Origin of the sequence: Burkholderia sp. BCC1638 (genome assembly GCF_902833195.1) — a bacterium.
GTDB classification, from domain to species: Bacteria; Pseudomonadota; Gammaproteobacteria; order Burkholderiales; family Burkholderiaceae; genus Burkholderia; species Burkholderia diffusa.
Genome location: NZ_CADFEC010000004.1, coordinates 166,920 through 278,571 on the forward strand (window position 1 = coordinate 166,920; position 111,652 = coordinate 278,571).

111 protein-coding genes, 5 tRNA genes and 1 pseudogene (2 of these 117 only partly in view) are annotated in these 111,652 nt (G+C 66.7%); 71 read left to right on the plus strand and 46 right to left on the minus strand.

Annotated features, from left to right (window positions below):
• From HWX22_RS06110 to HWX22_RS06120, 3 genes are all read right to left on the minus strand, one after another.
• Positions 1-1,067, minus strand: partial view of a sialidase family protein gene (locus HWX22_RS06110; protein WP_175915220.1) — the 5' portion only. 193 nt of this gene lie to the left of the window's left edge; the window shows 1,067 of its 1,260 coding nt (coding positions 1-1,067); its start codon is at positions 1,065-1,067; the stop codon falls past the left edge of the window.
• On the minus strand, positions 1,055-3,403 hold the full coding sequence (locus tag HWX22_RS06115) for a TonB-dependent receptor (RefSeq protein WP_175915221.1): 2,349 nt from the start codon (positions 3,401-3,403) through the stop codon (positions 1,055-1,057). Before HWX22_RS06115 ends, HWX22_RS06110 begins: the two co-directional genes overlap by 13 nt.
• A gap of 127 nt (positions 3,404-3,530) precedes the next feature.
• On the minus strand, positions 3,531-3,920 hold the full coding sequence (locus HWX22_RS06120) for a DUF2946 domain-containing protein (RefSeq protein WP_175907467.1): 390 nt from the start codon (positions 3,918-3,920) through the stop codon (positions 3,531-3,533).
• A 197-nt stretch (positions 3,921-4,117) separates the two neighbouring features.
• Between HWX22_RS06120 and HWX22_RS06125 the strand changes: the two genes are divergently transcribed.
• Entirely contained in the window at positions 4,118-4,264 is a 147-nt protein-coding gene (locus HWX22_RS06125) for a hypothetical protein (RefSeq protein WP_167359231.1), read from the plus strand.
• 220 nt (positions 4,265-4,484) lie between these two features.
• Positions 4,485-5,078 carry a chorismate mutase gene (locus HWX22_RS06130; RefSeq protein WP_059530108.1) on the plus strand — a complete coding sequence of 198 codons (594 nt, stop codon included), beginning with the start codon at positions 4,485-4,487 and terminating at the stop codon, positions 5,076-5,078.
• Positions 5,079-5,114: 36 nt separating this feature from the next.
• On the opposite strand, the gene HWX22_RS06135 is transcribed toward HWX22_RS06130, so the two are convergent.
• Positions 5,115-6,242 carry an exonuclease domain-containing protein gene (locus HWX22_RS06135; protein ID WP_175915222.1) on the minus strand — a complete coding sequence of 376 codons (1,128 nt, stop codon included), beginning with the start codon at positions 6,240-6,242 and terminating at the stop codon, positions 5,115-5,117.
• Between the two features lie 160 nt (positions 6,243-6,402).
• Positions 6,403-6,606: a cold-shock protein gene (locus HWX22_RS06140; RefSeq protein WP_027783827.1), complete on the minus strand. Its 204-nt coding sequence runs from the start codon at positions 6,604-6,606 to the stop codon at positions 6,403-6,405.
• Between the two features lie 393 nt (positions 6,607-6,999).
• Between HWX22_RS06140 and HWX22_RS06145 the strand changes: the two genes are divergently transcribed.
• Both HWX22_RS06145 and HWX22_RS06150 read left to right on the plus strand, forming a co-directional pair.
• Positions 7,000-7,254, plus strand: a complete 255-nt coding sequence (locus HWX22_RS06145) for a hypothetical protein (protein WP_175907469.1) — start codon at positions 7,000-7,002, stop codon at positions 7,252-7,254.
• A gap of 517 nt (positions 7,255-7,771) precedes the next feature.
• Positions 7,772-8,914 carry a porin gene (locus HWX22_RS06150; RefSeq protein WP_175915223.1) on the plus strand — a complete coding sequence of 381 codons (1,143 nt, stop codon included), beginning with the start codon at positions 7,772-7,774 and terminating at the stop codon, positions 8,912-8,914.
• A gap of 107 nt (positions 8,915-9,021) precedes the next feature.
• Here the strand turns inward: HWX22_RS06150 and greB are convergent, their stop codons facing one another.
• A complete protein-coding gene (greB, locus tag HWX22_RS06155) occupies positions 9,022-9,585 on the minus strand; it encodes a transcription elongation factor GreB (protein WP_059530120.1) in 564 nt (187 codons plus the stop codon).
• Positions 9,586-9,715: 130 nt separating this feature from the next.
• Between greB and HWX22_RS06160 the strand changes: the two genes are divergently transcribed.
• Together HWX22_RS06160 and HWX22_RS06165 are read left to right on the plus strand one after the other, a co-directional pair.
• Positions 9,716-9,792: transfer RNA gene (locus tag HWX22_RS06160), tRNA-Arg, on the plus strand.
• 61 nt (positions 9,793-9,853) lie between these two features.
• Positions 9,854-9,930, plus strand: a tRNA-Arg gene (locus HWX22_RS06165).
• Between the two features lie 180 nt (positions 9,931-10,110).
• Here the strand turns inward: HWX22_RS06165 and HWX22_RS06170 are convergent.
• From HWX22_RS06170 to HWX22_RS06185, 4 genes are all read right to left on the minus strand, one after another.
• Entirely contained in the window at positions 10,111-12,477 is a 2,367-nt protein-coding gene (locus tag HWX22_RS06170; protein WP_059530123.1) for a bifunctional (p)ppGpp synthetase/guanosine-3',5'-bis(diphosphate) 3'-pyrophosphohydrolase, read from the minus strand.
• Between the two features lie 63 nt (positions 12,478-12,540).
• Complete coding sequence (rpoZ, locus tag HWX22_RS06175) at positions 12,541-12,744, minus strand: DNA-directed RNA polymerase subunit omega (RefSeq protein ID WP_006025620.1); 204 nt, start codon at positions 12,742-12,744, stop codon at positions 12,541-12,543.
• A 58-nt stretch (positions 12,745-12,802) separates the two neighbouring features.
• Positions 12,803-13,486: a guanylate kinase gene (gmk, locus tag HWX22_RS06180; protein WP_059530126.1), complete on the minus strand. Its 684-nt coding sequence runs from the start codon at positions 13,484-13,486 to the stop codon at positions 12,803-12,805.
• A gap of 6 nt (positions 13,487-13,492) precedes the next feature.
• Complete coding sequence (locus HWX22_RS06185) at positions 13,493-14,416, minus strand: YicC/YloC family endoribonuclease (RefSeq protein WP_059467048.1); 924 nt, start codon at positions 14,414-14,416, stop codon at positions 13,493-13,495.
• A 175-nt stretch (positions 14,417-14,591) separates the two neighbouring features.
• On the opposite strand from HWX22_RS06185, the gene rph reads away from it, so the two are divergent.
• The 9 genes from rph (at position 14,592) to HWX22_RS06230 (ending at position 20,944) form a co-directional block, all read left to right on the plus strand.
• Positions 14,592-15,332: a ribonuclease PH gene (rph, locus tag HWX22_RS06190; RefSeq protein ID WP_175915224.1), complete on the plus strand. Its 741-nt coding sequence runs from the start codon at positions 14,592-14,594 to the stop codon at positions 15,330-15,332.
• Complete coding sequence (gene rdgB, locus HWX22_RS06195; RefSeq protein ID WP_175915225.1) at positions 15,325-15,954, plus strand: RdgB/HAM1 family non-canonical purine NTP pyrophosphatase; 630 nt, start codon at positions 15,325-15,327, stop codon at positions 15,952-15,954. The genes rph and rdgB overlap by 8 nt, the downstream gene beginning before the upstream one ends.
• Positions 15,955-15,988: 34 nt before the next feature.
• The gene (gene hemW / locus HWX22_RS06200) at positions 15,989-17,203 is read left to right on the plus strand and encodes a radical SAM family heme chaperone HemW (RefSeq protein ID WP_059816318.1); all 1,215 of its coding nucleotides are present in this window, start codon (positions 15,989-15,991) and stop codon (positions 17,201-17,203) included.
• A gap of 42 nt (positions 17,204-17,245) precedes the next feature.
• A tRNA-Ser gene (locus tag HWX22_RS06205) sits at positions 17,246-17,333 on the plus strand.
• 151 nt (positions 17,334-17,484) lie between these two features.
• Positions 17,485-17,886, plus strand: a complete 402-nt coding sequence (locus HWX22_RS06210; RefSeq protein ID WP_175907475.1) for a hypothetical protein — start codon at positions 17,485-17,487, stop codon at positions 17,884-17,886.
• Positions 17,887-18,043: 157 nt separating this feature from the next.
• The gene (locus tag HWX22_RS06215; protein ID WP_175907476.1) at positions 18,044-18,337 is read left to right on the plus strand and encodes a hypothetical protein; all 294 of its coding nucleotides are present in this window, start codon (positions 18,044-18,046) and stop codon (positions 18,335-18,337) included.
• 226 nt (positions 18,338-18,563) lie between these two features.
• Positions 18,564-19,055, plus strand: a complete 492-nt coding sequence (locus HWX22_RS06220) for a TonB family protein (protein WP_059820221.1) — start codon at positions 18,564-18,566, stop codon at positions 19,053-19,055.
• 301 nt (positions 19,056-19,356) lie between these two features.
• Positions 19,357-20,667, plus strand: a complete 1,311-nt coding sequence (locus HWX22_RS06225; protein ID WP_059680776.1) for an MFS transporter — start codon at positions 19,357-19,359, stop codon at positions 20,665-20,667.
• A gap of 97 nt (positions 20,668-20,764) precedes the next feature.
• Positions 20,765-20,944 (plus strand): hypothetical protein, encoded by a 180-nt coding sequence (locus HWX22_RS06230; protein WP_059820219.1) that lies wholly within the window; start codon positions 20,765-20,767, stop codon positions 20,942-20,944.
• Positions 20,945-21,002: 58 nt separating this feature from the next.
• On the opposite strand, the gene waaC (HWX22_RS06235) is transcribed toward HWX22_RS06230, so the two are convergent.
• Complete coding sequence (waaC, locus tag HWX22_RS06235; RefSeq protein ID WP_175915226.1) at positions 21,003-22,001, minus strand: lipopolysaccharide heptosyltransferase I; 999 nt, start codon at positions 21,999-22,001, stop codon at positions 21,003-21,005.
• A gap of 174 nt (positions 22,002-22,175) precedes the next feature.
• On the opposite strand from waaC (HWX22_RS06235), the gene HWX22_RS06240 reads away from it, so the two are divergent.
• Positions 22,176-23,717, plus strand: a complete 1,542-nt coding sequence (locus HWX22_RS06240; protein WP_175915227.1) for a chloride channel protein — start codon at positions 22,176-22,178, stop codon at positions 23,715-23,717.
• A 116-nt stretch (positions 23,718-23,833) separates the two neighbouring features.
• On the opposite strand, the gene HWX22_RS06245 is transcribed toward HWX22_RS06240, so the two are convergent.
• The 5 genes from HWX22_RS06245 to HWX22_RS06265 all read right to left on the minus strand — a co-directional run bounded on the left by HWX22_RS06245 (position 23,834) and on the right by HWX22_RS06265 (position 27,122).
• Complete coding sequence (locus tag HWX22_RS06245; protein ID WP_175907488.1) at positions 23,834-24,235, minus strand: YXWGXW repeat-containing protein; 402 nt, start codon at positions 24,233-24,235, stop codon at positions 23,834-23,836.
• A 157-nt stretch (positions 24,236-24,392) separates the two neighbouring features.
• Positions 24,393-24,647 (minus strand): cell division topological specificity factor MinE, encoded by a 255-nt coding sequence (gene minE, locus HWX22_RS06250; RefSeq protein WP_006486661.1) that lies wholly within the window; start codon positions 24,645-24,647, stop codon positions 24,393-24,395.
• A 12-nt stretch (positions 24,648-24,659) separates the two neighbouring features.
• On the minus strand, positions 24,660-25,475 hold the full coding sequence (gene minD / locus HWX22_RS06255; protein WP_044849298.1) for a septum site-determining protein MinD: 816 nt from the start codon (positions 25,473-25,475) through the stop codon (positions 24,660-24,662).
• 59 nt (positions 25,476-25,534) lie between these two features.
• Entirely contained in the window at positions 25,535-26,302 is a 768-nt protein-coding gene (gene minC / locus HWX22_RS06260; protein WP_175915228.1) for a septum site-determining protein MinC, read from the minus strand.
• A gap of 166 nt (positions 26,303-26,468) precedes the next feature.
• Positions 26,469-27,122 carry a GNAT family N-acetyltransferase gene (locus HWX22_RS06265; protein WP_244135197.1) on the minus strand — a complete coding sequence of 218 codons (654 nt, stop codon included), beginning with the start codon at positions 27,120-27,122 and terminating at the stop codon, positions 26,469-26,471.
• Positions 27,123-27,660: 538 nt separating this feature from the next.
• Between HWX22_RS06265 and HWX22_RS06270 the strand changes: the two genes are divergently transcribed.
• Positions 27,661-28,821 carry an alkane 1-monooxygenase gene (locus tag HWX22_RS06270; protein WP_175915229.1) on the plus strand — a complete coding sequence of 387 codons (1,161 nt, stop codon included), beginning with the start codon at positions 27,661-27,663 and terminating at the stop codon, positions 28,819-28,821.
• 33 nt (positions 28,822-28,854) lie between these two features.
• On the opposite strand, the gene HWX22_RS06275 is transcribed toward HWX22_RS06270, so the two are convergent.
• The 7 genes and pseudogenes from HWX22_RS06275 to HWX22_RS06305 all read right to left on the minus strand — a co-directional run bounded on the left by HWX22_RS06275 (position 28,855) and on the right by HWX22_RS06305 (position 37,969).
• Entirely contained in the window at positions 28,855-30,390 is a 1,536-nt protein-coding gene (locus HWX22_RS06275; protein WP_175915230.1) for a methyl-accepting chemotaxis protein, read from the minus strand.
• Between the two features lie 205 nt (positions 30,391-30,595).
• Positions 30,596-31,543, minus strand: a complete 948-nt coding sequence (locus HWX22_RS06280) for a phosphatase PAP2 family protein (protein WP_244135193.1) — start codon at positions 31,541-31,543, stop codon at positions 30,596-30,598.
• 136 nt (positions 31,544-31,679) lie between these two features.
• Positions 31,680-31,770 (minus strand) — tRNA-Ser (locus tag HWX22_RS06285).
• Between the two features lie 130 nt (positions 31,771-31,900).
• The gene (gene serS, locus HWX22_RS06290) at positions 31,901-33,202 is read right to left on the minus strand and encodes a serine--tRNA ligase (protein ID WP_175915231.1); all 1,302 of its coding nucleotides are present in this window, start codon (positions 33,200-33,202) and stop codon (positions 31,901-31,903) included.
• A 236-nt stretch (positions 33,203-33,438) separates the two neighbouring features.
• The gene (locus tag HWX22_RS06295; protein WP_014897797.1) at positions 33,439-34,749 is read right to left on the minus strand and encodes a replication-associated recombination protein A; all 1,311 of its coding nucleotides are present in this window, start codon (positions 34,747-34,749) and stop codon (positions 33,439-33,441) included.
• A 192-nt stretch (positions 34,750-34,941) separates the two neighbouring features.
• Positions 34,942-35,613, minus strand: a pseudogene (gene lolA, locus HWX22_RS06300) (outer membrane lipoprotein chaperone LolA); the annotation flags it as partial.
• 46 nt (positions 35,614-35,659) lie between these two features.
• A complete protein-coding gene (locus HWX22_RS06305) occupies positions 35,660-37,969 on the minus strand; it encodes a DNA translocase FtsK (protein WP_059530170.1) in 2,310 nt (769 codons plus the stop codon).
• A 287-nt stretch (positions 37,970-38,256) separates the two neighbouring features.
• On the opposite strand from HWX22_RS06305, the gene trxB reads away from it, so the two are divergent.
• From trxB to HWX22_RS06330, 5 genes are all read left to right on the plus strand, one after another.
• Complete coding sequence (gene trxB / locus HWX22_RS06310) at positions 38,257-39,219, plus strand: thioredoxin-disulfide reductase (RefSeq protein ID WP_059690783.1); 963 nt, start codon at positions 38,257-38,259, stop codon at positions 39,217-39,219.
• Between the two features lie 135 nt (positions 39,220-39,354).
• Positions 39,355-40,134, plus strand: a complete 780-nt coding sequence (locus tag HWX22_RS06315; RefSeq protein WP_175915233.1) for a Smr/MutS family protein — start codon at positions 39,355-39,357, stop codon at positions 40,132-40,134.
• Complete coding sequence (locus HWX22_RS06320; RefSeq protein WP_175915234.1) at positions 40,121-40,744, plus strand: trimeric intracellular cation channel family protein; 624 nt, start codon at positions 40,121-40,123, stop codon at positions 40,742-40,744. The genes HWX22_RS06315 and HWX22_RS06320 overlap by 14 nt, the downstream gene beginning before the upstream one ends.
• Before the next feature lie 169 nt (positions 40,745-40,913).
• Positions 40,914-41,483: a hypothetical protein gene (locus HWX22_RS06325; protein ID WP_175915235.1), complete on the plus strand. Its 570-nt coding sequence runs from the start codon at positions 40,914-40,916 to the stop codon at positions 41,481-41,483.
• Between the two features lie 2 nt (positions 41,484-41,485).
• Positions 41,486-42,310 (plus strand): hypothetical protein, encoded by an 825-nt coding sequence (locus HWX22_RS06330; protein WP_175915156.1) that lies wholly within the window; start codon positions 41,486-41,488, stop codon positions 42,308-42,310.
• A gap of 358 nt (positions 42,311-42,668) precedes the next feature.
• On the opposite strand, the gene ugpC is transcribed toward HWX22_RS06330, so the two are convergent.
• The 4 genes from ugpC to HWX22_RS06350 all read right to left on the minus strand — a co-directional run bounded on the left by ugpC (position 42,669) and on the right by HWX22_RS06350 (position 47,071).
• The gene (ugpC, locus tag HWX22_RS06335) at positions 42,669-43,787 is read right to left on the minus strand and encodes a sn-glycerol-3-phosphate ABC transporter ATP-binding protein UgpC (RefSeq protein ID WP_059530181.1); all 1,119 of its coding nucleotides are present in this window, start codon (positions 43,785-43,787) and stop codon (positions 42,669-42,671) included.
• Between the two features lie 112 nt (positions 43,788-43,899).
• Positions 43,900-44,757, minus strand: coding sequence for a carbohydrate ABC transporter permease (locus HWX22_RS06340; RefSeq protein WP_059448153.1), 858 nt, complete (start codon positions 44,755-44,757; stop codon positions 43,900-43,902).
• Positions 44,747-45,685 carry a sugar ABC transporter permease gene (locus HWX22_RS06345; protein ID WP_059509685.1) on the minus strand — a complete coding sequence of 313 codons (939 nt, stop codon included), beginning with the start codon at positions 45,683-45,685 and terminating at the stop codon, positions 44,747-44,749. The genes HWX22_RS06340 and HWX22_RS06345 overlap by 11 nt, the downstream gene beginning before the upstream one ends.
• A 138-nt stretch (positions 45,686-45,823) precedes the next feature.
• On the minus strand, positions 45,824-47,071 hold the full coding sequence (locus HWX22_RS06350) for an ABC transporter substrate-binding protein (RefSeq protein ID WP_175907499.1): 1,248 nt from the start codon (positions 47,069-47,071) through the stop codon (positions 45,824-45,826).
• 430 nt (positions 47,072-47,501) lie between these two features.
• On the opposite strand from HWX22_RS06350, the gene zwf reads away from it, so the two are divergent.
• The 3 genes from zwf (at position 47,502) to HWX22_RS06365 (ending at position 51,644) form a co-directional block, all read left to right on the plus strand.
• Positions 47,502-48,971 carry a glucose-6-phosphate dehydrogenase gene (zwf, locus tag HWX22_RS06355; RefSeq protein WP_059530188.1) on the plus strand — a complete coding sequence of 490 codons (1,470 nt, stop codon included), beginning with the start codon at positions 47,502-47,504 and terminating at the stop codon, positions 48,969-48,971.
• Between the two features lie 86 nt (positions 48,972-49,057).
• Positions 49,058-49,738, plus strand: a complete 681-nt coding sequence (pgl, locus tag HWX22_RS06360; RefSeq protein ID WP_175907504.1) for a 6-phosphogluconolactonase — start codon at positions 49,058-49,060, stop codon at positions 49,736-49,738.
• Positions 49,716-51,644, plus strand: a complete 1,929-nt coding sequence (locus tag HWX22_RS06365) for a bifunctional transcriptional regulator/glucokinase (protein WP_059690778.1) — start codon at positions 49,716-49,718, stop codon at positions 51,642-51,644. Before pgl ends, HWX22_RS06365 begins: the two co-directional genes overlap by 23 nt.
• 95 nt (positions 51,645-51,739) lie before the next feature.
• On the opposite strand, the gene HWX22_RS06370 is transcribed toward HWX22_RS06365, so the two are convergent.
• The gene (locus tag HWX22_RS06370) at positions 51,740-52,957 is read right to left on the minus strand and encodes a Bcr/CflA family multidrug efflux MFS transporter (protein WP_175915236.1); all 1,218 of its coding nucleotides are present in this window, start codon (positions 52,955-52,957) and stop codon (positions 51,740-51,742) included.
• 254 nt (positions 52,958-53,211) lie between these two features.
• Here HWX22_RS06370 and HWX22_RS06375 point away from each other — a divergent pair, with 254 nt between their 5' ends.
• The 9 genes from HWX22_RS06375 (at position 53,212) to HWX22_RS06415 (ending at position 61,213) form a co-directional block, all read left to right on the plus strand.
• The gene (locus HWX22_RS06375; protein WP_059448147.1) at positions 53,212-53,664 is read left to right on the plus strand and encodes a hypothetical protein; all 453 of its coding nucleotides are present in this window, start codon (positions 53,212-53,214) and stop codon (positions 53,662-53,664) included.
• Between the two features lie 174 nt (positions 53,665-53,838).
• A complete protein-coding gene (gene hemL / locus HWX22_RS06380; protein ID WP_059530198.1) occupies positions 53,839-55,122 on the plus strand; it encodes a glutamate-1-semialdehyde 2,1-aminomutase in 1,284 nt (427 codons plus the stop codon).
• A 15-nt stretch (positions 55,123-55,137) separates the two neighbouring features.
• The gene (ribD, locus tag HWX22_RS06385) at positions 55,138-56,259 is read left to right on the plus strand and encodes a bifunctional diaminohydroxyphosphoribosylaminopyrimidine deaminase/5-amino-6-(5-phosphoribosylamino)uracil reductase RibD (RefSeq protein WP_175915237.1); all 1,122 of its coding nucleotides are present in this window, start codon (positions 55,138-55,140) and stop codon (positions 56,257-56,259) included.
• 14 nt (positions 56,260-56,273) lie between these two features.
• Complete coding sequence (locus tag HWX22_RS06390) at positions 56,274-56,903, plus strand: riboflavin synthase (RefSeq protein WP_175915238.1); 630 nt, start codon at positions 56,274-56,276, stop codon at positions 56,901-56,903.
• A gap of 182 nt (positions 56,904-57,085) precedes the next feature.
• The gene (locus tag HWX22_RS06395; RefSeq protein WP_059530206.1) at positions 57,086-57,604 is read left to right on the plus strand and encodes a DUF1993 domain-containing protein; all 519 of its coding nucleotides are present in this window, start codon (positions 57,086-57,088) and stop codon (positions 57,602-57,604) included.
• A gap of 187 nt (positions 57,605-57,791) precedes the next feature.
• Positions 57,792-58,934: a bifunctional 3,4-dihydroxy-2-butanone-4-phosphate synthase/GTP cyclohydrolase II gene (gene ribBA, locus HWX22_RS06400; protein WP_175915239.1), complete on the plus strand. Its 1,143-nt coding sequence runs from the start codon at positions 57,792-57,794 to the stop codon at positions 58,932-58,934.
• Between the two features lie 53 nt (positions 58,935-58,987).
• Positions 58,988-59,512 carry a 6,7-dimethyl-8-ribityllumazine synthase gene (ribH, locus tag HWX22_RS06405; RefSeq protein ID WP_175915240.1) on the plus strand — a complete coding sequence of 175 codons (525 nt, stop codon included), beginning with the start codon at positions 58,988-58,990 and terminating at the stop codon, positions 59,510-59,512.
• Positions 59,509-59,946, plus strand: a complete 438-nt coding sequence (gene nusB / locus HWX22_RS06410) for a transcription antitermination factor NusB (protein WP_059530215.1) — start codon at positions 59,509-59,511, stop codon at positions 59,944-59,946. Before ribH ends, nusB begins: the two co-directional genes overlap by 4 nt.
• A 70-nt stretch (positions 59,947-60,016) precedes the next feature.
• On the plus strand, positions 60,017-61,213 hold the full coding sequence (locus HWX22_RS06415; protein ID WP_175915241.1) for a pyridoxal phosphate-dependent aminotransferase: 1,197 nt from the start codon (positions 60,017-60,019) through the stop codon (positions 61,211-61,213).
• A 109-nt stretch (positions 61,214-61,322) separates the two neighbouring features.
• On the opposite strand, the gene HWX22_RS06420 is transcribed toward HWX22_RS06415, so the two are convergent.
• Positions 61,323-62,453: a transglycosylase SLT domain-containing protein gene (locus HWX22_RS06420; RefSeq protein WP_175907515.1), complete on the minus strand. Its 1,131-nt coding sequence runs from the start codon at positions 62,451-62,453 to the stop codon at positions 61,323-61,325.
• A 595-nt stretch (positions 62,454-63,048) separates the two neighbouring features.
• Between HWX22_RS06420 and HWX22_RS06425 the strand changes: the two genes are divergently transcribed.
• A complete protein-coding gene (locus HWX22_RS06425) occupies positions 63,049-64,605 on the plus strand; it encodes a UbiD family decarboxylase (RefSeq protein WP_059690774.1) in 1,557 nt (518 codons plus the stop codon).
• A gap of 34 nt (positions 64,606-64,639) precedes the next feature.
• Positions 64,640-65,311, plus strand: coding sequence for a LysE family transporter (locus HWX22_RS06430; protein WP_175907517.1), 672 nt, complete (start codon positions 64,640-64,642; stop codon positions 65,309-65,311).
• A gap of 103 nt (positions 65,312-65,414) precedes the next feature.
• Here HWX22_RS06430 and HWX22_RS06435 read toward each other — a convergent pair whose 3' ends face one another.
• Positions 65,415-65,711, minus strand: a complete 297-nt coding sequence (locus HWX22_RS06435) for a hypothetical protein (protein ID WP_059690772.1) — start codon at positions 65,709-65,711, stop codon at positions 65,415-65,417.
• 514 nt (positions 65,712-66,225) lie between these two features.
• On the opposite strand from HWX22_RS06435, the gene HWX22_RS06440 reads away from it, so the two are divergent.
• Together HWX22_RS06440 and HWX22_RS06445 are read left to right on the plus strand one after the other, a co-directional pair.
• Complete coding sequence (locus tag HWX22_RS06440; protein WP_059699410.1) at positions 66,226-67,155, plus strand: DUF2520 domain-containing protein; 930 nt, start codon at positions 66,226-66,228, stop codon at positions 67,153-67,155.
• Positions 67,156-67,231: 76 nt separating this feature from the next.
• On the plus strand, positions 67,232-67,795 hold the full coding sequence (locus tag HWX22_RS06445; RefSeq protein WP_059530230.1) for a YggT family protein: 564 nt from the start codon (positions 67,232-67,234) through the stop codon (positions 67,793-67,795).
• A 9-nt stretch (positions 67,796-67,804) separates the two neighbouring features.
• Here HWX22_RS06445 and HWX22_RS06450 read toward each other — a convergent pair whose 3' ends face one another.
• Positions 67,805-68,155 carry a DUF190 domain-containing protein gene (locus tag HWX22_RS06450; RefSeq protein ID WP_059690770.1) on the minus strand — a complete coding sequence of 117 codons (351 nt, stop codon included), beginning with the start codon at positions 68,153-68,155 and terminating at the stop codon, positions 67,805-67,807.
• Positions 68,156-68,179: 24 nt separating this feature from the next.
• The gene (crcB, locus tag HWX22_RS06455) at positions 68,180-68,566 is read right to left on the minus strand and encodes a fluoride efflux transporter CrcB (RefSeq protein ID WP_175907521.1); all 387 of its coding nucleotides are present in this window, start codon (positions 68,564-68,566) and stop codon (positions 68,180-68,182) included.
• A 25-nt stretch (positions 68,567-68,591) separates the two neighbouring features.
• On the opposite strand from crcB, the gene HWX22_RS06460 reads away from it, so the two are divergent.
• Both HWX22_RS06460 and HWX22_RS06465 read left to right on the plus strand, forming a co-directional pair.
• Complete coding sequence (locus HWX22_RS06460) at positions 68,592-68,903, plus strand: hypothetical protein (RefSeq protein ID WP_175907523.1); 312 nt, start codon at positions 68,592-68,594, stop codon at positions 68,901-68,903.
• A 42-nt stretch (positions 68,904-68,945) separates the two neighbouring features.
• Entirely contained in the window at positions 68,946-70,157 is a 1,212-nt protein-coding gene (locus HWX22_RS06465; RefSeq protein ID WP_175907525.1) for a S53 family peptidase, read from the plus strand.
• A 37-nt stretch (positions 70,158-70,194) separates the two neighbouring features.
• On the opposite strand, the gene HWX22_RS06470 is transcribed toward HWX22_RS06465, so the two are convergent.
• Together HWX22_RS06470 and HWX22_RS06475 are read right to left on the minus strand one after the other, a co-directional pair.
• Positions 70,195-71,070: a Sir2 family NAD-dependent protein deacetylase gene (locus HWX22_RS06470; protein ID WP_175907526.1), complete on the minus strand. Its 876-nt coding sequence runs from the start codon at positions 71,068-71,070 to the stop codon at positions 70,195-70,197.
• A 79-nt stretch (positions 71,071-71,149) separates the two neighbouring features.
• The gene (locus HWX22_RS06475; protein WP_175907528.1) at positions 71,150-71,755 is read right to left on the minus strand and encodes an NUDIX domain-containing protein; all 606 of its coding nucleotides are present in this window, start codon (positions 71,753-71,755) and stop codon (positions 71,150-71,152) included.
• Positions 71,756-71,836: 81 nt separating this feature from the next.
• On the opposite strand from HWX22_RS06475, the gene HWX22_RS06480 reads away from it, so the two are divergent.
• The gene (locus HWX22_RS06480; protein ID WP_175915242.1) at positions 71,837-72,592 is read left to right on the plus strand and encodes a DeoR/GlpR family DNA-binding transcription regulator; all 756 of its coding nucleotides are present in this window, start codon (positions 71,837-71,839) and stop codon (positions 72,590-72,592) included.
• 218 nt (positions 72,593-72,810) lie between these two features.
• Here HWX22_RS06480 and HWX22_RS06485 read toward each other — a convergent pair whose 3' ends face one another.
• A complete protein-coding gene (locus tag HWX22_RS06485; RefSeq protein ID WP_059820194.1) occupies positions 72,811-73,971 on the minus strand; it encodes an enolase C-terminal domain-like protein in 1,161 nt (386 codons plus the stop codon).
• A 474-nt stretch (positions 73,972-74,445) separates the two neighbouring features.
• Here HWX22_RS06485 and HWX22_RS06490 point away from each other — a divergent pair, with 474 nt between their 5' ends.
• Genes HWX22_RS06490 through HWX22_RS06505 form a run of 4 tightly spaced genes read left to right on the plus strand, consistent with a single transcriptional unit; the run spans position 74,446 to position 75,450 of the window.
• Positions 74,446-74,730: a hypothetical protein gene (locus HWX22_RS06490; RefSeq protein WP_059820193.1), complete on the plus strand. Its 285-nt coding sequence runs from the start codon at positions 74,446-74,448 to the stop codon at positions 74,728-74,730.
• A gap of 47 nt (positions 74,731-74,777) precedes the next feature.
• On the plus strand, positions 74,778-74,987 hold the full coding sequence (locus HWX22_RS06495; protein ID WP_059530257.1) for a hypothetical protein: 210 nt from the start codon (positions 74,778-74,780) through the stop codon (positions 74,985-74,987).
• A gap of 34 nt (positions 74,988-75,021) precedes the next feature.
• On the plus strand, positions 75,022-75,234 hold the full coding sequence (gene rpsU / locus HWX22_RS06500) for a 30S ribosomal protein S21 (RefSeq protein ID WP_059530260.1): 213 nt from the start codon (positions 75,022-75,024) through the stop codon (positions 75,232-75,234).
• A 9-nt stretch (positions 75,235-75,243) separates the two neighbouring features.
• A complete protein-coding gene (locus HWX22_RS06505; protein WP_059530263.1) occupies positions 75,244-75,450 on the plus strand; it encodes a hypothetical protein in 207 nt (68 codons plus the stop codon).
• A 299-nt stretch (positions 75,451-75,749) separates the two neighbouring features.
• Here HWX22_RS06505 and HWX22_RS06510 read toward each other — a convergent pair whose 3' ends face one another.
• On the minus strand, positions 75,750-76,094 hold the full coding sequence (locus HWX22_RS06510) for a cupin domain-containing protein (protein WP_059466993.1): 345 nt from the start codon (positions 76,092-76,094) through the stop codon (positions 75,750-75,752).
• A gap of 290 nt (positions 76,095-76,384) precedes the next feature.
• Between HWX22_RS06510 and HWX22_RS06515 the strand changes: the two genes are divergently transcribed.
• Positions 76,385-76,459: transfer RNA gene (locus HWX22_RS06515), tRNA-Gly, on the plus strand.
• A 132-nt stretch (positions 76,460-76,591) separates the two neighbouring features.
• Positions 76,592-77,359: a tRNA (guanosine(46)-N7)-methyltransferase TrmB gene (gene trmB / locus HWX22_RS06520; protein ID WP_059530270.1), complete on the plus strand. Its 768-nt coding sequence runs from the start codon at positions 76,592-76,594 to the stop codon at positions 77,357-77,359.
• 110 nt (positions 77,360-77,469) lie between these two features.
• On the opposite strand, the gene HWX22_RS06525 is transcribed toward trmB, so the two are convergent.
• The 3 genes from HWX22_RS06525 to HWX22_RS06535 all read right to left on the minus strand — a co-directional run bounded on the left by HWX22_RS06525 (position 77,470) and on the right by HWX22_RS06535 (position 79,419).
• Positions 77,470-78,300 (minus strand): undecaprenyl-diphosphate phosphatase, encoded by an 831-nt coding sequence (locus HWX22_RS06525; RefSeq protein ID WP_175915243.1) that lies wholly within the window; start codon positions 78,298-78,300, stop codon positions 77,470-77,472.
• Between the two features lie 78 nt (positions 78,301-78,378).
• Positions 78,379-78,960, minus strand: coding sequence for a DUF1439 domain-containing protein (locus HWX22_RS06530; protein ID WP_059820188.1), 582 nt, complete (start codon positions 78,958-78,960; stop codon positions 78,379-78,381).
• Positions 78,961-79,101: 141 nt separating this feature from the next.
• Positions 79,102-79,419: a YkgJ family cysteine cluster protein gene (locus HWX22_RS06535; RefSeq protein WP_175915244.1), complete on the minus strand. Its 318-nt coding sequence runs from the start codon at positions 79,417-79,419 to the stop codon at positions 79,102-79,104.
• Positions 79,420-79,589: 170 nt separating this feature from the next.
• Here HWX22_RS06535 and hemN point away from each other — a divergent pair, with 170 nt between their 5' ends.
• The 19 genes from hemN (at position 79,590) to HWX22_RS06630 (ending at position 95,776) form a co-directional block, all read left to right on the plus strand.
• A complete protein-coding gene (gene hemN, locus HWX22_RS06540) occupies positions 79,590-80,981 on the plus strand; it encodes an oxygen-independent coproporphyrinogen III oxidase (RefSeq protein WP_175915245.1) in 1,392 nt (463 codons plus the stop codon).
• A 72-nt stretch (positions 80,982-81,053) separates the two neighbouring features.
• The gene (locus HWX22_RS06545; RefSeq protein WP_059448113.1) at positions 81,054-81,311 is read left to right on the plus strand and encodes a hypothetical protein; all 258 of its coding nucleotides are present in this window, start codon (positions 81,054-81,056) and stop codon (positions 81,309-81,311) included.
• 104 nt (positions 81,312-81,415) lie between these two features.
• On the plus strand, positions 81,416-82,072 hold the full coding sequence (locus HWX22_RS06550; protein ID WP_059530282.1) for a protein-L-isoaspartate O-methyltransferase: 657 nt from the start codon (positions 81,416-81,418) through the stop codon (positions 82,070-82,072).
• A 14-nt stretch (positions 82,073-82,086) separates the two neighbouring features.
• The gene (locus HWX22_RS06555) at positions 82,087-82,410 is read left to right on the plus strand and encodes a rhodanese-like domain-containing protein (RefSeq protein ID WP_059820185.1); all 324 of its coding nucleotides are present in this window, start codon (positions 82,087-82,089) and stop codon (positions 82,408-82,410) included.
• 534 nt (positions 82,411-82,944) lie between these two features.
• A complete protein-coding gene (urtA, locus tag HWX22_RS06560) occupies positions 82,945-84,252 on the plus strand; it encodes an urea ABC transporter substrate-binding protein (protein WP_059699402.1) in 1,308 nt (435 codons plus the stop codon).
• Between the two features lie 140 nt (positions 84,253-84,392).
• Complete coding sequence (urtB, locus tag HWX22_RS06565) at positions 84,393-86,012, plus strand: urea ABC transporter permease subunit UrtB (protein ID WP_175915246.1); 1,620 nt, start codon at positions 84,393-84,395, stop codon at positions 86,010-86,012.
• A gap of 1 nt (position 86,013) precedes the next feature.
• Positions 86,014-87,198, plus strand: a complete 1,185-nt coding sequence (urtC, locus tag HWX22_RS06570; protein WP_175907544.1) for an urea ABC transporter permease subunit UrtC — start codon at positions 86,014-86,016, stop codon at positions 87,196-87,198.
• Positions 87,195-88,052 (plus strand): urea ABC transporter ATP-binding protein UrtD, encoded by an 858-nt coding sequence (urtD, locus tag HWX22_RS06575; protein WP_059820182.1) that lies wholly within the window; start codon positions 87,195-87,197, stop codon positions 88,050-88,052. Before urtC ends, urtD begins: the two co-directional genes overlap by 4 nt.
• A 4-nt stretch (positions 88,053-88,056) precedes the next feature.
• On the plus strand, positions 88,057-88,749 hold the full coding sequence (gene urtE / locus HWX22_RS06580) for an urea ABC transporter ATP-binding subunit UrtE (RefSeq protein ID WP_059820181.1): 693 nt from the start codon (positions 88,057-88,059) through the stop codon (positions 88,747-88,749).
• Positions 88,750-88,934: 185 nt separating this feature from the next.
• Positions 88,935-89,810, plus strand: coding sequence for an urease accessory protein UreD (locus HWX22_RS06585; RefSeq protein WP_175915247.1), 876 nt, complete (start codon positions 88,935-88,937; stop codon positions 89,808-89,810).
• A gap of 236 nt (positions 89,811-90,046) precedes the next feature.
• Positions 90,047-90,349 (plus strand): urease subunit gamma, encoded by a 303-nt coding sequence (gene ureA, locus HWX22_RS06590; protein ID WP_006406310.1) that lies wholly within the window; start codon positions 90,047-90,049, stop codon positions 90,347-90,349.
• Between the two features lie 14 nt (positions 90,350-90,363).
• Complete coding sequence (locus HWX22_RS06595) at positions 90,364-90,669, plus strand: urease subunit beta (RefSeq protein WP_059448107.1); 306 nt, start codon at positions 90,364-90,366, stop codon at positions 90,667-90,669.
• Positions 90,670-90,697: 28 nt separating this feature from the next.
• Positions 90,698-92,404: an urease subunit alpha gene (gene ureC / locus HWX22_RS06600; protein WP_059699397.1), complete on the plus strand. Its 1,707-nt coding sequence runs from the start codon at positions 90,698-90,700 to the stop codon at positions 92,402-92,404.
• A gap of 18 nt (positions 92,405-92,422) precedes the next feature.
• Positions 92,423-93,025: an urease accessory protein UreE gene (gene ureE, locus HWX22_RS06605; protein ID WP_059820178.1), complete on the plus strand. Its 603-nt coding sequence runs from the start codon at positions 92,423-92,425 to the stop codon at positions 93,023-93,025.
• Entirely contained in the window at positions 93,012-93,692 is a 681-nt protein-coding gene (locus tag HWX22_RS06610; RefSeq protein WP_059820177.1) for an urease accessory UreF family protein, read from the plus strand. Before ureE ends, HWX22_RS06610 begins: the two co-directional genes overlap by 14 nt.
• 14 nt (positions 93,693-93,706) lie before the next feature.
• Positions 93,707-94,354 carry an urease accessory protein UreG gene (ureG, locus tag HWX22_RS06615; RefSeq protein WP_059530309.1) on the plus strand — a complete coding sequence of 216 codons (648 nt, stop codon included), beginning with the start codon at positions 93,707-93,709 and terminating at the stop codon, positions 94,352-94,354.
• Positions 94,355-94,493: 139 nt separating this feature from the next.
• The gene (tssD, locus tag HWX22_RS06620) at positions 94,494-94,979 is read left to right on the plus strand and encodes a type VI secretion system tube protein TssD (RefSeq protein WP_175915248.1); all 486 of its coding nucleotides are present in this window, start codon (positions 94,494-94,496) and stop codon (positions 94,977-94,979) included.
• Between the two features lie 13 nt (positions 94,980-94,992).
• Positions 94,993-95,511: a DUF2778 domain-containing protein gene (locus tag HWX22_RS06625; protein WP_175915249.1), complete on the plus strand. Its 519-nt coding sequence runs from the start codon at positions 94,993-94,995 to the stop codon at positions 95,509-95,511.
• 10 nt (positions 95,512-95,521) lie between these two features.
• Complete coding sequence (locus HWX22_RS06630; protein WP_230938233.1) at positions 95,522-95,776, plus strand: hypothetical protein; 255 nt, start codon at positions 95,522-95,524, stop codon at positions 95,774-95,776.
• 675 nt (positions 95,777-96,451) lie between these two features.
• Here the strand turns inward: HWX22_RS06630 and waaA are convergent.
• From waaA to HWX22_RS06650, 4 genes are all read right to left on the minus strand, one after another.
• Positions 96,452-97,810 carry a lipid IV(A) 3-deoxy-D-manno-octulosonic acid transferase gene (gene waaA, locus HWX22_RS06635; protein WP_175915250.1) on the minus strand — a complete coding sequence of 453 codons (1,359 nt, stop codon included), beginning with the start codon at positions 97,808-97,810 and terminating at the stop codon, positions 96,452-96,454.
• Between the two features lie 37 nt (positions 97,811-97,847).
• Positions 97,848-98,732, minus strand: coding sequence for a Kdo hydroxylase family protein (locus HWX22_RS06640; RefSeq protein ID WP_175915251.1), 885 nt, complete (start codon positions 98,730-98,732; stop codon positions 97,848-97,850).
• 43 nt (positions 98,733-98,775) lie between these two features.
• Entirely contained in the window at positions 98,776-99,804 is a 1,029-nt protein-coding gene (waaC, locus tag HWX22_RS06645; RefSeq protein ID WP_347879457.1) for a lipopolysaccharide heptosyltransferase I, read from the minus strand.
• Positions 99,805-99,948: 144 nt separating this feature from the next.
• The gene (locus HWX22_RS06650; protein WP_059690756.1) at positions 99,949-101,343 is read right to left on the minus strand and encodes a phosphomannomutase/phosphoglucomutase; all 1,395 of its coding nucleotides are present in this window, start codon (positions 101,341-101,343) and stop codon (positions 99,949-99,951) included.
• A gap of 242 nt (positions 101,344-101,585) precedes the next feature.
• Here HWX22_RS06650 and HWX22_RS06655 point away from each other — a divergent pair, with 242 nt between their 5' ends.
• Genes HWX22_RS06655 through HWX22_RS06675 form a run of 5 tightly spaced genes read left to right on the plus strand, consistent with a single transcriptional unit; the run spans position 101,586 to position 107,014 of the window.
• Complete coding sequence (locus tag HWX22_RS06655; RefSeq protein WP_175907555.1) at positions 101,586-102,842, plus strand: oligosaccharide flippase family protein; 1,257 nt, start codon at positions 101,586-101,588, stop codon at positions 102,840-102,842.
• A complete protein-coding gene (locus tag HWX22_RS06660; RefSeq protein WP_175915253.1) occupies positions 102,839-103,663 on the plus strand; it encodes a glycosyltransferase in 825 nt (274 codons plus the stop codon). Before HWX22_RS06655 ends, HWX22_RS06660 begins: the two co-directional genes overlap by 4 nt.
• A 43-nt stretch (positions 103,664-103,706) precedes the next feature.
• Positions 103,707-104,843, plus strand: coding sequence for a glycosyltransferase family 4 protein (locus tag HWX22_RS06665; RefSeq protein WP_175915254.1), 1,137 nt, complete (start codon positions 103,707-103,709; stop codon positions 104,841-104,843).
• Positions 104,844-104,857: 14 nt separating this feature from the next.
• Positions 104,858-105,880 (plus strand): UDP-glucose 4-epimerase GalE, encoded by a 1,023-nt coding sequence (gene galE, locus HWX22_RS06670; RefSeq protein WP_059530331.1) that lies wholly within the window; start codon positions 104,858-104,860, stop codon positions 105,878-105,880.
• A gap of 27 nt (positions 105,881-105,907) precedes the next feature.
• Positions 105,908-107,014, plus strand: a complete 1,107-nt coding sequence (locus tag HWX22_RS06675; RefSeq protein WP_059820171.1) for a glycosyltransferase — start codon at positions 105,908-105,910, stop codon at positions 107,012-107,014.
• Between the two features lie 111 nt (positions 107,015-107,125).
• On the opposite strand, the gene HWX22_RS06680 is transcribed toward HWX22_RS06675, so the two are convergent.
• The 3 genes from HWX22_RS06680 to HWX22_RS06690 all read right to left on the minus strand — a co-directional run.
• The gene (locus tag HWX22_RS06680) at positions 107,126-109,456 is read right to left on the minus strand and encodes a protease pro-enzyme activation domain-containing protein (protein ID WP_244135196.1); all 2,331 of its coding nucleotides are present in this window, start codon (positions 109,454-109,456) and stop codon (positions 107,126-107,128) included.
• Positions 109,457-109,774: 318 nt separating this feature from the next.
• Complete coding sequence (locus HWX22_RS06685; RefSeq protein WP_175915256.1) at positions 109,775-110,761, minus strand: glycosyltransferase family 4 protein; 987 nt, start codon at positions 110,759-110,761, stop codon at positions 109,775-109,777.
• Positions 110,758-111,652, minus strand: partial view of an NAD-dependent epimerase/dehydratase family protein gene (locus HWX22_RS06690; protein WP_175915257.1) — the 3' portion only. Its footprint extends 65 nt past the window's final position; 895 of the gene's 960 nt are visible here — the last part of the coding sequence; its start codon lies off the right edge, out of view; its stop codon occupies positions 110,758-110,760. The genes HWX22_RS06685 and HWX22_RS06690 overlap by 4 nt, the downstream gene beginning before the upstream one ends.

Here is a 111,652-nt window from a genome sequence, read left to right on the forward strand (position 1 = left end):
TCGAACGCCTTCCATGCGAGCCACACGACATCGCCGCGCGCGACGAGCGCCGCATGCGATGCTTGCTCGGCCGGTACCGCCGGATTCGCGCCGAACGCCCAGGGCGTGCCGAGCGCCCGGTCATCGGCGCCGATGCGCGAATAGAACACGTCGGCGCGACCCTCGACGACGCCGAACCACGCAATGTGGCGCGTGCCGTCCGGCGTGATCGCGAGCGCCGGCCCGTGCTCGGGGCACGCCTCGACGTGCCAGTTCGAGAACGTCGCGCGCACCGGCGCGACGGGCTCCGACGCCGACACGGGCAGCACCGCGAGCGCATGATCGCGGATCTGCCCCGGGAACACGTTGCGCCACACCGCTTCGATATGTCCGGCCGGATCGATCGCCATCGCGATGCGGCAGCATTCGCATGTGTGATCGGTGACCTTGCGCTCGGGCTCGAACGACGCGCCGCCGTCGCGCGACACGGCGAAGTAGACGGCCGCGCCGTCGTACGTCTGCCCCGCCGCCTTCGCCGCGACGAGATCGCGCTTGTCGATCCACGCGATCGCGATGTTGCCGGCCGGATCGACCGCCATCATGTCGAAGCGGTGCGTGATCGCCTGCCGGTCGCGATGCACGGTGACGGGCACGCTCCAGGTCGCGCCGCCGTCGAGCGAACGCGAGAAGCGCACCATGCCGGTGTACGGCGCATCGAGCGGCATCGACCACGACACGTACACCGCGCGACCGTCCGGGCTCGTCGCGATCTTCGGGCGATTCTCCGCACTCGTGTAGATCGGCTCGGGCATCGCGTTGACGGTCGTGGGTGCGGACAGCGTGCGGCCCGCGTCGTCCGAGTGCGCGACGACGACGTGCGCGCCTTCAACCCATGCGACCCACAGCCGGTGCCGCGCGTCGAATGCGGCGCCGGTCGCGAGCGGCTGCTTCTGCTGCGCCGGCGCGGCCTGCATGCTCATGTGCGCCGCATGCGGATCGACGGCGTTCGGCGCGTCGTGCGCGCGTGCGGGCGACAGCGCCGCGAGCCACAGCGCACAGCCTGCCGCGAACGATTTCACAGCGACCATTTCAGTTCTCCGAAGAAAGTGCGGCCCGGATACGGGTGGAACACGTAATAGCGACGGTCGGTCAGGTTGTCGATGCCGAGCGATGCGGTCCAGTGACGGTCGAACCGGTAGCGCGCCTTCAGGTCGACGACCGTGAAGATGCTCGTGCCGCCGTACACGTCCGGATTCACGTCGCCGTTGTCGAGCGTATTGAACTGGCGGCCCGAGTAGCGGACGCCGACGCTCGCGAGCCAGTGCTCGTCGAAGCGGTACGACGCGAGCAGGTTCGCGCGCATGCGCGGGATGCGCGGAAAGCGCGAACCGACGTAAGCCGGATTCGCGGTGTCGGCCAGAATCTGCGCGTTGCTCGCCGACACGTTCGCGTCGATGTCGAGCCCGCGCAGCCCGACGCTCTGACCGCTGAATGCGAGTTCGACGCCGCGTACGCGCACGCGATCGACGTTCGAGATGTTGGTGACGGTCGATGCGCCCGACACCGTCGTCTGGCTGTAGATCGAATCGCGCAGATCGCTCTGGAACACGCTCGCGCGCACGACGCCGACGCCCACGTCGCGCTCGGCCGTGAAGTCCCAGTCGATCGCCTTTTCCGGACGCAGGTTCGGGTTGTTGTTGAGGATCGCGTTGTTCGAGATCGTGCCCTGGAACAGTTCGCCGACCGTCGGAAAGCGCGTGCCGGTCGCGAACGACAGCCGGAAGCGCCAGACGTCCGTCGCGTCCCATTGCAGTGCGACTTTCGGCGACAGCGCATTCGCGCCGCGGTCCGCGTAGCCGAGCATGCCGTTGGCGTTGCCGAGCGCGCCGCCGTATGCATCCCAGCGCTCGTAGCGCAGGCCGAGGGTCGCGAGCCAGCCGGGCGCGAAACGCCACGCGTCCTGCGCGAACAGCGCCTGCGTGCGCGTGTCGCCCCGGTAGACGCTCGCGACCGACGTAGTCGGCCCTGCCAGCCAGTCGGCCGTGTTGTACGTGACGTTGCGCAGGAAATAGTTGTCGTAGTGATAGCCGAACGTGAATGCGTGGCCCTTCACTTCCTGCGCATCGGCCTTCAGGTCGAACGTGCGCCAGCCCGTGCCGTCGCCCTGGAACAGCGTGCCCGCCCCGCCCTGCACGGTCGACGCCGCGCGCAGCACGTCGCGCGACACGTCGTACGCCGACACCACGCCCGACAGCCGCCAGCCCGAATCGAGCCGGCCGTTCAGGCCGAGCGCGTACAGCCAGTTCTCCTGGTCGCCGCGCTGCGGCGCGAACGCGCTCGGCGCGACGGTCATGTTCCGGCCGCCGATCGACACGTTGCCGCCGTAGACGGGATTGCCGGCCGCATCGCGCAGGAAGGTTTCGCCGTGCTGCCGGTAATGGTTTTCCCAGTGCCCGAGCGTCAGTGTCGCGTCGACGCGGTCCGTGAACGCGTAGCCCATCCGCACCGTCCCGTTGAGCTGCTCGGTCCGCTCGATGGTCTGCGCGCCGACGATCGTGCGCGGCTTGCCGTTCGGTCCGATGTCGGTAGCCGCCCCCGTCACCGGCACCGCGGCGCCGAGCTTCGGGTTGTAGGCTGAATTGGGGCCCGCATACTGCATCGGCTGGCCGTTGTTCTCCAGCCGGTCGAGCGACAGCGAAAACCAGAACTTGCCGATGCGGTTCGCGATCCGCGCGGTCTGGTGATTGCCGCCGAAGCTGTCCGCGAAGCCGTAGCCGTCGTGATAGCGCTGCGTGAAGAACTGCGTCGACAGCGACGCCTCGAGTGCGTCGGGACGCCGCGTCGTCAGCAGCACGGTCGAGCCGATCGCGTTGCCGGGATACAGCGCGGAAAAGGGACCATACAGCACGTCGACGCGCGCGATATCGTCGGGCGCGATCAGCGACCAGCGCGGCGGATACGCATAGCTCGACCCGAGCAGGTTCGACAGCAACAGGCCGTCGGCGTAGACGAGCCCGCGCGCGCTCTGCAGCTCGTTGAAGTCGCGGCCGGCGAACACGCTGTTGCGGTCGCCGATGTAGCGCTTGCGAACCATCAGGTTGGGGGCGTACTTCAGCGCGTCCTCGGTGGTGACGTTGGTGTGCGCGTCGATCTGCTCGCGCGTGATCGACTCGACGACGGCCGGCGTATCGGGATCGACGGGTCGCCGCCGAGCGATGACGCTGACGGCGGTCAACGTGTCGCCGGTCGGCGCGGGCGCGGCAACCGGTGCGGCATGGCCGGCCGGGTCGCCCGGACTGCCGGGCGCCGGGTCAGCGGATACGCCATCGATCGTGGCCGCCTGCGCGGCAGGCCAGGCAAAAACGGCCACGCAGGCGAGCGCGAGCCGGCCGCGCGACGGCCGCGCGGCGAAGGTGAACGACATGGATGAATTCCTGGAAACGTGACCGGACACCGCCGGGCGCGAGCCGACGCGCCGCGCGCACACGGCGCGGCGCGCGGACCGGGCCGCGGGCGGCACGCGCGCCACCGGGGCGCGCGGACGATATCAATCAGATCGGGACGTTTTCAGGCGGGCCGCGCGGCTGCGCGAGACGGATGCCCTTGCGGGGAAAAACGGGAACGGCCGGGGCGGTCGCCCGGTACGCGAAGGCGCGCACGAAGCCCGGCAACGCAGGCAGGCTCGTGCCGAGCGCCACGTTCGCCGCGAAGCCGGGACAGTACACGCAGTGCGGCACGCCGGCATGGTCGAACGACGATGTGCCGCGGTCGTCGCCCGACTGCGCGAGGACGATCTGACGCGCACCTGCCGCACTGCACAATTCGAGCGTGAGCTCGCCGGAACCGTTCGATGCGAGACGCGCGTAGCCGACGACGGGCGACAGTACGTTCAGTACGAGCGCCAACCATACGAGGCCGATCCATCGCGTCGTTCGTTTCATCGCGGTCCAGGAAAAAGTGCGCGCAAGTATAACAAGCGGCCTGATCGTTGCCGACGTGCGAGGTGCAATAGTCGGCATCGCACGGTGCGCAGCAGCGCATGTGCCGTTAATACAACAGAGACAAAATCTAACGATTCGCCTCTGGCAAAAATCCGAGCGCGAGGTTGATAATTATTGAACCTGCTGGAGAAATGACCATGGACGAAAGACCAACCCGCATGCCCCCGCCCGAGCAAGTGATGAGCCCGGATCCGGAACCCGTCGGCGTGGAATTCCTCGCCGAGTTGCCCGAGTATGTCCGGGCATTCTTCGACGAGCAGCACAAGCTGTACTCGCCGAAGTGAATCTACGTTCCGTTCTGTAACCGCCACGTGTCGATCGATATCGTGCGGTTCATCGCTGCGTTTTCGGCGCAGATCGCTTCGCACCCGGGCTGCAACGGCCTGACGGTGCCGGATCAGCGCGTCCGCTGATTCTTCTGTCGCGTCGTTCCGCCGCGCGACTGTCTTCGTCTATCCTTCTGGTTTTCCACCTCCGGCCCGTCCGGTTCTCCCGATCGTTCCGATGAAACAAGCCATTCGTGCCAGCGTCGCTGTCGCCGCGCTCGGCGTCGCCCTTTTTTCGTCGCCGCACATCGCACGCGCGGACGGCGACGACACCGCGCTCACCAATCTCGTCGCGCTCGCATCGCAGCGGCTCGCCCTGGCCGAACCCGTCGCGCGATGGAAATGGGCGAATCACAAGGCAATCGAGGACCAACCGCGCGAAGCGGCACTGCTCGCATCGGTCGAGAAGCGCGCCGCACAGTCCGGCGTGGATCCGGCGTTTGCGCGCACGTTCTTCGAGGATCAGATCGCCGCGAGCAAGGACGTGCAGAACGCGCTCTTTGCAACGTGGCGCGCGACGCGGCCGCCGGAAGGCTCCCCGCCCGACCTCGCGACCAGCACGCGGCCGGCGCTCGATCAGCTCACGCAAAAGATGCTGGCCGGCCTCGCGCAGGTCGCACCGCTGCGCGACGCACCCGACTGCCAGGCGCGGCTCGCACGCAGCATCGCGAACTGGAAAACACTGACCCGCTACGACCGCACCCAGACGCAGGCGCTCGGCATCGCGCTGTCGCACGTCTGCTCCGCCGGCGGCGCCAGCGCGATCGGCTGACGGCGCACGGCCATTGCGCGCGGCAGCCGGCCGTGCTCAGTCGGCAGGCGTGAGCGCCGCTAGCGGAATCAGTTGCAGGCCGCGCGCGAGATGCGTCTGCAGCAGGCGATGGGTATGCGGTTCGAACGCACCGTCCGCGCCGTCGGCCACGAGCCGCGCGGCCGCATCGAGCGATTCGGCCGCACCGAGGTAGCGCCAGCCGTCGATCACGTGAAACAGGCGGCGCTCGCCGCTCGCCTCGAACGCGACCGGGCCGTCGAACGGCCAGGGCGCATTGCCGGCACGGCCACTTTCGGCCGCGGGACGCCGGTTGTATGACGGACGCAGGCGAGCAATCCACTGGGCTTCCGCAAGCATCGCGCCGAGTTCGTTGCCGGTCTCCCGCCATTCGACACGCCGCACCTGCTGCGCAATCCGCATTTCCTTCGACGAACGCCGCTCGCCGGTCAGCAGCGCACGCAAGCGCTGCCGCACGCGCACGCTGCGGCCGACGTACAGCGCTTCGTCGCCCTCCCCGAACAGCGCGTACGCACCGCATCCGGCCGGCGCGGTATCGAGCCACGCTTCGGTCATGCCGCCCGCGAGACGGAAGTGGCGCGTCGTGCGCGCAATCTGGTCGCGCAGACGCTCGAGCGGCACGATCTCGTGCAATTGCCGCCAGAACTGCCAAAGGAGATCGGCATCCGCTAGCGCCCGGTGGCGGGCGGCGGGGACGAGACCGTGGCGTTCGATCAGCGCATCGAGTCCGTGTCGCGCCTCCCGCGGAAACAGCGCGCGCGACAGCCGCACCGTGCACAGTACGTCCGGATTGAACGCGAAGCCGGCGCGCTCGAATTCGGCACGCAGGAAGCCCCGATCGAAGCTCGCGTTGTGCGCGACGAACAGCTTGCCGTCGAGCCGCTCGAACAGCACGGGCGCGAGCGACGCGAACGACGGCGCGTCGCGCACCATCTCATCGGAAATGCCCGTCAGTTGCTGGATGAACGGCGGAATCGATTGCCCCGGGTTGACCAACGTCGTCCATGTCGATATGCCCAGCGGGCCGATTTCGACCACGCCGATTTCAGTGATGCGGTGCTCGGCGGACGAACCACCGGTGGTTTCGAGGTCGACGAAGACGAGCGGCTGTTCGCAGGCGGAATCTGACGGGCTGAAATCGGACATAAAAGGCGGGAGAAACGATGCTTCCGTGAGTATGCACCGGCAGGCGCGTTCGCGACCAGTCCGAAGCGGATTCGATTCACCGGTCTCGGGTTTTCGGGCCCCAAAAAGCAAAAAGCCCCCGCGATGCGGGGGCCGGACGAGTTCGGCAATGCGTGGCGCGTCAGACCGCCTGGATATTCGCTGCCTGCTTGCCTTTCGGCCCGACTTTCACTTCGAAGGAAACGCGCTGGTTTTCCTTCAGCGTTTTGAAGCCGTCCATGCGGATTTCGGAAAAGTGCGCAAACAAATCTTCGCCGCCATTGTCGGACGTAATAAAGCCGAAACCTTTAGCATCGTTAAACCATTTTACGATACCGGTATCCATACCTTCATTCCCCACTCGATTAGATCAAAAAAGCTACTGTTTATAGCCGCTTCCCGAAATCCCGCAACGGCGCGCCGACACCCACCCCCAGCGCTCCGCCCGGGGACGGAGTGCTGACTTTATAAATTGGACAATCCAGGCGCGTCAAGGGAATTTTTGACGCTTTCTTTATCAAAAAAACGTCAATACCACTGGAATCGGTACACCATCGTCTTTTATTAATTGATCCGCATCAAAAACCTGTCAATATTACCGGGATCGAATCCCACATAATCGAAACGGTGAAAAACCTACCGGGGACAAATCGGGTCGGTAAAATCCTCGGGTTTTTTCCGGATTGCGAAGAACGAGGGACGTTGCGATGCTGGTGCAAGGCAATGGAAGGAGAAGGTCATGTGGCTGGACGGAATCAAACGCTTCGCGAGCCGACTCGCACGCGTGCGCCGCAAGTCCCGCGCGTTGGCCGAGTCCCGTGACACACCTTGCGACACCGAATTCGACCCGACGTGGCACGGCGATCATTGGCAGAACCTGCTGGCGTCACCGCTGGACGCCCGTCACTACGTGATGGAAGACTGGACGTATACGCCGCCGCAAGCCGAAGCCGACGACCCGCCGCCGACGAGCAAGCGCAAGCGACGCTCGTAAACGCGATAGGGATCGGGGCGAAGGGCAAAAAAAAAGCGCGACTGGGAAGTCGCGCCGACAAAGGTTTGGAGATCTTTTCCGTCAACGAAAAAGTCTGCTTCGGAAAGCAGAGATCGCAGTATAGCGAGAGATCATCCTTTCATTATCCATGCCCCACACAAACCTCTATTGCCGATGTGTCAATAATCGCGCTAGTCCTACTTCCGCCCGCCAGTGAGTGCCTGTCGCGATCGCGCAACGTCCACGACACCCTTTACGCAGTCCTGAGCACCTTCTCCACCTGCTGCGCTGCCGCAAAGCCTTGGTGGCCGGGGCTCCCGGCGCATACACTTATTCTTGCGGGATTCAAAATACAGTATTGCCGGAAGCAATTTTCTTCTGCACCCGGCCCCATCCGTACACTGCAAATGGATTTCCGACGAGGGTGCCGCGCTCCACGCGCACGGTGTCGCCGACCCGCGACGCCGCCGATGCCCGCAGCAGGTTCGATCGACATCATCCTGTTTGGAGACAGATCATGAAAAAGCCCCTGATCGTCGCGGCATTGACCGGCATGTGCGCCACTGCCGCCCATGCGCAAAGCAGCGTCACGCTGTACGGCCTGATCGACGCCGGCATCACTTATACGAACAACCAGGGTGGCCACAGCGCGTGGCAGGAGACGAGCGGCTCGATCAACGGCAGCCGCTGGGGCCTGCGCGGCACCGAGGATCTCGGTGGCGGACTGAAAGCCATCTTCACGTTGGAAAACGGCTTCGGCATCAACAACGGTTCACTCAAGCAGAACGGCCGCGAATTCGGCCGCCAGGCGTTCGTCGGCCTCGCGCACGAGAGCTACGGGTCGCTCACGCTCGGCCGCCAGTACGACAGCGTCGTCGATTTCCTCGGCCCGCTGTCGCTGACCGGCACCCAATACGGCGGCACGCAGTTCGCGCACCCGTTCGATAACGACAACCTGAACAACTCGTTCCGGATCAACAACTCGGTCAAGTATCAGAGTGCCAATTACGGTGGCCTGAAGTTCGGCGCGCTGTACGGCTTCTCGAATTCCAGCGATTTCTCGAACAACCGCGCATACAGCGTGGGCGCGTCGTACAGCTACATGGGCTTCAACGTCGCGGCCGCGTACATGCAGCTCAACAACAACATCAACGCGCTGTCGCTCGCAGCCAGCGACCCCGGCGCGGTGGCCGGCGACTGGGCGTTTGCCGCCAGCCGTCAGCGCACCTGGGGCGCGGGCCTCAACTACACGTTCGGGCCCGCGACGGCCGGCTTCGTGTTCACGCAGACGCGCCTGACCGATTCGGCCAGGATCAGCGCCGGGCAGTCCGGTGTGTCGGGCGGCATCCCGCTCACCGGCGGCACGCGCTTCAACAATTACGAAGTGAACGGCCGCTACGCGCTGACACCGGCGTTCTCGCTCGCGGGCTCGTACACGTACACCGACGGCCGCCTCGACGGCCAGACGCCGAGCTGGCACCAGTTCAACCTGCAGGCCGACTATGCGCTGTCGAAGCGCACCGACCTGTATCTGCAGGGCGAGTACCAGCGGGTCAATGCGGACGGCCTGGCGGTCGGCGCGAACATCAACGGGCTCGGCACCGCGTCGTCGACGAACAAGCAGATCGCGGTCACGGCCGGCATGCGCCACCGCTTCTGAGCAACGCAATCGCTCCCGCCTCTTCGGCCAGGAGCGTCATGACAAGCGCCCCACCCCGGGGCGCTCGTCGTTTCAGGGCGGCACTGCGCGGATGCACCACTCGCTGCTCACGCGCTGCCCGGTGCCGGATAGCGAACGTCGAGCACGTCGATCGGCTGGGGACCGGCCGGCGTCATCAGCGTGACGGTGTCGCCGATCTTCGCCTTGATGAGTGCCCGCGCGACCGGCGAGATCCAGCTGACACAACCGCGATCGAGATCGACCTCGTCGATCCCCACGATCGTGACGGTGTGATCCTCGCCGTCCGGCGTCGCGTAATCGACGGTCGCGCCGAAAAACACCTGGTCGACATTCTCCTGCCGGCTCGCGTCGACGACTTCGGCGAGATCGAGCCGCTTCGTCAGGAAGCGGATCCGGCGGTCGATCTCGCGCAACCGCCGCTTGCCGTAGATGTAGTCGCCGTTCTCCGACCGATCGCCGTTCGACGCGGCCCACGACACCAGCCGCACGACCTCGGGACGCTCGACGTCGATCAGGTTCAGGAGTTCGTCCCTGAGCCGCTTGTGGCCGGCCGGGGTGATGTAGTTCTTCGTGCCCGCCGGAATCGCGGGTTGACTCGGGTCGAGATCGTCGTCGTCGCCGTCCGACTCTTTGACAAACGCCTTGTTCATGATGCAGATTCAACACATGGATGACTGATGCATCAAGGGTACACGAACGCGGCCGCCCAAGATCGGGTGACATTTTTTGCGAATAAGGCTTCCCTTTTTATACAACCCTGCTATACTTCCGCTTCTGCGTGCGGCTGTAGCTCAGTTGGATAGAGTACTTGGCTACGAACCAAGGGGTCGTGGGTTCGAATCCTGCCAGCCGCGCCACCTTTTTGGGGGCCTTCCCATCGCAGAAGGTTCCGACAGTTGAAGCAGTACCGTTTTGCGTGCGGCTGTAGCTCAGTTGGATAGAGTACTTGGCTACGAACCAAGGGGTCGTGGGTTCGAATCCTGCCAGCCGCGCCACCTCAGAAGGGCCTTCCTCCGGGAAGGCCCTTTTTTCTTTTCCGCCCCCCTCTTCTCTTCGGCCATCGCCCGCTCGGCCCGCGTCGGGTTGCCGCTGCGCGACACCGCCCGCCCCGCGGCACAAACGAAAACGGCGGCCCGTGGCCGCCGTCGTATCCCGCCGCAAACCAACGCGCGGCGTCAGTAATCCTGCCGCTCGCGCTCGATGCGCATGCCACCGTCGTGACGCGCATGCACGCTGTCGTCGGTCGAGCGCTCGCGCATGATCCGCATCACGTCCGGATTGGTCCGCACGCGCCGCATCACGTTCGCGAGATGCACGCGATCGCTGACCTGGATCACGAACCGCAGCACCGTCGATTCGTGCGTCAGATCCTCGTCCATCGCGATGTGCACGATGTTCGCGTCGGCCGACGTGATGTCCGCCGCGACGCGCGCGAAGATGCCCTTCGTGTTCTTCACGAGCGCCTTCACCGCGACGTCGAACAGACGACCCGGCTGCGGCGCCCACTCGACGTCGATCCAGCGGCCCGGATCGCGACGATGGATGCGCTGCGCGACCCGGCAATCGGTCGTATGAATCGCCATCCCGAGGCCGATGCCGATATAGCCCATGATCGCATCGCCCGGAATCGGCCGGCAGCACGCCGACAGTTGCACGGACATCCCTTCCGTGCCGGTAATCACGACCGGCGGCGCATTGTGTGCGGGATGCCGCTCGGACTTCGGCAGATCGTCGTCCGCATCGCGGCCGCTCATCAGCACCTCGATGCGCTTGGCCATCACCGCGGCGACGCGGCGGCCGAGGCCGATGTCCGCGAAGATTTCCTGGCGACTCTTGTTGCCCGTCCACTGGACGAGCTTCTCCCACACCTCGGGCGCGACATCGGCGAGCGCGAGCCCGTAACCCTTCAGACTCTGGTCGACGAGCCGCTCGCCGAGCTGCACCGACTCGTTCAGGCGCATCGTCTTCAGGTAGTGACGAATCGCCGAGCGGGCCTTGCCGGTGCGCACGAAGCCGAGCCACGCCGGGTTCGGCTTCGAATACGGCGCGGTGATCACCTCGACGATGTCGCCGCTCTTCAGCTCGGTACGCAACGGCAGCAACTCGTTGTTGATCTTCACGGCCACGCACTGGTTGCCGAGATCGCTGTGAATCGAATACGCGAAATCGAGCGCCGTCGCGCCGCGCGGCAACGCCATGATCTTCGACTTCGGCGTGAACACGTACACCGCATCCGGGAACAGGTCGATCTTCACGTGCTCGAGGAATTCGCTCGAATCGCCGGCTTCGCTCTGGATGTCGAGCAGCGACTTCAGCCACTGATGCGCGCGCTTCTGCACGTCGTTCAGATCCGCGCCGCCGTTCTTGTACAGCCAGTGCGCGGCCACGCCCGCCTCGGCGATCTCGTGCATCTTGCGCGTGCGCACCTGGAACTCGATCGGCGCGCCGAACGGGCCGACGAGCGTCGTGTGCAGCGACTGATAGCCGTTGATCTTCGGGATCGCGATGTAGTCCTTGAACTTGCCGGGCACGGGCTTGTACAGCGCGTGCAACGCACCGATGCACGTGTAGCAGTCGAGCGGATTCTCGACGACGACGCGAAAGCCGTATACGTCGAGCACCTGCGAGAACGACAGCTGCTTGTCGCGCATCTTGCGATAGATGCTGTAGATCGTCTTTTCGCGGCCGGTGATCTCGGCGTCGAGCTTCGCGTCGCCCATCGCGCGCTGTGCGGCCTCGAGGATCTTGCTGATCACTTCGCGGCGATTGCCGCGCGCGGCCTTCACGGCCTTCTCGAGCGTCGCGTAGCGATGCGGGTTGAAGTTCGCGAAGCTCATGTCCTGCAGCTCGCGATACGTGTTGTTCAACCCGAGGCGGTGCGCGATCGGCGCGTAGATGTCGAGCGTCTCGCGTGCGACGCGGCGGCGCTTTTCCATCGGCACCGCGCCGAGCGTGCGCATGTTGTGCAGACGGTCGGCAAGCTTGACGAGGATGACCCGCACGTCGCGCGCCATCGCGAGCAGCATCTTGCGGAAGTTTTCCGCTTGCGCTTCCTCGCGGCTGCGGAACTCCATCTTGTCGAGCTTCGACAGGCCGTCGACCAGCTCGGCGACCTTCGGGCCGAACCGTTCGGCCAGCTCGCTCTTCGTCACGCCCTGGTCTTCCATCACGTCGTGCAGGAGCGCGGCCATCACGGCTTGCGCGTCGAGCTTCCAGCCGGCGCAGATTTCCGCGACGGCGACGGGATGGGTGATATAGGGTTCGCCGCTCTGGCGATATTGACCGAGGTGGGCTTCGTCGCTGAAGTGGAACGCCGCCTTGACCTCTTTGATTTCTTCCGGAGGGAGATACTCGGCAAGCGCGGTCGTCAGTTTCGCGATCGAAACGACGCCGTGCTTGCGCGGCTGCTCCGGAGTGGCGGTCGGCCCGAACAGATGCCGGAAGGACTGTTCGAGGACCGCGTCGATGTACTGGCGCGCAGGCGACTGGGCCGTGGCTTCGGTGGTCGAATCCGCGGAGGCGGACGATGGGGTGGTGCTCATATTCGCCTCCAGGTCGAGTCGTTGCGCGCGTGGACTACATGGCTGGAACGGGCCGGATGCGCGTTACACCGGCACCTTCTTCAGCATCTCGACGCCGACCTGGCCGGCGGCGATCTCGCGCAGCGCGACGACGGTCGGCTTGTCGCGGCTCTCGATCTTCGGCGTATGGCCTTGCGCGAGCTGCCGCGCGCGGTAAGTGGCGGCGAGCGCCAGTTCGAAGCGGTTGGGGATTTGCTTCAGGCAGTCTTCGACGGTAATGCGAGCCATGTTGGTAATTCCTTCTGAATATAGTCCCTATTCTACCTTATGTCCCTCTACCCCCGCGTCATTCCGCGTGGGGCAAATGGATGCCGAGCTCGATGAACAGCTCGGCATGTCGCGCGTACTGCGAAGCAAAGCGCAGGCGCGTCGCCGCGACGATGCATTCGAGCTCGGCCAGTGCACGATCGAAATTCTCGTTGATCACGACGTATTCCGCTTCGGACGCGTGCGCCATCTCGCTGCCCGCCGCGAGCAGGCGTCGCGTGATTACGTTCGGTTCGTCCTGGCCGCGCTTCTTCAGACGTTCCTCGAGCGCGTCGAGCGACGGCGGCAGAATGAAGATGCCGACCGCGTTGCGGAACTGCTTCTTCACCTGCTGCGCGCCCTGCCAGTCGATCTCGAGCAGCACGTCGTGGCCGTTCATCATCTGCTCTTCGATCCAGACGCGCGACGTACCGTAATAGTTGCCGTGCACTTCCGCGCTTTCGAGGAATTCGTGCGCGGCGTGGCGCGTGCGGAAATCCTCGACGGTCGTGAAGTGGTAGTGCTGGCCGTCCTGCTCGCCCGGGCGCGGCTTGCGCGTCGTGTACGAAATCGACAGGCAGATGTCGCTGTCCTTCGACAGCAGCGCGTTCACGAGCGTCGACTTGCCGGCGCCCGACGGCGCGATGACCATGAACAGGTTGCCGGGATAGACGCCGCCGTGCAGCGCATGCGATGCGTGGCCGTCGTGAGTGGGGTGGGTCATGTTGCGTTACTCCAGGTTTTGCACTTGCTCACGCATCTGCTCGATCAACAGCTTGAGCGCCATCGATGCGTCGGCCAGTTCCTTTGCCGCCGCCTTCGAGCCGAGCGTGTTTGCTTCTCGATTCAGTTCCTGCATCATGAAGTCGAGACGCTTGCCGACGCGGCCGCCCTTCTCGATCACGTGACGCGTTTCGTTCAGGTGCGCGGTGAGTCGCGACAGTTCTTCCGCGATGTCGATCCGGATGCCGTACATCGTCACTTCCTGACGAATGCGTTCCGCGGCTTCCTCGCGCGTGACGATCGGCGCGCTGCCTTCGGGCGCCGCGAGGCCGAGCGCTTCCTGCAGCCGCTCGACGATCTTCTGCTGATGCTTCGCGATCAGCTCCGGCACGAGCGGCGTGATGCGCGCGACGATCGCTTCCATTTCGGTGACGTTCGACAGCAGCATCGTCGCCAGCTGCGCGCCTTCGCGCGAACGCACGACGACGAGCTCGCCGATCGCTTCCTTGCCGCACGCGAGCACCGCGTCGCGGATCGCTTCCGCCGACACGCCGCTCTCGGCGAGCACGCCCGGCCAGCGCAGGATCTCGCCCGCGCGCAGGCGGCCGACGCCCGGGAACGAATCGAGCACCGAACGCTCGAGCTCGGCAAGCTGGCCGAGGGCCGTCTGGTTCAGCGCGCCGGCGCCGATGCTCTGCTCGCCGCGCTGCAGGTTGATGCGCACGTCGACCTTGCCGCGCGACAGCTTGTTCATCAGCATTTCGCGCAGCGCGGGCTCGCACGCGCGCACGTCGTCCGGCATGCGGAAATTCAGGTCGAGGAAGCGCGAGTTCACGGTGCGCAGTTCGACCGACACGCTGGTGCCGCCGTTGCCGGTAGCCGTCGCGAGTTCGCGCGTCGCGCTCGCATAGCCCGTCATGCTGTAGATCATGGTTCGTCTCGCCGTCTGGGTGCCCTTCTCGGGCGGGAATATGTCGAGGCGCCCGGCGCATTGCAAGGCGCGGGGCGGGAAGCGCGCATTATCCCATTTTTGCGCCCCACCCCGCCGGGCAAGGCTGCCGTTCGGCGCTAAAATCGAAGTTTTCTCTTCCGTCCACGATTCCCCCATGACGTCTTCCCTGTCCCGCCCGAGCGGCCGCCGCGCCGACGAACTGCGCAAGGTCGCCCTCACGCGCCATTACACGAAACACGCCGAAGGCTCGGTACTCGTCGAATTCGGCGATACCAAGGTGATCTGCACCGCGAGCGTCGCCGAACGCGTGCCCGAATTCCTGCGCGATCGCGGCCAGGGCTGGCTGACGGCGGAATACGGGATGCTGCCGCGCGCGACGCACACGCGCAGCGACCGTGAAGCCGCGCGCGGCAAGCAGACGGGCCGCACGCAGGAAATTCAGCGCCTGATCGGCCGCGCGCTGCGCGCGGTGTTCGATCTCGAAGCGCTCGGCCCGCGCACGATCCACATCGACTGCGACGTGATCCAGGCCGACGGCGGCACGCGCACGGCCAGCATCACCGGCGCCTTCGTCGCCGCGCACGACGCCGTGTCGAAGCTGATCGCCGCCGGCAAGCTCGCGCGCTCGCCGATCACCGACCACGTCGCCGCGATCTCGGTCGGCGTGTACGAAGGCGCGCCCGTGCTCGATCTCGACTACGCGGAAGATTCGCGCTGCGACACCGACATGAACGTCGTGATGACGGGCGCCGGCGGCTTCGTCGAAGTCCAGGGCACCGCCGAAGGCGTGCCGTTCTCGCGCGCCGAGATGAACGCGCTGCTCGACCTCGCGCAAAGCGGGATCGGCCAGCTCGTGCAGCTGCAGAAGGACGTGCTGGGCGCCGGCCATGCCTGACGATCGCACCCTCGCGCCGCTGTCGCGCATCGTGCTCGCGTCGAACAACGCCGGCAAGCTGCGCGAGTTCACCGCGCTGTTCTCGACGGTCGGCATCGAGATCGTGCCGCAGGGCGACCTGGCCGTGCCGGAGGCTGAAGAGCCGTTCGGCACGTTCATCGAGAACGCGCTGACGAAGGCGCGCCACGCGTCGCGGCTCACCGGCCTGCCGGCGATCGCCGACGATTCGGGCCTGTGCGTGCGCGCGCTGCGCGGCGCGCCGGGCGTCTATTCGGCACGCTACGCGCAGCGCGCGGGCGGCGACAAGGGCGACGCGGCGAACAATGCGTACCTCGTCGAGCAGCTGCGCGGCGTCGACGACCGGCGCGCATACTACTGCTGCGTGCTCGCGCTGGTGCGCCATGCGGACGATCCCGAGCCGCTGTTCGCCGAAGGTCGCTGGGCGGGCGAGATCGTCGACACGCCGCGCGGCGAGCACGGATTCGGCTACGACCCGTATTTCCACCTGCCGTCGCTCGGCGCGACGGCGGCCGAACTCGAGCCGGCCGTGAAGAACACGCACAGCCATCGCGCGCTCGCGCTGAAGGCACTGCTCGCGCGGCTCGCGGAGGAACCGGCATGATCGTCCTCGTCACGCATTCGCAACCGGAGGCCACATGAGCCAGGCGGCGGAGACCGGCGCGCGCGTCGTCGCGGCCTTCACGTCGCCCGGGCAGGTACGGCTCACGTCGCTGCCGCCGCTCGCGCTGTACGTGCATTTTCCGTGGTGCGTGCGCAAGTGCCCGTACTGCGATTTCAATTCGCACGAGTGGAAGGGCGAGCGGTTTCCGGAAACCGAGTACCTCGACGCGCTGCGCGCCGATCTCGAACAGGCGCTGCCGCTCGTCTGGGGCCGGCAGGTGCATACGGTGTTCATCGGCGGCGGCACGCCTAGCCTGCTGTCCGCGGCCGGTCTCGACCGGCTGCTGTCCGACGTGCGCGCGCTGCTGCCGCTCGATGCCGACGCCGAGATCACGCTCGAGGCAAATCCGGGCACGTTCGAGGCCGCGAAGTTCGCACAGTTCCGCGCGAGCGGCGTGAACCGCCTGTCGGTCGGCATCCAGAGCTTCAACGAAGGCCATCTGAAGGCGCTCGGCCGCATTCACGACACCGCGCAGGCGCGAGCGGCCGTCGAGATCGCCGCGAAGACGTTCGACAACTTCAACCTCGATCTGATGTTCGCGCTGCCGAACCAGACGCTCGACGAATGCCGGGCCGACATCGAGACCGCGCTGTCGTTCGCGCCGCCGCATCTGTCGCTGTATCACCTGACGCTCGAACCGAACACGCTGTTCGCGAAGTTTCCGCCCGCGGTGCCCGACGACGACGCGTCGGCCGACATGCAGGAATGGATCCACGCGCGCACGGCCGAGGCCGGTTACGACCGCTACGAAGTGTCCGCTTACGCGAAGCCGAATCATCAGTGCAAGCACAACCTGAACTACTGGCGCTTCGGCGACTATCTCGGGATCGGCGCGGGCGCGCACACGAAACTGTCGTTCCCGAACCGGATCCTGCGGCAGGCACGCTACAAACATCCGGCCACCTTCATCGAACAGGCGATGGCCGGCACGCCGGTTCAGGAGGAACGTGAAGTCGGTGCGCGCGACCTGCCGTTCGAGTTCATGCTGAACACGCTGCGGCTCGTCGAGGGCTTCCCCGTGCACAGCTTCGTCGAGCGCACGGGTATGCCGATCGGCACGATCGAGCCGGCCCTCAAGGAAGCGGAGCAGCGCGGACTGATCACGCGCGATTTTGCGCAGATCGCGCCGACGCCGCTTGGCCAACGTTTCCTCAACGACTTGCAGGAATTGTTCCTGCGCGACGATTGAGGCTGAACGAGGCGGCATTTCGGTTACAATGCCGCCTCGTGTGGAAGCGTGGCCGAGCGGTTTAAGGCACCGGTCTTGAAAACCGGCGACGGGAAACTGTCCGTGAGTTCGAATCTCACCGCTTCCGCCAGGAAGTTCGCCAAACCCCGTCCATTCATCGAATGACGGGGTTTTTGTTTGTCCGCCGCGCGCCGCGCACGGTGTCCGCCCGGCGTGCCGACGCATCTCGCCCGATGCCGTTACAATCCGGCGCTCCGATTCGCGAAACGGGAAACCACGTCATGAAGCCCTTCATCGCCTCGTCGCTCGTCGCCCTGCTGGCTGCCGTCGGCACGCACGCCGTGGCCGCCGATTCCGCCTCCGGCACGGACGCGCAAACACCATCGTGCGCGATCGCGTACGTGAAGGGCGTCGGCGGCTCGCCGCGCAGCCTGCGCGAATATCTCGCGAGCCCGACGCCGTACAACTACCTGAAGGAAAACGAGATCCAGTGCAAGGTGTCGGACGATGGGCGCGCATCGAACTGCACCGGCGTGACCTATATCCGCAATGAACAGGTCAGCGTGTACGACGATTCCGACCCGGCGACGCTGACGGTCGTCGCGCCTGTGGAACTCGAGCACGGCGAGAAGTATCCCGTGATCCTCGTGGTGCAGCGCAAGGACGCGCGCTGCACGCGGTAACGCGCGACACGGCACGCCCGCCGTGGCAGTCGACGACGCGCGCGAGCCTCACGAGCCGGGCCGCCATCGCCTAGAATTCGATCAGCACGGCGACACGACCGCCGCCGCGACTCGATGCCGCCCGCGCCATCCGTGCGTGCGGCCCACGGAGACCGCCATGACCGAACTGTCGACAGCGACGGATCACGTCGATTACGAAGGCTTCGAGATCCATGTGGTGCCGGGCCTCGCTCCCGGCAGCGACACGCGTTACACCTACACCGGCTATGTCTGCCATCCCGGCGTGAATCCAGCGTTGCCCGATCATGCGGTGCCCTTCCACGCCGACGGCGAGGAAAGCTTCGCGAGCGTCGACGAAGCGGTTCAGGAAGCCGTGCACATCGGCAAGAGCATCATCGACGGCACGCATCCGGACCTGTCCGTTCTGTCGCTCGTCACGCACGGCTACTGAGCGGGCCGGTCGGGCCACGCCCACCGCCACGGCGCGCGATACGCGAGCACATATCGCGCCCGCGCCGTCACATGTCACGTCACATCGCGACGCATGCCGGTCGGCCCACCGATCGCCATCCTCCGTGAATCGCCACGTCGCGCTTCGCCCACTATGCGTTTCTCCCGATAACAGGTCGCGCCGGGACGCCTATCATTTTTTTATAGTCACCCTCCGGCACTCCGCCATGTCCCCCCTTCCCCTCTCATGCGCCAGCCGGCTGCGTATTGCCGCGCTGGTCGCCGCCTCGTTACTTGCCGCGTGCACGATCACGCCGCCGCCGTCGGTGCACTCGGTGCTGACGATCCCGTCCGTCATCCGCAGCGCGAATCGCGACCAATATCGCGTGGAAGTCGCGCGGTGCGTGACGGAGCACAATCCGTCCGGCGTATCGCGCGGGACGCCGCAGGCGATGCTGCGCTCGCTCGTCGTCGTCGCGTACACCGTCGATGGCAGCGGCCGCCTCGTCAACGCGTCCGTCTATCGCAGCAACGGCGACAGCGAAGCGGAAGGGCTCGCGCTCGCGTCGCTGCGCCGCTCGGCACCGCTGCCGCCACCACCGTCGAAACTGCTGGACGGCAATGGCCGGCTCGAGATGATGGAAGGCTGGCTGTTCAACGACGACGGCCATTTCCAGTTGCAAAGCACTGCATCCGCACAGGCGCAATCGCTCGACTGAGCCCGCGCCCGCACGCGATTGCCGCTATGTCGCGGCGCTGGCTATAATTTTCCGCAATCGCGCGGCCACCCGCCCGCGCGCGCGTTCGCGCGCCGCACCCGGCATGCGAGCCGACCATGCCGGCACAGGGCGGCGGCGGCCTATCCGTCTCCATCGTCGACCGGCGGGTGACGTCCGCGCCACGACGCGCGTCCACGCCGCTACCGCATCATCCGCCCGGCTGCGCTCTCCCGGCAGGCGTCCACCTGCTTGCCCGAGCGCACGCTCAGTCGAATGCCCCAACGACAAAACGGAGACATCCATGTCCGCATCTCCCCCGGCCGTTGCACACGCAACCGGTTCGGCCGGCGCCGTCAGCCACCGGCGCATCGTGTTCGCGAGCTTCATCGGCACCGCGATCGAGTTCTACGACTTCTACGTGTATGCGACCGCCGCAGCACTCGTCATCGGCCCCGTGTTCTTTCCCCACGGCTCCGCGACCGCACAAGCGCTGTCCGCATTCGTCACGTTCGGCATCGCCTTCATTGCGCGGCCGATCGGCTCGTTCCTGTTCGGCCACTTCGGCGACCGCATCGGCCGCAAGTCGACGCTCGTCGCGTCGCTGCTCGTCATGGGCGTGTCCACCACCGCGATCGGCTTCGTGCCCGGCTACGACACGATCGGCACGCTCGCGCCGGTGCTGCTGTGCGTGCTGCGCTTCGGCCAGGGCATCGGCCTCGGCGGCGAATGGGGCGGTGCGGCGCTGCTCGCGACCGAGCACGCGCCGCAAGGCAAGCGCGGCTGGTTCGGGATGTTCCCGCAACTGGGCCCGTCGGTGGGCTTCCTGATGTCGAACGGGCTGTTCTTCGCGCTCGCGCTGTCGCTGTCCGACGAACAATTCCGCAGCTGGGGCTGGCGCATCCCGTTCCTCGTCAGTGCGGTGCTCGTCGCGCTCGGCCTGTACGTGCGGCTGAAGATCACCGAGACGCCGGCGTTCCAGGCCGCACTCGACCGCAACGAACGCGTGCGCGTGCCGGTCGCGACGCTCGTCTCGCAACACTGGCAGCCCACGTTGCTCGGCGCGCTCGCGATGGTGGTCTGCTACACGCTGTTCTATATCTCGACGGTGTTTTCACTGTCGTACGGCGTGTCGACGCTGCATATTCCGCGCCAGAGCTTTCTCGGCCTGCTGTGCTTCGCTGTCGTGTTCATGGGGCTCGCGACGCCGCTGTCGGCGTGGGCGTCGGATCGCTTCGGCCGCAAGCCGGTGCTGGCCGTCGGCGCGATCGCCGCACTGCTGTCCGGCTTCGCGATGGAGCCGCTGCTCGGCAGCGGCTCGATGCCGCTCGTCGCGCTGTTCCTGACGCTCGAGCTGTTCCTGATGGGCGTGACGTTCGCACCGATGGGCGCGCTGCTGCCCGAGTTGTTCCCGACCAACGTCCGCTATACGGGCGCGGGCGTGGCGTACAACCTCGGCGGGATCCTCGGCGCGTCGATCGCGCCGTACATCGCGCAGCTGCTCGCCGCGCGAGGCGGCCTGTCGTGGGTCGGCGGCTATGTGTCGGTCGCGGCGGCGATCAGCCTGATCGGCGTGCTGCTGATGCGCGAAACGCGCGACGCATCGCTCGTTTGAGCCTCCGGGGCGCCCCGGGTTGTGCGGCGGGCGGCGCTGCCTATACTCGATCCGGGGGCGCCGTCGCGCCCCCTGGATCCCCGAAGGAGCCGCCGCGATGAACATCCACCTCAACAACGCCGACCTCGTGCTGATCCTGGCGCTCGCGCTGGGTGGCGCCCTGCTGCTCGCGGCACGCTTCCGGCCGAAAACCTGGCGTGGCCTTCTGTTCGAGGCGCTGCTCGCCAACCTGGCCGCCGTCGCCGCGGTGGTCACGGTCGAAGCGCTCCTCGCCTGAACCGGCCGGCTCCGTTTCCGCGGGGCCCATTCACGCCGAAAGCGGGCCTGTGGAGGCCCTAGGCCGTCAGCCGCTCGCGCTGCGCGTCGTAGGCCGGCCCGACCGCATCGATCGCATCGAGTGCCTGCTCCACCGACGGCGGCACGCCGGGCTCGCCGATCGACAGTGCATTCGGTGCGCCGCCGATGCCGCAATGGTGGCGCGAGGTCGCGACGAAGATCATCACGGTCGGCCGCTGCAGCGCGTGCGCCATGTGCACAAACCCGGTATCGACCCCCACCACGAGTGCAGCCCGGCCAATGGCCGCGCCCAGTTCGCGCACCGACATCGCGGGCAGCACGATCGCGCCCGACGCGCGGGCGGCAATGTCCTGCGCATCGTCGTGTTCGGCGGCCGATCCCCACGGCAACAGCACGCGCACGCCGCGCGCCATCATCCGGATGGCCAGCGCGGCCCAGTCGTCGGCCGGCCATTTCTTGTCGGGGTTGGACGTCGCGTGGAACAGCAGCATGAACGGTGCGCCGTCGGTCACGGCGGGCGGCAGATTCGCATCCTGCGGCGGGACGATCCCGTACGTGGCGCTGCCTTCGGGGACATAGCCCAGCGCCTCGCCGGCGCTCACGCGCATTCCATGCCACGCGTCGCAGTCCGGCCGCGGGCCGAAGCGATGCGAGTACGCGAAACGGGCACCCGTCTCGCCGAGATCCTGGGTCTGATAGCCGACACGGCGTGCGGCGCGCGCGAGTGCCGAGATGATCGCGCTCTTGTAGACGCCGTGCAGGTCGATGACGGCGTCGTAGCGGTGCGCGCGCAGCGCGCCGATCGACGCGGAGATCGCCTTCAGGTCGCCGCCGTTGCGCAGCTTCTTGAACCGCCGCAGCGGCGCGCAGAGCACCTCGCTCACGCCCGGATGCCACCGCACGACCTCCGCGCACGATTCGTCCACGGCCCAATCGACCGTCACGCCCGGGAAGGCGCGATGGAGGTCCGCGACGACAGGCAGCGTCTGGACGACGTCGCCGAGCGACGTCACTTTCACGATGAGGATGCGTTTCACGTTCGTTGTGAGGAATGGCTGGCCATTGCGCCATGCTAACGATGCTTGCGGTGCGCAGACATTACGCCGACATTACATTTGCAACAAAATGCGACGTTCTTGTGAATATTTGTCGAGCCCCGGCCGCATCGGTTCTTTTTATAATGCGTTCTTTGCTCTTCCGGCCCGCTGCCGATGCAACGCCCTCCCCTTCCCGCGCTGTTTCCTGCTCTCACCCGCCGGTCGCTTCGGATCTGGCGCCAGTATGGCGTGTTCTGGCTCGGCGCGATCGCCGTCGGCCTCGCGGCCGTGCTGTACGCGCGACTGATCGACTGGGGCTACGACACATTCCGCACGATGCGCGACCACGCCGCATGGCTGCCGCTGCTGCTGACGCCGTCGATCGCCGCGGCGTCGGCATGGCTCACGCGCCGCTTCTTCCGCGGTGCCGAAGGCAGCGGGATCCCGCAGGTCATCGCGACACTGCATGCGAGCCCGAGCGCATTCGGTGCGCGGCTGCTGACGCTGCGCATCCTGTTCGGCAAGGTCCTGATCTCGTTCCTGGGGATCCTCGGCGGCTTCACGATCGGCCGCGAAGGCCCGACCGTGCAGGTCGGCGCGGCGCTGATGTTCAACCTGCGGCGCTTCTACCCGCGCTCGAACGCGCAGATCGAACGGCAGCTCGTGCTCGCCGGCGCGGCGGCCGGCCTGTCGGCCGCGTTCAATACGCCGCTCGCCGGGATCGTGTTCGCGATCGAGGAGCTGACCCGCAGCTTCTCCGCCCGCGCAAGCGGCGTGCTGATCACCGCGATCATCCTCGCCGGTGTCGTCGCATTGGGCTTGAACGGCAATTACACGTACTTCGGCACGATCGACGCCGGTCAGCATTTTCCGAAGATGCTTGCCGTCGCCGTACTCGTCACCGCGATCGTGACGGGCATCGCGGGCGGCCTTTTCAGCTGGCTGCTGCTCAATACGGGCCGCTGGCTGCCCGCGCGCCTGCTCGGCCTGTATCGCGAGCGCCCGATCGCGTTCGCGGCGCTGTGCGGCTTCGTGATCGCGGTCGTCGGCCTCGTGTCGGGCGGAACGACGTTCGGCAGCGGCTATGCCGAGGCGCGCGGCCTGCTCGACGGCCATGAACGCCTGTCGGTGCTTTATCCATTCCTGAAGATGGTGTCGATGGTCGCGTCGTACCTGCCGGGCATCCCGGGCGGGATCTTCGCGCCTTCGCTGTCGATCGGCGCCGGGTTCGGCAACCTGCTGCACATCGTGTTCGGCGACATGAGCCTGCCGATGCTGATCGCGCTCGCGATGGTCGGCTACCTCGCGGCGGTCACGCAGTCGCCGATCACGTCGTTCGTGATCGTGATGGAGATGATCAACGGTCACGCGCTCGTGATTTCGCTAATGGCGACCGCGCTGGTATCGAGTCGCATGGCGCGCTTTTTCGCGCCGCCGCTCTACGAAACACTCGCCGAGCGCTATCTCGCACCGCCCGCGGCCACCGCCGCCCCCGCCGCGGCACCGGCGGCTGCGGCCGGTGTCGTCGAGCCGCAGGATGCAGCCGCCGCGCCCGCCGATCCGCTCGACACGCTGCGCGAGCAGGACGCTGGCGAGCCGGGGGCCCCGGTGGCCGGCAACGTCGCCGCGCACACGCCGGTGACGCCGCACGAACCCGATCCGGCCGCATCCGGTGCGAGCGGCCCGGCGCGGACGGGCCCGCGTGACCCTCAGTAGATCACCACCGGCGCCGGCCGATAGTAGACGGGACGGGCCGGCACGACGATACAGCCGGCGAGCGTGATCGCGACGAGCGCGATGGCAATGGCGGTTCGTTTCATCGCATGCCTCCGTCAGGCCCAGTGGCCGCGGCTCCAGAACCAGTTCGGGCCTCGCTGATCCCAGTGGCCCGGCACCCAGTGCATGCCGATGCGCTCGGTTTCCCAGTGACCGCCGATCCAGACGTAGCGGCCGTGATCCCAGCGCCAGTGCCCGCGCTCCCACACATAGCCGACGCGCGCGTCGGGCACGACCTCGTAGCGCACGGGCGGCGGCGCATTCGGCGCGACGACGACGATTTCCTCGACGGGCGCCGCCACCGGTTCGGCGACGACCATCCGGCCCGACTGCACCATCACCGGCGCACCGACGAGAATTTCGTCCGCGCGTGCGGCAAGCGGCGCGGCGATGGCTGACAGGCCCGCGGCGAACAGCGCGAGCGAAACGATACGACGTCGAACGGTAGAGACAGCCATTACAACCTCCTGATTAACAAATGACGCGAGCGTATTCGTTCAATGCGGGAGGTCGATCAGCGGCCGACAGGCGCCGTGTTACGGCGAGCCCGAAAGTGCAACAGGGCGTAAGACGCGCACGACGGCATGCGCCGCCGTGCGGGGGGACAGGCAAGCGTCAGGCCTGCGGGATCTCAATCTTCACTTCGAGGACTTCGAGATCGTCCTGGCGCTCGAGGCTCACGCGGATGTCATCGTTCGAAATATGGACGTACTTCGAGATGACCGCGACCAGCTCCTTCTGCAGCGCCGGCAGGTAATCGGCCGGTGGCCGGCCGCCGACCCGCTCGTGCGCGATGATGAGCTGCAGGCGCTCCTTCGCGACCGATGCGGACTTCTTCTTCTCGCCGAGGAGAAACGAAAGGATGGACATGGGCGGCCTCCGTTACTTGCTGCCGAAGAGGCGCTGCAGCAGGCCCGGCTTCTGATAATCGGTGAAGCGCAGCGGCTTGTCCTCGCCGAGGAAGCGAGCGACGACGTCCTTGTACGCTTCCGCAACGTCGGTGCCGTCGATATGCACCGCCGGCAGACCCTGGTTCGATGCGTGCAGCACGGCTTCCGATTCCGGCACCACGCCGATCAGCTTGATGCGCAGGATCTCGCTGATGTCCTCGAGCGACAGCATTTCGCCTTCGCTCACGCGCTTCGGGCTGTAGCGCGTGATCAGCAGGTGTTCCTTGATCGGATCCTTGCCTTCGGCTGCGCGCTTCGTCTTCGACGACAGGATGCCGAGAATGCGGTCCGAGTCGCGCACCGACGACACTTCCGGGTTCGTGACGATCAGCGCTTCGTCCGCGAAGTACATCGCGTGCAGCGCGCCCGCCTCGATACCGGCCGGCGAATCGCAGACGATGTATTCGAAGTCCATCGCGACCAGGTCGTTCAGCACCTTCTCGACGCCGTCACGCGTGAGCGCATCCTTGTCGCGCGTCTGCGACGCCGGCAGGATGAACAGGTTCTCGCACTTCTTGTCCTTGATCAGCGCCTGGTTCAGGTTCGCTTCGCCCTGGATCACGTTGACCAGGTCATACACCACGCGACGCTCGCAGCCCATGATGAGATCGAGGTTGCGCAGGCCGACGTCGAAGTCGATCACGGCCGTCTTGTGGCCGCGCAGCGCGAGGCCGGACGCGAAGCTCGCGCTGGTCGTCGTCTTGCCCACGCCGCCCTTGCCCGAAGTCACCACGATGATTTTTGCCATTTACCCAATACCCTGTGTTCGTCAATGAGAGCCGATCGATCCGGAGCGTGCCGCGTGAATCACGTCAGGCGCAGCGGTTCGATCATCAGTTTTTCCTCTTCGAGCCGGATCTGCACCGATTTGCCCAGTATGTCGGCGGGCAACGGGTTCTCGGTCGTTCGATAGATACCCGCGATCGAAATCAGTTCCGGCTCCAGACACGTGCAGAAAATGCGCGCGTCGTGATTGCCGTGCACGCCCGCGAGTGCGCGGCCGCGCAACGGCGCGTAGATGTGGATGTTGCCTTCCGCGATGATTTCGGCGCCGTGACTGACCGGCGCAAGCACCACGAGGTCTCCTTTCGCGTAAATCTGCTGCCCCGAACGCAGCGGCCGATCGATCACCAGCGTCTGGCCGCCTGCCGGAATCGGCGTCGGCGCGGGCTCCGGCGCCGGTTCGGCCGCCACGGCAGCGGCCGTGGCAACGACAGGCGCCGGCTCCGCTTCCTCGGCCGGCTTCGCCGTCGACACGCGGCGGTCGCGCGCCTCGAGCAACGGCAGGCCGGCTTCCCCCGCCCATCCCTGCGTGGCGAGCGCGACGACGCCCACCGGGCGCATCCGCACATCGTTCAGCATCTGGCGGATGTCGGCAAGCGCGACGCGTTCGCCGTCCGCGAGGCGGCGGACGTCGATCGCGACGACATCATCGGCAAAAAACTCGGGAGTCGCTTCGAAGCGCTTGACCAGTTCGGTACGCAACGCATCGAGATCGGTCGTCTTCACGGTGAACAGCAACGTATCGACCGATCCGCTGCGCAGCTCGAAGAATGGCGATTTTTTAAGCGACATGGACACTCTGCAAAAAATTTTTGCGTATTTTACAGGCGTCCACGCGCGCGGCCATTATTTTTGGGGAGCCGGGTGGCGACGGTCGCGGCGAGCGCGCAACCGGCAGGCGGGCAATCGGACGGGCGGCCGGGAATTCATCGCACCGTGCGGCCCGCGCATTCATTCGTCAGGGCGTGTTGACGTGCGACACGAACAACGACTTCATCGCGCCGGGCATCCGCGCGATCGGCGCATGCTCGCCCGTGTTGCCGAAACCCGCGCGTTCGTAGAAACGGATCGCGTTGCGGTTCGCATCGGCGATCCATGCGTAGACGTCCTGCGCACCGCGTTCGGCCAGCCACGCGGTGGCCGTTTCGAGCAACAGCACGCCGCCGCGCAGGTGGCGGACCGCGTGCGCGACCCACAGCTCGCTGACGAACGCTCGCCGCTCGGGCGTATTGTCGAAATACGCGCCGATCATGCCGGCCGGATGGCCTTCGGTATACAGCAGGAAAGTCGTCGACTCGTCGGACGCGGCACGCAGCGCGGCGACGGCCGCCGCCGCGTCGGAATCGACGTTCAGCAATTCGGCCTCCGGCGCTTCACCGGGCGCGTAGGGCTCGCGCAGCGATGCGGCGCGGAGTTCGCGATACACGCGGCCTTGGTCGGCAGCGATACGACGAACGGTCAAGGTCGAACTCATGCAGGCACAGCCCCCTTCGGACAGCAAGCTATTAGCTTCAACCGAAAGCGGGGCATGAGTCAAATCGTAATTTTCAAATGGCGGCGCCGATCGAAAGGCAATCGATGTCGCGCACACGTCGGTGTGCAGGTGCAGCATCGATGCGTCGACGTGCGGCGACGCATGCAGCCCGCACTGCGAGACCGGGGGCGTCGCCTCGCTCGCCTTGTCATGCATGGCACTCATGCGGCGAGGGTCCTGCATTTCGTCGTCGAGACTGTAATGGTTCGTTACATATGTATCCAAACGAACCGCGCTGCCGGGCGGCGTCGCGCCACGTCTGCTGCGTCGCAACATTCGTTGCGAACTTCGCCGCCGAATGCACGCGTGCGTCGCGCCGAGCATTCATCTGACAAGAACGCAGGCCGTGCAAGCGAATCGGCCCGCGCCAGCCCGTTTCAATCACCCCATGCCGGCCCTTCCCAACCGGTGTCATGCACGGTTCGCCGTTTGGAGTTGCACGCCTAACGCGAGGGTTTGGAAAGCGTGCGCGACGGTCGTATAACTGGCACAACCGGACCAACGATCCGTGCCGCGCGTCGCGCCGCGGACCCACGACGATTCCAACGACGACGAACGCGTCACGCGGCCGCCGCGCCCGCACACGCGGGAGCCGGCCAAAACAAGGAGGGAGACAATGGCAATGACCGACGCATCGGCCTCGGGCTGGTCGGATGGCAAACGTTATCTATGGCTGCTCGGCGCGGTGACGATCACGCTGCCGATCCTCTCGGCCCAGCTCGCACTGTCGACGGGCCTTCACGTGTTCTGGTGGTTCGGCCCGCTGTTCGCGTTCGGCGTGATCCCGGTCCTCGATACGCTGATCGGCGACGATCGCGACAATCCGCCCGAAGCCGCCGTCCCGCACCTCGAACGCGAGCGCTACTACCGCTACATCGTCTATCTCGCGACGCTGGTCGAATACATCGCGTTCTTCATGTGCGTGTGGATCGTCGGCACGCATGCGCTCGCATGGTACGACTACGTCGGCTTCGCGCTGTCGCTCGGCGCCGCGACGGGCATCTCGATCAACACCGCGCACGAACTCGGGCACAAGACCAACCGCTTCGAGCGCTGGCTCGCGAAAGTCACGCTCGCGCCGGTCGCGTACGGGCATTTCTTCGTCGAGCACAATCGCGGCCATCACGTGCGCGTCGCGACGGCCGAGGATCCGGCGAGCGCGCGCTACGGCGAATCGTTCTGGGCGTTCCTGCCGCGCACCGTGACCGGCAGCATCCGCTCGGCCTGGCGACTCGAGACGGCGCGCCTCGAGCGCCTCGGGCATTCGCCGTGGACCTGGCGCAACGAGGTGCTGCACGCGTGGGCAATGACCGTCGTCGTGTGGGGCGTCGCGATCGCGATGGCCGGCAAGATCGTGATTCCGTTCCTCGTGATCCAGGCCGTGTACGGTGCGTCGCTGCTCGAAGTCGTCAACTACGTCGAACACTACGGGCTCGGCCGCCGCAAGCTGCCGAGCGGCCGCTACGAACGCTGCACGCCGCAGCATTCGTGGAACAGCAATCACGTCGTCACCAACCTGTTCCTGTATCAGTTGCAGCGGCACGCCGACCATCACGCGAACCCGACGCGCTCGTACCAGGCGCTGCGCCACTTCGACGACTCGCCGCAACTGCCGGCCGGCTACGCGACGATGATCCTGTTCGCGTATGTGCCGCCGCTCTGGTATCGCGTGATGAACCCGCGTGTCGTCGCGCATTACCGCGGCGACATGGCGCAGTCGAACATCAAGCCGTCGATCCGCGCGCGCGTGCTCGCGCAGCATTCGGCCGCGGCGTGATGCACGACGGTGTAGTCGCGGTCTGCGATATCGTCACGCGGCCTGCGGCAGCCTGAACACGGCGACCGCGTGCCGCAGCGCGCTCGCCTGCTCGGCCAGCGCCTGCGTCGCGGCCGACGCCTGTTCGACCAGCGCCGCGTTGCGCTGTGTCGCCTCGTCCATCTGCGTGACCGCGACGTTCACCTGCTGGATCCCGCCGCTCTGCTCCTGCGATGCGGACGAAATCTCGCCGACGATCGACGTGACCCGCTGCACCGCGCCGACGATCTCGTGGATCGATTCGCCCGCGCGCGCGATCAGCACGGCGCCCTCGTCGACCCGCCGCGTCGATTGCTCGATCAGCGCCTTGATCTCCTTCGCGGCCGCCGCGCTGCGCTGCGCGAGCGTGCGCACCTCCGACGCGACGACCGCGAAGCCACGCCCCTGCTCCCCCGCGCGCGCCGCCTCGACGGCCGCGTTCAGCGCGAGGATGTTGGTCTGGAACGCGATGCCGTCGATGACCGCGATGATCTCGCCGACCTTCGCCGCGCTGGCGGCGATCCCGCCCATCGTGTCGACGGCGTCGGTCATCACGCCGCCGCCCGCGGACGCGATGTCCGACGCGTCGCGCGCCAGCTGCGCCGCGTGCTGCGCGTGCTCGGCCGACTGACGCACGATACCCGTCAGTTCGGTGATGCTGGCGGCAGTTTCCTCGAGCGACGCAGCCTGCGCCTCGGTGCGCGACGATAGGTCATGATTGCCCGCCGCGATCTGCGCGCTCGCAGTCGCGACGGCTTCGGCATGCGTACGTACCTCGAGCACGACGCCCGACAGGCTGGCCTGCATCGAGCGCAATGCCCGCAGCAGATCGGCGATCTCGTCACGACCGGCCGCGTCGACATCGCGCGTCAGGTCGCCGCCCGCTACTGCCTGCGCACAGGCCACGGCGCGATCGAGCGGCCGCAAGATCGCGCGGCTGAACAGGAACGCACCGATCATCGCGATGCCGAGCACGATCAGCATCAGCACGACGCTCGCCGCGGTGGCGTGGCTCGCATCGCGGCTCGCTTGCGCCGACACGGCGGCGCTCTCGTCGGCAATCGCCTTCGCCGCGCGCTCGAGCAGCGCGGCGGGTGCCCGGTCGACGCCCGCGACGGCCTCATCCCCGGCCGTCGGCTCGAAGCCAGCGGCCTTGAATGCGTCGAACCCGCGCCGATAGCCGTCACCCATCGCGGCATGCGCGCGCATGAACTGCTCGACGAGCGTACGGCTCTCGCCGGGCGGCAACTGGTTCACGAGCTGCGCGGCGAGCGTATCGACCGTGCGCTCACGCGTCTGGAATGCCTGCCAGTACTTGTCGAGCTTGTCGGGCTGCTTGCCGCGCAGCAGCGTGTCCTTCCATTCCTGGACCTGCAGCTTGAACTGCACGAGCGTCGCCGACACGAGCCGCTCGTCGGCGACCCGGGTCTGCACGTCATTCGCGAACGTATCGATCGAGCGATTGAGGATGCGGATGCCGTACAGCGCGCCGCAGAACATCAGCAGCAGCGCAACGGCGAATGCGAGGGGAATCTTGTAGCTCAGCTTCATGGGACCTTGAATCGACGGGAAACGGCGACGACGCAAAAGGCGCGTGCCGTCGCCCATTGTTAACGGCGTGCGAAACCAAGGCTGAAGCAGGGCATCGGCAGCGGGAATCCGCCGGAGCGGCCGCGAGGAGGACGGCGGTTCGGCGACGGTGAGGAACCTGGCCCGCCGGCAAGCACGGGGAAATTGCGACTCTGGCGTCGCGCGATCAGGTCGGGCTTGCCGCGTGCGGTCCGGCCGCCTCGATCGCGCGTCGACCGCCCATCCAGCGACGCACCGCGGCGATCGACAGCGCGCCGCACACGATCCCGGCGATCACGTCGGCGAGATAGTGGCCGCCCTGCGTCGGCGTCGACGCGATCATCACCGCATTCAGCACGATCGCAGCCGGAAACACGTAGCGGACATGCCGCACCGCATACGCGAACAGCAGCGCCAGCATCACGTGAAACGATGGCAACGACACGAGCCCCTGCGCGTCGGCCAGATTCAGTTGACGGAGTTGCCCGCTGCGCAACAGGCCGTAGTGCGTCACCGTCGATGCGGTGCCCGGGTCGGTGATGCCGAAATGGACGAATGCGCTGGCGGCGGGGAACGGCGTGGAGACGAGCACGACCACGATCACCGCGAACATGAACTGCGCGACGAACTCGGCGAGATCGTCGACGCGACGGACCGCCGCGAGGATGAACGGCACCGCAAGCAGTTGCGGCATGCCGCTGCGATACGCGAGGTCGAGCACACGGTGCAGGCTGGCTTGCGCCGTCACCCATCGGTACAGGTCCGGCCAATGGAAACCGAGCATCGCATCGAAGCGAACGAGATGGCTTTCGATCGACGGCGGGGCGATCGCCACGCAAAGATAATCGAGCACGGCGACGGCCGCGCCGAGCGTTGCGAGCAGCGCCACGCTCAGTAGCGCGAATGCGAATTCGCGACAGCGCAGCGTTCGCGTGATGTCGCGATAGCGGCGCACACGAGACAGCACGGCAAGGAACGCGCTTGCTGCAAACCCGAGCGCGACGTGCTGCGCGAACTCGACGACGCTGCCAGGATTCACGACCGAATCCGCATGCATGACACACATGCCGGCGGCAAGCGCCGTCAGCAATACCGCCCCGGTCAGCATCCCCCAGATTCGCGTGCTCGCTCTCATCGTGGCTTTTTTGTGGTTCGTGTGACGGCCCCCAACGCCTGCGCGCTATCGTACACCGCCATCGACGCAGCGTTCACTCACGCGCGACCCAAACGAAAAACCCCGTGATCCTTCCGGATCACGGGGTTTCGTATTTTGGCGGAGAGGGTGGGATTCGAACCCACGGTACGGGGAAACCGTACGCCTGATTTCGAGTCAGGTACATTCGACCACTCTGCCACCTCTCCTTCCTTGCTGCTTCATTTCCCGGTTGGTCGTGTCCGGGAAAGGAAAGATTATAGAACGATCTCTTTGAATCTCACAAGCCCTTTTTGCAAATTTTTTGCGGGGCCTTCAAAGACCGATCGCGGAGCGATCTCACGACGCCTGCGCAGGCGCTTCGATTCGCTCCATGCCGCCCATGTACGGACGCAGTGCCTCCGGCACCGTGACCGAACCGTCGGCATTCTGGTAGTTCTCCAGCACGGCCACGAGCGTGCGGCCGACCGCGAGGCCGGAACCGTTCAGCGTATGCACGAGTTCCGGCTTGCCCTGCGCGTTGCGGAAACGTGCCTGCATGCGGCGCGCCTGGAACGCTTCGGTGTTCGAGCAGCTCGAGATCTCGCGATAGGTGTTCTGCGCGGGCAGCCACACTTCGAGGTCGAACGTCTTCGCGGCCGAAAAGCCCATGTCGCCCGTGCAAAGCGTGATCACGCGGTACGGCAGGCCGAGCTTCTGCAGGATCGCTTCCGCGTGGCCGACCATCTCGTCGAGTGCCGCGTACGAAGCGTCCGGCGCGACGACCTGCACCATCTCGACCTTGTCGAACTGATGCTGGCGGATCATGCCGCGCGTGTCGCGGCCGTACGAACCGGCTTCCGAACGGAAACACGGCGAATGCGCGGTCAGCTTGATCGGCAGCGCGGCGCCTTCGACGATCGATTCGCGCACGGTGTTCGTCAGCGAAATCTCGGACGTGGAGATCAGGTACTGCGTGATCGTGTTTTCGGCGCCGCCCTTCTCGACGCGGAACATGTCGTCGGCGAACTTCGGCAGCTGGCCCGTGCCGTAGAGGATTTCGGGGTTCACGATGTACGGCGTGTACGTCTCGCTGTAGCCGTGCTGCAGCGTGTGCGTGTCGATCATGAACTGTGCGAGCGCGCGGTGCAGGCGTGCGATCGAGCCGCGCAGCATCGTGAAGCGCGCACCGGCGAGCTTCGCGCCGGTTTCGAAATCGAGGCCGAGCGGCGTGCCGACGTCGACGTGATCCTTCACCTTGAAGTCGAACTCGCGCGGCGTGCCCCAGCGGCGCACCTCGACGTTGTCGGCCTCGTCCTTGCCGACCGGCACGCTTTCGTGCGCGATGTTCGGCATGCCCAGCATCAGGTCGGACAGGCGCGTCTGGATCTCGCCGAGCTTGGTCTCCGACGCCTTCATCTCGTCGCCGATCCCGCCGACTTCGGCCATGACGGCCGACGTGTCCTCGCCCTTCCCCTTCATCGCGCCGATCTGCTTCGACAGGCTGTTGCGGCGTGCCTGGAGCTCTTCGGTACGGGTCTGGATCGCACGGCGTTCCGCTTCGAGTGCGGAGAACGCGGCGACGTCGAGGGTGTAGCCGCGATCGGCGAGGCGCTTCGCGACGCCGTCGAGGTCTTTGCGCAGCAACTGGATGTCGAGCATGGGAGGACTTGGAAAATCGTTGTGTAAGACGGGAATTCTAACGCACCGCGGGGCCGCCACGGCACTGGCCGGATGGACAGTGCCGCAAACGCGCGACGGGCGTGGGAATATCGCAATCCCGGCTGCGCGTCGGCAGCCGGCGAAACGCGTCGCGCGGCGCCGCCGCTCGGCGTGCGTCAGCAGCCCGGCCAGGGACCCCCGCAAGCGCTGATGCGCTCCAAGCCGCGCGCGGTCGGTCAGTCCTTCTTGCCGGCCTCACGGTCGAGTTCGCGCAGCCACGCGAGCTTGTCGGCGATCTTCGATTCGAGCCCGCGCGGCACCGGCTTGTACCAGCGCGGCTCGCGCATTCCTTCCGGCAGGTACGACTCGCCGGCCGCGTAGGCATTCGGCTCGTCGTGCGCGTAGCGATACGCGTGACCGTAGCCGAGTTCCTTCATCAGCTTGGTCGGCGCATTGCGCAGATGCACGGGGACCTCGCGCGACTTGTCCTGCTTCACGAACGCCATCGCCTGGTTGAACGCGTTGTAGCCCGCGTTGCTCTTCGCCGCGCACGCGAGATAGATCACCGCCTGCCCGAGCGCCAGCTCGCCTTCCGGCGAGCCGAGCCGCTCGTAGGTCTCGGCCGCATCGTTCGCCACCTGCAGCGCGCGCGGGTCGGCGAGGCCGATGTCTTCCCACGCCATCCGCACGATCCGCCGCGCGAGATATTTCGGATCCGCGCCGCCGTCGATCATCCGGCAGAACCAGTACAGCGCGCCGTCCGGGCTCGAACCGCGCACCGACTTGTGCAGCGCCGAGATCTGGTCGTAGAAGTTGTCGCCGCCCTTGTCGAAGCGCCGCGCGTTCAGCGTCATCGCGCTGCTGACGAAATCGGCATCGATGGTCGTGACCCTGGCGGACGATGCGGCCGTCTGCGCCTGTTCGAGCAGGTTCAGGAAGCGCCGCGCGTCGCCGTCGGCATAACCGATCAGCGTATCGATCGCCTTGTCGTCGAACGCGAGGCCGTCGAGCGCGATTTCCTGCGCGCGCTTGAGCAACTGGCGCATCTCGTCGTCGTTCAGCGACTGCAGCACGTACACCTGCGCCCGCGACAGCAGCGCCGAGTTGACTTCGAAGCTCGGGTTCTCGGTCGTCGCTCCGATGAAGGTCACGAGCCCCGACTCGACGAACGGCAGCAGCGCGTCCTGCTGCCCCTTGTTGAAGCGGTGGATTTCGTCGACGAACAGGATCGTGTGGCGGCCGGTGCGGTTCAGCGTGTCCTTCGCCTGCTCCATCGACTCGCGGATGTCCTTCACGCCGCCCAGCACCGCGGACAGCGCGATGAACTCGCAGTCGAACGCGAGCGCGGTAAGACGCGCGAGCGTCGTCTTGCCGACGCCGGGCGGCCCCCACAGGATCATCGAATGCGGCTTGCCGGATTCGAACGCGAGCCGCAGCGGCTTGCCTTCGCCCAGCAGATGCGTCTGGCCGATCACCTCGGCGAGCGTCTTCGGCCGCAGCGCCTCGGCGAGCGGCCGGCGCGGCTCGACTTGAAACAGGTCGGACATGAACCCTCGCTCCAGATCAAACGATGGCGGCCGAACCGGCCGCCGGACCCGACATTATGACAGCCGCACGACGGCATCGCCGGGCCCGGTGCCCGCGCCCGATGCCCGCTCCGGAAAACAACACGGGCCTGCCGTCGCCGGCAGGCCCGTGTCGGGAAAATGGTGCGGTGCCGATCAGCCGTTGATCACGTCCGCGCCCTTCGGCACGACGAACTTGAACGCATCGCTCTTCAGCGGCGGGTTCGTCTGGATGTTCGTGAAGGTGAGCAGCGTGACGTTGCCGAACACGTCGTGCAGTTCCATCGCGGCGAGCGTGCCGTTGCGGAAACCGATGCCGATCCGCTGGAACTGCGTGTCCTGCGCCTTCGGCAGCATCTCCAGCCACTCGATGCCGCCCTTCTCGCCGGCGTCGCGCAGCGTGTAGTTCTTGTCGAGATCGTTGCTGCCGAACAGGATCGCGGCCGGGCTCGCGCCCAGCGCGCCGTTCAGCTTGCGCTCGGTGACCTGGTTCAGGTCGCGGTCGTACACGTAGAGCTTGTCGCCGTCGGCCTGCAGCACCTGCTGGTACGGCTTCTGGTACGTCCAGATGAACTTGCCCGGACGCGAGAACACGAACGTGCCGCTCGAGTTGTCGTTCGGCTTCGGCGCGGCCTGTGCGGCGCTCGCGCCCTTGGTCGGCGCCTTGACGATCTGCTGCGTGAAATCGCCTTTGGCCGATCGCACCTGCGACACGAAGGCCTTCAGTTGCTCGGTGCCGCCCGCGAACGCGTGCGTCGCCGCGAGCATCAGCGATGCGCCGGCGAACGCCGCGCCGAGCCAGCGCCGCGTCGAACGAAGGGAAGGGACGAACGAAAGTTGCTGCATGTTGCGGTTTTCTCCCTGGGTGGCCGGCGCTGCGGGCGCCGCGGACTCATTCCGCGTCGCGCGCCGGCACAAGAATTTCGCGGTTGCCGCTCGACGACATCGCCGACACGAGCCCCGACTGTTCCATCTGTTCGAGCAGCCGCGCCGCGCGGTTGTAGCCGATCCGCAAATGGCGCTGCACGAGCGAAATCGACGCGCGGCGGTTCTTGATGACGATCTCGACCGCCTGGTCGTACAACGGATCAGACTCGCCGCCGCCTTCGCCGGTTCCCGCGCCGGCCGAACCCTCGTCGCCGTCGACGGTGCCGCCCTCGAGCAGCCCTTCGACGTAGTTCGGCTCGCCCTGCTCCTTGAGCTTGTCGACGACGCGATGCACTTCGTCGTCGGCGACGAACGCGCCGTGCACGCGCACCGGCAGCCCGGTGCCCGGCGGCAGGTACAACATGTCGCCCATCCCGAGCAGCGATTCGGCGCCCATCTGGTCGAGAATCGTGCGCGAGTCGATCTTCGACGACACCTGGAACGCGATCCGCGTCGGCACGTTCGCCTTGATCAGGCCGGTGATCACGTCGACGGACGGACGCTGCGTCGCGAGGATCAGGTGGATGCCGGCCGCGCGCGCCTTCTGCGCGATCCGCGCGATCAGCTCCTCGACCTTCTTGCCGACGACCATCATCAGGTCGGCCAGCTCGTCGATCACGACGACGATGTTCGGCAGTCGGCCGAGCGGTTCGGGATCGTCCGGCGTCAGGCTGAACGGATTCGGAATCTTTTCCTCGCGCTTCGCCGCTTCGTCGATCTTGTTGTTGTAGCCCGCCAGGTTACGCACGCCGAGCTTGCTCATCAGCTTGTAGCGACGCTCCATCTCCGCGACGGTCCAGTTCAGCGCATGGCCGGCCTGGCGCATGTCGGTGACGACCGGGCACAGCAGGTGCGGAATGCCTTCGTAGACGCTCATTTCGAGCATCTTCGGATCGATCAGGATCAGACGCACCTGCTCCGCGGTGGCCTTGTAGAGCAGCGACAGGATCATCGCGTTGATCCCGACCGACTTGCCCGAACCGGTCGTGCCGGCGACCAGCAAGTGCGGCATCTTCGCGAGATCCGCGCACACCGGCTTGCCGCCGATGTCCTTGCCGAGGCTCAGCGTCAGCGCCGACGACGCGGCCGCATAGACTTCCGAGCCGATGATCTCGGACAGGTGGACCGTCTGGCGGCGCTGGTTCGGCAGTTCGAGCGCCATGTAGTTCTTGCCGGGGATCGTCTCGACCACGCGGATCGACACGAGCGACAGCGAACGCGCGAGATCCTTCGCGAGGTTGACGATCTGGCTGCCCTTCACGCCGGTGGCCGGCTCGATTTCGTAGCGCGTGACGACCGGGCCCGGATACGCGGCGACGACGCTCGCCTCGACACCGAAGTCCTTCAGCTTCTTCTCGATCAGCCGCGACGTGAATTCGAGCGTATCGGCGGAAATCGCTTCCTGCGTCTTCGGCGCGGGATCGAGCAACGACACCGGCGGCAGCGTCGAATCGCCCGGCAGGTCGGTGAACAGCGGCACCTGGCGCTCGCGCTCGACGCGCTCGGACTTCGCCGGCGTGACGACCGGCGGCACGATCGTCACGGGCTCGTGATCCTCGATACGCACGCGCTCCTCTTCGACCTTCCCTTCGCGGCGCACGGCCGCGGCCTCGCCGAGCTTGCGGTCGCGTTCGGCCTCGCGGCGCAGCTTCGCGACGTTGACGGCGGACAGGATCGCGCCGCCGACGCGCTCGGCGACCGACAGCCACGAGAAGCGGAAATACAGCGACAGGCCGATCGCGAGCAGGATCAGGAGCAGCAGCGTGCCGCCGGTGAAGCCGAACGCATGCGACATCGCACCCGCGACGGCCTCGCCGATCACGCCGCCCGGCGCGCGCGGCAGCTGCACCTTCAGCGACCACATCCGCAGCGCCTCGATGCCGTCGCACGCGAGCACGACGAGCACGAACGCGAAGATCTCGGTGAGCCAGCCGATCGGCCGCTCCGGTTCGTCGGCGACCGCCTCGTGACGCGTGATGCGCCGGTAGTTGACCGCGATGCGCCGCCCGAGCGGCACGATCAGCCAGTAGGCCGACAGGCCGAACAGCAGCAGGATGATGTCGGCCGTCCATGCGCCGACGCGACCGGCCCAGTTCGAGATGTGGTCCACCTGCGCGGCGTGCGTCCAGCTCGGATCGCGCCGGCTGTAGCTCAACAGGGCCATCACCAGAAAAGCGCAGAGCGCGACCTGGAGAATCCAGCGGATCTCCGTGAGGAGCTTCGACATCCGGTGCGGCAACGCCTGTGCCTGGGCGGAATAAGGAGCTTTTGCCATGAATCCGTATAAAGAGGACGGGCCGCGCGCCCGCCTGTCGTTCGATCGCGCTTATTGTAAACGCTGCACCGGGGCGTCAAGTGTAAATGACGGTTACATAAGAGGGCCGGGGCGCCGAAGCGACCGCCGGGCAATGCTATCGCCACGATTGAAACTCTCGTTCGGCAGCGCAGCAACGGGGCCTTTATAATGCGCGTCTGATACCCATCTATGACGGCATCCCGGTCAACCCGGATCGTACGGCGGGCCTACCCCACCCGCCGCGGCCGCCTTTTACGGATTCGCACATGTCCACGCCCAAACACGCCAAAGTCCTGATTCTCGGTTCCGGCCCCGCCGGCTACACGGCTGCCGTCTACGCGGCACGCGCCAACCTGTCCCCGGTGCTGATCACCGGCATCGCGCAGGGCGGCCAGCTGATGACCACGACCGACGTCGAAAACTGGCCGGCGGACGCAAAGGGCGTGCAAGGCCCGGAACTGATGGCGCGCTTCCAGGAACACGCCGAGCGCTTCAACACCGAAATCGTATTCGATCACATCCACACCGCGAAACTGCACGAAAAGCCGATCCGGCTGATCGGCGACTCCGGCGAATACACGTGCGACTCGCTGATCATCGCGACCGGCGCGTCCGCGCAGTATCTCGGCCTGGCTTCCGAGGAAGCATTCATGGGCAAGGGCGTGTCGGCCTGCGCGACCTGTGACGGCTTCTTCTATCGCAACCAGGAAGTCGCGGTGATCGGCGGCGGCAACACGGCCGTCGAGGAAGCGCTCTACCTGACGGGCATCGCGAAGAAGGTCACGGTGATCCACCGCCGCGACAAGTTCCGCGCCGAGCCGATCCTGATCGACCGTCTGCTGGAGAAGGAAAAGGAAGGCGTCGTCGACATCAAGTGGGATCACGTGCTCGACGAGGTGACGGGCGAGGAATCGGGCGTGACGGGCCTGCGCATCAAGAACGTGAAGACCGGCGAGAAGCAGGATCTCACCGTGCAGGGCGTGTTCGTCGCGATCGGCCACAAGCCGAATACCGACCTGTTCCAGGGCCAGCTCGAGATGAAGGACGGCTACATCCTGACGAAGAGCGGCCTGCAAGGCAACGCGACGTCGACGAGCGTGCCGGGCGTGTTCGCCGCCGGCGACGTGCAGGACAACGTGTATCGCCAGGCGATCACGAGCGCCGGCACGGGCTGCATGGCCGCGCTCGACGCGCAGCGCTACCTCGAAAGCCTGCACGACAAGAAGTAAGCGTCAGGCCTTCGCGCGCCGGGCGCTACAATGGCGTCCGCTGCCGCGAAGCGGGCTCGACCGGAAAGCCGCTGCCGCCGTGCAGCGGCTTTTTTGTGCCCGCGCGTCCGAACGCGCCTGCCCGGTTACCGAATCATGGCAAAGAACCAGCCCCATCCGAGCGATCCCGCGAAGCGGCAGATCGCCGCCCGTCCGTCGAACCCCGCGCCCGCCGCGCCGCCGCCCGCGCCCGACGCAGCCGCGCTGCGCGGCCAGGGTCTGGCCGGCCTCGGCGCGTTGCGCAAGTCGCTGCAAGGCGAAGCCGACCGCCGCGAGCGCACCCGCGTCGAAACCGCGAAGGCCGCCCGCCAGGCCGAGGCCGACGCGAACCTGTTCCGCAACGAAATCGGCGCGATCCAGCCGCTGAACGCGCTGCCGCGCGCGAAGTCCGGCCGCACGCCGCCCGACCCGGTGCCGAAGCAGACTCAGCGCGACGAGGAAGACGTGCTGAACGCGACGCTGTCCGACGAATTCGATCCCGAGACGCTGCTCGACAGCGACGAATCGCTGTACTACCACCGCCCCGGCATCAGCCGCGACGTCGTGCGCAAGCTGAGGAGCGGCGCATGGATCGTGCAGGCGCAGCTCGACCTGCACGGGATGCGGCGCGACGAAGCGCGCGACGCGCTCGCGGAATTCATCCGCGAGGCCGGCAAGAAGGGGCTGCGGTGCCTGCGCGTGATTCACGGCAAGGGGCTCGGCTCGATCGGCAAGGAACCCGTGCTGAAGGGCAAAGTACGCGCGTGGCTCGTGCAGAAGGAGGAAGTGATCGCGTTCTGCGAGGCGCGCAGCCACGACGGCGGCGCGGGCGCGGTGCTCGTGCTGCTGCAGCCGCTCGCGGCGCCCGCCGATCGGGGGCCGCGTGCCGCATCCTAGGCTGACGCTCGCGATCGCGGTACTGGAAGCGATCGCGACGCTGGCGTTCGCGATCTCGGGTTTCATCGAGGCACGCAAGAACCGGCTCGATTCGGTCGGCACGTTCGTCGTCGCGCTCGCCACCGCGTTCGGCGGCGGCACGCTGCGCGACATCCTGCTCGAGCGCCGGCCGTTCTACTGGGTCGTGCACGACGACTACGTGATCGCGATCTTCGTGCTCGCGCTGTTCGCGCCGTTCGTGCTGCGGATGCTGTCGCGGCTGTCGGCCGAGCGGCTGCTGCTGGTAGCCGACGCGATCGGGCTCGGCATCTTCAGCATCTCCGGCACCGCGATCGCGCTCGATGCCGAGATGCCGCGCTTCATCGCGGTGATGATGGGCGTGATCACGGGCGTGGTGGGCGGGATCATCCGCGACGTGTTGTGCAACGACATCCCGCTGATCCTGCGCGATTCGCGGCCGTACGCGACCTGCACGTTCATCGGCTGCTGGTTCTACCTGCTGCTCGCATGGCTGCAGTTCGATTCCGTGTACAGCGTGCTGCTCGCGACCGGCTTCATCCTCGTCGCGCGGCTCGCGACGTTCAAGTTCGACGTGCGGTTGCCACACTGAATTCAAGCATCGCTTGAAACACAAGGGATGGTTGGAACACCTCCTTGTTGTTGCACGCCATTGATTCGAAACCATGCGATTTATCAGACACAGTTTTTTACATTCCCATTTCAATACTCAGTACTGCCATGCTACGTTCTGCTCGACAAGTTCAAACGAGTGACACGGCATGACCATTTTTTTTGCGGTAGTGGAAGACGATCCGCTGGACAGCGGCGGCTACGTACTGGACGGAGGTAAATGCGGAACGATCGTGGGAGAAGACGGCAAGCGTCGGAAAATCACATTCGTCGGACAACGCGCGTGGTGCAGCAGTTGCGAAAGCTTCGGAACGATTGAAGCAGCACCCGGCGCCCCGAACAAGAAGCGAATGCGTGACTTCACTTCCGCAGGGAGAGTTCAAGCCTTGAGCGGCGATTGGGTCCGATGTCGCTGTGATCGCTCTCCCCGCATCATTTCCCGATATGGACGCAAATGGAAAATTGACACTCGGGATTGCGATACCGGATCGGAATCTGGGCTCGCCGCAACGCAGGCGGTTACGGCAACTGCATCCTCCACCTTTGACGACCGCTTCGTCTTTCGGGACGCTGCTGGCAATCCGCTAAGCAACGTCGCTTATGCGTTACAGCGCGACACGGGAGCATTCGAATACGGCCGAACGGACGCATATGGACAAACTCACATGCTCACGTCCGCGCCGCATGCCGAAAACATCACGATCTATCTCGCGGAATAGCCATGCCGGAACATATCCACGTTTCTCCTGAAGGCAATCGGTACAAACGGATCGCGGCACGAAAAACCACGCCAACGAGCGATGCGTCACCGAAGCCTGTCACTGCCCGATTCAAGACATTCTGGAAAACGAGTCGCAAATGGACCGACGCTGACATCGACGAATACCACCTTGCCGTCCCACAACTGGCGAGGCAACTCCAAACGGAAATGTCCTGGGATCGCAACGGCAGCGCGCGTGTGAATCAATTTACGTGCGAAGATTTCGCGTTGCGGCTGCTTATCCAGTTTGCCGCATTGCAAGGGTTGCCCCTGAAGCTGACGACCGGCGTACGAAGTTATCGGAGCGTGGAAATCTACGGTGAATCCGAGCACCATCGATACGATTCGACGATGTACGGTTTCGCCGACATGGTGTCATTGACCTTCGGCGCACCAGACACGCAACGCACGGATTCAAATACCTCGCGACTTCATACACCGGGGTCGCTCCTGCCCGGGGATATGCTTGTACAGGCCAACGATCGTGCAGGTATCGGACATCACGTCCAATTGGTCACAAGCGCTTCACCTTCGTCCATTTCGATCATGCAGGGCAATTCGAGCGGCGTAATCGTGCGCCCGTTCACGACGATCATGCGGATCTTCGGCCGGAACCGTGCGGACCCCCAAAGTGCCAACTACGCAGGCATGGGGGTCGAAAACGGACACTACACGCCCAGTGAAGACGGGTGGGACTACAGAAACGAGACAACTGGCGCCGAAGTCAAAGATTTCCTGAAGCAGTTCCAACTGTATCGCTGGAATTTCGCTGCATTCAATCGGTAAGCCGTGGAGCAAAGATGCTTGCGCTATTTTCGATAGTCGCAGATAGCGACCTGTTCGGCGCACTCGCGACAGTTTGTCTGATCGTCGCAGTGGCCGGCCTTTTTTCCACCATACGCCGCTCGAGGTTTTATTTTCCGATCGTCTTCGCGTGCCTTCTGTTCATGCCGGTACTGCATGCGATCGGTTCGTATTTCTTGTCACTGCCCAGTCCATGACTGCCGCCCGCCGGCCACTATGCGGCGGGCTGAAGATGACCTCTGCACTGAATTCAAGAACATCTCGTGAGACGGGGCGATCGACGGGCATCCGAATCGAATACGATCCGGATCGCGTCGTCGATGCCTCGAATCCGTTCGCCTCACGCGATCCGCTCTTCCGACGCCGGATCGAACAGCACCGCCTTCGACACGTCGAACAGCAGCGACTGCGTCTGCCCCGGCTGCGGATTCGCGGCCGGATGCACGCGGCTCACGATCCGCTTGCCGTTGACCTGCGCGAACACGTGCGTGTCCGGCCCGGTCGGCTCCGTCACGTCGACGCGCACGTCGATCGGCTGCAGCTGCGACGTCTCGCCGTGGTGCGCGTTGCGCACGTCGGTGATACGCTCCGGGCGCAGGCCGAGAATCACCTCGCGGCCCACGTGGCCGTTCATCCGCTTCGCGTCGAACGGCAGGTTCAGCGCGCCACGCGCGAGGCCCGTGTCGATCTCGAGCGCGATCCCGCTGCCCTGCTCGACCAGCTTGCCGTTGATGAAGTTCATCGGCGGCGCGCCGATGAAGCCCGCGACGAACAGGTTCGACGGCGAATCGTAGATTTCCTGCGGCGCGCCGAACTGCTGGACCACACCGTCCTTCATCACCGCGATCCGGTCGCCGAGCGTCATCGCCTCGATCTGGTCGTGCGTCACGTAGACGATCGTCGTGCCGAGGCGCTGGTGCAGCAGCTTGATTTCCGCGCGCATCTCGATGCGCAGCTTCGCGTCGAGGTTCGACAGCGGTTCGTCGAACAGGAACAGCGACGGATCGCGCGCGAGCGCACGGCCCATCGCGACACGCTGGCGCTGGCCGCCCGACAGCTGGCCCGGCTTGCGGTCGAGCAGATGCTGGATCTGCAGCATTGCCGACACGCGCTCGACGATCTGCTGCTGCTCGCTCTTCGGCACCTTGCGGATGTTCAGGCCGAACGAGATGTTCTCGCGCACCGTCATCGACGGATACAGCGCGTACGACTGGAACACCATCGCGATGTCGCGATCCTTCGGCGACAGGTCGTTCACGACCTTGCCGTCGATGCAGATCTCGCCGCTCGTCACGGTCTCGAGGCCGGCGATCATGTTGAGCAGCGTCGACTTCCCGCAGCCCGACCCGCCGACCAGGATCAGGAACTGTCCGTCCTCGATCTCGATGTCGACACCCTTCAGGACCGGCACCCCGTTCGGGTAGGTCTTGTACACGTCACGGATGGAAAGGCTTGCCATGCTGTGAATCCTCTGTCTCGTCTCGCGCGGCGCACTGCGGCGCCGCGTCGGGTTCGTTTCGATGCGCCGCGCGTCGTGCGCGGCCGGTTCGTCGTATCGGATGAATCCGCGCTTACCCCTTCACGGCGCCCGCCGTCAGCCCGCGCACGAAGTAGCGGCCGGCGACCACGTAGACGAGCAGCGTCGGCAGCGCGGCGATGATCGCGCCGGCCATGTCGACGTTGTATTCCTTCACGCCCGTCGACGTGTTGACGAGGTTGTTCAGCGCGACCGTGATCGGCATCGAGTCGACGCCGGAGAACACGATCCCGAACAGGAAGTCGTTCCAGATCTGCGTGAATTGCCAGATCAGGCACACCATGAAGATCGGCAGCGACACGGGCAGCAGGATCTTCGTGAAGATCGTGAAGAAGCCCGCGCCGTCGATGCGCGCGGCCTTCACCAGCTCGGCAGGCACGCTCACGTAGAAGTTGCGGAAGAACATCGTCGTGAACGCGATCCCGTACACGACGTGCACGAACACGAGGCCCGGAATCGTGTTGGCGAGGCCGAGCATGCCCTGCAGGCGCGCCATCGGCAGCAGGATCACCTGGAACGGAATGAAGCAGCCGACCAGCATCATCGTGAACAGCGCATCCGCGCCGCGAAAGCGCCAGTGCGTGAGCACGTAGCCGTTGAACGCGCCGATCAGCGACGAGATCAGCACGGCCGGGATCACCATCTGCAGCGAATTCAGGAAGAACGGCTTCATGCCGTCGCAGCGCACGCCGGTACACGCGCCGCTCCATGCCTTCACCCACGGATCGACGGTCCAGTGCGTCGGCGGCGTCAGCAGGTTGCCGGTACGCAACTGGTCGAGATCCTTGAAGGACGTCGACAGCATCACGTAGATCGGGAACAGGAAATACAGCGCGAACAGGATCAGCGCCGCATAGATCACTGCCCGGCTGATCGTCATCTTAGGCTGCATTGCGGGTGCTCCTCGATTCCATATACATCAGCGGCACCAGCACGGCGACCACGGTCGCGAGCATCATCACCGACGACGCCGCGCCGAGCCCGAGCTGGCCGCGGTTGAACGAAAACGTGTACATGAACATGGCCGGCAGCGACGACGACGTGCCGGGGCCGCCCGCCGTCAACGCGACCACCAGGTCGAAGGTCTTGATCGTGATGTGGCAGAGAATCAGCAGCACCGAGAAGAACACCGGGCGCATGCTCGGGATCACGATCTTGCGGTAGATGGTCGGCAGCGTCGCGCCGTCGACCTGCGCGGCCTTGAAGATCTCGGCGTCGACACCGCGCAACCCGGCGAGGAACAGCGCCATCACGAAGCCGGTCGACTGCCACACGGCGGCGATCACGATACAGAAGATCGCCTTGTCCGGATCGTCGAGCCAGCCGAACGAGAAGCTCGTCCAGCCCCAGTCGTGCATCACCTTCTCCAGGCCGAGGCCCGGGTTCAGGATCCACTGCCATGCGGTGCCCGTGACGATGAACGACAGCGCCATCGGATACAGGAAGATCGCGCGCAGCGCGCCTTCGTTGCGGATCCGCTGGTCGAGCAGGATCGCGAGGAACAGCCCGAGCGCGACGCAGATCGCGATGAACGGAATCCCGAACCAGCCGAGGTTCGCGGCAGAGGTCCACCACACGTCGTTCTGGAACAGGTCCGTGTAACGGCCGAAGCCGTCGAATTCGTAGTTCGGCAACAGCCGCGAGTTGGTCAGCGACAGATAGCCGGTAATCAGGATGAAGCCGTAGATGAACACCACGGCGATCGCGAGGCTCGGCGCGAGCACGAGCTTCGGGATCCAGCGATCGGCGAAGGCCGACATCGGCGACGTGCGCCGTGCGGCGGCAGCGCCGGATCCGTTTCCGCTAAGAGGGGCAGCCACTTGATTCGACTCCTGGAACGAGGGTGACGCAGGCCGGGCCGGCGCCGGGTACGGCACGGGCCCGCGGGCGAGCCCGTTTGCTGCACTTGCAAAAACGCCCGGCCGTTGAAGCGTTTCCGGCCGGGCGCCTGTCGCGCTTTACTTCACCTTCGCGGCTTTCGCGAGCGCGGCGACCGCGCTCTTCGAATCCTGCTGCGAGTTCATGAACTTCGTCACGACGTCGGTGATCGCGCCGGCCGTTGCGTCGCCCTGCGCCATCCCGTGCGCGAGCGACGGCACGAAGCCGCCCGACTTGATCGCGGTCTGCTCGTCGGCGTACGACTTCTTCGCGCAGTCGTCGAACTTGTCCATCTTCACGCCGAGGCGCACCGGGACCGAGCCCTTCAGCAGGCTGAACTGCTCCTGGAAGTCCGGCGTCATGATCGTCTTCGCGAGTGCCAGCTGGCCCGGCGTCGCGTCCTTCTGGCCCTTCTGCTGGAAGAACACGAACGAGTCGACGTTGAACGTGTACGAATTCGCCGTACCCGGCACCGCCGCGCAGATGTAGTCCTTGCCCGCCTTCTTGCCGGCGTTCTCGAACTCGCCCTTCGCCCAGTCGCCCATGAACTGCATGCCGGCCTTGCCATTGATGACCATCGCGGTCGCGAGGTTCCAGTCGCGGCCGTTACGGCCGGTATCGAAGTAGCCCTGGATCTTGCGAACCGTGTCGAACACGGACAGCATCTGCGGCGACGTCAGCGTCGCCTGGTCGAGATCGACCAGCGCCTTCTTGTAGAAGCCCGGGCCCTGCGACAGCACGACGTCTTCCCACAGCGTCAGGTCCTGCCACGGCTGGCCGCCCATCGCGACCGGCTGGATGCCCGCGGCCTTCAGCTTGTCGGCGACCGCGAAGAATTCCGGCCAGGTCGTCGGCACCTTCGCGCCGACCTTGTCGAGCGCGGCCTTGTTGATATAGAGCCAGTTCACGCGGTGCACCGAGAACGGCGCGGCGACGGTGTGGCCCTTGTACTTGATGATCTTGTCGATTTCCGGCGGCAGGTTCTGCTTCCAGTCGCCAGCGGCGGAATCGATGTTGACGAGCACGCCCTGGTCGGCCCAGTCCTGGATCAGCGGGCCCTTGATCTGCGCGGCCGACGGTGCGTCGCCGCTGATCACCTTGGTCTTCAGCGCGGTCATGGCCGCGGCGCCGGCGCCGCCCGCGACCGCGAAGTCCTTCCACACGTAGCCCTGCTTCTGCACGTCGTCCTTCAGCACGCCGACGGCCTTCGACTCGCCGCCCGAGGTCCACCAGTGCAGCACGGTTACATTCTCGGCCGCCTGCGCCGCCACGGCGCCAGCCATCAGACCCGCGGCGCAGAGCGCGCCCATGATCGAGCGAACTTTCATTACTTATCTCCTCCAGACTGAATCAACTCGTGAAGTTCCCCGACGGGGAACCGGCTTCTTGATAAACGACGGGGAAATCGAGCCGCGGGACGCATGCAGCGTACGGGGCCGATGACCGGCCGGGCTCTTACAGAAAGCGTGAATCGAGATTCAACGGCGTGTCTCCTCTTTGTGTTTCTGGCCCGCCGCGATGCTGCGGCGCGAGCCCGGGGGCGACGGCGCGCGGACGATGCGCACCGTCAATGTCCGATAACATTCGGCACAAGGCGTTCCCGAAGGCGAAGCTCGCGCGGTTCATCGACCGCACTTCTTTTTTTCTTCACCCAGGTGCTACCCCTTGCGGCGGATTGTAGTTAAACTACAATTCAGTGTCAAAAATATTTTTATCGCACTACGGATCGCTTCCCAGCACCCCAACCGGCGGAGACACATGCATACCGATTCCAGCTTTACCTTCGTACTTTTCGGCGGCACCGGCGACCTGTCGATGCGCAAGATCCTGCCCGCGCTGTTCGAAGCGCACCGCGGCAACATGCTCGCGGAAAGCGGCCGGATCGTTGCCGTCGCGCGGCACGAATCGGATCGGGCCGGCTATCTCGAGTGGGTCGACACGCATGTGAAGCCGCACGCGGCGAAGGCGGCCGGCAAGGCCTTCGACGACACCGCGTGGAAATCCTTCCTCGAACGCATCGAATACGTGAAGCTCGACCTCGGTCGCGCGGAGGACTACGTCGTGCTGCGCGACGCGGTCGCGCAACTTCCCGGCATCCGCGTGTTCTATCTCGCGACGGGGCCGTCGCTGTTCGTGCCGATCTGCAAGGCGCTCGCGTCGGTCGGGCTGAACGAAGGCGCGCGCATCGTGCTCGAGAAGCCGCTCGGCTACGACCTGCGCTCGTCGAACGCGATCAACGACGCGGTCGGCGAGATCTTCGCGGAAGACCAGATCTACCGGATCGACCACTACCTCGGGAAGGAGCCGGTGCAGAACCTGCTCGCGCTGCGCTTCGGCAATGCGCTGTTCGAGCCGCTGTGGCGCCGCGAATGGGTCGAGAGCATCCAGATCACGATCGCCGAGGAGCTCGGCGTCGAGGCACGCGGCGATTTCTACGACAATACGGGCGCGCTGCGCGACATGGTGCAGAACCACCTGCTGCAGCTGCTGTCGATCGTCGCCATGGAGCCGCCGCATTCGATGGACTCCGACTCGGTGCGCGACGAAAAGCTGCGCGTGCTGCGCGCGCTGAAACCCGTCGATTCGCGCGACATCGGCAAGGTCGCGGTGCGCGGCCAGTATCATGCGGGCGTGATCAAGGGCGCGCAGGTGCCGGCCTACGCGACCGAGCCGGGCGTGAAGCCGGACAGCCCGACCGAAACCTTCGTCGCGCTGAAGGTCGAGATCGAGAACTGGCGCTGGGCCGGCGTGCCGTTCTTCCTGCGCACCGGCAAGCGTCTCGCCGATCGCGTCGCGGAAATCGTCGTCAACTTCCGGCCGGTGCCGCACTCGGCCCTCGGGCCGACCGCGCTGCGCGCCGGCTCGAACCGCCTCGTGATCCGGCTGCAGCCGAACGAGACGATTCGCCTGTACTGCCTCGCGAAGCAGCCCGGCGAAGGGATGAACCTCGCGAGCGTGCACCTCGACCTCGCGTTCGACCGTTTCTTCAAGGAAGGGCAGATGGAGGCGTACCAGCGCCTCCTGCTCGACGTGATCAACGGCCGCCTCGCGCTGTTCGTGCGTCGCGACGAGCAGGAAGCCGCGTGGCGCTGGGTCGAGCCGATCCTGAACGAATGGGCCCGCTCGCTGAAGCCGCCGAAGCCGTATGCGGCAGGCACGTGGGGGCCGGCCGCGGCGAGCGCGATGCTCGCGCAGCACGGCACCTGCTGGCTCGAAGAAGAAAACTGATGCAAACCGTTGTCGTGCGCGCAAGCGCGCGGCAACGTGCCCCACGATTCGCACGAATTGAACAGACAAAGCAGTCCGGAGGAGATGTGATCGAGATTCACGCTTTCGACACCCAGGAAGCGCAAAGCGAAGCGCTCGCGCGCGCCGTCGGCGATGCGCTGCGCGCCGCGCTCGGCGGCCCGGCGCGCCCGACGCTCGCGGTGTCCGGCGGCACGAGCCCGCGCCCGTTCCTGCAAACGCTGTCGCACGCGGCGCTCGACTGGGCCGGCGTCGACGTCACGCTGGTCGACGACCGCTGGGTGCCGGAGGACGATGCGGCCAGCAACGCGCACCTCGTGCGCGACACGCTGCTGCAGCACGCGGCGGCCCCTGCCCGCTTCCTGCCGCTCGTCGACACGCGCGTCTCGCTCGACGCGCACGTCGCCGCGCTCAACGCGAACGCCGACTACCGCGTACCGACCGTCGCCGTGCTCGGCATGGGCGAGGACGGCCACACCGCGTCGATCTTCGCGGACGCGCCCGAATGGAACCACGCGATCGCGACGCCCGAGCGCTTCGTCGCCGTGCATCCCGGCGCCGCGCCGCATGCGCGGGTGAGCTTCTCGCTCGATGCGCTCAAGCGCGTCGACCGGCTGTTCCTGCTGATCGCGGGCGAACGCAAACGCGCGGTGCTCGACGCAGCGGCCGCATCGCTGCAGAAGAACGCGATTTCCCAACTGGCCAACGACAAGGGGACCAAGCTCGATGTCTACTGGTGCGCAAAGTAAGGCTGTCGTCGCGGGCCAGCATGCCGACGGCCCGCGCCTGCTCGCGGACGTCGGCGGCACGAACGCGCGTTTCGCGCTGGAAACCGGCCCCGGCGAGATCACGCAGATCCGCGTCTACCCCGGCGCCGACTATCCGACGCTCACCGACGCGATCCGCAAGTATCTGAAGGACGTGAAGATCAGCCGCGTGAACCACGCGGCGATCGCGATCGCGAACCCGGTCGACGGCGACCAGGTCACGATGACCAATCACGACTGGAGCTTCTCGATCGAGGCCACGCGCCGCGCGCTCGGCTTCGACACGCTGCTCGTCGTGAACGACTTCACCGCGCTCGCGATGGCGCTGCCGGGCCTGACCGATGCGCAGCGCGTGCAGATCGGCGGCGGCACGCGCCGCCAGAACAGCGTGATCGGGCTGCTCGGGCCTGGCACCGGGCTCGGCGTCTCCGGCCTGATTCCCGCGGACGACCGCTGGATCGCGCTCGGCAGCGAAGGCGGTCACGCATCGTTCGCGCCGCAGGACGAGCGCGAGGACCTCGTGCTGCAATACGCGCGCAAGAAGTTTCCGCACGTGTCGTTCGAACGCGTGTGCGCGGGCCCCGGCATCGAGGTCATCTACCGCGCGCTCGCCGCGCGCGACAAGAAGCGCGTGGCCGCGACCGTCGACACGGCGGAGATCGTCGAGCGCGCGCATGCGGGCGACGATCTCGCGCTCGAGGCGGTCGAATGCTTCTGCGGCATCCTCGGCTCGTTCGCCGGCAGCCTCGCGCTGACGCTCGGCGCGCTCGGCGGCGTGTACATCGGCGGCGGCGTCGCGCTGAAGCTCGGCGAACTGTTCACGCGCTCGTCGTTCCGCGCGCGCTTCGAGGCGAAGGGCCGCTTCGCGCAGTATCTCCAGAACATCCCGACCTACCTGATCACCGCCGAATATCCGGCGTTCCTCGGCGTGTCGGCGATCCTCGCGGAGCAGTTGTCGAACCGGTCGGGCGGCGCATCGTCGGCCGTGTTCGAGCGGATCCGCCAGATGCGCGACGCGCTGACGCCGGCCGAGCGCCGCGTCGCCGATCTCGCGCTGAACCATCCGCGCTCGATCATCAACGACCCGATCGTCGACATCGCACGCAAGGCGGACGTGAGCCAGCCGACGGTGATCCGCTTCTGCCGCTCGCTCGGCTGCCAGGGGCTGTCGGACTTCAAGCTGAAGCTCGCGACCGGCCTCACCGGCACGATTCCGATGAGCCACAGCCAGGTGCATCTCGGCGACACGGCCACCGACTTCGGCGCGAAGGTGCTCGACAACACGGTGTCCGCGATCCTGCAGTTGCGCGAACACCTGAACTTCGAGCACGTCGAGAACGCGATCGAGATCCTGAACGGCGCGCGGCGCATCGAGTTCTACGGGCTCGGCAACTCGAACATCGTCGCGCAGGACGCGCATTACAAGTTCTTCCGCTTCGGGATTCCGACGATCGCGTACGGCGACCTGTACATGCAGGCCGCATCGGCCGCGCTGCTCGGCAAGGGCGACGTGATCGTCGCGGTGTCGAAGTCGGGACGCGCGCCGGAATTGCTCCGCGTGCTCGAAGTCGCGATGCAGGCCGGCGCGAAGGTGATCGCGATCACGTCGAGCAACACGCCGCTCGCGAAGCGCGCGACCGTCGCGCTCGAGACCGACCACATCGAAATGCGCGAATCGCAGCTGTCGATGATCTCGCGGATCCTGCATCTGCTGATGATCGACATCCTCGCGGTCGGCGTCGCGATCCGTCGCGCATCGACCAACGGCGAACTGCCGGAGGCCGTCGCGCAGGCGCGTGCGCGGGCGAGCGACGACGAAACGGCCGACGTGCTCGACTGGCTGAGCCACGGCGCGTCGCCGGCGGCGAAGGACGTCGCGCGGGACTGACGCCCGCCACGGCACGGCGGCGGCCGCTTTCCGCCCGCCCCAAAAAAAACGCCACCGACGCATCGCGCGGTGGCGTTTTTTCATGCCGCGGCGGCTCAGGCGCCTGCTTTCACCGGCCGGCCATGCCAGCGCAGCACGAGGGAGCGGCCGACGAAACACAGCACGCCGGTGACGCCGATCGTCACGCCCATCGCGAACGGCGTGCCGTCCGCGAGTGCGCCGATCGCGACGCTCGCGACCGCGCCGAGCGCGAGCTGCATCGCGCCGAACACGGCCGCCGACGCGCCCGCGTTGTGCGGATAGCGATGCATCAGGTCGGTCGTGCAGTTCGCGGACAGGATTCCGACCACGCCGACCACGAAGAACAGGCACACGACGATCGACCACAACCCGCCCCACCCGGTCAGCGCGACGAGCGCGACCGCCAGCGACGCGACGCAGCTCACGAGCGACGCGGCCGCGATGATGCGCAGCGAGCCGATGCGGCCGACGAGCCGCGTATTCGCGAAATTGCCGATCATGATCCCGACGACGTTCAGGCCGAACAGCAGCCCGTAGTGCTGCGGCGACACGTGAAAATACTCGATGTACACGAACGGCGTCGCGGTGATGTACGAGAACATCGACGCGAACGCCATCCCGCCGCACAGCATGTGCCCCCACGCGACCGGATCGGAGAGGATGCGCCCGTACGATGCGAACGACGCGAGCACGGCCGCGCTCTTGCGCCGCTCCTTCGGCCAGGTTTCAGGCACGCGCAGGTACGCGGTCGTCGCGCACACCGCACCGAACACGGCCAGCACGACGAACACGCCGCGCCAGCCCGAGAAGCGCAGGATCTGCCCACCGATCAGCGGCGCGAGCAGCGGCCCGACCGCGGTGACGATCGCGACCATCGACAGCACCTTCGCCGCATCGGTCGGCTCGTGCGCGTCGCGCGCGATCGCACGCGACAGCACCGACGCCGCGCCTGCGCCGAGCGCCTGCAGGAACCGCACGAGAATCAGCATGTCGATCGAGTTCGACACGAAGCAGCCGATGCTCGCGAGCGTGAACAGCGCGATGCCGCCGAGCAGCACGGGCCGGCGGCCCCACGTGTCGGACATCGGACCGTACAGCAGCATGCCGATCGAGAAGCCGGCCATGAAGCTCGTCAGCGTGCGCTGCGCGGCGCCGGGACTGACGGAAAAGCCGTCGGCGATCGACGGCAGGCTCGGCAGGTACATGTCGGTGGCGATCGGCCCGCAAGCGGCGAGCGCGCCAAGCAACAGGATCAGCCGGGCATCGGGCCGGCGCCGGACGACGTGGGACATGGGTATCCGGAATGGAGGCCCGCGCGCATCGGGGCGCGCGTGGCGGTGAAGACGGGAGGCCGCGCCGCGGACGGCGCTCAGGCCCATGATTGTACGCGCAACTTTTTCGCGTGCCGGCGGCCGGGTGCCGCGCACGGCCGAACGGCCGGTCACTGCCGCTGTCGCACGAGGCGGCACGAGACCGCACGCGGATTCGATTAAGCTTGCGGCTCCCCGCTCTTCCTGTCCGCCCCAATCGACGCACGACCGAACCGATGACCGCTTTCCTGCTGATCTGGAGCCCCAAGAAATGGCCGTGGCCCGAGCTGCCCGACGTCGCCGCGCGCGTGAAGGCCGGCGAGGCCGTGCACGACGTGTGGGGCTGCGGCTTCGCGCGCGGCATCCTGCCGGGCGATCGCGTGTTCCTGCACCGCGTCGCGAAGGAGCCGAAGGGCGTGTTCGGCTCGGGCTACGTGACGCGCGCGCCCTACGAAGTGCCGGACCCGGCGACGAAGCGCGGCTACCGGCTGTGCATCGATTTCGTCTACGACTGGCTGGTCGACGCCCACCAGGACGTCGTGATCCCGCGCGACGCGCTGCGCGTGCATCCATACTCGGTGCAGACCTGGGACGCGCAGTCCTCCGGCACGTCGATCAAGCCGATGGTCGAAGGCCCGCTGGAGAAGCGCTGGGCCGAACTGACCGGCAAGCGCAAGCCGCCGCGATAACCGGGCCGGATCGGACGCCGGCCAAGCGCGCCGGCCAATCCCCCGCGTGCCGAAAGGCCGCAGACCGCGCGGCGGGCCCGTCATGCGCGTCTCCGGTACAATCGGACGATCGTTCCGCCCAGGCGCCGCGGCCCGTGCACAGGCCCCCGCGCCCTTCTCTCGCAGGTTTCGCACATGTCCAACAATCAGATCCTCTTCGAACGCGCCCAGAAGACCATTCCGGGCGGCGTCAACTCGCCGGTGCGCGCCTTCCGCTCGGTCGGCGGCACGCCGCGTTTCGTCTCGCGCGCGCAGGGCCCGTACTTCTGGGATGCCGACGGCAAGCAGTACATCGACTACATCGGCTCGTGGGGCCCGATGATCGTCGGCCACGTTCATCCGGAAGTGCTGTCGGCCGTGCAGAACGTGCTCGCCGACGGCTTCTCGTTCGGCGCGCCGACCGAGGCGGAAATCGAGATCGCCGAGGAAATCTGCAAGCTCGTGCCGTCGATCGAGCAGGTGCGGATGGTGTCGAGCGGCACCGAGGCCACGATGAGCGCGCTGCGTCTCGCGCGCGGCTTCACGGGCCGCAGCCGCATCGTCAAGTTCGAGGGCTGCTATCACGGCCACGCGGACAGCCTGCTGGTCAAGGCCGGCTCCGGCCTGCTGACGTTCGGCAACCCGACGTCGGCCGGCGTGCCCGCCGACATCGCGAAACACACGACCGTCCTCGAATACAACAACGTCGCCGCGCTCGAAGAAGCGTTCGGCGCGTTCGGCGACGAGATCGCCGCGGTGATCGTCGAGCCCGTCGCGGGCAACATGAACCTCGTGCGCGGCACGCCCGAATTCCTGAACGCGCTGCGCGCGCTGTGCACGAAGCACGGCGCCGTGCTGATCTTCGACGAGGTGATGTGCGGCTTCCGCGTCGCGCTGGGCGGCGCGCAGGCGTACTACGGGATCGCGGCCGACCTCACCTGCCTCGGCAAGGTGATCGGCGGCGGGATGCCGGCCGCCGCGTTCGGCGGCCGTCGCGACATCATGGCCCACCTCGCGCCGCTCGGCGGCGTGTACCAGGCCGGCACGCTGTCGGGCAACCCGATCGCGGTCGCCGCGGGCCTGAAGACGCTGCAACTGATCCAGGCGCCCGGCTTCTACGACGCGCTGACCGCGCAGACGAAACGCCTCGCCGACGGCCTCGCGGCCGAAGCACGCGCGGCCGGCGTGCCGTTCGCCGCCGACTCGATCGGCGCGATGTTCGGCCTGTACTTCGCCGAGCGCGTGCCGGTCAGCTTCGCGGAAGTGACGAAGAGCAACGTCGAGCGCTTCAACCGCTTCTTCCACCTGATGCTCGACGAAGGCGTGTACTTCGCGCCGTCCGCGTACGAGGCCGGCTTCGTGTCGAGCACGCACGACGACGCGGTGATCGACGCGACGCTCGCGGCCGCACGCCGCGCATTCGCGGCCCTCGCCGCCTGACCCGGGTCCGCACGCATGTTCTCGGATACCGATTTCGCCCACATGCAGCGCGCGCTGACGCTCGCGGCGCGCGGCATGTATACGACCGCGCCGAACCCGCGCGTCGGCTGCGTGATCGTCAAGGACGGCGACGTGATCGGCGAAGGCTTCACGCAGCCGGACGGCCAGGACCACGCGGAAGTGCAGGCGCTGAAGGACGCGCGTGCGCGCGGCCATGACGTCGCCGGCTCCACCGTGTACGTGACGCTCGAGCCGTGCAGCCACTTCGGCCGCACGCCGCCGTGCGCGAACGCGCTGATCGACGCGCGCGTCGCGAAGGTCGTCGCGGCGATGGAAGACCCGAATCCGCAGGTGTCGGGGCGCGGCCTCGGGATGCTGCGCGACGCGGGCATCGACGTGCGCTGCGGGCTGCTCGCGAACGAAGCGGGCGAACTGAACATCGGCTTCGTGTCACGGATGACGCGCGGCCGCCCGTGGGTGCGGATGAAGACGGCCGCGTCGCTCGACGCACGCACCGCGCTGCCGTCCGGCGAAAGCCAGTGGATCACCGGCGAGGCCGCGCGCCTCGACGGCCATGCTTGGCGCGCGCGCGCGTGCGCGATCCTCACCGGGATCGGTACCGTGCGCGAGGACAACCCGCTCTTGACCGTGCGCGGCGTCGACACGCCGCGCCAGCCGCAGCGCGTGCTGGTCGACAGCCGCCTCGACCTGCCGCTCGATGCGCGCCTGCTCGAAGGCGCGCCGCTGCTGATCTTCTGCGGCCGGCTCGATGCCGCCGGCGAAGTGCGCGCGAACGTGCTGAAGTCGCGCGGCGCGGAAATCGTGCCGCTCGCGAATGCGTACGGCAAGGTCGACCTGCCCGCGATGCTGGCCGCGCTCGGCGCGCGCGGCGTCAACGAACTGCACGTCGAGGCCGGTCACAAGCTGAACGGCTCGCTGCTGCGCGAGCAGTGCGTCGACGAGCTGCTGGTCTACCTCGCGCCGAGCCTGCTCGGCAGCGACGCGGCCGGCATGTTCGACCTCGCCGCGCCGGCGAGCCTCGACGCCCGCACGCGACTCGCGTTCCACAGCGTCGAGCGGATCGGCGACGATCTGCGGATCCTGGCGCGCGTCGCGCCGCCCTCCGCCACTCTTTGAACGGAGCCGTCACGATGTTTACCGGAATTGTCGCGGCCGTCGGCCGCATCGAAGCGATCAACCCGCTCGGCACGTCGCCCGAGGCGGGCGTGCGGCTGACCGTGCAGGCCGGCGGGCTCGACCTGGCGGATGTCGCGCTCGGCGACAGCATCGCGATCCAGGGCGCGTGCATGACGGTGATCGAGAAAACCGACACCGGATTCGACGTCGACGTGTCGCGCGAAAGCCTGAACCGCACGGTCGGCCTCGCGCAGCCCGGCGAAGTGAACCTCGAGAAGGCGCTGCGCGCGCACGACCGCCTCGGCGGGCACATCGTGTCGGGCCACGTCGACGGCCTCGGCACCGTGACGCGCTTCGCGCCGGTCGGCGAATCGCACGAGTTGCGGATCGTCGCGCCGCGCGAGCTCGGCCGCTATCTCGCGTACAAGGGCTCGATCACGGTCAACGGCGTGAGCCTGACCGTCAACACGGTCGACGATCGCGCCGACGGCTGCGAGTTCTCGATCAACCTGATCCCGCATACGGTCGAGGTCACGACGCTGCGTCACGTGAAGGCCGGCGACAAGGTCAATCTCGAAATCGACATGATCGCGCGGTATGTGGAGCGGATGATGTCGGCATCGCAGGGCGTGCATCAGGACTGACCAGCCGGTTCCGCCCGCTGGATGGGAAATGGCGCCCGGCGGCGTGGCCCGGCACCTGGCCTGATGGCCAACGACGCGCACGGGTCATCCCGTCGCGCTAAGATGCAACGGCAGCGGTTTCGGCGCCGCGGCGCGCGGTGCGCCGCGTACCGGCTGCCCCTTTTCCTCCAGGAGTCGTCCCCATGTCCATCTCGATGTACCAGGCTTCGCTGCCCGTCCTGATCCGCGGCCTCACCAACCTGCAGCACATCCTCGGCAAGGCGCAGGCGCATGCGGCCGAGAAGCAGATCGACCCGTCGGTGTTCATCGGCGCACGCCTCTATCCGGACATGCTGCCGCTCGTCCGCCAGGTGTATATCGCGACCGACACGGCCAAGGGCTGCGCCGCGCGGCTCGCCGGCGTCGACATTCCGAGCTATCCCGACGTCGAGCAGACATTCGACGAACTGCACGCGCGCATCCAGAAGACGATCGACTATCTGAAAGGCTTCGACGCCGCGCAGATCGACGGCAGCGAAGCGCGCCAGGTCGTGCTCAAGATGCGCGTCGGCCCGATCGAGTTCACCGGCCAGTCGTATCTGCTGAACTTCGTGCTGCCCAACTTCTTCTTCCACGTGACGACGGCGTACGACATCCTGCGCCACAGCGGCGTCGAACTCGGCAAGCTCGACTACCTCGGCGGCCGTAACGACCAGGCGTGACGCACGGCCGGGCCTCGGCCGGCCTGCGGCGGCCCGTCTTCGGGCGGCCCGCGCCGGCCCGGGCAGGCCCGGCCCGACGGCCGGCCGCACCGCTTTCCGGCGCGCTCGCCGGCCGCGCGCAGCCGGTGCCAGCCGAAACGCGGTCCGGCTGGCGTAAAATACGCACTTTCCTCTTTCTCGCCCCCTTATGACGCTCGCCTCCACGCTCGACATCATCGCGGAGTTGAAAGCCGGCCGGATGGTGATCCTGGTCGACGAAGAAGACCGCGAAAACGAAGGCGACCTCGTGATCGCCGCCGAATTCGTCACGCCGGAAGCGATCAACTTCATGGCCAAGTACGGCCGTGGCCTGATTTGTCTGACGTTGACGCAGGAACGCTGCAAGCAGCTGCACCTGCCGCTGATGACCTACCGCAACGGCACGCAATACGGCACCGCGTTCACGGTCAGCATCGAAGCGGCCGAAGGCGTGACGACCGGCATCTCGGCCGCCGACCGCGCACACACGATCGCCACGGCGGTCGCGCACGACGTCCGCCCCGAGCACATCGTGCAGCCGGGCCACGTGTTCCCGATCATGGCGCAGCCGGGCGGCGTGCTCGTGCGCGCCGGCCACACCGAGGCCGGCTGCGACTTCACCGCGCTTGCCGGGCTCACGCCTGCCGCGGTGATCTGCGAGGTCATCAAGGACGACGGCACGATGGCGCGCCTGCCCGACCTGCTCGAGTTCGCGAAGGAACACGATCTGAAGATCGGCACGATCGCCGACCTGATCCAGTACCGCAGCCGCACCGAATCGATCATCGAGCGGATCGCCGAGCGCACGATGCAGACCGCGCACGGCACGTTCCGCGCGGTGCTGTACCGCGACCAGCCGAGCGGCTCGCCGCACATCGCGCTGGTGCGCGGCACGCCGTCGCCCGACGTTGATACGCCCGTGCGCGTGCACGAGCCGCTGTCGGTCCTCGATCTGCTCGAGACGGGCATCTCGACGCACTCGTGGACGCTCGACGCGGCGATGCACGAGATCGCGGAACGCGACCTCGGCGTGATCGTGCTGCTCAATTGCGGCGACACGAAGGAACATCTGATCGACGTCTTCAAGGCGTTCGACGAGGAAGAAAGGGCCGCTGCGCTGAAGCGCCGGCCGGTCGATTTCAAGACGTTCGGCATCGGCGCGCAGATCCTGCGCGACGTCGGCGTCGGCAAGATGCAGGTGCTGTCGAATCCGCGCAAGCTGGGCAGCATGTCCGGCTACGGCCTCGAAGTCACGGGCTTCATTCCGATGCCCGGCGGCGAAGCCAAGTCCTGCCCGGCGTCCCACGCGTAACCCGCCACGACGCTTTCGCCCTATAACCGTTCATCCACACCACGGACCAGATCATGGAAATCGGACAATACCAACCGAATCTCGAAGGCGACGGCCTGCGTATCGGCATCGTGCAATCCCGCTTCAACGAACCCGTCTGCAACGGCCTCGCCGATGCGTGCGTCGAGGAACTCGAGCGCCTCGGCGTCTCCGGTGAAGACGTGCTGCTCGTGTCGGTGCCCGGCGCGCTGGAAATCCCGCTCGCGCTGCAAAAGCTCGCGGAAAGCGGCCAGTTCGACGCACTGATCGCGCTCGGCGCGGTGATCCGCGGCGAGACGTACCACTTCGAACTCGTGTCGAACGAAAGCGGCGCGGGCATCACCCGCATCGGCCTCGACTTCAACCTGCCGATCGCCAACGCGGTCCTGACGACCGAAAACGACGAGCAAGCCGTCGCGCGCATGACCGAAAAGGGTCGTGACGCCGCACGCGTCGCGGTCGAGATGGCCAACCTGACGATGGCACTCGACCAGCTCGGCGACGACGAGGACGAAGAAGAAGAAGAAGAGGACGAAGACGACGAAGAGGAGCGCGCATGAAGAAGAGCGCCCGCCGACAATCGCGCGAGCTGGCGACGCAGGGCCTGTATCAGTGGCTGCTGTCGAACGCGGCCTCCGGCGAGATCGACGCGCAACTGCGCGGCGCGCTCGGTTACGACAAGGCCGACAAGGAGCTGCTCGACGCGATCCTGCACGGTGTGATTCGCGAGCATGCGACGCTCGTCGAAGCCCTCACGCCGTCGCTGGACCGTCCGGTCGATCAGCTGTCGCCGGTCGAACGCGCCGTGCTGCTGATCGCGACGTTCGAGCTCACGCATCATGTCGAAACGCCGTACCGCGTGATCATCAACGAAGCAGTCGAACTCGCGAAGACGTTCGGCGGCTCCGACGGCTACAAGTACGTCAACGGCGTGCTCGACAAGCTGGCCGCAAAGCTGCGCCCCGCCGAAACGCAGGCGCGCCGCAACGGCTGATTCCGCAGGCAGACGGGCGCGCAAGCGCCCGTTTTTCGTTCTCCCTCCCCCTCCCCGCTCCGCCCGACCGATGAATACCACCGCCGATTCGCTCGTCACGCTCGCCGCACGCGTCGACGCGATCCAGCCCTTCTACGTGATGGAACTGATGAAGGAGGCACAGCGGCTCGAGTCCTCCGGGCGCGATGTTATCCACATGGGCATCGGCGAACCGGATTTCACCGCGCCGGAGCCCGTCGTCGAGGCGGCGGCGGCCGCGCTGCGCCGCGGCGTCACGCAGTACACGAGCGCGCTCGGCATCGCGCCGCTGCGCGAAGCGATCGCCGCGCACTATGCGCGCGCCTACGGCCTCACGATCAGCCCCGAGCGGATCGTCGTGACGGCCGGCGCCTCCGCCGCGCTGCTGCTTGCGTGCCTCGCGCTCGTCGGCCGAGACGACGAGGTGCTGATGCCCGACCCGTCGTATCCGTGCAACCGGCACTTCGTCGCGGCGGCCGAAGGTCGGCCGGTGCTCGTGCCGAGCGGCCCGGAAGCGCGCTTCCAGCTCACCGCGGACGACGTCCGCACGCGCTGGGGCAGTCGCACGCGCGGCGTGCTGCTCGCGTCGCCGTCGAACCCGACCGGCACGTCGCTCGAGCCGGACGAGCTGAAGCGGATCGTCGAAGCCGTGCGCGCACGCGGCGGCTTCACGATCGTCGACGAAATCTACCAGGGGCTCAGCTACGACGCGGCGCCCGTGTCGGCGCTGTCGTTCGGCGACGACGTCGTCACCGTGAACAGCTTCTCGAAGTACTTCAGCATGACCGGCTGGCGGCTCGGCTGGCTCGTCGTGCCGCCCGCGCTCGTCGGTACCTTCGAAAAGCTGTCGCAGAACCTGTTCATCTGTCCGTCCGCGCTCGCGCAGCACGCGGCGCTCGCGTGCTTCGAGCCGGCGGCGCTCGACATCTACGAGGCGCGCCGCCTCGAATTCAAGCGTCGCCGCGACTTCATCGCGCCAGCGCTCGAGAAGCTCGGCTTCACCGTGCCCGTGATGCCGGACGGTGCGTTCTACGTGTATGCGCACTGCGGCGGCGTCGCTCATCCCGCGGCCGGCGACAGCGCGGCGCTCACGCAGGCGATGCTGCACGACGCGGGTGTCGTGCTGGTGCCGGGCATGGATTTCGGCGTGCATGCACCGCGCGACTATATCCGGCTGTCCTATGCGACTGCCTACTCGCGCCTCGAAGAGGCCGTCGAGCGGCTCGCGACACTCTTCGGCCGGCACTGACCGCGATCTGCTTTCCCGGCCGGCACGCCGGCCTTTCCTCCCGCACAAAAAGAAAAAGGCACCCGATTCGGGTGCCTTTTTGCTGGAGCCTGGCCGGAACCGCGCGACGTTACGCGCCGAGTTCCGAGTGGTCGCCGCCATGCGCCTGCTTCGCGGTATCGACGCTCGCGTCGTCCTGCTGCGGTGCGCCCTTCGGCGCGGCAGCCGCCTTAGCGGTGATCGGCTGCGCGCCGTCGAGCGTCGCATGCACGCGCTTGGCGCCGCCGGCCGATGCCGTCACGGCCGCGGTCACGATCGGCTTCGACGGCTGGGCCGGCGCCTGCGGCGCATTGACCGACACGCTGCGGCCATGCGCAACGTCGCGCAGGCGACCGCGCTCGGCCATGACCTTCGAGCCGTAGGCGGTGTCGTCCGGGTTGGTCGAGCCGTTGTACAGGCGCAGGCCGTTCGCGAGCGAGCCGCCGCGGGCGATGCAGTCCTTCAGCACGAGCGCGCCGACCTGCAGGTTCGCGAGCGGTTGCAGCGCGGTGTCGGTACCGCCGAAATACTCGAATTTGTCGGAATGAACCTTCGACATGACCTGCATCAGGCCTTGTGCGCCGACGCCGCTTTCCGCGTACGGGTTGAAGCCCGATTCGATCGCCATCACGGACAGCAGCAGCAGCGGATCGAGGCCGACGTCGCGGCCGGTCTGGAAAGCAGCCTTGACGAGCTGGCCGAGGGGCTCCTGCGCGACCCGGTAACGGCGCGACAGGTAGGTGGCGACCAACGCCTGTTCGCGGTTCGACGCGAGCGCGCGATCGTCGCGCGCATCGGCCGGGACCCGCTGGGTCGGGATCAGTTTCGCCAGCGCGACGGGCGACGGGCCGTTACGGGCCGGATCGGACGCATCGTTCTGCGCGGCGGTTTCCGGTGCGACGTCGAGACCGACGGCGAGCGCATCCGTTTCCGGGGCGTCTTCCTGCTGCGGCTGCGCGCCAGCGGGCGCGAAGTTCGGCAGCGGATGACCGGTCAGCAGACGGGCCGGACCGGCCTGCACGGCCGCGGATACGACCGGCATCAGCTTCGCGGCGAGATTCCCGCGCACGGTCGGCAGCAGCCAAAGGGCAAGTGCGACCGCGACAGCGAGACAGCCGACAACGCTGAATAGATGGTGACTGACACGCGTCCCGCGACGCAGCATGTTGCGCACGATTTGCGCATGCTGCTCACTGGGACGCCACGATAACCAAGCGTTCATTCAGATCATCTCCCATGAACATGACTCGTGCGGCTCGCTCTGCTCGATGGCGAGACAAAAAACGCGCCGCGGAATCACGACACCGCACGCCTTGGTTGGGACGCGCAAGCATCGGGGAAACGGTATAAGTACCGTTCGAGGCCACGGTGTAAGAGGGCCGGCACCTTCGCACAATGGGCGAGGCGGGCATACGCGGTGGCACCCACGCAAAAAACCAGCGTCTGGTGGCGCTGGCTGGGACTACGACAAAGGCCGTCGAATACGCCGTGCAGGTTTCGGCGGACGGTGACGCGCTGCGTCAAAGATCGGTGATTGGCGGCTCGAAGCCTTTTACCCTGCAACCAATGTGAGCGGATTCTAGCAGGGTTTTATAGATCGTCAACACTATAAAACTTTAAAATTATAACAAAAAGTAATTTTGAATCGCCCTTCAGATCGCCGGCCCCCTGCCGTAGAGGCTCTGCGCGTCGTCGACAATTTTCTCCGCCGGGCGTGCGAGCGGCCGCGCGGGTAAAATCGTCGGTCGATTCGGGGCGCAGCCGGCCGCTGCGCCCGCCCATCGCTGCCCGCCTTGCGGGCGGCCCGGACCTTCTTCATGAAATACAAAGACTTACGCGATTTCATCCAGCGCCTCGAGGCGCTCGGCGAACTGCGGCGCGTCACGCAGCCCGTGTCGCCCGTGCTCGAAATGACCGAATTGTGCGACCGCGTGCTGCGTGCCGGCGGCCCGGCGCTGCTGTTCGCAGCGCCGCCCGGCAATGCGTTCCCGGTGCTCGGCAACCTGTTCGGCACGCCGCGCCGCGTGGCGCTCGGCATGGGTGTCGATGCGGGCGACGACGCCGCGCTCGGCTCGCTGCGCGACCTCGGGCGGCTGCTGTCCGCGCTGAAGGAGCCGGATCCGCCGAAGAGCCTGAAGGACGCCGGCAAGCTGCTGTCGCTCGCGAAGGCCGTATGGGACATGGCGCCGAAATCGGTGTCGTCGCCGCCGTGCCAGGAGATCGTCTGGGAGGGCGCCGACGTCGACCTGAACAAGCTGCCGATCCAGACCTGCTGGCCCGGCGACGCGGGGCCGCTCGTCACGTGGGGCCTCACGGTCACGCGCGGGCCGAACAAGCCGCGCCAGAACCTCGGCATCTATCGCCAACAGCTGATCGGCCGCAACAAGCTGATCATGCGCTGGCTCGCGCATCGCGGCGGTGCGCTGGACTTCCGCGAATTCGCGCTGCAGAACCCCGGCAAGCCGTATCCGGTCGCGGTCGTGCTCGGCGCCGATCCGGCCACGACGCTCGGCGCGGTGACGCCCGTGCCCGATTCGCTGTCCGAGTATCAGTTCGCCGGCCTGCTGCGCGGCAGCCGCACCGAGCTCGCGAAGTGCCTGACGCCCGGCGTCGATACGCTGCAGGTGCCCGCGCGCGCGGAGATCGTGCTCGAAGGCTTCATCCATCCGCAGGAAGGCGCGCCCGCCCCTGCCCCGGCCGGCGCACCGCCGCGGCCGGCCGGCAACGCGGCCGCCGCATACGAACACGCGCTCGAAGGCCCATACGGCGACCACACCGGCTACTACAACGAGCAGGAGTGGTTCCCGGTGTTCACCGTCGAGCGGATCACGATGCGCCGCGACGCGATCTATCACTCGACCTATACCGGCAAGCCACCCGACGAGCCGGCCGTGCTCGGCGTCGCGCTCAACGAGGTGTTCGTGCCGCTGCTCCAGAAGCAGTTCACCGAGATCACCGACTTCTACCTGCCGCCGGAAGGCTGCAGCTACCGGATGGCCATCGTCCAGATGAAGAAGAGCTACGCCGGCCATGCGAAGCGCGTGATGTTCGGCGTGTGGAGCTTCCTGCGGCAGTTCATGTATACGAAGTTCATCGTGGTCGTCGACGAGGACGTGAACATCCGCGACTGGAACGAGGTGATCTGGGCGATCACGACGCGCGTCGACCCCGTGCGCGACACCGTGATGGTCGACAGCACGCCGATCGACTATCTCGATTTCGCGTCGCCCGTCGCGGGCCTCGGCTCGAAGATGGGGCTCGACGCGACCAACAAGTGGCCCGGCGAGACGAACCGCGAATGGGGTCGCCCGATCGAGATGGATGCGGCCGTGAAGGCGCGCGTCGACCGGCTCTGGCAGGAAATCGGACTGTAAGTCCACGCCTTGAACGCACCCGACAAGAACGACGATGAGCTTTCCCCCCGCCTCGATGCTGTCCGACGGGTTCTTCCTGTCGCTGTCGCTGTGTCTCGACATCGGCCTCGTCAACGTCGCGATGCTGTCGCTGACGCTGTCGCACGGCTTCCGGCCGGGCTTCTGGCTCGGCGTCGGCTCGTGCTTCGGCGATCTCGTCTACGCGGCGCTCGCGCTCGCGGGCATGGCCGTGCTGCTGCAGTTCGAGGCCGTGCGCTGGATCGTCTGGATCGGCGGCGGTGCGGTGCTGCTGTTCCTCACGTGGAAGATGGCGCGTGAAGCGCTCGCGCCGGCCGGCAGCGCCGACGACGGCACGGCCGACGAAACACCGCAGCCGCGTGCCAGCGCGCGGCGCAGCTTCGTGCGCGGGATGCTGCTTGCGATGTCGTCGCCGAGCGCGATCCTGTGGTTCGCGGCGGTCGGCGGCGCGCTGATCGCGAAGGCCGGCGCGACCACGCCGGCGACGGCGTCGGTGTTCCTGTCCGGCTTCTTCCTCGGCGGCCTCGCGTGGACGCTCTTCATGTGCACGCTCGCGAGCCAGGGCCGCAAGCGCGCGGGTGCGGGGATGATGCGCGCGTGCCACGTCGCGTCGGCGCTGCTGTTCGCGTATTTCTCGTACAGCGTGATCGTCGGCGGCTACCGCGACCTGATTGCCCACGCGGCGTGACCGCCGCGCGCCGAGCCGCGCCCCGAATGAAAAACGGCGCAACGCCCCGCGAGGGACGTTGCGCCGTTTTGCCGCGCGCGGTCAGGCCGCCACGCGGAATGCGTCAACGACGCCAGCCGTGGTGACCCCAGCCGCCGTAGCCGTGACGCCAGTACGGACGGCCGTAGTAGCCACCGTAGCCGCCGACGACCACGGCGGGCGGCGCATAGTAAGCCGGCGCCGGCGCGTAATACACGGGCGGCGGCGGTGCGTAGTACACGGGCGGAGGCGGCGCATACACGGGATACGCAGGTGCGACCGGGACACCGATGCCGACCCCGATCGACACGTGGGCCTGCGCGGCGCTTGCGGCACCCAGGGCCAGCGCGGCGACGGCGATGAACGGAATGAGCTTTTTCACTTCGATTCTCCTGCTGGAGCGGTAATTTGTGCGCTCCTGTCGGCAACGGCGGGCATGCACGTCGCATGGATGCAATGTAGCGAAAACCCGCCGCCCGCGTATCGCGCATTTGTTGCAAATTGCAATTCCACGCGGCCGCAGCCACCGTGCGGCAGGGCTGCGCGGACCGGCGATCCCCCTCGCGGGTCCCGCGATTCCGTCCGACCAGGGAAATCGCGCCATGCCGGCCGGTCAGTTTTACCGGATCCGGTAAGCGCGGCGCGGATGCTTCAGTAATCAACGATTACAAATTTGCGACAGGACGCCGACACGCCAAGCGGGGCACAGCCGCCGCGTGATTTGGGGCCGGATTGAGCCGCCTTCGACGGGACGAAGCCGCCGCGCGAATTTGCCGGTTGTCCGTACCGAACGCCGATCGTTCGGGCCGTCCCCGTTCGGCAACGCCGCCTATCCACGACCGCCCCGTCATTCCTGCGATACTGGCGTCTGCTCCGTTTGCGCTTCGTGACCCGCCATGCCCCTCCCCGACACTCCCCGCCTCGGCTTCATCGGCGCCGGCCGCCTGGCGCGCTGTCTCGCGCTGCGCTTCGCGGCGGCCGGCTTTCCGGTCGTCGCGATCGCGAGCCGCACGGCGGAATCGGCCGCGGCGCTTGCCGCGCGCATCGACGGCTGCCGGGCGGTCGACACGCCGCAGCAGGTCGTCGACACCGCCGACCTGATCTTCCTGACCGTGCCCGACGACCATCTCGCCTCGACCGCCGCCGCGCTGCGGTTCGACGCGGCGCGCGCGGCAAGCCAGGCGCTCGTCCACTGCAGCGGCGCGTCGGCGGTCGAGTTGCTCGATCCGGCAAAGCGGCAAGGCGCGGCCACGGGCGGCTTCCATCCGCTCTATCTGTTCGGCGGCACGGACGCCGATCTCACCCGCATCGACGGCTGCTCGGTCACGCTCGAAGCCGACGGCGCGCTGCACGCGACGCTGCTGCGACTTGCTGCCGCACTCGGCTGCCATCCGCTGTCGATTCCGGCCGGCGGCCGAATGCTGTATCACGCGGCCGCGCATTACGCGGCGAGTTTCGCGCTCTGCGGGCTGTCGGAAGCGGTCGAGCTGTGGCGCGGCCTCGGCTTCGACGAGGAAGCCGCGTTGCGCGCGCTGCTGCCGATGCTCACCGGCACGATCGCGACCGCGCGCGACAAGGGCCTCGCGAACGCCCTGGCGGGCCCGGTGTCGCGTGGCGACACCGGCATCGTCGAGCGTCAGCTCGCGCTGCTCGAGGCGCGCGGCGGCGACCATGCGACGCTGTATGCGCTGATGACCCGCCGCGCGGTCGCGCTCGCGGCGAAGCGCGCGGCGCCGCCGCCCGCGCTGCCGGCGCTTGCGCAGGCCGTCGAAACGTCGCTCGAGCGCACGATCGGGCACCCCTCCCCGCCGCGAGACGAGGCGTGATAAGGTGTCGGCCGATGCGCCGCCATCCGGCGTTGGCGGCCGCACGCTACTCGACTGTATAAAAAGGATGCCAACGATGTTCGGCGAGATCGCCCGTTTTCTGCTCAATACCGTCTTCACGCTGTTCGGCGCCGCGCTGATTCTGCGCGTCTGGATGCAGGCCGTCCGCGTGCCGCCGTACAACCCCGTCACGCAGGCCGTGCTGCAGGCGACCAACTGGCTCGTGCTGCCGCTGCGCCGCGTGATCGCGGGCGTGCGCGGCATCGACTGGGCAAGCGTCGTCGCCGCCCTCCTCACCGCGCTCGTCTATGTGGTGCTGATGGTCGTGATGGCCGGCCTGGATCCGGCCTCGGTGATCGCGACGCTCGTCGTGGTCGCGCTGCTCACCGTCGTGAAGTGGGCGCTCAATCTCGTGATCTGGATGACGATCCTGATGGCGCTGCTGTCGTGGCTCAATCCGCGCTCGCCGGCGATGCCGATCCTCTACCAGCTCACCGCGCCTTTCCTGAACCCGCTGCGCCGCGTGATTCCGAACCTAGGCGGCATCGACCTGTCGCCGATCCTGCTGTTCGTGATCGTCCAGGTGCTGCTGATGATCGTCACGCGCGCCGCCGTGTCGCTGACGATGTTCGGCATCTGACGTATTGCGCTACGCTGCCGGCCCCTGCGCCGGCGGCGCCTCGAGCGTGTCGATCACGCCGAAGCGCGCGGGAATCATCGCGTAGCACACGCGCACCTTCTCGCGCGTCAGCCGCTCGAGCAGTTGCTGCGCCTCGTCCTCGGTGACGATGAACTCGACCTCGATCGCGAGCGAACCCTGCAGCTCGAAAAAGCGGTCCTCGTGCAGCACCCGATGCCGGCCGAAGCCGGCCATCGCACGAAACGCCGAACCGCCCGCGACACCCATCCGGTTTCCCTCCTCCAGCAACCACTCCCACAGCGGCTTCCAGTGCAGCCGGTGCTGCTCGTGCACGTAGAAACGCAAGAAGACCCTGTCCATCGCGTCCTCCCGATGCCGACGCGCTCAGGCCACCGCGAACCACGCGCGCGCGGTCCACATGCCGAGCGCCGTCAGCGTGAACGATCCAGTCAAGTGTAGGGCAGCCACCGCGAACGCCCATCCCAATTCGCCCTGCACCGCGTGCGTCATCACTTCGACCGAATAGGTCGAGAACGTCGTGAGGCCGCCGAGGAAGCCGGTGATCACGAAGAGCCGCCACTCAGGCGGCAGCCCGACGCGGGTGGTAAACGCGACGGCCGCGATGCCGATCACGTAGCCGCCGATCAGGTTCGCGGCGAGCGTGCCGAGCGGCACGGCGGGAAAGAACGCGTTGAGCGCAAGGCTCAGGAACCAGCGCAGCAACGCGCCGAGCCCGGCGCCGACGAAGATCGCGACGATCGAATAGAACAAGGGAGCTCCTCGCTGACGAGGCCGCATGGCGGATGCGGCCTACGCCGAACTGTATGCGCAATCGCGCCGCGCCGGCAATGCCGGCCGGCACCCCGGCGCGCACCGGATCGTGTCGCGCCGGAATCACGCATTTCATTATTTCCATGCGACGCCGGGCTCGGCATTTTCCAATGCATTACGCAGGACATTACAAATCACTATAAACAAATCGATTATTCATCTGATTTTCCCGAAGTCGAAAAATCAGCCGCGCGGCCCCACGCCGCATGTTTTCCCTAATCCAGACATTCCCGAATCAGGCCGATATTCCATGCAATTCATTCGACCAGTTTCGTAAAATAATTTCGCCCACCACTCCATCGGCATGGAGACTCGAAAAATGAACAATTACCGCCTGTCATCCATGTTGATTCCGGCGCTGTGCGCGTCGCTGCTCGCATCGAGCGTCGCGCTCGCCGAGGACAACGGCCCCCCGTCCTACGTCGAAGGCAACCGCGCGCCGAAAGGCTATGCGCGCCCGCCATTCCATACGAAACAGCGCGCGAACACCGCCACGGTGGCCGGCCTCACACCCGTGCTCGTACGGCATGCGTACGGGTTCGATTCGATCGCCAACCAGGGCGACGGGATGGTCGTCGCGATCGTCGACGCGTACGACGATCCGAAAATCGAAGCCGATCTCGGCGTATTCAGCAACGCGTTCTCGCTACCGGCCTGCACTTCGTCGAACGGCTGCTTCACCAAGGTCTACGCGCGCGGCGCGCGACCCAAGACGGACGCGGGCTGGTCGCTCGAGATGTCGCTCGATGTCGAATGGGTGCATGCGATCGCGCCGAAGGCGAAGATCGTGCTCGTCGAAGCCGCGTCGGCCAGCTTCAGCGACCTGATGGCCGCGGTCGACGTCGCGGTCAAGCGCGGCGCATCGGTCGTGTCGATGAGCTTCGGCGGCAACGAGTTCGGCAGCGAGACCGGCTTCGACAGCCACTTCAACGTATCGGGCGTCACGTTCGTCGCATCGTCCGGCGACAGCGGCACCGGCACCGAGTACCCGGCGGCGTCGCCGTACGTGGTGGCGGTGGGCGGCACGACGTTGTCGACCGACGCGTCCGGCGCCTACGTCGGCGAGGCCGCGTGGAGCGGCAGCGGCGGCGGTGTCAGCTCGATCGAGGCCGAGCCGGCCGGGCAGACCGGCTGGCCGGTGCCGGTGGCCGGCAAGCGCGGCGTGCCCGATGTCAGCTACGACGCGAATCCGTCCAGCGGCTTCGCGGTGTACGACTCGGTCACCTATCAGGGGCAGGCGGGCTGGTTCCAGGTCGGCGGCACGAGCGCGGGCGCGCCGCAATGGTCGGCGCTCGTCGCGATCGCGAATTCGCTGCGTGCGGCGGCCGGCAAACACTCGCTGAGCGGCACCTACGACACGCTCTATACGATCGGGAAAAACGCCTACGGCAGCGACTATCACGACGTAACGACCGGATCCAACGGCACTTGCGGCAGCATCTGCAACGCAGCGGGCGGCTACGACTACGTGACGGGCCTCGGCTCGCCGATCGCGCCGGCGCTCGTCCAGGCGCTCGTCGCGCAGCCGTGATCGCGCGGCCGCGGCCGGCCGGTTCGTCCCGCGCCGCTCAGCCGCCGTGCCATGCTCGGTCGAGCGCGACGAGCGTCGCGAGCGCGCCGCCCTTCAACCCGATCACGTCCGCGCGGCGGGCATGGGCTTCGCGTGCGTTGATGCGAATCACGTCGGCACCAAGCCGTTCGCTCAAGAGACGCACGGTGGGAATCGCGGTGCCCGCGCCGACCTCGACGACGGTCACCCATCCCGCCTGTACGATCCAGTCCTGCAGCGCCCGCTCCTGCGCGTCGTAGCGTTCGCCGAGCCAGCCGTTGTCGCCGAACATCAGGATGTTCGGTCGCGCGAGGCCGCCGCAATGCGGGCAGCGCGGCAGCTCGCCGACCAGCCGGCACGCGGCCGCATCGACGTCGGGCGTGAACGGCGCGGCGCCCCAGGTGTCGTCCGAGCACGGTCGCAGGCACTGCATCGAATGAATCGAACCGTGAATCTCGGCGACACGCGCCGGATCGAAACCGGCCTTCTGGAACTGGCCGTCGACGTTGCTCGTCAGCACGAAGCCGCCGTTCGGCATCGCGTCCATCCAGCGCCGCAAAATCGCGAAGCCCGCGTGCGGCACCGTCTGCCGGTAAAGTCCGAGACGGTGGCCGTAAAAGCCCCACGCAAGCTGCGGATGCGCGCGGAACGCCTGCGGCGAGGCAATCTCGTGGAATTCGAAACGCTCGTGGCGCAGCGCCGGATACGCGCGCCAGAAGCCGTCCGTGCCGCGGAAATCAGGCAGCCCCGAATCGACGCCGATGCCGGCGCCGGCTGTCACGAGCAGGGCATCGGCGCGCGCGAGTGCCTCGACGGCGGACGCGACCAGATGAGCCGGCAGTGATGCGGCAGCGGCGCTGGAATCGGTGAAATCGGAGGAGTCGGAAATCGGCATGATGGAGCAGCGGAAGCGTCGAACGGTGCGCGAGTGGCGTCGCGCGATCATACGCCGGTTCGGGCGCCGCGCCGCGACATCACGCCGCCGCGGCGCGCCCGCTCGCGGGTTCCCGCAGCGCGACGTACTGCAGCAGCATGATCGTCTTCGCGTCGACGATCTCACCCCGCTCGACGGCATCCAGCGCCGCGTGCAGCGGCATCTCGACGACCTCGAGATCCTCGCCCTCCTCCGCGATGCCGCCGCCGTCGCCCGTGCGCAGCGACGCATCGTATTCGCCGACGAAGAAATGCAGCTTTTCCGTCACCGAGCCCGGACTCATGAACGCCTCGAACACCTTGCGCACGCCGCGCACGCGATAGCCGGTTTCCTCTTCGGCCTCCGCGCGAATCCGGGCGTCGGGCGTCGCGTCGTCGAGCAGGCCGGCGGCGGCTTCGAGCAGCATCCCGTCGTGTCCGTTGACGAACGCCGGCATCCGGAACTGCCGCGTGAGCAGCACGTCGCCCGTCGCCGCGTTGCGCAGCAGGATCGTCGCGCCGTTGCCGCGGTCGTACGTTTCGCGGCTCAGACGCTGCCACGTTCCGTCGCGGCGCAGAAAATCGAACGTTACCTTCTTCAGCACATACCAGTCATCGGACAGCACCGTCGTATCGACGATGCGGACACGGTCCCGCGTTGCGGCCATGGTGGTCTCCCATTCGACAAGTGACGGCACGCATGGTAACGTGCACATTCGTGCAATTTCAAGAAATTTTGTGCAATTCCGATGCTGACGACCCAACGCAAGAAAGCGATCCTCGACGCGCTCGCCCGCGACGGCCAGGTGCTGGCCGTCGAGCTGAGCGCGCAATTCGGCGTGTCCGAGGACACGATCCGGCGCGACCTGCGCGAACTGGCGGCCGAGGGCCTGCTGCAGCGCGTGCACGGCGGCGCATTGCCGGCGTCGCCGGCGGTCGCGCCGTTCGCGCAGCGCGAGGCGCTCGAAACCGCGGAAAAGCGGCGCATCGCGCGCCGGGCGGCGCAGATGATCGCGCCCGGACAAGTCGTGATCGTCGACGGCGGCACGACGTCGGCACTGCTCGTCAGCCAGTTGCCGCCCGAGCTACGCGCGACGATCGTCACGCACAGCCCGAGCGTCGCCGTCGCGCTGGCCGCGCATCCGTCGATCGACGTGATCCTGATCGGCGGACGGCTGTACAAGCATTCGATCGTCGCGGTGGGCGCCGCGGCGATGGAAGGCATCTCGCGCATCCACGCGGACCTGTATTTCATGGGCGTGACCGGCGTTCATCCGGTCGCGGGGCTGAGCACCGGCGACTTCGAGGAAGCAGCGATCAAGCGCGCATTGGCGGGGCGCGCCGGCGAGACGGTCGTGCTGGCTTCGCAATCCAAACTGCGAGCGGCGTCGCAGTTCGTGATCGGCGAGCTCGCGCTCGCGCAAGCGATCGTGGTCGAACAGGAAACCGATGCAGCGCTGACCGAGCCGATCGAGGCCGCGGGCGTGACGGTCGTGCGCGCATAGCCGAGCGGTGGCTTCGACGTCTGGACGTCGGCGGTGCGTGGCTACTGGTCGGCGTGCACGTGATCAGGTGACGGTGGCTCGCCTACGGCGTACGGTCATGCCGCGCGTGGTTCGACCGCGCGCTCACGTGGCGTGTGCTCGACCGGTTCATCGCGGTGACGAGGCTCGGATTCGCGGCCCGCTTCACGATCGACGCGCGCCGAGACCGGCCGCGCCGTTCACAAGCCGGCTACCGCGCGAAACGCGTGGTACGCATCGGCATGAAGCTCGAAGCCGATGCCCGGCGCCTGCGGCACGGCCGCGTAGCCGGCGTCAACCGATTCGCCGTCCGCCAGCCCGTTGAACGGACGGAACGCGAACGGGCTGACTTCGGCGCCGCCGAGCCCGAGCGCCGACACGACGTGCAGCGAGAACAGATGACCGCCGTGCGGCCAGAACGCATCGCGCCGCCAGCCGTTCGACACGAAATGGTCGACGATCTGCAGATAGCCCGGCAGGCCATAGCAATGAACCGGATCGAACACGAGGACGTCGCGGTCCGGGCGCAGACCGCCGTAGCGTTCGAGCAGCTTCGCTTCCGCGAGCGAAAACAACGCCTCGCCGGCCGCGACCGGCGGCGCGTATTGCGCGATCAGGTCCGCATGAAGCGGCAGGTCGAGCGGATCGCAGAGATCCTCGAACCACCAGAGTTCGAACGGTGCCAGCATCGCGGCGGCTGCGCGTCCGCTCGTCGCGTCGTACGCGTTCATCGCATCGACCGCGAGATGCGAACTGTCGGCAAGACACGCCGCGGCGGCTTCGATGCGTCTTTTGTCGTGATCGACATCCGCGCCGCCGATCTTGATCTTCGCGTGCGTGTAGCCGAGATCGGCGATGCGATGCATCTCGTCCGACAGGCGCGCGAGATCGTCGTGCGGATAGCGGTAACCGCCGCCCGCGTAGACACGCACGCGAGGTGCCGCGTCGCGCGCGAGCCGATCAGCGACGAAGCGATGGAGCGGCAGGCCCGCGATCTTCGCGGCGGCATCCCAGATCGCCATGTCGAGCACGCCGACCGCGACGCAGCGTTCGCCGTGCCCGCCGGGCTTCTCGCCCGCCATCATCGCGCGCCATGCGCGAAATGGATCAAGGTTCGTGCCGGCATCGTCGGCGATGGCGTCCGCGGCGGCCAGCAGACGCGGCGCGAACCGTTCGCGAATCAGCCCGCCCTGTGCATGACGGCCGACCGATGCGTAGCCGTAACCCGTGACCGGCCGGCCATCGCGCACGACATCGGTGACGATCGCGACGACGCTCGTCGTCAGGCCACCCGACGGAATCGCCGGATCGGCATAACGGGAAACCGGGATCGCTTGCTCGCGGATGTCGATGATGCGCATGGTCGGGGTTCCGGGAAAACGTTCGGCGTTCGCGGGCCATGCGCGCATTGCGGGCCGGCGCGACTGGCGGATCGCTGCATCATAGGCGCTTGCGCGATGTCGTGCAGGCGTGCGACCGTCACGATGCGGTGAAGGGATCGGACTCGATCGACATCATCCGAATCGCGCCGTGCCACGTCGAAGTGCGGACGAATGCCGCGTCATGTGCGAAGCGTGTTGCGGCCTCGACGTCGATCATCGCACCGCACCGGCACGGCCGCGAATTAGATGGACATCCGACGCGAAGCGCGTATGATGAATTTTGTCCGAGCTCGCGTCACTCCGCTCGCCCCGCCGTCTACCCTCTCACTGCGTCGCGCCGTTACCCGCACGCATTGCCGCCCTTTTCACCCCACCCGTCACGCCGCGCCGCGGCGATACCGGTCGGATGCGTTCGTCCACGCGATTTGTCGCGACCGAACCCAGGAGTTCATCATGAGCATGCATCTCTATCGTGGCTTCGAAATCTATCCACTGATCTACCCGCACATTCCGTCGCTGAACGGTAATCCGCACAACTACGACGGCGGCTTCGACGCGGCCGTTAAGATCTGCCTGCGCGGCACCGCCGACACGCTGACCCGCAGCGAAACGTTCCGGCTGCTCGAGAACGCACCGTTCGAATCGGCGGGCGAAGCGCGCCGGGCGTCCGTACGCTACGCGGAGGAAATCATCGACGGCAATCGCGGCGAGCAGCCGCTCTTCGCCGATTCCCCTTGACGCTTCCTGTCGCGGCAGCGCGGCGGCACTCTGATTCGGATGACGAAATGATCATCGATGAACTCCTCCGCCTGATCGAACGGCGCGAGATTTCCAGGACCGACGCGGTCCCGAACGACGGCCTCGCCGGTTCTGCGTTGCGTCACCAACCCGAGTTGCAGATGTTCGCTGCCGTACGCGCATTGTCGATCAGCGCCGGATATTCGGAATTCGAATCCGACGAGATCGCGAGTGCCGTCATGACCCGACTCGGCTAGTTTTCCTCCACGCATGTCTTGAAACAGGACCTACATGACGACGATCATCCTCAAGCCCGACGAACCTGTCGATGTCGCGCTCCGGCGCTTCCGTCGAAACATCGAGAAGACGGGCCTGATCCGCGAGTTGCGCGGTCGCACGAGCTATGAAAAGCCGACCACCGAGCGCAAGCGCAAGAAAGCCAGCGCCGTCGCGAGACAGCGCCTGCGCGCGAAACGCATGCTGCCGCCTCGCAAGCTCTACTAGGAGAACGCCGTGTACCAGCCGACCGTCGAAGATCCTCCGTTCTTCCCATTGACGAAATGCGAAGTCGATTTCGATCGACAGAACGACGCGATCACGCTTCTGCCGAGCTTCTACGCGTTCGGCTGCGAGTACACCAGTCGCGGCCTCCTGATCGGCCGAGACGATGCATTCAGATTGATTGCCGCGATCGAAAAGGCGTTGAGCATCGAGCATTGAACGCCGCCTCGACGTTGTCGAATCGCGTCGTGCTGGTCGGTGCGGCGCATGCGAGCGGCCTGACCGACTCAGGACTGGTCGAGCTTCTTTCTCATCGTCGAACCTGCGGATTCGATCCGCACTCTCCCATCACCACCGCTCTCGCAAGCGACAGGCAGTCGGCGCGATCGGTCGGACCGACGGGATAGCGGAACCGGCCGAGCGTGCGATCACGCTCGGCGTGTTGTTTCCGAACCGGAATGCGTTTCAACGCATCGATTCGACCGACGCTCGTACGCGAGTCGAATCGACGGGCCCGCTCAGGCAAACACGAAGTACTTGCGTACCGTCTCCACCACTTCCCACGTCCCTTTCATGCCGGGTTCGATGACGAACACGTCGCCGGCCTTCAGATGCACCGGCTCCTCGCCCTCCGGCGTGATGATGCAATAGCCGTCGAGGAAGTGGCAGTACTCCCATTTCTCGTAGTTCACCTCGAACTTGCCCGGCGTGCAGATCCACGTGCCCATGATCTTGCTGCCATCCTTCGAGAGGTAGGCGTTGAGGTTCACGGTGTGCGGATCGCCGCCGATGCGCTTCCACTTGGTCGCGTCGACGACCGGGGTCGGGCAGGTTTTGCGCAGAACGGTGATGAAATCGGACATGTCGGCTCCAAACTAACGATCGGGTAAGAGGTCTGTCACGTTAGTTCGAAAGCTTCACCGGGGCTTGTATGCGTCCGACACCGACTCGTCTATTTTCGACACGGGCCTGCGTGCGGGCGCGCGTCGTGTTCCGGTCGGCCTTGCGTTGACGGACGGATTCGGGCCGATCCTTGACACCCGCTCCCGGCGATCCGTCGGCCAACCACCAAGCTCATGCCTGCTTCGACGCAGTCGGCCGAAAACGGCTCGCTTGCAACATCCGGGCCAAACCCTGTAGAATTACGCGTTCTGCGGGCGTCGTATAATGGCCATTACCTCAGCTTCCCAAGCTGATGACGTGGGTTCGATTCCCATCGCCCGCTCCACCTTCGGCTGCTCGCAGCCTGCGCAAGAGCCGCCTCGTCGAAGGCGGCTTTTTTGTACCATCTGCCGGTTTATCCGGTAGCGCCGCTGCGCATGACGGGCCCGCGCCCGAACCGAGCCTTTCTCTGCCACCGATGATGCACGACGATCCGAACGAAGCCGGCCTGCCGCCGGACGACGCCGCCCTTCCCGACGAAGCCGCCGACGGCGCCGACGAAGTCAACCCGCTGCACCGCCGCCGCATCCGCAGCTTCGTGACTCGCGCCGGCCGCGTGTCGACCGGCCAGCGCCGCGCGCTCGACGATCTCGGCCCGCGCTTCGTCGTTCCGTACGCGGCGGAAATCCCGGACTGGGACGCCGTGTTCGGCCGCCGCGCGCCGCGTATCCTGGAGATCGGTTTCGGGATGGGCGCATCGACCGCGGAAATCGCCGCGCACCGCCCAGGCGACGACTTCCTCGGCGTCGAGGTGCACGAGCCGGGTGTCGGCGCGCTGCTGAAGCTGATCGGCGAGCAGGACCTGCCGAACATCCGCATCATCCAGCACGACGCGGTCGAGGTGCTCGAGCACATGCTCGCGCCGGAAAGCCTCGACGGGGTGCACATCTTCTTCCCGGATCCGTGGCACAAGGCGCGCCACCACAAGCGCCGGCTGATCCAGCCGCCGCTCGTCGCGCATCTCGCATCGCGCCTGAAGCCCGGTGCATACCTGCACTGCGCGACCGACTGGCAAAACTACGCGGAACAGATGCTGGAAGTGCTCGGCGCCGAACCAACGCTCGAAAACACGGCCGCCGACTACGCGCCGCGCCCCGACTATCGCCCCGTCACGAAGTTCGAACGGCGCGGGCTGCGGCTCGGCCACGGCGTATGGGACCTGGTGTTCCGCAAACGCGCCAGCTGAACACGGCGCGCAACGCACGCGACTCGCCGCACAATGACGAACGGCCCGACCGGCATCTGCTGCCGATCGGGCCGTTTTCTATTGGATGCGCCCCCGCCGCCGCACCGGCATCACGCCCAGTTCAGCCACCCGCTGTAACCCACCAGCAGCACGAACAGGCCGAACGCGATCCGGTACCACGCGAACACGGTGAAGTCGTGCGTCGCGACGAAACGCAACAGCCAGCGCACGCACACGAACGCGCTGACGAACGCGGCCACGAACCCGAGCGCGAACAGGCCGAGCGAATCGACCGTGAACGCCTGCCAGTCCTTGACCGTTTCATAGAGCGTCGCGCCGAAGATGATCGGAATCGCGAGGAAGAACGAGAATTCGGTCGCGACGCGCCGGTCGAGGCCGAACAGCATCCCGCCGATGATCGTCGAACCCGAACGCGACATGCCCGGCACCAGCGCGAAACATTGCGCGATGCCTACTTTCAGCGCGTCAAGCGGCGTGAGCGCATCGACCGACTGCACGCGCGGAGGCTCGCCGCGTTCGCGCTGCCGCGCCTCGGCCCACAGGATGATCGCGCCGCCGACGACGAGCGCGAACGCGACCGGCACCGGCGAGAACAGCACGGCCTTGATCTTCTTCTCGAACAGCAGGCCGAGCGCGATCGCGGGAATCGTCGCGATCACGACGTTCAGCGTGAAGCGCCGCGCGTCGGGCCGGCTCGGCAGCCCGGTCACGATGGACACGATCCGCTGCCGGTATTCCCAGCAGACCGCGAGGATCGCACCGAACTGGATCACGACATCGAAGGTCTTCGCGTGCGCATCGTTGAAATTCAGGAAGCTGCCCGCGACGATCAGGTGGCCGGTGCTCGACACCGGGAGGAATTCCGTCAGCCCCTCGACGACGCCGAGGATCAATGCCTTGCAGATCAGGATCCAGTCCATCCGTGGCCCAACTCCGAAGTAGTCGAAAGAAAGGGCCGCGTCACCGCCGCGGCCCGCCCGGCCGCGCGCGGTGCGCCGTCACTTTTCGACGATCGCCACGCGTATGCCGTTTGTAAGAATCGTAATTGTACCGGGTTCGTAGTTCACGCCGGCAAATTGCAGCTGCTCGGGCTTGAACGTGTAGATCGGGTAGTTGGTCAGCACCTGCGTGGCGAGCAGGCCGGCGGCCGCGCCGACCTGTTGCGCGTACATCTGCGCGTTGCCGTCGAGCACGAGGCTGTCGACGGCTGGCGCCTTCAGCACGACCGAGCGGCTCGGCGCGTCGTAAGCGAGCTGGCCCGACACGATGAACTTGCCGCTCACCGGTTCGCGCAGGAACGGACTCGCGAAATGCGCGTCGAGCTGCACGGCGACGCGGTTCTGGTCGGGCAGCAGGTTGACGGCCGGATTGGCGAGCGACACGTCGACGACCTGCGCGACCGTCTTCTGGTACGGAAACTTGCGCGCGACGGCTTTCTGCACGTCGCCGCGCGAGAACGTGTAGTGATCGGGGATGAACGGGAACGTCGACGCGCAGGCGGCGAGCGATACCGACACGCCGATGGCGCCGGCGCAGGCGGCGAGGAAGCGGCGCCGGCCGGGCGTGCAAGATGCGGTCATGCTGAACAATCTCCTGTATCGGGCAAAGCGGCAGTCGGGTTACCGGTTCGGCCGCAAGCCGGGCCGGGGACCGAAGTTAGTGCTTCGGCGCATGTCGCCGGTTCCGTACGCATGCCGGTGGACGGCAGCGCGGGCAATGCGTCAGCGGGCCGCGCCGGCGCCGGGCGACGGCTGCGTCGCGACCTCGAGGCGCGTCAGCCACGCGAGCGCGTCGTCGCGCGACGCACCGCACATCTCGACGGACGGTTGCAGCCCCGAACAGCACGCGGGACGCTCAGGCCGGCCGAAGATCCGGCAGCGCAGGTCGTCGCCGAGCTGCACGCAGCGCACGCCGGCCGGCTTGCCGTCGGGCATCCCCGGAATCGGCGAGGATATCGACGGCGCGATGCAGCACGCGCCGCACCGCTCGCGGCACGCATGCGGCGACGGGACATCGGCGGGCGCCGGACGGACAGGCATTTCGACGGACACTCTGCTCTCTCACGAACAACGAAAAACGGTGCGGCAACCGGACGCAGTGTGCGGCAGCCCACTGCGCATTGTGCCACCGCCGGCTGCGACGTTATTACACAATGCAGCCGGAATGCGCGTTTATATACTCGAAAGCATCTAAAAAGCGCGAGACCATCATGAGTTCCGGTTCTGCCGACACCCTGTTCCGTCCCGATTTGCTCGCGAAGTACGGCGCGAACGGGCCGCGCTATACGTCCTACCCCACCGCGCTGCAGTTTCGCGACGATTTCGACCCGGCCGACTACGTGCGCGCCGCGGGCGATCCCGGCGCGTCGTCGAGCGACCTGTCGCTGTACTTCCACATCCCGTTCTGCAACACGGCCTGCTTCTATTGCGGCTGCAACAAGATCGCGACCAACAACCGCCGCCGCGCGCGCCCGTATCTCGAGCAACTGAAGCGCGAGCTGGCGCTGCAGGCCGCGCTGTTCGATCCCGCGCGCCCGGTCACGCAGCTGCACTGGGGCGGCGGCACGCCGACCTTCCTGTCCGACGACGAAACGGCCGAGCTGATGGTCGCCACCCGCGAACACTTCACGCTCGCGCCGGACGCCGACGCGGAGTTCTCGATCGAGATCGACCCGCGCACGGTCACGCCCGCGACGCTCGTGCACCTGCGCAACATCGGCTTCAACCGGCTGAGCCTCGGCGTGCAGGATTTCGACCCGGTCGTGCAGCAGGCGATCAACCGGATCCAGCCGCTCGCGATGACGGCCGACCTGCTGTCGACCGCACGCACGACGGGCTTCCATTCGGTCAGCGTTGACCTGATCTACGGGCTGCCGCACCAGACGGTCGCCGTGTTCGCGCGTACGCTCGAGACGATCATCGAACTCGCGCCCGACCGCCTCTCGGTGTTCGGCTACGCGCACATGCCGCACCTGTTCAAGATGCAGCGGCAGATCGACGACGCGACGCTGCCGCCGCCCGCGACGCGCGTCGCGCTGCTCGGCCTCGCGATCGACATGCTGACGCAGGCCGGCTACGTGTACATCGGCATGGATCACTTCGCGCGGCCGACCGACGAACTCGTACGCGCGCAGCAAAACGGCACGCTGCAGCGCAATTTCCAGGGCTACAGCACGCGCGCGGATACGGACCTGGTCGGCTTCGGCGTGTCGTCGATCGGCAAGGTCGGCGACGTCTACGCGCAGAACGCGAAGGACCTCCCTGCGTATGGCGCCGCGCTCGACGCGGGCCGGCTGCCGATCGCGCGCGGCGTGCGGCTCACGGCTGACGACCGGCTGCGCCGGGACGTGATCACCCAGCTGATGTGCAACCTCGAACTGCCGTTCTCGCATATCGAGGCCGCGCACGGGATCCGCTTCGTCGACCACTTCGCACGCGAGCTCGACGCGCTGCGCGCGTTCGAGCAGGACGGGTTGCTGACCATCGCAGGCGACCGCCTGACGATCCACCCCGCCGGCCGAATGGTCGTGCGCAACATCGCAATGGCATTCGACGCCTACCTCGGCCAGACGCCGCGGCAACGCTACTCGCGCACCGTCTGACGCCGCACGGCCGCATGCGGGCGGCCGGTTTGATAAAGTAAGGGGCTCAACGCCCCTGCAAGAATCCGCACGATGCGCACCACCAAAGCAACCAACGCGGTCGAACGCCTGAAGACCCGTTCCGGCAACCCGCAATTCGCGGCCGTCGCGATGGCGGGCGGCCTGTTCTATCTGGTCGACCGCTCGGGCGGCACTGCCGAGAAGCGCAGCGAGCCGCTGCCGCTCGACGAATTCGTCAGGTTCGTCGACGAATTCGGCCCCAAAAAGCCGCGCAAGGCGAGCAAGCTCGACCTCGCATTCGAGGCGCAGATCAAGAAGAGCAAGGGGTAAAGGTCTGTTGCAGGCCGTCTGAAGGCTTCGCCGCTGCCCCGTTTGGTACAATCACGAAGTTTCTCTACCCCCGCTGATGGCCGACCTGGCTGCGTGACCACACCATGAATATCGAAAACGCGCGTTTCAACATGATCGAACAACAGATCCGGCCGTGGGACGTGCTGGATCTGGACGTCCTGGGCCTGCTGGCGATCGTCAAGCGTGAAAACTACGTGTTGCCCGAACACCGCGATCTCGCGTTCGCCGACCTCGAGCTGCCGCTGCCCGGCGGCAGCAGCAAGATGCTGTTTCCGCGCGTCGAAGCGCGCGTGCTGCAGGAACTGGCGGTCAAGAAGCACGAAAACGTGCTCGTGATCGGCGCGGGTTCGGGCTATCTGGCTGCGCTGTTCGCGCATCGCGCACAGCACGTGACGGCTGTCGATATCGATCCGACCATCGCAAAGTTTGCGGCGGACAACCTGCGCAACGACGGCGTGACGAACGCGGAAGTCGTGCTCGGCGACGGCTCGCTCGGTTGGCCCGACAAGGCGCCGTACGACGTGATCTGCGTCGCGGGCGGCCTGCCGGTCGTGCCGCAGCAGATGCTCGAACAGCTGAAGATCGGCGGCCGCCTGTCGGCGTTCGTCGGCGGCCGTCCGGTGATGAAGGCGCAAATCATCACGCGCATCGACGACAAGCAGTACCGTGTCGCCGACGTGTTCGAAACCTACGTCAATCACCTCGTCAACGCGATCGAACCGTCGCGCTTCAAGTTCTGAGCGGCGGAGCTTCCATGCAGATCCTGACGCCCGCGATGCTCGCGGAATGGCTTCGCGATCCGGCGCGTCCCGCGCCGATCGTGCTCGACGTGCGCGAGCCGTGGGAAATCTCGACCGCGCAGATCGCCGGCAGCATGTCGATCCCGATGCAGCAGATCCCCGCGCGCAGCGAGGAGCTCGACGACGAAGCGGAAATCGTCTGCGTGTGCCATCACGGGATGCGCAGCGCCCAGGTCGCGATGTTCCTCGAATCGCGCGGCTTCACGAAGCTGTACAACCTGCAGGGCGGGATCGACGCGTGGTCGCGCGACGTCGATCCGTCCGTGCCGCGTTACTGAGTGACTGACCTTCCGGCGGCGCATCGCGCGCCGCCACGGCGACCGGCCCGTTGCGGCCGATCGCTCCGATCCGCCGAACGGGCGCGCATGGCGCGCCCGTTTGCGTTTCTGCTTCCTCCTTCTTCGATTGCTTCACCGCGTCGCCCATCCGCGTTCGTTCGATGACGAACGGCGGCGGGCACCCGAACATGGCCCCCCCGTCGAGCGAAGCGCCTCGCCCTTCCCGTCGCACTTCACGATCACCGCGGCACGACGCGGCCGGATGCATCCGCATCGATCACGTTCCGCGCGTCCCTAAACAAGTGACCTTCGCGCTCGCACCCGGGCGCACGCCGTGCACCATTTGCGCCCGCGCGACTGCACCGCAACGGATCGCGCATGCTGCACGACGCGTCACGCGCACCACACCGACGCCCCGCGCCACCCCGCACAGGCACGCCCGGCGTGCATCGGTGCGACTGGCACATGCCTTGCGTTAGTCCGATGCCGGCGCCGACACGGCGCACGCCTATCCAACACGTCAAGGGGAACTCGATGAAACGTCGCAGTCTGCTGAAGTTCGGTTCGATGGCCGGTGCACTCGCGCTGGCGGGCAAGAGTCCGTTCGCGCACGCGGCCGATGCGGGCACGGGTCCGATCAAGGTCGGCATCCTGCATTCGCTGTCGGGCACGATGGCAATCTCCGAAACGTCGCTGAAGGACACGGCGCTGATGACGATCGCCGACATCAACAAGAGCGGCGGCGTGATGGGCCGCAAGCTCGAGCCCGTGGTCGTCGACCCCGCATCGAACTGGCCGCTGTTCGCCGAGAAGGCGCGCCAACTGCTCACGCAGGACAAGGTCGCGTGCGTGTTCGGCTGCTGGACGTCGGTGTCGCGCAAGTCGGTGCTGCCGGTGTTCGAGGAACTGAACGGCCTGCTCTACTACCCGGTGCAATATGAAGGCGAGGAAATGTCGCGCAACGTGTTCTACACGGGCGCCGCGCCGAACCAGCAGGCGATCCCCGCCGTCGAGTACCTGATGAGCGCGGAAGGCGGCGGCGCGAAGCGCTTCTTCCTGCTCGGCACCGACTACGTGTATCCGCGCACGACCAACAAGATCCTGCGTGCGTTCCTGAAATCGAAGGGCGTGAAAGACGCCGACATTCAGGAGGTCTACACACCGTTCGGCCACAGCGATTACCAGACGATCGTCGCGAACATCAAGAACTTCGCGCAGGGCGGCAAGACGACCGTGATCTCGACGATCAACGGCGATTCGAACGTGCCGTTCTACAAGGAGCTCGGCAACCAGGGGATCAAGGCGACCGACGTGCCGGTGGTCGCGTTCTCGGTCGGCGAGGAAGAGCTGCGCGGGATCGACACGAAGCCGCTCGTCGGCCATCTCGCCGCGTGGAACTACTTCATGTCGGTGAAGAACCCGACGAACACGAAGTTCAAGGACCAGTTCGCCGCGTGGGTGAAGGCGAACAACCTGCCGGGCGGCGCGAAGCGCGTGACCAACGATCCGATGGAAGCGACCTACGTCGGCATCCACATGTGGAAGCAGGCGGTCGAGAAGGCGAAGAGCACCGACGTCGACAAGGTGCGCGTCGCGATGATCGGACAGACGGTTGCCGCGCCGTCGGGCTTCACGCTCTCGATGGACGGCAACCATCACCTGCACAAGCCGGTGATGATCGGCGAGATTCGCGGCGACGGGCAGTTCAACGTCGTGTGGAAGACGAAGACGGCCGTGCGCGCGCAGCCCTGGAGCCCGTTCATCGCGGGCAACCAGGGCAAGCCGGACATCGTCAGCTCGATTCCGGCGTTCCTGCGCCGGCAGCGCGCGGCGCTCGCCTGATGCGATGCGGAGCGCCGCGCACCGGCGTGGCGCTCCGTTCGCAGGCCGGTGCAGGCACTCGCCGCGATTGCGGTAACGCGCCGCACGCGCTCGCGCACCGCCGCACGCATTCGCTTTCCCACGCCCGACAGGATTTCCCGATGCCTACACGCTTTCGCCGCGCCGCCGTCACGGTTGTCGCCTGTGCCGCGCTGGCGGGCGCGCTGCCGCGTGCCGCGTTCGCCCTGACGGCGGCCGATACCGCCGCGCTCGCCGGCGACGACTTCGACGCGAAGACGACCGCGATCGACCATCTCGCCGCCGATGCCGATCCGCGGGCCGTCGCGTTGCTCAATGCGCTGTCGACCGGCGACGCGCTCGCGACGGGCGACGGACGCCTGCTGATCCAGACCGGCGACACCGCGCACGACGCGCTCACGCAGGCCGCGACGCCGGCCGGCGACGCGCAGCCCGTGCTTCTGAACAACCTGCTGCGCACGAAGATCGCCGGTGCGCTGTCGGGTCTCGCCCTCGCCTCGCCCGATGTCGCCGCGCGCCGCGATGCAATCGACGCGCTGCTGAAGTCGCCCGACCCGGCACTCAAGCCGATGATCGATCGCGCCCGCGCGAAGGAAACCGATCCGGCATTGAAGCGCCGCCTCGACGCGCTATGGGCGATCGCCGCGCTGCACGATGCCGATCCGGCAAAGCGTCTCGAAGCCGTGCAGGTGGTGGCCGCGCGCCGCGACCTCGACATGATCGAACAGTTGCGTCCGCTCGTCGCGAAGAATACGGACGGCAGTTTCTCCGAGCCCGACGCACGCGTGCGCGAAGCCGCGCAGCAAGGGCTCGACGCATTGCACGCGCTGCAGCGCCGCGGCGAGATCGCGGGCACCGTGTTCGCGGGCCTGTCGCTCGGCAGCGTGCTGCTGCTCGCGGCGCTCGGCCTCGCGATCACATACGGACTGATCGGCGTGATCAACATGGCGCACGGCGAATTCCTGATGATCGGTGCGTACGCAACCTATGTCGTGCAGACGCTGATCCAGCGCTATGCGCCGGCCGCGTTCGACTGGTATCCGCTCGTCGCGGTGCCGGTGTCGTTCGCGGCGGCCGCACTGGTCGGCATCGTGCTGGAGCGGCTCGTGCTGCGGCACCTGTACGGCCGCCCGCTCGAGACGCTGCTCGCGACCTTCGGCGTGAGCCTGATCCTGATCCAGGCGACGCGCATGCTGTTCGGCGCGCAGAACGTGCAGGTCGTGAACCCGTCGTGGATGAGCGGCGGCGTGACCGTGATGCAGAACCTGATCCTGCCGTACAACCGGCTCGCGATCCTCGCGTTCGCCCTCGCGGTCGTGTGCATCGCCTGGGGCGTGCTGACGAAGACGCGGCTCGGCCTGTTCGTGCGCGCGGTCACGCAGAACCGCCGGATGGCCGCGTGCGTCGGCGTGAAGACCGCGCGCGTCGACGCGTATGCGTTCGCGTTCGGCGCGGGCATCGCGGGCCTCGGCGGCTGCGCGCTGTCGCAGATCGGCAACGTGGGCCCGGACCTCGGGCAAAACTACATCATCGATTCGTTCATGGCGGTCGTGCTCGGCGGCGTCGGCCAGATCGCCGGCACCGTGCTCGGCGGCTTCGGGCTCGGCCTCGTCAGCAAGGCGATCGAGCCGTTCTGGGGCGCCGTGCTCGCGAAGATCGCGGTGCTCGTGATGATCGTGCTGTTCATCCAGAAACGTCCGCAGGGCATGTTCGCCCCGAAGGGACGCAGCGCGGAGGCCTGACATGACTTCAATCACCGATTCGTTGTCGAACCCGATCGCCGACGCGCCGAAGCCCGCTGCCTCCGCGCGCGCAGACGGTTTCGCGCTCGGCCTGCCGCCCCGCCCCGCGCTGCTGTCGCGCCGCGCGTGGCTCGCGCTCGTCGCGCTGTGCATCGCGATCGGCATCGGCGTGCCGCTCGCCGCGCTGGTCGCGCCCGAGTCGAGCGCGTTCCATTTGTCCGCGTACGCGATGACGCTCACCGGAAAGCTGATGTGCTACGCGATCGCCGCGCTCGCGCTCGATCTCGTGTGGGGTTACTGCGGAATCCTGAGCCTCGGCCATGGCCTCTTCTTCGCGCTCGGCGGTTATGCGATCGGCATGTACCTGATGCGCGAGATCGGCCGCGACGGCAAGTACGGCAGCGACCTGCCCGACTTCATGGTGTTCCTCGACTGGCATCAGCTGCCTTGGTACTGGAGCGGCACTCAGCATCTCGCCTGGGCGCTCGCACTGGTCGTGCTCGTGCCGGCCGTGCTCGCATGGGTGTTCGGCTTCTTCACGTTCCGCTCGCGCGTGAAGGGCGTGTACCTGTCGATCATCACGCAGGCGCTGACGTTTGCCGCGATGCTGCTGTTCTTTCGCAACGAGACGGGTTTCGGCGGCAACAACGGCTTCACCGACTTCAAGCGCATCGCAGGGTTTTCGGTCACGTCGCCCGGCACGCGCACTGTGCTGTTGCTGCTGACTTTCGCGACGCTCGTGCTCGCGTTCATCGCCGCGCGCGCGATCGTCACCAGCAAGCTCGGGCGCGTGGTCACCGCGGTGCGCGACGGCGAGACGAGGCTGATGTTCCTCGGCTACAGCCCGCTCGCGTACAAGCTGTTCGTATGGACGCTGTCGGCCGTGCTGTGTGGAATCGCGGGCGCTTTGTACGTACCTCAGGTCGGCATCATCAACCCCGGCGAGATGTCGCCCGGCAACTCGATCGAAATGGCGATCTGGGTCGCGGTAGGCGGGCGCGGCACGCTGATCGGCCCGATCGTCGGCGCGTTCGCGGTGAACGGTGCGAAGAGCCTCTTTACCGCTTACTTCGCCGAGTACTGGCTGTTCTTTCTCGGGCTGATCTTCGTGCTCGTGCCGCTCTTGCTGCCGCGCGGCATCATGGGCCTCGTCGATACGCTGCTCGCAAAGGGGAAACGCGCATGAACGGCACGGCCCTCTACCAGTTCACGCCACCGGCCGAAGACGAGCTGCTGACCGTCAGCGGCACCGCATCGATGAGCCGCGTGGTGCCGCCCGGCATCGACACGTCGCACGGCACGATCCTCTACCTCGAGGACATCGAGGTGAGCTTCGACGGCTTCCGCGCGCTGAACAAGCTGTCGCTCGCGATCGACGCGGGCGAACTGCGCTGCGTGATCGGCCCGAACGGTGCTGGCAAGACGACGATGATGGACGTGATCACCGGCAAGACGCGCCCCGATGCGGGCAAGGTGTTTCTCGGCCAGACCATCGACCTCGCGCGGATGAACGAACCCGAGATCGCGCGTGCGGGGATCGGCCGCAAGTTCCAGAAGCCGACCGTGTTCGAACAGCATCCGGTGTGGGAAAACCTCGAACTGGCGATGCAGACCGACAAGGGCTGGCTCGCGTCGCTGCGCGCGCGGCTCGACCGCGCCGCGCAGGCGAAGATCGAGGAGACGCTCGCGCTGATCGGCCTCGAAAGCGACGCGTATCGCGCGGCCGGCGAGCTGTCGCACGGGCAGAAGCAGCGGCTCGAGATCGGCATGCTGCTGATGCAGCGCCCGGCTCTGCTGCTGCTCGACGAGCCGGCCGCCGGGATGACCGACCACGAGACGATGGAACTCGCGAAGCTGCTGAACACGCTGCGCGGCACCTGCTCGATGATGGTCGTCGAGCACGACATGGAATTCGTCGCGGCGCTCGCGGGCGACACGGGCCGCGTGACGGTGATGGCCGAAGGCGCGGTGCTCGCGCAAGGCACGCTCGATCAGGTCAAGCGCGACGATGCGGTGATCGAGTCCTACCTCGGACGGTAATCCAATGCTGAAGATCGATGCACTGAACCAGTATTACGGCGGCAGCCATATCCTGCGCAACGTCACGCTTGCCGCCGACGACGGCAAGCTCACCGTGCTGCTCGGCCGCAACGGCGTCGGCAAGAGCACGCTGCTGCGCTGCCTGATGGGCGTCGTCGCCGCGAAGAGCGGCAGCGTGTCGTGGCGCGGCACGGCGCTCGGCGCACTGCCGCCGTATGCGCGCGTCGCGGCCGGCCTCGCGTACGTGCCGCAGGGCCGCGACATCTTTCCGCGCCTCACCGTCGAGGAGAATCTGCTCGTCGGCGCGGCGAGCCGCAAGGCGCCGTCGAAAGTGCCCGACCGCATCTACGACCTGTTCCCGGTGCTGAAGGACATGCGCGCACGGCGCGGCGGCGACCTGTCGGGCGGCCAGCAGCAGCAGCTCGCGATCGGCCGCGCGCTGATGAGCGAGCCGCAACTGCTGATCCTCGACGAGCCGACCGAGGGCATCCAGCCGTCGATCATCCAGGACATCGGCCGCACGCTGCGCCAGCTCGTCGACGAATCGAAAATGACTGTGCTGCTCGTCGAGCAGTATTACGACTTCGCGCGCTCGATCGCGGACCATTACTGGGTGATGAGCCGCGGCGAGGTCATCGCGGGTGGCGAGGCGCGCGACATGGAAACCAACGGCGTGCGCGAGCTGATCGCGGTGTAGCCGAGGAATGCGGCACGCGATAACGTTGCTGCGAGGTGCCGGCGATCGACGCATGCCGGACGAACGTCGGCATCGCTGCCGCGCGGCCGCCCTTCCCCGTCGCCTCGTTCGGCATCCCGAACACCCAAGCGTATAGTGTTGCGGTAGCATCTCCGATCACCGCGCCCGTCTCCAGCTTCCCGCCGATGTCCGCCCTCGATTCCCACGCCCCGCTGTCCCGCCCCGCCGCCGCCAAGTCGTGGCGCGGCCGTCTCGAACTCGGTTTCGAGCGGCACGGCGCGCGTACGACGCTCGTCCACCGGCTGCACGACGGCCCGCTGCGCGTCCAGCGGCCGCTGTATCCGGAAGGCGACGCGATCTGCCATGCGGTCATCGTTCACCCGCCGGGCGGCGTCGCGGGCGGCGACCGGCTCGACATCGACATCACGCTCGGCGACGGCACGCACGCGGTGCTGACGACACCCGGCGCGACCAAGTGGTACAAGTCGAACGGCCTCGACGCGACGCAGCGCATCGGCATCACGGTCGGCGAGCACGCGAAGCTCGACTGGCTCCCGCAGAACAACCTGTTCTTCGACGCGGCCCACGCCGCGCTCGACTTCACCGTGACGCTCAGCGCCGGCGCGAGCGCGATCGGCTGGGACGCGACGCAGCTCGGCCGTCAGGCGGCCGGCGAAACGTGGTCGGCCGGCCGCATTGCGTCGGGTTCGGCACTCGTCGATGCCGACGGCCGGCCGCTCTGGACCGAGCGCGCGCTGCTCGACGCGCACGATCCGCTGCGTGGCGCGCTGCAGGGCCTCGGCGGCTTTCCCGTGTACGGCACGCTGTGGGCGGCCGGCGCCGCGTGCGATGCCGCGCTCGCCGAAGCGCTCGCCGCGCGGATGCCGTTCGACGACGCACTGCGCGCGGGCGCGACCTGCGTGACGCCGGGCGTCGTGCTGGTGCGCGCGGTATCGACGTCGATGGAAGCGTTGCAGCGTCACTTCGCCGACTGCTGGCTTTACCTGCGGCCGCTCGTGCACGGCGTCGACGCACGGCCGCTGCGCCTCTGGCAGACCTGAGCGCGCGGCCCGGCACGCACCGTTTCGGCGCAGCCGCGCCGCCCACCCTGCCCACGATTCATGCATCGCGCACCACGATAGCGCATCGAAGCCCGTTCCATCGACATGGCACGCACCTTGCTGCTTACATAACGGCTACACGACGCACGAAAAACGGCGCGGTGCTACGATGACCCGCGCCCCGGCTGGAACCCCGCGCACCGATAAAAATTACGTTTTCCTGAACGACTGCCTTCATGAAACTGACTCCCCGAGAAAAGGACAAGCTGCTGATCTTCACGGCGGCGCTGCTGGCCGAGCGCCGTCGCGCGCGCGGGCTGAAGCTCAACTATCCGGAAGCGGTCGCGTTCATCACCGCCGCGCTGATGGAAGCCGCGCGCGACGGCAAGACCGTCGCCGAGGTGATGCACTACGGCACGACGCTGCTCACGCGCGACGACGTGATGGACGGCGTGCCGGAGATGATTCCCGACATCCAGGTCGAGGCGACCTTTCCCGACGGCACCAAGCTCGTCACCGTCCACCACCCGATTCCGTGACCGAGGTAGCACGCATGATCCCCGGCGAAATCCTCACCGACGACGGCGAGCACGAACTGAACGCGGGCCGCGCGACGGTCTCGCTCGTCGTCGCGAATACCGGCGACCGCCCGGTGCAGGTCGGCTCGCATTACCACTTCTTCGAAGTCAACGACGCGCTGTCCTTCGACCGCGCCGCCGCGCGCGGCTTCCGGCTCAACATCGCCGCCGGCACGGCCGTGCGCTTCGAGCCGGGCCAGACGCGCACCGTCGAGCTCGTCGAGCTGGCCGGCGAACGCGCCGTCTACGGTTTTCAGGGCAAGGTGATGGGGCCGCTGTAAGCCGCGCCCCGCTCTTCAGGAACAGCACATGACACTACGCTTGAGCCGCCGCGCATACGCGGAAATGTTCGGGCCGACGACGGGCGACCGCGTGCGGCTCGCCGATACCGAACTGCTGATCGAGATCGAACGCGACTTCACGACCTACGGCGAGGAAGTGAAATTCGGCGGCGGGAAGGTGATCCGCGACGGGATGGGCCAATCGCAGCGGGTGGCCGCCGACGTGCCCGACACGATCATCACGAATGCGGTGATTCTCGATCACTGGGGCATCGTGAAGGCCGACATCGCGATCAAGCACGGCCGCATCGCCGCGATCGGCAAGGCGGGAAACCCGGACATCCAGCCGGGCGTGACGATCGCGATCGGCGCGGCGACCGAAGTGATCGCCGGCGAAGGGCTGATCGTGACGGCCGGCGGCATCGACACGCACATCCACTTCATCAGCCCGCAGCAGATCGACGAGGCGCTCGCCTCGGGCGTCACGACGATGCTCGGCGGCGGCACGGGGCCGGCCACCGGCACCAACGCGACGACCTGCACGCCGGGCCCGTGGCACATGGAGCGGATGCTGCAGGCCGCCGACGGCTGGCCGATCAACCTCGGCTTCCTCGGCAAGGGCAATGCGAGCCTGCCGCAGCCGCTCGTCGAGCAGATCGCGGCCGGCGCGATCGGCCTGAAGCTGCATGAAGACTGGGGCACGACGCCCGCCGCGATCGACAACTGCCTGTCGGTCGCCGACGACACCGACACCCAGGTCGCGATCCACACCGACACGCTGAACGAAGGCGGCTTCGTCGAATCGACGGTCGCCGCGTTCAAGGGCCGCACGATCCACACGTACCACACCGAAGGCGCGGGCGGCGGCCACGCGCCCGACATCCTGAAGGTGTGCGGCGAGGCGAACGTGCTGCCGTCGTCGACCAACCCGACGCGCCCGTACACGATCAACACGCTCGACGAACATCTCGACATGCTGATGGTGTGCCACCACCTCGATCCGTCGATCGCCGAGGACCTCGCGTTCGCCGAATCGCGGATCCGCCGAGAGACGATCGCGGCCGAGGACATCCTGCACGATCTCGGCGCGCTGTCGATGCTGTCGTCCGACTCGCAGGCGATGGGTCGCGTTGGCGAAGTGATCATCCGCACCTGGCAGACCGCGCACAAGATGAAGGTGCAGCGCGGCGCGCTGCCCGAGGACGGCGCACGCAACGACAACTTCCGCGCGAAACGCTACGTCGCGAAGTACACGATCAACCCGGCGCTCACGCACGGCATCGCGCACGAAGTCGGTTCGATCGAACCCGGCAAGTGGGCCGACCTCGTGTTGTGGGAGCCCGCATTCTTCGGGATCAAGCCGTCGATGATCCTGAAAGGCGGGATGATCGCCATGGCGCAGATGGGCGATCCGAACGCGTCGATTCCGACGCCGCAGCCCGTCCACTACCGCGAGATGTTCGCCACGCGCGGCGGTGCGCTCGCGCGCACGTCGCTGACCTTCGTGTCGCAGATGGCCGCCGATGCGGGCATCGCCGAACGCTACGGGCTCGCGAAACGCGTCGTGCCCGTGCGCAACTGCCGCAACGTGACGAAGGCCGACATGATCCACAACGCATGGCGCCCGTCGATCAGCGTCGATCCCGAAACCTACGACGTGATCGCCGACGGCCAGCTGCTCACCTGCGAGCCGGCGACGGTGCTGCCGATGGCGCAGCGCTATTTCCTGTTCTGATTTCCGGTTTTTCGTTCCATGCGCACCCTCGACAAACGCATTGCCCCGAACGTGAAGCTCGCCGCGTCGCTCGTCGCGCGCGCGCCGACGCTCACGCTCGCCTATGACGCCCGCTGCAAGAGCCGCCTCGCGGCGACGCTCGACACCGGCGAGGACGTTGCGGTCCTGCTGCCGCGCGGCACCGTGCTGCGCGACGGCGACGTGCTCGTCGCCGACGACGGCGCGCTCGTGCGCGTCGCCGCGGCGCCCGAGACCGTGCTGCTCGTGCGTGCGGCCGATCCGCTTACGCTGATGCGCGCCGCGTATCACCTCGGCAACCGTCACACGCCGGTCGAGATCGGCGACGGCTACCTGAAGCTCGAAGCCGATCCGGTGCTCGCGGACATGCTGCGCCGGCTCGGCACGCAGGTCGAAGAAACCAGCGCACCGTTCCAGCCGGAAGCCGGCGCATACGGCGGCGGCCACAAGCACGGACACGACGCGACGTTCGCCGAGGATTACGCACTCGCGCAGCAGGTATTCGGCGAACATCACGGCCACTCGCACGATCACGATCACGATCACGATCATCAGCATGGTCCGGGCTGCGCGCACGGCCACCACGGTCATGACCACCACTGAGCTCGTCGCGCTGCTGCATCTCGCGTCGCCCGCGCTGCCGATCGGCGCGTTCAGCTATTCGCAGGGGCTCGAAGCCGCGCTCGACGCGAACCTGATCCGTGACGCCGACACCGCGCGCGACTGGATCGCGAGCGGACTGACCGACGTGCTCGCGCACGGCGAGCTGCCGTTCCTCGCGCACCAGCTCGCGCGCTGGCACGCGCACGACGCCGATGCGCTCACACGCGAGAATGCGTGGTTCGTCGCGAGCCGCGAATCGTCGGAGCTGCGCCGCGAAACCGAGCAGATGGGCTGGTCGCTCGCGCAACTCTGCGCGTCGCTCGAATGGGGCGATGCCGCGCGCCGCGCGACGCTCGCGTCGATCTCGCCGATCGCGCTGCCGACGGCGTTCGCCTACGCGGCCGCCGCGCACGATGCCGGCGCCGACGCGACGCTCGCCGCCTATGCATTCGGCTGGGTCGAGAACCAGACGTCGGCCGCGCTGAAAGCCGTGCCGCTCGGCCAGCTCGCCGGCCAGCGCATCATCGTCGCGCTGCGCGGCGCGATCGACGCGGCCGTGCGCCGCGCGCTCGCGACGCCGCCCGACGCCATCAACACGTTCGCGCCGCAGCTCGGCATCCTGTCCGCGCGGCACGAAACCCAGTATTCGCGGTTGTTCCGCTCCTGAATCCCACCCACGCCATGAACGCACCCGCTCTCTCCTCCGCCCGCCGCACCAAGAAACTGCCGCCGCTGCGCGTCGGCATCGGCGGCCCGGTCGGCTCCGGCAAGACCACGCTGCTCGAAATGCTGTGCAAGGCGATGCGCGAGCGCTACGACCTCGTCGCGATCACGAACGACATCTACACGAAAGAAGACCAGCGCCTGCTGACGGTCGCGGGCGCGCTGCCCGAGGAACGCATCATGGGCGTCGAAACAGGCGGCTGCCCGCATACGGCGATCCGCGAGGATGCGTCGATCAACCTCGAGGCCGTCGACCGGATGCTGTCGCGCTTTCCCGACGCCGACATCGTGTTCATCGAATCGGGTGGCGACAATCTCGCGGCGACGTTCAGCCCCGAGCTGTCGGACCTGACGATCTACGTGATCGACGTCGCGGGCGGCGAGAAGATTCCGCGCAAGGGCGGCCCCGGCATCACGAAGTCCGACCTGCTCGTGATCAACAAGACGGACCTTGCGCCGCTCGTCGGCGCGAACCTCGACGTGATGGCGTCGGACACGAAGAAGATGCGCGGCGAGCGGCCTTACGTGATGACGAACCTGAAGGCGCTCGACGGCGTCGCGGACGTGATTGCGTTCATCGAGAAGAAGGGGTTGTTGACGGTTTGAATAAGTGTCCGGGCCGGCACTGCATGGCCTTTGCGTGCGCAGCGGCGCGTGCGCTGCCGAAAGGTCCCTTGGCGACATTGTGCATTCAGTTGCACCTGGCTAGGATCGATTCCTTACATTTATCTGTAAGGATTTCGAAATGCCGATTCCCGCGCATATGTGGCTCAAGGATGATGGCGGCGCAGAGATCAGAGGCTCGTCAACCGTCCAGGACCGTGAAGGCAGCATTGAAATCATCAGTTTCGGCCACGGTGTGAATCTGCCGGTCGATGGCGCCAACGGCAAGATTACCGGCAAGCGTACACATTCACCGGTTGCGTTCGAAAAGGAATTCGACGCTGCGACACCATATCTCTACAAGGCCGTGGCGACGGGACAAACGCTGCAATCGGCTGAAATCAAGTGGTATCGCATCAACGATGCAGGAAGGGAAGAAGCGTATTTCGTGATGCTGCTCGAAGGCGTCAAAGTCTGCGGCATCAACCCCGGCATGGCGAATACCAAACTGTCGCAGGTGTCCGCGCTCAATCATCTGGAAGCCGTCTCGATGATGTATGAACGCATCACCTGGCATTATCTCGACGGCAATGTCAAATACACAGATTCATGGAATGACATCGGATAAGCGGAGGTGATCAATGGCTTATACCGGTAGATTTCTGGTGAATAACGACTTTTTGTCGCCCCTTACCATCGATGGCCTGGGTACTTTCGATGCGTTCTCTGGCCACGGCATCTATCGGAATCGAGGGGGCTGTACGGCGGTACCCGACAACGGTCCGATTCCTGCTGGTAAATACTGGATCGTCGATCGTCCTACAGGCGGTGTCGGGTCTCGAGCTTGGACCTCGATCAAGGACGCATATAACGCCTTAAAGGGCAGACCGTCTTACCATTCCGAATGGTTTGCACTATATCGGAGCGACGGCTTAATCGACGATTTTACTTGGATCAACGGTCTCCAACGCGGTCAGTTTCGGCTGCATCCGACGAGCGGCGATGGGATTTCGCTAGGCTGCATTACTCTGCCGAGCCGTACGGATTTTCTGAGAATCCGAACAGCACTTTTGACCACAAACAAAATTGCAGCTGGCAATTCAGGGCTTGATGCATACGGAACAATTGAGGTCCTCGCGTATGGCAACACTTGCCCGTAGATTTTTCAAAATGACGCTGTTTATCGGCTTGTTTCTTCTATCCGTGCGCTGTATTGGTCGAAATGGAGCAATGCCAGAAAGCGTAGCACTTAGATGGTTGAGCATCGCGCAAAACCTTGGTCTGCACGAAGCAGATGATGCCTATATCCTGGTGATGCTAACTCTTGATCTGCTTGTAGCAACGCTTGCATATATGACAATCACGAAGCTATGGAAGCATAATCGCAGCAAGAACGCCGCGTTGAGAAATAACGCCCGAGAATGATCACTCTCGTCCGTCGAATATTTAAGGTCGCGCTGTTCGTCGGCCTATTCCGCCTCTCCGTACCGTTTGTCCACACATATCCTGTGACAATGTCAGAAAGCCAAGCGCTCGCTTGGCTACGCGTTGCAAATCGACTTGGCATTCGCGATCCCGATGACTTATACATTCCGCTCGTCCTGCTGACTAACGTTATCGTGGCAACGTTTGCGTATATGGCGATCATGAAGCTACGGAGACACTATTGCGAGAAAAAACATGTCGGGAAATAATGACTTGGAGTAACCGGATCCGCAGGCCTGTCAAAATCGCGACATTTATCGGACTGCTCGCTCTATCGCTTCGTTATGTCCGACCAGACTCCTATGAATGGACAGAAAACCAGATGCGCACGTGGTTGTACACATCACAAGCGTTAGGTATTCGCGACCCCGAAGATTTGTATTTCGTGGTGTGGGCAACTATCGAACTGATCGCGGCAGTGCTCGCTTATGTAGCGATTATGCGGCTGTGGCGACACCACCGAAAAAAGCATGTTGGAAAATAGCGACCAAAGATGACCGCACCAGAAACAAAGCCGCGCCCTTACCCATCTCAAGGTTCGTTGGACACAGCGGTCGACCTTCAACCCGTTGCAGCGCATTCGAGCGCGACGCGCTCGAATGCAAATCGCTACACTTAGTCGCCTTGGGCGTCCCGCCCATCCTGCATCGCACGCCCGCCGTTCTCCACCGGCGGCAGCAGCGCCGCGAGCACGTCGACCGAGCGCGCCGTCGCGCCGCGATGGCGCGACGCGAACGCGGCACCGGCCGCGCCCATCGCGATGCGCCGTGCCTTGTCGGCGAACAACGCGTCGAGCACGTGCGCGAGATCGAGCGGATCCGCGACCTGCATCGCCGCGCCGGCCGCGACCGCATCGGCGGTCGCCTGCGTGAAGTTGAACACGTGCGGCCCGATCAGCACCGGCACGCCGACCGCGCAGGCCTCGATCAGGTTCTGCCCGCCGAGCGGAAGCAAGCTGCCGCCGATGAACGCGACGTCGGCGGCCGCATAGTACGCGCCGAGCTCACCCATCGAATCGCCGAGCAGCACCGTCACGTCGGCCGGCAACGGTTCGGCCGCGGCGGGCCGACCCGCGGCGAGCGCCGCCGCGTCCGCACCCCACACCGAACGCCGCACACACTTGAACCCGTTGCGCTCGACGAGCGCCTCGACTTCGGCGAAGCGCTGCGGATGACGCGGCACAAGAATGAGGAGCGCGCCGGGCGTCTTCATCGCGGCGAACGCCTGCAGCACCAGCGCCTCCTCGTTCTCGCGCGTGCTGGCGGCGACCCACACCGGCCGCGTGCCGATCGCGTCGCGCCATGCATGGCCACGCGCCGCCAGCTCAGGCGGCGTCGTCATGTCGAACTTCAGGTTGCCGAGCACCGTCACGTTGCGTGCGCCGAGCGACGTCAGCCGCTCCGCGTCGGCCGGGCTCTGTGCGAGCACGCGCGAGAAGCCGCCGAACACGTCGCGCGTCGCCGCGCCGAACTTCGCCGCACGTCGATGCGAGCGCGCGGACATCCGCGCGTTGGTCAGCACGAGCGGCACGTCCGCGCGGCGGCACTCGTCGATCAGCGTCGGCCACACCTCGGTTTCCATCACGAGACCCAGCGTCGGCCGCCATGCGCGCAGGAAGCGCCGCACCGCGCCCGGCATGTCGTACGGCAGATAGCAGCGCAGCACGCGATCGCCGAAGATCTGCTCGCCGGTCGCGCGGCCGCTCGGCGTCATGTGCGTGAGCAGAATGCGCGCGTCGAGACGCGCATGCATCAGCGCATCGATCAGCGGCTGCGCGGCGCGCGTCTCGCCGACCGACACCGCATGCACCCAGATCAGCGGCGTGCGATCGTCCGGCGACCGGCCCGCGACGTGACCGAAGCGCTCGCCGATGTGCTCGCGATAGCCGCGCTCCTTGCGCGAACGCACATAGAGCCGGATGACCGCGATCGGCGCGACGAGCCACCACAGCGCGCGATAGATCGCCCTCAGCATGCGCGGGCTCCGAAACCGTGAAGGATGCGGTGCGCGCTCAAACCAGCGCCCTGCCCTGCAGGCGCTCGAGAATCCCGAGCGGCGCGCATTCGCGACGCACCATCGCGTCGACCGGCAGGAAGAAGGTCTGCTCGAGCATGAACTGGCCGGACATCACAGCGTGCGAAGTCTGGTCCGAGAAACATATCCACACGCTGCCCGGCGGAAACGGCATCGTCTGCTGCGGGCAAGTCTTCTGGTAGTCGAGATCGGCCTTCATGCTGTCGTGCAGGTTCAGCATCAGGTGGTCGTATGCGCTGCGCGGCGACTTCGTCACGTGCAGCAGGTTCAGCAGCCACGCCGAACCCGGGAACTGCGGCCGGATCTTCGGCAGGAAACGCTTCGCGACGTCCTCGAACGGCTCGCCGACGCGCCACACGCGCGGCTGGCCGGCCGGGTTCACGTTCGTGAACACGCGCAGGATCCGCTCGCCGTAGTTCGGCCGCGACGGGAACGCGTCGACGTGCAGCCGGCTGTCGTCCTTGCGCCACGACGTCTGGCGCGTCTCGACCTGCATCAGCCGCAGGCTCGTCGGCGCGACGCGCAGCTTGCCGCGGTATTCGGGAAAGAGGCCGTCGACGAGCGTGCCGGCCTGCTGCTGGAAGCGCGCGACCAGCGCGCGCACGGCCGACTGCGTAACGCTGTCGCCGAGCACGCCGGCGAGCGCACCGCCGTTCGGCGCAAGGCTGATGTTCTTGCGCTTCGGATCGGCGAGCGCCGGATCGAGCAGCGCTTCCTCGCCGCCTTCGATCGCGAAGCGCAGGTGCGGGAAATACAGTACCTTGCCTTCCTCGACCCCTGCGAGCAACTGCTCGCGCGGCGCCGACAGGTTGTGTCCGCTCCAGTCGGCGGACGGGACTTCGATGATCTGGGATTCGCTCATGATCGGTTCGCGTGCGTGACGGGCAGGGCAGGCATGACGGGCATCACAGCAGACCGAAGCCCGCGAGCACCGCCTTCACCTGCGAGATCGACGGCGGCTGCCCCGCCGTGCCGAGGTTGACGACGTTCGGCGACCAGTAACCGCCGGTGCGCCAGGCCGTCGCGAAATTGTACAGTTCGACCGTCGGACGCTTCAGCGCGGCGGCGATGTGAACCAGACCTGTATCAACCCCGACCGTCGCGGCCGCGCCGTCGATCAGGCCGACGACGGCCGGCAGCGACAGTTTCGGCGGCACGATCGCCGCCGCGCCGAATTCCTTCGCGAGCCGCTCGCTGGTCGCGCGCTCCGCGTCGTTGCCCCACGGCAGCACGAGCGACGCGCCGCGCCGCACGAGCGCCTGGCCAAGCTCGATCCAGGCGGCGTCGGGCCACTGCTTGTCGGCGCGCGACGTCGCATGCACGAACACCACGTACGGCACCGGCAGGTTCAGGCCGAGCGCCGCGACCGCGAGCGCCGCCGCACGCGTATCGAGGCCGAAGTCGACCGGATCGGCCGGCGTCGGCGCCGGGTCGCCCAGCGCGGCCGCGACCAGCTGGCGCGAACGCTCGACCACGTGCGTGCGCGGCGCGATCGGCACGCGCTTGCGATAGAAGAAACGCACCGGCCATTCGTAGCCCGCGCCGTCGGTGCGGTTGCCGAGGCCCGCGAGCGGGCCGCGCGCCCAGCTCGCGACCCACGCCGTCTTGATGAGCCCCTGGCAGTCGATCACGAGGTCGTATTGCTCGGCCGCGAGGCGCTTGCGGAACGCGCGGATCTCGCGCCACGTCGTACCCGAGAACGGCTTCTTGCGCCAGCGGCGCAGCGAGAACGGCAGCACGTCGCGCACGCCGTCGACGAGCCGCACGAGGTCGACGAAGCTCTCCTCGACGAGCCAGTCGATCTGCGCGTCGGGGTGGCGACGCCGGATATCGGCGATCACCGGCATGTTGTGCACGACGTCGCCCAGCGACGACACGCGCACGATCAGGATCTTTTGCACGCTGAAAAAACGCCGGCGGACGGCCGGCGACAGGCATAAAGACGCGATTTTATCGCGCCCGGGGGACCACACAGGCAAAAAGCGGCCGCACGCCGTCGGCGTGCGCCGCTTTTCGGGGATGGCGCGACGATCGTTCGACCATCGTCGCGCCGGCGGCGGCCCGCAGGCCGCCGGGGTTCAGAACGGCAGCTTGACGTCCGGCTTCGCGGCCGTCAGCACGCGGCGGAAGTCGTCCTGGATGCGCTTAAGGCCTTCCTCGGTCTCGGACTCGAACCGCATCACGACAACCGGCGTCGTGTTCGACGAACGTGCGAGGCCGAAGCCGTCCGGGTATTCGACGCGCAGGCCGTCGATCGTCACGACCTCGTCCGCACCGTCGAATTTCGCCTCCTTCTGCAGCTTCTCGATCAGGCGGAAGTTCTCGCCTTCGTCGAGCCAGAGCTGCAGTTCGGGCGTGCTCATCGCGTCCGGCAGCGCGTTCAGCAGCGCGCTCGGATCGGCCGCCTTCGCGAGAATTTCCAGCAGGCGCGCGCCCGTGTAGAGACCGTCGTCGAAACCGTACCAGCGATCCTTGAAGAACACGTGGCCGCTCATCTCGCCCGCGAGCGGTGCGCCCGTCTCGCGCAGCTTCGCCTTCACGAGCGAATGGCCCGTCTTCCACATCAGCGGCTCACCGCCCTTCGCCTTCACCCACTGCGCGAGATGGCGCGTGCACTTCACGTCGTAGATGATCTGCGCGCCCGGGTTGCGCGACAGCACTTCCTCCGCGAACAGCATCAGTTGGCGGTCCGGGAAGATGATCTGGCCGTCCTTCGTGACGACGCCCAGGCGGTCGCCGTCGCCGTCGAACGCGAAGCCGAGTTCGGCATCGGTGTCCTTCAGCGCCTGGATCACGTCCTGCAGGTTTTCCGGGTGTGCGGGATCGGGGTGGTGGTTCGGGAACGTGCCGTCGATGTCGGTGAAACGCTCGACGAGTTCGCAGCCGAGCGCCTTGAACAGGCGCGTCGCGAGCGGGCCCGCGACGCCGTTGCCGGCGTCGACGACGAGCTTCAGCGGGCGCGCGAGCTTCACGTCGCCGACGATGCGCTCGATGTACTGATCGGCGACGTCGAATGCCTCGTACGAGCCGCTGCCCGTCTCGTAGCGCTCGTCGACGATGCGGCGGTACAGCGCCTGGATCTGCTCGCCGTAGATCGCCGCGCCGCGCAGCACCATCTTGAAGCCGTTGTAGTCGGGCGGGTTGTGGCTGCCCGTGACGACGATGCACGAATCGACGCGACGCTCGCCGCCCTTCAGCGCGAGCGGCACGCTCGCCGCGAAATAGCCGACCGGCGTGGGCACCATGCCGACGTCGACGACGTCGACGCCCGCCGCACGCAGGCCATCGGCGAGTGCGCCGACGAGCTCGGGCCCCGACAGGCGGCCGTCGCGCGCGACGACGACCGCGTCGCCGCCCTGTGCGCGCACCTCGCTGCCGAATGCCCGGCCGATCCCGCGCGCCGTGTCGGCGTCGAGCGTCTTGCCGACCACACCGCGAATGTCATATGCCTTGAAGATGGATTGGGAGATCATCGATTCTCTCTCGGTTGCGTGCATGGAAAATAATCTGGCCGCCTTTCGCGCATGCCCGGCATCATACCTGCGGGCCCGGCGCTGCAAGGAACGGGACGGCTGGAGCGGCCCCGATCCAACTTATAATCGCGGGTTTTGATGACGCGGATTCCGCCCATTTTAATGCCTAGCCGTTCCGCCGCCGCCACCCTGCCGCCTCCGGGCGCCCTGCCAGCCGCCTCGCGCGCGTGCGGCTGCCCCGCATGCTGAAGCGATTCGGCAACCCGGATGTCGCGAAAGCCGTCGCGAACCTCGTCTGGCTGGGGCTCGAACGGCTCACGCAGATCGGCGTCGCGATCGCGATCAGCGGTCTTCTGGCCCGTTATTTTGGGCCGGACGTGTTCGGCAAGTGGCAGTATGCGAATACGCTTCTCCTCGTACTGGCGCCGCTCACTTGGGTGTGCGGCGCCGAAATCCTGGTTCCGACCATCGTCCAGCGCCCGCCCGCGCAACTCGGCGCGGTGCTCGGCAGCGCATTCGCGCTGCGCATCGGCGTGTCCGCCGCCGCGCTCGTCGCGACCTGGGTCGCGATCGGCGCCGGCGCGTTCGACCCGCTCGTCGGCGCGATGCTCGCGGGCCTCGCGGTCACGATGGTGTTCCGCGAGCCGTTCGTCGGCGTGATCAACGCGTGGCTGCAGAGCATGACCTACAGCAAGCCGCAGCTCGTGACCAGCATGGTCACCGCGCTGGCGAAGGCGCTGTGCGTCTGGCTGCTGGTCCGCGCGGCCGCCGGCCCTGCCCGCTTCGCGTGGCTGTGGGCGCTGGAGGCCGCCGCGATCGGCTTCGCGCTGCTGCTCTACTACCGCCATCGTAACGGCGGCACGCTCGGCTGGACGTTCGACAAACCGCTGTTCGGGCACTTCGCCACCGCCGGCACCGTGTTCTGGCTCGGCCTGATCTGCATGTATCTGTTCCTGAAGCTCGACCGCCTGATGCTCGAGCGTCACGTGTCGTTCGCCGACCTCGGCCGCTATTCGGCGGCCCAGCAGCTCAACGAGAACTGGATCACGCTCGCACTGATGCTCGCGCAGACCATCGCGCCCGCGTTCGTGTACCGCGTGCAGGACGTCGCACGGCTGCGCCGCAACATCGTCCGGCTGATCGCGATGACCGCCGGCCTGATGACGGCCGGCGCGCTGGTGCTGGATGCGGCCGCGCCGCTCATCGTCGGCAAGGTGTTCGGCCGCGGCTACGAGGCGTCGGTCGACATCTTCCGGTGGGCCGTCTGGCTGTCCGTGCCGGCCGGCATCGAGGCGATAGGCAATCTTATCGTTCTCAAATATCAAGCAAAATTCGTGTTGCTGGCGAAATGGGTGCTCGCGCTCGCGATCGCCGCGCTCGTCAACGTGTTCGCCATCCCCCGGCTCGGCCTGTACGGCGCGCTCGTCGGGCTGGCGGCCGGCTATGTTGCCGCCGCCGCCGTTAATTTTTATTACATTCGTATCAAGCTGCGCCCATGACGTCTCCCGATTGCCCGCCCCCGCTCGACGACGTGGCCGTGCTGATGCCGGCCTACAACGGCCACGACGACGTCGTGCGCACCCTCGCGTCGTTTCGTGAGGCCGCGCCGGTGCACGTGCTGATCGTCGACGACGGCAGCACGCCGCCGATCGCGGCGCCCGACCTGCCCGGCCTCGCGGTCGAGGTGCTGCGCATGCCGCAAAACGGCGGCATCGAGCGCGCGCTCGAGGCCGGCATCGACGCGCTCGCGGCGCGCGGCTTCCGCTATGCGGCCCGCATCGACGCCGGCGACCTCGCCGCGCCGCAGCGCCTCGCGAAAGAGCGCGCGTATCTCGAAGCCCACCCGCGCGTGGCCTGCGTCGGCATGTGGACCCAGGTCGTGTCGCGCGCCGGCGAGCCGCGCTTCATGCTGACGCCGCCCGCCGATCCGCGCACGCTGCGCCGCACGCGCTTCCTGCGCTCGCCGCTCGTGCATCCATCGGTCATGTTGCGCATCGACGCGGTGCGCGAAGTCGGCAACTATCGGGCGAAGTACCGCGCGGCCGAGGATCTCGATCTTTTTTTACGGTTAATGCAACGCTACGATTGCGCGAACCTGCCCGAGCTCGGCCTCTACTACGAGCTCAACGAGGGCGGGATCAGCGCGACCAAGCGCCGCCGACAGCTGATATCGACGCTATCGCTGCTGCTGCGGCACTTCAACGTGCTGAACCCGTACGACTGGGCCGGCCTCGCCAAGAACCTGCTGCATTTCGTGACGCCATACCGCACGTTGCAGCGGATCAAGCGGACGCTGTTCGCGGCGCGTCCGTCCGCGTAGTCCGCATCCGGCATTTTCGACGCTTTATTTTTTCTTTTTTTTCATGTCCGCTACCTCCTCGCTGCGCATCGCGCTCGTCTGCAACACGGCCTGGGCGATCTACACGTACCGCCACGGGCTGATCCGTGCGCTCGTCGCGCGCGGCGCCGAGGTCATCGTGATCGCGCCGCACGACCGCACGGTGCCACTGCTCGAGCAGATGGGCTGCCGCTACGTCGCGCTCGCCGTCGCGTCGAAAGGCACGAGCCCGCGCGAGGATCTCGGCACGCTTGCCGCGCTGGTGCGCCATTACCGCGCGCTCAAGCCCGATCTCGTGTTCCATTACACGATCAAGCCAAACATCTACGGGTCGATCGCGGCGTGGCTCGCGCGCGTGCCGTCGATCGCGGTCACCACCGGCCTCGGCTACGTGTTCATCCAGAAAAGCCGCGCGGCCAGTGTCGCGAAGCGCTTGTACCGGTTCGCGTTCCGCTTTCCGCGTGAAGTCTGGTTCCTGAACCGCGACGATCTCGCGACCTTCACCGACGAGCAGTTGCTTGCGCACCCCGACCGCGCGCGGCTGCTGCACGGCGAAGGCGTCGACCTCGAACAGTTCGCGCCGGCGCCGCTGCCCGCCGGCCGTGGCCCGGTGTTCATCCTGATCGGCCGGCTGCTGTGGGACAAGGGCGTACGCGAATACGTCGAGGCAGCACGCGTCGTGCGGGCCCGCTACCCGGATGCGCGCTTCCAGCTGCTCGGGCCGCTCGGCGTCGACAATCCGAGCGCGATCGGCCGCGCGGACGTCGACGTGTGGGTCGGCGAAGGCGTCGTCGAGTATCTCGGCGAGGCGCACGACGTGCGCCCGCACATCGCGGCGGCCGATTGCGTCGTGCTGCCGTCGTACCGCGAGGGCGTGCCGCGCACGCTGATGGAAGCGTCCGCGATGGGCCGCCCGATCGTGGCGACCGACGTGCCGGGCTGCCGCGACGTCGTGGCCGACGGCGAAACCGGCTTCCTGTGCCGCGTGCGCGACAGCGCGAGCCTCGCCGAGCAGTTGATCCGCATGATCGAACTCGGGACCGCCGGGCGCGATGCGATGGGCGCGCGCGGTCGCCGCAAGGTCGCCGCTGAATTCGACGAGCAGCAGGTCGTCGAACGTTACCGGCAGACCATTCATACATTGACCGGCATCACACTCTGAAGGAGCGCATCAGCATGACCGCTAAAGGCACCATCCTCGTTACCGGCGGTGCGGGCTACATCGGCTCGCACACGGCCGTCGAGCTGCTCGACAACGGCTACGATGTTGTGATCGTCGACAACCTCGTCAACAGCAAGGCCGAGTCCGTCCGGCGCATCGAACGGATCACGGGCAGGACGCCCGCGTTCCACCAGGTCGACGTGTGCGACGAAGCCGCGCTCGCGAAGGTGTTCGATGCACATCCGATCACGGGCACGATCCATTTCGCGGCGCTCAAGGCGGTCGGCGAATCGGTCGCGAAGCCGCTCGAGTACTACCAGAACAACCTCGGCGGACTGCTCTCCGTGCTCAAGATCATGCGCGAGCGCAACGTCAAGCAATTCGTGTTCAGCTCGTCCGCCACCGTGTACGGCGTGCCGGAGCGCTCGCCGATCGACGAATCGTTCCCGCTGTCCGCGACCAACCCGTACGGCCAGTCGAAGCTGATCGCCGAGCAGATTCTGCGCGATCTCGAGGTATCGGACCCGTCGTGGCGCATCGCGACGCTGCGCTACTTCAACCCGGTCGGCGCGCATGCGAGCGGGCTGATCGGCGAGGACCCGGCCGGCATCCCGAACAACCTGATGCCATACGTCGCGCAGGTCGCGGTCGGCAAGCTCGAGAAGCTGCGCGTGTTCGGCTCCGACTACCCGACGCCGGACGGCACCGGCGTGCGCGACTACATCCACGTCGTCGATCTCGCGAAGGGGCACATCGCCGCGCTCGACGCGCTCGCGAAGCGCGATGCGAGCTTCGTCGTGAACCTCGGCACGGGCCAGGGCTACAGCGTGCTGGAAGTCGTGCGCGCGTTCGAGAAGGCGTCGGGCCGCCCGGTGCCGTACGAACTCGTCGCGCGCCGCCCGGGCGACATCGCCGAGTGCTACGCGAATCCGCAGGCCGCCGCCGACCTCATCGGCTGGCGCGCGACGCTCGGGATCGAGGAGATGTGCGCCGACCACTGGAAATGGCAGGAGGGGAACCCCCGCGGTTTTGTATAATCCGCTGTCCATTTTTCGAGCGATCCCATGCTCAGCTTCGCGTCCGGCTTCATCGTCTCCCTGCTCGTCACGCTGTTCATCGTGCGCTATGCGCATCTGCACGAGAAATTCTCGATCGACAGCGATCTGGCCGGCGTGCAGAAATTCCACGTGCGGCCGGTGCCGCGCGTCGGGGGCATCGGGATCCTCGCCGGCGTCGTCATTGCCGCGCTGCTCCTGACCCGGCGCTATCCAACGATCGCCGGCAGCATTCTCGGCATCGTGGCCTGCGGGCTGCCGGCGTTCCTCTCCGGGCTCGTCGAGGACCTGACCAAGCGCGTGTCGCCGCGCGCGCGGCTGCTGTGCACGATGGGCGCGGCCGCGCTGGCGTTCTGGCTGCTGAACATCGCGGTCACGCGCATCAGCGTGCCGCCGCTCGACTTCCTGCTCCACTACGTGGCCATTTCGGCGTTCATCACGGTGCTCGCGGTCGCCGCGCTGGCCAACGCGATCAACATCATCGACGGCTTCAACGGTCTCGCGTCGATGGTCAGCTTCATGATGTTCGCGTCGCTCGCCTACGTCGCATTCCACGTCAACGACCCGGTCGTGATGTCCGCGTCGATCATCATGATGGGCGCCGTGCTCGGCTTCTTCCTGTGGAATTTCCCGGCCGGCCTGATCTTCCTCGGCGACGGCGGCGCGTATTTCATCGGCTTCATGCTCGCCGAGCTCGCGATCATGCTGGTGATGCGAAATCGCGAAGTGTCGGCGTGGTATCCGGTGCTGCTGTTCATGTATCCGATCTTCGAGACCTGCTTCTCGATCTACCGGAAGAAGTTCATTCGCGGGATGTCGCCGGGGATTCCGGACGGCGTTCACCTGCACATGCTCGTGTACAAGCGGCTGATGCGATGGGCCGTCGGGACGAAGCATGCGCATGACCTCACGCGGCGGAATTCGCTCACTTCGCCTTATTTGTGGCTGCTGTGCCTGGTTGCCGTGATTCCGGCGACGCTGTTCTGGCGACACACGGTGCACCTGTTCGTTTTTGTGGTGCTGTTCGCGCTGACCTATGTGTGGCTGTATATCAGCATCGTCAGGTTCAGGGTGCCTCGGTGGATGGTGGTGAGGAAGGAGAAGCGCGGGCATTGAGGGGGGCGGGTCAGCCGGCGCGTTGCCGGTTCGCGCGGGCTGTCCACTGCTACACACTACGCGGCCATCGCCGACGGTGACCATGACGGCGCGGCCGCGAATCGCAGAATCCTAGCGTCCCGAGGTATAGGTGTTCCAGCGCGGCGCCTGCGCATAGATCACGAGGTTGCCGTCGTCCTGAATGTACGTGACCGCCCCCGGATTACCGTTGGTGCCGGAATACCAGAGCGGCACGCCCGTTGGACTGTAGACGACCAGATTGCCGTCCGTCTGCATCGCCGCATAGGCGCCCGGATGACTGTAGGTCCCCGAATTCCATTTCGGGACGCCTTGGCGAAGCAGCACCAGATTCCCGTCACTCTGCATGACGAGTGTGTTTGCACCGTTGCCTGACGCCAGGCTCTGGCCACTGCCGAGGGTGACGCCGCCGTTCCAGACAGCCGGCCCGCTCGACGAGTTCGTCAATCCCGCCGCTGACGTCGCCGTGGCAAATACCGGGATGGACCACGCGTAGATCACCATGTTGCCGTCATCCTGCACGGCAAGATACTGGCCATAGGACCCGCCATTGGTCGCCGAAAACCACAGCGCCCTGCCGCCCGCGCTGTAGACCACGAAGTTGCCGTCAGTCTGGAACACTGCGTACGCCCCTGCGTTTCCGAACGTCCCGGAATTCCATATCGCGGCACCACTCACGTTATAAAGCACGAGGTTGCCGTCATTCTGCATGACCAGTCGATGGTTTTGGGACGCCGAGTACGCGGTTTGTCCCGGCTTGAGCGTCGTCCCTACACCGATGATGCCGCCATAGATCGGTGTCGTCGGCGCGCATATCGACGATTGCAGCGTGGTGACGATCGGCGTGCCCCAGCCGGTCACGAAGTCCCAGCCCGAACCGGCACTGTATGCGCCGTTACTGCCGTAGGTGATGTCGCGGAAGATCGACGGTGTCGTGGCTTGTGCACTGTAAATCGTCGGTGCCGCGAAGCCGGGGTTCGTCGCGCAGCTGCCGGACAAGAGACGCGCCCAGGTCGCGGCAAACAACGGCGCGGACAGGCTCGTACCGCCCAGCGTCTCGAGTTGTCCGCCCACGATGATCTGCGCGCCGCTGTTGGGATCGGCGTCGAACGCGAGATCCGGCAGGCCCCGGAACGCCCGTCCCTTGAGCTGCGGTACGTTCGACTGCCAGGTCGGAATCGGCTCAAATCCGCTGCTGCCGCCACCGCCGGAGTCCCAGGCCATCTCGCCGCCATAGCTGCCGTTCCCGTTCGTATAGAGGCTGGTGCCGCCGACGGCCACGACGTAGGGCGAGCTCGCCGGATATTGCACCGACGTGCCGCTGCAGCCGTACGCAACGCTACCCGAATCGCCCGTGCTGACCGAAAAGGTCTGCCCCTGTGCGACGGCCATTTCGAACAGCACGTCCATCGAGGCGGTCGGCGCCCAGTTCTCGCATCCGCCGATCGACATGTTGACGACCTGCGCGGCGTTGTCCGACACGGCGCGATTGATCGCGAGCGCCATGTCGCTCCATGCGAAGGACGGCGCAACATAGAAGTTGATTTGCTTGACGCCGCCGGACATCCCGACGATGGTCTGGCTGTCGAGTGACCATTCGACGTTCGCGCTCGTGTCGGCGCTCGGCGTTCCGGCGTTGATCACCGAAACGGGTACGGCGGGCAACCGGTTGTTGGTTTCGAACGTCGTCAGGTCGATGACGGGCTGCGTCAGGTTCCCTTCCGCGATGATGCCCACCGTGGTGTTGGCGGCCGTCGGCGCGCTGCCGACGGAATAGATGCCCGGAAACTGCGTCGGGTTGTGACCCACCATGATTGCATTGGTCGTCGGCGACGTGTTTGCGGTTGGCGTACGAGCGCCCACAGACGCGCGCACGAAGTGCGGATGCAGACGCGTCGCGGTATCGAGCCCCAGAACCGCTTGGACGACACCGCCGAGTGCGTCCGGCACCGTCTCGGGGGCGGTGTTGATATGCGCGCGGCTGCCGTCCGCCATCGCGACGGGCACCAGCGTCGTCTTGAACACGCCGGATATCACGCCGGCCGGCGCATCGGCTTCGACGATCATGTTGTTGCCGGCAACATTGATGTTCGTGAAGCCCTTACTTCCCAAATAGGCCTTCACCGTGGCGACCTGGTCGGCGGTGGGCGCGTAGCGCGCGGCGATCTGCGCGGAGGTCAGCACGGCGCCGAAGCTGGCGCTGCCGGGCGTTCGCGAGTCCTGCACGAAGCGATGCAGTGCGGCTTGGTCGTTCGGCTTGAGTATGAGCACAACATGGACCGGCGCCGTCGCACTCATCGGCGCTGCACTCACCACGTTGCCGGTGGCGCGCAGCGCCGACAATTTGCCAACCTGCGCAGTGGCGGTGACGGTCGACGCCGTCGGACTCTCGTCGCCGCCACACCCCGCGAGCGCGAACACCATGAGTGCCGCGCTCATTCCCCTTGCAATATGTTCCGCTTTCATCGGATTGGTATGGACCGTAGATCTCGTATTTGGCTTTTCACCTTTGTTCTTTACGGCAATCGGACGGCTACCTTGAGGAAAACATAGGAAGGAATCGACGGGTAGTCAAATGACCGAAGTGGGTCGATATGGGTGAACGCGAATGGAACGATCGGTGTGTCGATCGGGACGATGGCGCCGAGCGAATGCCGGCGCGGGCAAGCGATCAGGCGGCGCTCGACCGCCGCCCTTCATACGACATCCGGTATGACGCTCGAGGCCGGATATAACGCGAAATCAACGAGTCAGCCCGGACTTGCGCCAGCGCCACTCGATCCACGCGCCGATGACGGCGAGCAGGGCGTACCACGCAACCACGATCCCCCACTGCTCCGCGACGGACGGAAGCTGGCGCGCCGCGAGACCCGCCGCCGAACCGCCCACCATCAACGCGTAATACAGCAGCGCAACCGGCACGTGCGAACCGAGTGTCCGCACCAGCCGTTGATAGAAATGCTCGCGGTGCGCCTGCCAGACCTTTTCTCCGCGCAACAGGCGACGCAACAGCGTCACGGATGCATCCGCGATGAACGGTCCGAACGCCATCGCGACGAACCACACCGGCCAGACACCGTGCTGCCAGCCCCACAGCGCGAATGCGCCGGCCAGGAAACCCAACGGAATCGATCCGACGTCGCCGAGGAAGACCTTCGCCGCTCCGAAATTGAGCACGAGGAAACCCAGGCCCGCGCCCGAGATCACGCCGCTCGCCAGCGCGAGCTCCGGCGCGACGCGCGACGCCGCGATCGCATAGGTGCCGAAACCCAGCACAGTCATGCCGGCCGCGAGACCGTTCGCGCCGTCCATGAAGTTGTAGAGATTCACGATCCAGACGAGCGCGATGACGACCAGCACCGTCGCCCATATCGGCATTCCGGTGGACGAGACCGCGACGGCGCCTGCGGCCACCAGCAGATGCACGCTGAAACGCACACGCGCCGACAGGCCTCGCCGGTCGTCGATCAACGACACGACGGCCAGCACGCACGCGGCGAGCGCCGCCCAGCCGAATCCCGGCACGCCGAGCGCGATCAGCGGCAGCGCCGAACACATCACACCCCATCCGCCGACACGCGGCACGGGACGCTCATGAAGGGAGCGCTGGTTCGGCACGTCGACGGCGAGTCGCCACGCCAGACCCGATTTCAGCAGCCATGCAAGCACTGCGAAGCTCGCGCATGCCGCGAACGCGGCAACGACGACGATGGGTAACGATGCGATCATGCTCCGCCCCCCTTCGCCAAGCCGGCCACTGTTTGGGCCAGCCCTTGGTCGACGGTAAACGGCGGCGCCCAGCCGAGCTCGCGCAGGTGCGCGCATTCGATCCGCAGCGGACTCGTCAGGCGGTCGACCGCCGCGCGGCGTCCGGTCAACGCGCCCGCAGCGCGCAACCACGCGACGGGCACCGGCACGAGGCGCGGCGACCGGCCGAGCGCGGCGGCAATCCCCGCAACGAATTCGGCGACGGACCGGTCGTTGCCGTCGGTCACATGGAACACCCCGTCCGTTGCGTGATCGCGCGTGGCCAGGAACCGCAATGCGTCGACAAGGTTGCCGATATACACCATGCTGCGCTGCGCATGTGCGGCGCCGAGCGGTAGCGGCACGCCACGCGCGACCGCGCGCATCAGCCCGAGGAAATTCGCTCGCACGCCGGGACCGTACACGAGCGGCGGCCGCACGACCGTCAGTTCGATCCCGCAGGCCGCGCAGGCATCGCGCAACGCGACTTCCGCCTCCTGCTTCGAGATGCCGTACGGATCGCCGGGGCGCGGCACGTCGTCCTCACGCAACGGGCGGCCGTTCTCGTGCTCGCCGAGCGCCTTGACGCTGCTCACGAACACGAACCGGCGCACGCCGGCACGGCGCGCGGCCTCGAGCGCATTCAGCGCGCCCTGGACGTTCGCGGCCCGGTAGGACGCCAGCGGATCGGTTGCGTCGTCACGCATCACGTGCACGCGTGCGGCGAGATGCACGAACACGCCGCACGGTGGCAAAGCGGGTTGTCCGGCTGCGACGCTGGCGAAATCGTCGTCCGCGATGACGCACTCGGTCGCCCGCGCATCGGTATCGCCCGCGTGGCGGCGAACGAGCGCGATAACATCGTGTCCCGCG

Bases quoted from the DNA above. Each gene is read 5' to 3' on its own strand.
- HWX22_RS06275 (WP_175915230.1), bottom strand. From the start codon at position 30,390: ATGAAGCTGAGCTACAAGATTCCCCTCGCATTCGCCGTTGCGCTGCTG.
- HWX22_RS06140 (WP_027783827.1), bottom strand. From the start codon at position 6,606: ATGGATACCGGTATCGTAAAATGGTTTAACGATGCTAAAGGTTTCGGC.
- HWX22_RS06430 (WP_175907517.1), top strand. From the start codon at position 64,640: ATGAGCTTTCCCCCCGCCTCGATGCTGTCCGACGGGTTCTTCCTGTCG.
- minD (WP_044849298.1), bottom strand. From the start codon at position 25,475: ATGGCAAAAATCATCGTGGTGACTTCGGGCAAGGGCGGCGTGGGCAAG.
- HWX22_RS06685 (WP_175915256.1), bottom strand. From the start codon at position 110,761: ATGATCGCATCGTTACCCATCGTCGTCGTTGCCGCGTTCGCGGCATGC.
- HWX22_RS06365 (WP_059690778.1), top strand. From the start codon at position 49,716: ATGTCTACTGGTGCGCAAAGTAAGGCTGTCGTCGCGGGCCAGCATGCC.
- HWX22_RS06495 (WP_059530257.1), top strand. From the start codon at position 74,778: ATGATCATCGATGAACTCCTCCGCCTGATCGAACGGCGCGAGATTTCC.
- ureC (WP_059699397.1), top strand. From the start codon at position 90,698: ATGACACTACGCTTGAGCCGCCGCGCATACGCGGAAATGTTCGGGCCG.
- HWX22_RS06625 (WP_175915249.1), top strand. From the start codon at position 94,993: ATGGCTTATACCGGTAGATTTCTGGTGAATAACGACTTTTTGTCGCCC.
- hemN (WP_175915245.1), top strand. From the start codon at position 79,590: ATGAGTTCCGGTTCTGCCGACACCCTGTTCCGTCCCGATTTGCTCGCG.
- HWX22_RS06135 (WP_175915222.1), bottom strand. From the start codon at position 6,242: ATGTCCGATTTCAGCCCGTCAGATTCCGCCTGCGAACAGCCGCTCGTC.
- trmB (WP_059530270.1), top strand. From the start codon at position 76,592: ATGATGCACGACGATCCGAACGAAGCCGGCCTGCCGCCGGACGACGCC.
- rdgB (WP_175915225.1), top strand. From the start codon at position 15,325: ATGCCTGACGATCGCACCCTCGCGCCGCTGTCGCGCATCGTGCTCGCG.
- zwf (WP_059530188.1), top strand. From the start codon at position 47,502: ATGCATACCGATTCCAGCTTTACCTTCGTACTTTTCGGCGGCACCGGC.
- hemL (WP_059530198.1), top strand. From the start codon at position 53,839: ATGTCCAACAATCAGATCCTCTTCGAACGCGCCCAGAAGACCATTCCG.
- HWX22_RS06490 (WP_059820193.1), top strand. From the start codon at position 74,446: ATGAGCATGCATCTCTATCGTGGCTTCGAAATCTATCCACTGATCTAC.
- HWX22_RS06445 (WP_059530230.1), top strand. From the start codon at position 67,232: ATGTTCGGCGAGATCGCCCGTTTTCTGCTCAATACCGTCTTCACGCTG.
- HWX22_RS06395 (WP_059530206.1), top strand. From the start codon at position 57,086: ATGTCCATCTCGATGTACCAGGCTTCGCTGCCCGTCCTGATCCGCGGC.
- HWX22_RS06145 (WP_175907469.1), top strand. From the start codon at position 7,000: ATGTGGCTGGACGGAATCAAACGCTTCGCGAGCCGACTCGCACGCGTG.
- HWX22_RS06170 (WP_059530123.1), bottom strand. From the start codon at position 12,477: ATGAGCACCACCCCATCGTCCGCCTCCGCGGATTCGACCACCGAAGCC.
- HWX22_RS06130 (WP_059530108.1), top strand. From the start codon at position 4,485: ATGAAACAAGCCATTCGTGCCAGCGTCGCTGTCGCCGCGCTCGGCGTC.
- HWX22_RS06210 (WP_175907475.1), top strand. From the start codon at position 17,485: ATGAAGCCCTTCATCGCCTCGTCGCTCGTCGCCCTGCTGGCTGCCGTC.
- HWX22_RS06245 (WP_175907488.1), bottom strand. From the start codon at position 24,235: ATGGCTGTCTCTACCGTTCGACGTCGTATCGTTTCGCTCGCGCTGTTC.
- ribH (WP_175915240.1), top strand. From the start codon at position 58,988: ATGGAAATCGGACAATACCAACCGAATCTCGAAGGCGACGGCCTGCGT.
- gmk (WP_059530126.1), bottom strand. From the start codon at position 13,486: ATGACCCACCCCACTCACGACGGCCACGCATCGCATGCGCTGCACGGC.
- minE (WP_006486661.1), bottom strand. From the start codon at position 24,647: ATGTCCATCCTTTCGTTTCTCCTCGGCGAGAAGAAGAAGTCCGCATCG.
- HWX22_RS06525 (WP_175915243.1), bottom strand. From the start codon at position 78,300: ATGGACTGGATCCTGATCTGCAAGGCATTGATCCTCGGCGTCGTCGAG.
- ureE (WP_059820178.1), top strand. From the start codon at position 92,423: ATGCGCACCCTCGACAAACGCATTGCCCCGAACGTGAAGCTCGCCGCG.
- HWX22_RS06315 (WP_175915233.1), top strand. From the start codon at position 39,355: ATGGCAAAGAACCAGCCCCATCCGAGCGATCCCGCGAAGCGGCAGATC.
- rph (WP_175915224.1), top strand. From the start codon at position 14,592: ATGACGTCTTCCCTGTCCCGCCCGAGCGGCCGCCGCGCCGACGAACTG.
- HWX22_RS06340 (WP_059448153.1), bottom strand. From the start codon at position 44,757: ATGCAGCCTAAGATGACGATCAGCCGGGCAGTGATCTATGCGGCGCTG.
- HWX22_RS06550 (WP_059530282.1), top strand. From the start codon at position 81,416: ATGAATATCGAAAACGCGCGTTTCAACATGATCGAACAACAGATCCGG.
- HWX22_RS06375 (WP_059448147.1), top strand. From the start codon at position 53,212: ATGACCGCTTTCCTGCTGATCTGGAGCCCCAAGAAATGGCCGTGGCCC.
- HWX22_RS06350 (WP_175907499.1), bottom strand. From the start codon at position 47,071: ATGAAAGTTCGCTCGATCATGGGCGCGCTCTGCGCCGCGGGTCTGATG.
- galE (WP_059530331.1), top strand. From the start codon at position 104,858: ATGACCGCTAAAGGCACCATCCTCGTTACCGGCGGTGCGGGCTACATC.
- HWX22_RS06240 (WP_175915227.1), top strand. From the start codon at position 22,176: ATGCAACGCCCTCCCCTTCCCGCGCTGTTTCCTGCTCTCACCCGCCGG.
- HWX22_RS06270 (WP_175915229.1), top strand. From the start codon at position 27,661: ATGGCAATGACCGACGCATCGGCCTCGGGCTGGTCGGATGGCAAACGT.
- HWX22_RS06415 (WP_175915241.1), top strand. From the start codon at position 60,017: ATGAATACCACCGCCGATTCGCTCGTCACGCTCGCCGCACGCGTCGAC.
- HWX22_RS06370 (WP_175915236.1), bottom strand. From the start codon at position 52,957: ATGTCCCACGTCGTCCGGCGCCGGCCCGATGCCCGGCTGATCCTGTTG.
- HWX22_RS06530 (WP_059820188.1), bottom strand. From the start codon at position 78,960: ATGACCGCATCTTGCACGCCCGGCCGGCGCCGCTTCCTCGCCGCCTGC.
- HWX22_RS06680 (WP_244135196.1), bottom strand. From the start codon at position 109,456: ATGGTGTTCGCGCTCGCGGGGTGTGGCGGCGACGAGAGTCCGACGGCG.
- greB (WP_059530120.1), bottom strand. From the start codon at position 9,585: ATGAACAAGGCGTTTGTCAAAGAGTCGGACGGCGACGACGACGATCTC.
- HWX22_RS06665 (WP_175915254.1), top strand. From the start codon at position 103,707: ATGTCCGCTACCTCCTCGCTGCGCATCGCGCTCGTCTGCAACACGGCC.
- trxB (WP_059690783.1), top strand. From the start codon at position 38,257: ATGTCCACGCCCAAACACGCCAAAGTCCTGATTCTCGGTTCCGGCCCC.
- HWX22_RS06655 (WP_175907555.1), top strand. From the start codon at position 101,586: ATGCTGAAGCGATTCGGCAACCCGGATGTCGCGAAAGCCGTCGCGAAC.
- nusB (WP_059530215.1), top strand. From the start codon at position 59,509: ATGAAGAAGAGCGCCCGCCGACAATCGCGCGAGCTGGCGACGCAGGGC.
- HWX22_RS06150 (WP_175915223.1), top strand. From the start codon at position 7,772: ATGAAAAAGCCCCTGATCGTCGCGGCATTGACCGGCATGTGCGCCACT.
- ureG (WP_059530309.1), top strand. From the start codon at position 93,707: ATGAACGCACCCGCTCTCTCCTCCGCCCGCCGCACCAAGAAACTGCCG.
- ribBA (WP_175915239.1), top strand. From the start codon at position 57,792: ATGACGCTCGCCTCCACGCTCGACATCATCGCGGAGTTGAAAGCCGGC.
- HWX22_RS06220 (WP_059820221.1), top strand. From the start codon at position 18,564: ATGTCCCCCCTTCCCCTCTCATGCGCCAGCCGGCTGCGTATTGCCGCG.
- HWX22_RS06465 (WP_175907525.1), top strand. From the start codon at position 68,946: ATGAACAATTACCGCCTGTCATCCATGTTGATTCCGGCGCTGTGCGCG.
- HWX22_RS06185 (WP_059467048.1), bottom strand. From the start codon at position 14,416: ATGATCTACAGCATGACGGGCTATGCGAGCGCGACGCGCGAACTCGCG.
- HWX22_RS06265 (WP_244135197.1), bottom strand. From the start codon at position 27,122: ATGCTGCACCTGCACACCGACGTGTGCGCGACATCGATTGCCTTTCGA.
- HWX22_RS06610 (WP_059820177.1), top strand. From the start codon at position 93,012: ATGACCACCACTGAGCTCGTCGCGCTGCTGCATCTCGCGTCGCCCGCG.
- HWX22_RS06230 (WP_059820219.1), top strand. From the start codon at position 20,765: ATGAACATCCACCTCAACAACGCCGACCTCGTGCTGATCCTGGCGCTC.
- HWX22_RS06120 (WP_175907467.1), bottom strand. From the start codon at position 3,920: ATGAAACGAACGACGCGATGGATCGGCCTCGTATGGTTGGCGCTCGTA.
- HWX22_RS06595 (WP_059448107.1), top strand. From the start codon at position 90,364: ATGATCCCCGGCGAAATCCTCACCGACGACGGCGAGCACGAACTGAAC.
- HWX22_RS06535 (WP_175915244.1), bottom strand. From the start codon at position 79,419: ATGCCTGTCCGTCCGGCGCCCGCCGATGTCCCGTCGCCGCATGCGTGC.
- HWX22_RS06485 (WP_059820194.1), bottom strand. From the start codon at position 73,971: ATGCGCATCATCGACATCCGCGAGCAAGCGATCCCGGTTTCCCGTTAT.
- HWX22_RS06420 (WP_175907515.1), bottom strand. From the start codon at position 62,453: ATGAACGCTTGGTTATCGTGGCGTCCCAGTGAGCAGCATGCGCAAATC.
- rpoZ (WP_006025620.1), bottom strand. From the start codon at position 12,744: ATGGCTCGCATTACCGTCGAAGACTGCCTGAAGCAAATCCCCAACCGC.
- HWX22_RS06450 (WP_059690770.1), bottom strand. From the start codon at position 68,155: ATGGACAGGGTCTTCTTGCGTTTCTACGTGCACGAGCAGCACCGGCTG.
- HWX22_RS06305 (WP_059530170.1), bottom strand. From the start codon at position 37,969: ATGGCAAAAGCTCCTTATTCCGCCCAGGCACAGGCGTTGCCGCACCGG.
- HWX22_RS06115 (WP_175915221.1), bottom strand. From the start codon at position 3,403: ATGTCGTTCACCTTCGCCGCGCGGCCGTCGCGCGGCCGGCTCGCGCTC.
- urtC (WP_175907544.1), top strand. From the start codon at position 86,014: ATGACTTCAATCACCGATTCGTTGTCGAACCCGATCGCCGACGCGCCG.
- HWX22_RS06215 (WP_175907476.1), top strand. From the start codon at position 18,044: ATGACCGAACTGTCGACAGCGACGGATCACGTCGATTACGAAGGCTTC.
- HWX22_RS06675 (WP_059820171.1), top strand. From the start codon at position 105,908: ATGCTCAGCTTCGCGTCCGGCTTCATCGTCTCCCTGCTCGTCACGCTG.
- HWX22_RS06480 (WP_175915242.1), top strand. From the start codon at position 71,837: ATGCTGACGACCCAACGCAAGAAAGCGATCCTCGACGCGCTCGCCCGC.
- HWX22_RS06425 (WP_059690774.1), top strand. From the start codon at position 63,049: ATGAAATACAAAGACTTACGCGATTTCATCCAGCGCCTCGAGGCGCTC.
- serS (WP_175915231.1), bottom strand. From the start codon at position 33,202: ATGCTCGACATCCAGTTGCTGCGCAAAGACCTCGACGGCGTCGCGAAG.
- HWX22_RS06555 (WP_059820185.1), top strand. From the start codon at position 82,087: ATGCAGATCCTGACGCCCGCGATGCTCGCGGAATGGCTTCGCGATCCG.
- HWX22_RS06660 (WP_175915253.1), top strand. From the start codon at position 102,839: ATGACGTCTCCCGATTGCCCGCCCCCGCTCGACGACGTGGCCGTGCTG.
- HWX22_RS06510 (WP_059466993.1), bottom strand. From the start codon at position 76,094: ATGTCCGATTTCATCACCGTTCTGCGCAAAACCTGCCCGACCCCGGTC.
- urtA (WP_059699402.1), top strand. From the start codon at position 82,945: ATGAAACGTCGCAGTCTGCTGAAGTTCGGTTCGATGGCCGGTGCACTC.
- ureA (WP_006406310.1), top strand. From the start codon at position 90,047: ATGAAACTGACTCCCCGAGAAAAGGACAAGCTGCTGATCTTCACGGCG.
- HWX22_RS06630 (WP_230938233.1), top strand. From the start codon at position 95,522: ATGACGCTGTTTATCGGCTTGTTTCTTCTATCCGTGCGCTGTATTGGT.
- HWX22_RS06650 (WP_059690756.1), bottom strand. From the start codon at position 101,343: ATGATCTCCCAATCCATCTTCAAGGCATATGACATTCGCGGTGTGGTC.
- HWX22_RS06225 (WP_059680776.1), top strand. From the start codon at position 19,357: ATGTCCGCATCTCCCCCGGCCGTTGCACACGCAACCGGTTCGGCCGGC.
- minC (WP_175915228.1), bottom strand. From the start codon at position 26,302: ATGTCGCTTAAAAAATCGCCATTCTTCGAGCTGCGCAGCGGATCGGTC.
- urtE (WP_059820181.1), top strand. From the start codon at position 88,057: ATGCTGAAGATCGATGCACTGAACCAGTATTACGGCGGCAGCCATATC.
- HWX22_RS06440 (WP_059699410.1), top strand. From the start codon at position 66,226: ATGCCCCTCCCCGACACTCCCCGCCTCGGCTTCATCGGCGCCGGCCGC.
- HWX22_RS06295 (WP_014897797.1), bottom strand. From the start codon at position 34,749: ATGTCCGACCTGTTTCAAGTCGAGCCGCGCCGGCCGCTCGCCGAGGCG.
- HWX22_RS06325 (WP_175915235.1), top strand. From the start codon at position 40,914: ATGACCATTTTTTTTGCGGTAGTGGAAGACGATCCGCTGGACAGCGGC.
- hemW (WP_059816318.1), top strand. From the start codon at position 15,989: ATGAGCCAGGCGGCGGAGACCGGCGCGCGCGTCGTCGCGGCCTTCACG.
- HWX22_RS06460 (WP_175907523.1), top strand. From the start codon at position 68,592: ATGGCGGATGCGGCCTACGCCGAACTGTATGCGCAATCGCGCCGCGCC.
- urtD (WP_059820182.1), top strand. From the start codon at position 87,195: ATGAACGGCACGGCCCTCTACCAGTTCACGCCACCGGCCGAAGACGAG.
- HWX22_RS06470 (WP_175907526.1), bottom strand. From the start codon at position 71,070: ATGCCGATTTCCGACTCCTCCGATTTCACCGATTCCAGCGCCGCTGCC.
- urtB (WP_175915246.1), top strand. From the start codon at position 84,393: ATGCCTACACGCTTTCGCCGCGCCGCCGTCACGGTTGTCGCCTGTGCC.
- rpsU (WP_059530260.1), top strand. From the start codon at position 75,022: ATGACGACGATCATCCTCAAGCCCGACGAACCTGTCGATGTCGCGCTC.
- HWX22_RS06390 (WP_175915238.1), top strand. From the start codon at position 56,274: ATGTTTACCGGAATTGTCGCGGCCGTCGGCCGCATCGAAGCGATCAAC.
- HWX22_RS06640 (WP_175915251.1), bottom strand. From the start codon at position 98,732: ATGAGCGAATCCCAGATCATCGAAGTCCCGTCCGCCGACTGGAGCGGA.
- HWX22_RS06475 (WP_175907528.1), bottom strand. From the start codon at position 71,755: ATGGCCGCAACGCGGGACCGTGTCCGCATCGTCGATACGACGGTGCTG.
- ribD (WP_175915237.1), top strand. From the start codon at position 55,138: ATGTTCTCGGATACCGATTTCGCCCACATGCAGCGCGCGCTGACGCTC.
- HWX22_RS06545 (WP_059448113.1), top strand. From the start codon at position 81,054: ATGCGCACCACCAAAGCAACCAACGCGGTCGAACGCCTGAAGACCCGT.
- waaA (WP_175915250.1), bottom strand. From the start codon at position 97,810: ATGCTGAGGGCGATCTATCGCGCGCTGTGGTGGCTCGTCGCGCCGATC.
- HWX22_RS06280 (WP_244135193.1), bottom strand. From the start codon at position 31,543: ATGAGAGCGAGCACGCGAATCTGGGGGATGCTGACCGGGGCGGTATTG.
- tssD (WP_175915248.1), top strand. From the start codon at position 94,494: ATGCCGATTCCCGCGCATATGTGGCTCAAGGATGATGGCGGCGCAGAG.
- HWX22_RS06125 (WP_167359231.1), top strand. From the start codon at position 4,118: ATGGACGAAAGACCAACCCGCATGCCCCCGCCCGAGCAAGTGATGAGC.
- HWX22_RS06330 (WP_175915156.1), top strand. From the start codon at position 41,486: ATGCCGGAACATATCCACGTTTCTCCTGAAGGCAATCGGTACAAACGG.
- HWX22_RS06585 (WP_175915247.1), top strand. From the start codon at position 88,935: ATGTCCGCCCTCGATTCCCACGCCCCGCTGTCCCGCCCCGCCGCCGCC.
- ugpC (WP_059530181.1), bottom strand. From the start codon at position 43,787: ATGGCAAGCCTTTCCATCCGTGACGTGTACAAGACCTACCCGAACGGG.